Origin of the sequence: Parasaccharibacter sp. TMW 2.1888 (genome assembly GCF_023167265.1) — a bacterium.
GTDB classification, from domain to species: domain Bacteria; phylum Pseudomonadota; class Alphaproteobacteria; order Acetobacterales; family Acetobacteraceae; genus Bombella; species Bombella apis.
In genome coordinates this window covers 171,657-284,306 of record NZ_CP030979.1, presented here as the reverse complement: position 1 = coordinate 284,306, position 112,650 = coordinate 171,657, and the positions used below count along the sequence as shown (strand labels likewise).

At 58.5% G+C, this 112,650-nt stretch carries 105 protein-coding genes, 7 tRNA genes, 1 other RNA gene and 1 riboswitch (2 of these 114 running past the window's edge); of the genes, 65 read left to right on the top strand and 48 right to left on the bottom strand.

Features of this window, described 5'->3' with window-relative positions:
* From DTQ13_RS01320 to DTQ13_RS01300, 6 genes are all read left to right on the top strand, one after another.
* Positions 1 to 58 carry the final stretch of a hypothetical protein gene (locus DTQ13_RS01320; protein ID WP_248460870.1) on the top strand. Its footprint begins 830 nt before the window's first position, so only the last 58 of its 888 coding nucleotides appear in the window; the start codon falls outside the window, past its left edge; it ends in the stop codon at positions 56 to 58.
* 125 nt (positions 59 to 183) lie between these two features.
* Complete coding sequence (locus DTQ13_RS09240; RefSeq protein WP_196424604.1) at positions 184 to 345, top strand: helix-turn-helix domain-containing protein; 162 nt, start codon at positions 184 to 186, stop codon at positions 343 to 345.
* Between the two features lie 462 nt (positions 346 to 807).
* On the top strand, positions 808 to 1,515 hold the full coding sequence (locus DTQ13_RS01315; protein WP_248460868.1) for a toprim domain-containing protein: 708 nt from the start codon (positions 808 to 810) through the stop codon (positions 1,513 to 1,515).
* The gene (locus tag DTQ13_RS01310; RefSeq protein ID WP_248460867.1) at positions 1,515 to 2,840 is read left to right on the top strand and encodes a virulence-associated E family protein; all 1,326 of its coding nucleotides are present in this window, start codon (positions 1,515 to 1,517) and stop codon (positions 2,838 to 2,840) included. The genes DTQ13_RS01315 and DTQ13_RS01310 overlap by 1 nt, the downstream gene beginning before the upstream one ends.
* A 764-nt stretch (positions 2,841 to 3,604) precedes the next feature.
* Positions 3,605 to 3,829: an antitoxin MazE family protein gene (locus tag DTQ13_RS01305; RefSeq protein WP_248460865.1), complete on the top strand. Its 225-nt coding sequence runs from the start codon at positions 3,605 to 3,607 to the stop codon at positions 3,827 to 3,829.
* Positions 3,826 to 4,149: a type II toxin-antitoxin system PemK/MazF family toxin gene (locus tag DTQ13_RS01300; protein ID WP_248460858.1), complete on the top strand. Its 324-nt coding sequence runs from the start codon at positions 3,826 to 3,828 to the stop codon at positions 4,147 to 4,149. The genes DTQ13_RS01305 and DTQ13_RS01300 overlap by 4 nt, the downstream gene beginning before the upstream one ends.
* Positions 4,150 to 4,309: 160 nt before the next feature.
* Here DTQ13_RS01300 and DTQ13_RS01295 read toward each other — a convergent pair.
* Positions 4,310 to 4,399, bottom strand: a tRNA-Ser gene (locus DTQ13_RS01295).
* A gap of 105 nt (positions 4,400 to 4,504) precedes the next feature.
* Positions 4,505 to 5,821, bottom strand: coding sequence for a DUF2130 domain-containing protein (locus DTQ13_RS01290; protein WP_248460856.1), 1,317 nt, complete (start codon positions 5,819 to 5,821; stop codon positions 4,505 to 4,507).
* 450 nt (positions 5,822 to 6,271) lie between these two features.
* Between DTQ13_RS01290 and ffh the strand changes: the two genes are divergently transcribed.
* The 10 genes from ffh (at position 6,272) to DTQ13_RS01240 (ending at position 15,507) form a co-directional block, all read left to right on the top strand.
* Complete coding sequence (ffh, locus tag DTQ13_RS01285) at positions 6,272 to 7,693, top strand: signal recognition particle protein (RefSeq protein ID WP_248460850.1); 1,422 nt, start codon at positions 6,272 to 6,274, stop codon at positions 7,691 to 7,693.
* Positions 7,694 to 7,747: 54 nt separating this feature from the next.
* A complete protein-coding gene (gene rpsP, locus DTQ13_RS01280) occupies positions 7,748 to 8,101 on the top strand; it encodes a 30S ribosomal protein S16 (protein ID WP_043559767.1) in 354 nt (117 codons plus the stop codon).
* Positions 8,102 to 8,126: 25 nt separating this feature from the next.
* Positions 8,127 to 8,669, top strand: a complete 543-nt coding sequence (gene rimM, locus DTQ13_RS01275) for a ribosome maturation factor RimM (protein ID WP_043559769.1) — start codon at positions 8,127 to 8,129, stop codon at positions 8,667 to 8,669.
* A complete protein-coding gene (trmD, locus tag DTQ13_RS01270; protein ID WP_043559772.1) occupies positions 8,666 to 9,370 on the top strand; it encodes a tRNA (guanosine(37)-N1)-methyltransferase TrmD in 705 nt (234 codons plus the stop codon). The genes rimM and trmD overlap by 4 nt, the downstream gene beginning before the upstream one ends.
* 22 nt (positions 9,371 to 9,392) lie before the next feature.
* On the top strand, positions 9,393 to 9,770 hold the full coding sequence (gene rplS / locus DTQ13_RS01265) for a 50S ribosomal protein L19 (RefSeq protein WP_043559775.1): 378 nt from the start codon (positions 9,393 to 9,395) through the stop codon (positions 9,768 to 9,770).
* A 30-nt stretch (positions 9,771 to 9,800) separates the two neighbouring features.
* Positions 9,801 to 11,243 (top strand): 3-isopropylmalate dehydratase large subunit, encoded by a 1,443-nt coding sequence (gene leuC / locus DTQ13_RS01260; protein WP_043559777.1) that lies wholly within the window; start codon positions 9,801 to 9,803, stop codon positions 11,241 to 11,243.
* Between the two features lie 2 nt (positions 11,244 to 11,245).
* Positions 11,246 to 11,908, top strand: coding sequence for a 3-isopropylmalate dehydratase small subunit (gene leuD / locus DTQ13_RS01255; RefSeq protein WP_043559780.1), 663 nt, complete (start codon positions 11,246 to 11,248; stop codon positions 11,906 to 11,908).
* Positions 11,905 to 13,014 (top strand): 3-isopropylmalate dehydrogenase, encoded by a 1,110-nt coding sequence (gene leuB, locus DTQ13_RS01250; protein ID WP_248460843.1) that lies wholly within the window; start codon positions 11,905 to 11,907, stop codon positions 13,012 to 13,014. Before leuD ends, leuB begins: the two co-directional genes overlap by 4 nt.
* Before the next feature lie 85 nt (positions 13,015 to 13,099).
* Positions 13,100 to 14,302 carry a pyridoxal phosphate-dependent aminotransferase gene (locus DTQ13_RS01245; RefSeq protein ID WP_043559786.1) on the top strand — a complete coding sequence of 401 codons (1,203 nt, stop codon included), beginning with the start codon at positions 13,100 to 13,102 and terminating at the stop codon, positions 14,300 to 14,302.
* A complete protein-coding gene (locus tag DTQ13_RS01240) occupies positions 14,302 to 15,507 on the top strand; it encodes a pyridoxal phosphate-dependent aminotransferase (protein WP_181005169.1) in 1,206 nt (401 codons plus the stop codon). Before DTQ13_RS01245 ends, DTQ13_RS01240 begins: the two co-directional genes overlap by 1 nt.
* Before the next feature lie 52 nt (positions 15,508 to 15,559).
* Here DTQ13_RS01240 and DTQ13_RS01235 read toward each other — a convergent pair whose 3' ends face one another.
* Entirely contained in the window at positions 15,560 to 16,093 is a 534-nt protein-coding gene (locus DTQ13_RS01235) for a thioredoxin family protein (protein WP_043559792.1), read from the bottom strand.
* Between the two features lie 239 nt (positions 16,094 to 16,332).
* Here DTQ13_RS01235 and DTQ13_RS01230 point away from each other — a divergent pair, with 239 nt between their 5' ends.
* Positions 16,333 to 16,581, top strand: a complete 249-nt coding sequence (locus tag DTQ13_RS01230) for a hypothetical protein (protein ID WP_154980861.1) — start codon at positions 16,333 to 16,335, stop codon at positions 16,579 to 16,581.
* On the opposite strand, the gene DTQ13_RS01225 is transcribed toward DTQ13_RS01230, so the two are convergent.
* Entirely contained in the window at positions 16,578 to 17,006 is a 429-nt protein-coding gene (locus tag DTQ13_RS01225) for a DUF423 domain-containing protein (protein ID WP_248460841.1), read from the bottom strand. The two genes, DTQ13_RS01230 and DTQ13_RS01225, sit on opposite strands and share 4 nt — an antisense overlap.
* Before the next feature lie 77 nt (positions 17,007 to 17,083).
* Here DTQ13_RS01225 and DTQ13_RS01220 point away from each other — a divergent pair, with 77 nt between their 5' ends.
* The 3 genes from DTQ13_RS01220 to DTQ13_RS01210 all read left to right on the top strand — a co-directional run bounded on the left by DTQ13_RS01220 (position 17,084) and on the right by DTQ13_RS01210 (position 19,639).
* Entirely contained in the window at positions 17,084 to 17,635 is a 552-nt protein-coding gene (locus DTQ13_RS01220; protein ID WP_043559799.1) for a DUF4142 domain-containing protein, read from the top strand.
* A gap of 247 nt (positions 17,636 to 17,882) precedes the next feature.
* Positions 17,883 to 18,464, top strand: coding sequence for a hypothetical protein (locus DTQ13_RS01215; RefSeq protein WP_192848310.1), 582 nt, complete (start codon positions 17,883 to 17,885; stop codon positions 18,462 to 18,464).
* Positions 18,465 to 18,475: 11 nt separating this feature from the next.
* Positions 18,476 to 19,639 carry a glycosyltransferase gene (locus DTQ13_RS01210; RefSeq protein WP_166651600.1) on the top strand — a complete coding sequence of 388 codons (1,164 nt, stop codon included), beginning with the start codon at positions 18,476 to 18,478 and terminating at the stop codon, positions 19,637 to 19,639.
* A gap of 17 nt (positions 19,640 to 19,656) precedes the next feature.
* Here DTQ13_RS01210 and DTQ13_RS01205 read toward each other — a convergent pair whose 3' ends face one another.
* Both DTQ13_RS01205 and DTQ13_RS01200 read right to left on the bottom strand, forming a co-directional pair.
* On the bottom strand, positions 19,657 to 21,093 hold the full coding sequence (locus DTQ13_RS01205) for a glycosyltransferase family 2 protein (RefSeq protein WP_248460840.1): 1,437 nt from the start codon (positions 21,091 to 21,093) through the stop codon (positions 19,657 to 19,659).
* A gap of 61 nt (positions 21,094 to 21,154) precedes the next feature.
* Positions 21,155 to 22,051 (bottom strand): glycosyltransferase, encoded by an 897-nt coding sequence (locus tag DTQ13_RS01200; protein WP_043559804.1) that lies wholly within the window; start codon positions 22,049 to 22,051, stop codon positions 21,155 to 21,157.
* 63 nt (positions 22,052 to 22,114) lie between these two features.
* Between DTQ13_RS01200 and DTQ13_RS01195 the strand changes: the two genes are divergently transcribed.
* On the top strand, positions 22,115 to 24,049 hold the full coding sequence (locus DTQ13_RS01195) for a glycosyltransferase family 2 protein (protein ID WP_248460839.1): 1,935 nt from the start codon (positions 22,115 to 22,117) through the stop codon (positions 24,047 to 24,049).
* A 74-nt stretch (positions 24,050 to 24,123) separates the two neighbouring features.
* On the opposite strand, the gene DTQ13_RS01190 is transcribed toward DTQ13_RS01195, so the two are convergent.
* The gene (locus DTQ13_RS01190; RefSeq protein WP_043559806.1) at positions 24,124 to 24,726 is read right to left on the bottom strand and encodes a hypothetical protein; all 603 of its coding nucleotides are present in this window, start codon (positions 24,724 to 24,726) and stop codon (positions 24,124 to 24,126) included.
* A gap of 165 nt (positions 24,727 to 24,891) precedes the next feature.
* On the opposite strand from DTQ13_RS01190, the gene ispH reads away from it, so the two are divergent.
* The 12 genes from ispH (at position 24,892) to DTQ13_RS01130 (ending at position 32,960) form a co-directional block, all read left to right on the top strand.
* A complete protein-coding gene (ispH, locus tag DTQ13_RS01185) occupies positions 24,892 to 25,914 on the top strand; it encodes a 4-hydroxy-3-methylbut-2-enyl diphosphate reductase (RefSeq protein WP_043559807.1) in 1,023 nt (340 codons plus the stop codon).
* A gap of 6 nt (positions 25,915 to 25,920) precedes the next feature.
* Entirely contained in the window at positions 25,921 to 26,871 is a 951-nt protein-coding gene (locus DTQ13_RS01180; protein ID WP_248460837.1) for a homoserine kinase, read from the top strand.
* Positions 26,864 to 27,355: a ribonuclease HI gene (gene rnhA / locus DTQ13_RS01175; protein WP_081563262.1), complete on the top strand. Its 492-nt coding sequence runs from the start codon at positions 26,864 to 26,866 to the stop codon at positions 27,353 to 27,355. The genes DTQ13_RS01180 and rnhA overlap by 8 nt, the downstream gene beginning before the upstream one ends.
* 82 nt (positions 27,356 to 27,437) lie before the next feature.
* Positions 27,438 to 27,513: transfer RNA gene (locus DTQ13_RS01170), tRNA-Asn, on the top strand.
* A 138-nt stretch (positions 27,514 to 27,651) separates the two neighbouring features.
* A tRNA-Asn gene (locus DTQ13_RS01165) sits at positions 27,652 to 27,727 on the top strand.
* 147 nt (positions 27,728 to 27,874) lie between these two features.
* On the top strand, positions 27,875 to 28,390 hold the full coding sequence (gene gpt / locus DTQ13_RS01160; protein WP_081563261.1) for a xanthine phosphoribosyltransferase: 516 nt from the start codon (positions 27,875 to 27,877) through the stop codon (positions 28,388 to 28,390).
* Positions 28,391 to 28,470: 80 nt separating this feature from the next.
* Positions 28,471 to 28,547: transfer RNA gene (locus DTQ13_RS01155), tRNA-Pro, on the top strand.
* Between the two features lie 20 nt (positions 28,548 to 28,567).
* Positions 28,568 to 28,644 (top strand) — tRNA-Arg (locus DTQ13_RS01150).
* Between the two features lie 390 nt (positions 28,645 to 29,034).
* Positions 29,035 to 29,664, top strand: a complete 630-nt coding sequence (locus DTQ13_RS01145) for a hypothetical protein (RefSeq protein ID WP_043559812.1) — start codon at positions 29,035 to 29,037, stop codon at positions 29,662 to 29,664.
* A 130-nt stretch (positions 29,665 to 29,794) separates the two neighbouring features.
* The gene (locus tag DTQ13_RS01140) at positions 29,795 to 30,442 is read left to right on the top strand and encodes a hypothetical protein (protein ID WP_248460835.1); all 648 of its coding nucleotides are present in this window, start codon (positions 29,795 to 29,797) and stop codon (positions 30,440 to 30,442) included.
* Positions 30,443 to 30,450: 8 nt separating this feature from the next.
* Entirely contained in the window at positions 30,451 to 31,500 is a 1,050-nt protein-coding gene (locus DTQ13_RS01135; protein ID WP_052349026.1) for a glycosyltransferase family 32 protein, read from the top strand.
* A gap of 44 nt (positions 31,501 to 31,544) precedes the next feature.
* Positions 31,545 to 32,960, top strand: coding sequence for a glucoamylase family protein (locus tag DTQ13_RS01130; RefSeq protein WP_248460833.1), 1,416 nt, complete (start codon positions 31,545 to 31,547; stop codon positions 32,958 to 32,960).
* A 9-nt stretch (positions 32,961 to 32,969) separates the two neighbouring features.
* Here the strand turns inward: DTQ13_RS01130 and DTQ13_RS01125 are convergent, their stop codons facing one another.
* Positions 32,970 to 33,539 carry an isochorismatase family protein gene (locus DTQ13_RS01125; protein ID WP_248460832.1) on the bottom strand — a complete coding sequence of 190 codons (570 nt, stop codon included), beginning with the start codon at positions 33,537 to 33,539 and terminating at the stop codon, positions 32,970 to 32,972.
* Complete coding sequence (locus DTQ13_RS01120) at positions 33,536 to 34,900, bottom strand: hemolysin family protein (protein WP_248460830.1); 1,365 nt, start codon at positions 34,898 to 34,900, stop codon at positions 33,536 to 33,538. Before DTQ13_RS01120 ends, DTQ13_RS01125 begins: the two co-directional genes overlap by 4 nt.
* Before the next feature lie 241 nt (positions 34,901 to 35,141).
* Here DTQ13_RS01120 and DTQ13_RS01115 point away from each other — a divergent pair, with 241 nt between their 5' ends.
* Positions 35,142 to 36,050 carry a glycosyltransferase gene (locus DTQ13_RS01115; RefSeq protein ID WP_086431481.1) on the top strand — a complete coding sequence of 303 codons (909 nt, stop codon included), beginning with the start codon at positions 35,142 to 35,144 and terminating at the stop codon, positions 36,048 to 36,050.
* A 102-nt stretch (positions 36,051 to 36,152) separates the two neighbouring features.
* Here DTQ13_RS01115 and DTQ13_RS01110 read toward each other — a convergent pair whose 3' ends face one another.
* The 24 genes from DTQ13_RS01110 to zwf form a co-directional block, all read right to left on the bottom strand.
* Positions 36,153 to 37,484, bottom strand: coding sequence for a hypothetical protein (locus tag DTQ13_RS01110; protein ID WP_043559820.1), 1,332 nt, complete (start codon positions 37,482 to 37,484; stop codon positions 36,153 to 36,155).
* A gap of 311 nt (positions 37,485 to 37,795) precedes the next feature.
* Positions 37,796 to 39,874 (bottom strand): NAD-dependent DNA ligase LigA, encoded by a 2,079-nt coding sequence (ligA, locus tag DTQ13_RS01105; protein WP_248460828.1) that lies wholly within the window; start codon positions 39,872 to 39,874, stop codon positions 37,796 to 37,798.
* Positions 39,871 to 41,607 carry a DNA repair protein RecN gene (gene recN, locus DTQ13_RS01100; RefSeq protein ID WP_248460826.1) on the bottom strand — a complete coding sequence of 579 codons (1,737 nt, stop codon included), beginning with the start codon at positions 41,605 to 41,607 and terminating at the stop codon, positions 39,871 to 39,873. Before recN ends, ligA begins: the two co-directional genes overlap by 4 nt.
* A gap of 215 nt (positions 41,608 to 41,822) precedes the next feature.
* Complete coding sequence (locus DTQ13_RS01095) at positions 41,823 to 42,845, bottom strand: outer membrane protein assembly factor BamD (protein WP_227656569.1); 1,023 nt, start codon at positions 42,843 to 42,845, stop codon at positions 41,823 to 41,825.
* Between the two features lie 90 nt (positions 42,846 to 42,935).
* A complete protein-coding gene (lpxC, locus tag DTQ13_RS01090; RefSeq protein ID WP_248460824.1) occupies positions 42,936 to 43,898 on the bottom strand; it encodes a UDP-3-O-acyl-N-acetylglucosamine deacetylase in 963 nt (320 codons plus the stop codon).
* A 118-nt stretch (positions 43,899 to 44,016) separates the two neighbouring features.
* Positions 44,017 to 45,474 carry a cell division protein FtsZ gene (gene ftsZ / locus DTQ13_RS01085; RefSeq protein WP_248460817.1) on the bottom strand — a complete coding sequence of 486 codons (1,458 nt, stop codon included), beginning with the start codon at positions 45,472 to 45,474 and terminating at the stop codon, positions 44,017 to 44,019.
* A gap of 117 nt (positions 45,475 to 45,591) precedes the next feature.
* A complete protein-coding gene (ftsA, locus tag DTQ13_RS01080) occupies positions 45,592 to 46,923 on the bottom strand; it encodes a cell division protein FtsA (RefSeq protein WP_052349029.1) in 1,332 nt (443 codons plus the stop codon).
* 5 nt (positions 46,924 to 46,928) lie between these two features.
* Positions 46,929 to 47,816: a cell division protein FtsQ/DivIB gene (locus DTQ13_RS01075; RefSeq protein ID WP_052349030.1), complete on the bottom strand. Its 888-nt coding sequence runs from the start codon at positions 47,814 to 47,816 to the stop codon at positions 46,929 to 46,931.
* Entirely contained in the window at positions 47,813 to 48,817 is a 1,005-nt protein-coding gene (locus DTQ13_RS01070; protein WP_248460804.1) for a D-alanine--D-alanine ligase, read from the bottom strand. The genes DTQ13_RS01075 and DTQ13_RS01070 overlap by 4 nt, the downstream gene beginning before the upstream one ends.
* A 17-nt stretch (positions 48,818 to 48,834) precedes the next feature.
* Positions 48,835 to 49,752 (bottom strand): UDP-N-acetylmuramate dehydrogenase, encoded by a 918-nt coding sequence (gene murB / locus DTQ13_RS01065; RefSeq protein WP_248460802.1) that lies wholly within the window; start codon positions 49,750 to 49,752, stop codon positions 48,835 to 48,837.
* Positions 49,749 to 51,167 carry a UDP-N-acetylmuramate--L-alanine ligase gene (gene murC / locus DTQ13_RS01060; RefSeq protein WP_086431536.1) on the bottom strand — a complete coding sequence of 473 codons (1,419 nt, stop codon included), beginning with the start codon at positions 51,165 to 51,167 and terminating at the stop codon, positions 49,749 to 49,751. Before murC ends, murB begins: the two co-directional genes overlap by 4 nt.
* 43 nt (positions 51,168 to 51,210) lie before the next feature.
* The gene (gene murG / locus DTQ13_RS01055) at positions 51,211 to 52,320 is read right to left on the bottom strand and encodes an undecaprenyldiphospho-muramoylpentapeptide beta-N-acetylglucosaminyltransferase (RefSeq protein WP_248460800.1); all 1,110 of its coding nucleotides are present in this window, start codon (positions 52,318 to 52,320) and stop codon (positions 51,211 to 51,213) included.
* Positions 52,320 to 53,522 carry an FtsW/RodA/SpoVE family cell cycle protein gene (locus DTQ13_RS01050; protein ID WP_043559839.1) on the bottom strand — a complete coding sequence of 401 codons (1,203 nt, stop codon included), beginning with the start codon at positions 53,520 to 53,522 and terminating at the stop codon, positions 52,320 to 52,322. Before DTQ13_RS01050 ends, murG begins: the two co-directional genes overlap by 1 nt.
* 6 nt (positions 53,523 to 53,528) lie before the next feature.
* A complete protein-coding gene (gene murD, locus DTQ13_RS01045) occupies positions 53,529 to 54,878 on the bottom strand; it encodes a UDP-N-acetylmuramoyl-L-alanine--D-glutamate ligase (protein WP_248460796.1) in 1,350 nt (449 codons plus the stop codon).
* A complete protein-coding gene (gene mraY / locus DTQ13_RS01040) occupies positions 54,878 to 55,969 on the bottom strand; it encodes a phospho-N-acetylmuramoyl-pentapeptide-transferase (protein ID WP_043559842.1) in 1,092 nt (363 codons plus the stop codon). Before mraY ends, murD begins: the two co-directional genes overlap by 1 nt.
* Positions 55,969 to 57,384, bottom strand: coding sequence for a UDP-N-acetylmuramoyl-tripeptide--D-alanyl-D-alanine ligase (murF, locus tag DTQ13_RS01035; protein ID WP_248460795.1), 1,416 nt, complete (start codon positions 57,382 to 57,384; stop codon positions 55,969 to 55,971). Before murF ends, mraY begins: the two co-directional genes overlap by 1 nt.
* Complete coding sequence (locus tag DTQ13_RS01030) at positions 57,384 to 58,871, bottom strand: UDP-N-acetylmuramoyl-L-alanyl-D-glutamate--2,6-diaminopimelate ligase (protein ID WP_248460793.1); 1,488 nt, start codon at positions 58,869 to 58,871, stop codon at positions 57,384 to 57,386. Before DTQ13_RS01030 ends, murF begins: the two co-directional genes overlap by 1 nt.
* A 32-nt stretch (positions 58,872 to 58,903) precedes the next feature.
* Positions 58,904 to 60,844, bottom strand: a complete 1,941-nt coding sequence (locus DTQ13_RS01025; protein WP_408902119.1) for a peptidoglycan D,D-transpeptidase FtsI family protein — start codon at positions 60,842 to 60,844, stop codon at positions 58,904 to 58,906.
* A gap of 55 nt (positions 60,845 to 60,899) precedes the next feature.
* Entirely contained in the window at positions 60,900 to 61,664 is a 765-nt protein-coding gene (locus tag DTQ13_RS01020) for a hypothetical protein (RefSeq protein ID WP_248460790.1), read from the bottom strand.
* Positions 61,661 to 62,605, bottom strand: a complete 945-nt coding sequence (rsmH, locus tag DTQ13_RS01015; protein WP_043561073.1) for a 16S rRNA (cytosine(1402)-N(4))-methyltransferase RsmH — start codon at positions 62,603 to 62,605, stop codon at positions 61,661 to 61,663. Before rsmH ends, DTQ13_RS01020 begins: the two co-directional genes overlap by 4 nt.
* A gap of 26 nt (positions 62,606 to 62,631) precedes the next feature.
* Positions 62,632 to 63,108 carry a division/cell wall cluster transcriptional repressor MraZ gene (gene mraZ, locus DTQ13_RS01010; RefSeq protein WP_043561075.1) on the bottom strand — a complete coding sequence of 159 codons (477 nt, stop codon included), beginning with the start codon at positions 63,106 to 63,108 and terminating at the stop codon, positions 62,632 to 62,634.
* 357 nt (positions 63,109 to 63,465) lie between these two features.
* Positions 63,466 to 63,872, bottom strand: an RNA gene (rnpB, locus tag DTQ13_RS01005) — RNase P RNA component class A.
* A 60-nt stretch (positions 63,873 to 63,932) separates the two neighbouring features.
* On the bottom strand, positions 63,933 to 64,388 hold the full coding sequence (locus DTQ13_RS01000) for a hypothetical protein (protein ID WP_248460789.1): 456 nt from the start codon (positions 64,386 to 64,388) through the stop codon (positions 63,933 to 63,935).
* A gap of 124 nt (positions 64,389 to 64,512) precedes the next feature.
* Positions 64,513 to 65,985 carry a glucose-6-phosphate dehydrogenase gene (zwf, locus tag DTQ13_RS00995; RefSeq protein ID WP_248460787.1) on the bottom strand — a complete coding sequence of 491 codons (1,473 nt, stop codon included), beginning with the start codon at positions 65,983 to 65,985 and terminating at the stop codon, positions 64,513 to 64,515.
* A gap of 410 nt (positions 65,986 to 66,395) precedes the next feature.
* On the opposite strand from zwf, the gene DTQ13_RS00990 reads away from it, so the two are divergent.
* The gene (locus DTQ13_RS00990) at positions 66,396 to 66,662 is read left to right on the top strand and encodes a DUF2312 domain-containing protein (protein WP_043559853.1); all 267 of its coding nucleotides are present in this window, start codon (positions 66,396 to 66,398) and stop codon (positions 66,660 to 66,662) included.
* 92 nt (positions 66,663 to 66,754) lie between these two features.
* Here DTQ13_RS00990 and DTQ13_RS00985 read toward each other — a convergent pair whose 3' ends face one another.
* Positions 66,755 to 67,663, bottom strand: coding sequence for a LysR family transcriptional regulator (locus DTQ13_RS00985; RefSeq protein ID WP_154981377.1), 909 nt, complete (start codon positions 67,661 to 67,663; stop codon positions 66,755 to 66,757).
* A gap of 99 nt (positions 67,664 to 67,762) precedes the next feature.
* On the opposite strand from DTQ13_RS00985, the gene budA reads away from it, so the two are divergent.
* The 5 genes from budA (at position 67,763) to DTQ13_RS00960 (ending at position 73,228) form a co-directional block, all read left to right on the top strand.
* Positions 67,763 to 68,494: an acetolactate decarboxylase gene (gene budA, locus DTQ13_RS00980; protein WP_043559857.1), complete on the top strand. Its 732-nt coding sequence runs from the start codon at positions 67,763 to 67,765 to the stop codon at positions 68,492 to 68,494.
* A gap of 84 nt (positions 68,495 to 68,578) precedes the next feature.
* The gene (gene alsS / locus DTQ13_RS00975) at positions 68,579 to 70,261 is read left to right on the top strand and encodes an acetolactate synthase AlsS (protein ID WP_248460786.1); all 1,683 of its coding nucleotides are present in this window, start codon (positions 68,579 to 68,581) and stop codon (positions 70,259 to 70,261) included.
* Between the two features lie 212 nt (positions 70,262 to 70,473).
* The gene (locus DTQ13_RS00970; RefSeq protein ID WP_043559860.1) at positions 70,474 to 71,217 is read left to right on the top strand and encodes a (Fe-S)-binding protein; all 744 of its coding nucleotides are present in this window, start codon (positions 70,474 to 70,476) and stop codon (positions 71,215 to 71,217) included.
* Positions 71,214 to 72,626, top strand: coding sequence for a lactate utilization protein B (locus tag DTQ13_RS00965; protein ID WP_103765144.1), 1,413 nt, complete (start codon positions 71,214 to 71,216; stop codon positions 72,624 to 72,626). Before DTQ13_RS00970 ends, DTQ13_RS00965 begins: the two co-directional genes overlap by 4 nt.
* 11 nt (positions 72,627 to 72,637) lie before the next feature.
* A complete protein-coding gene (locus DTQ13_RS00960) occupies positions 72,638 to 73,228 on the top strand; it encodes an LUD domain-containing protein (RefSeq protein WP_154981654.1) in 591 nt (196 codons plus the stop codon).
* 67 nt (positions 73,229 to 73,295) lie between these two features.
* Here DTQ13_RS00960 and obgE read toward each other — a convergent pair whose 3' ends face one another.
* The 3 genes from obgE to rplU all read right to left on the bottom strand — a co-directional run bounded on the left by obgE (position 73,296) and on the right by rplU (position 75,029).
* A complete protein-coding gene (gene obgE, locus DTQ13_RS00955; protein WP_248460784.1) occupies positions 73,296 to 74,303 on the bottom strand; it encodes a GTPase ObgE in 1,008 nt (335 codons plus the stop codon).
* A gap of 116 nt (positions 74,304 to 74,419) precedes the next feature.
* The gene (gene rpmA, locus DTQ13_RS00950; RefSeq protein ID WP_043559867.1) at positions 74,420 to 74,686 is read right to left on the bottom strand and encodes a 50S ribosomal protein L27; all 267 of its coding nucleotides are present in this window, start codon (positions 74,684 to 74,686) and stop codon (positions 74,420 to 74,422) included.
* A gap of 28 nt (positions 74,687 to 74,714) precedes the next feature.
* Complete coding sequence (rplU, locus tag DTQ13_RS00945) at positions 74,715 to 75,029, bottom strand: 50S ribosomal protein L21 (RefSeq protein WP_043559869.1); 315 nt, start codon at positions 75,027 to 75,029, stop codon at positions 74,715 to 74,717.
* Between the two features lie 298 nt (positions 75,030 to 75,327).
* Here rplU and DTQ13_RS00940 point away from each other — a divergent pair.
* Positions 75,328 to 75,417, top strand: a tRNA-Ser gene (locus DTQ13_RS00940).
* A gap of 172 nt (positions 75,418 to 75,589) precedes the next feature.
* Positions 75,590 to 77,110, top strand: coding sequence for a DNA recombination protein RmuC (gene rmuC, locus DTQ13_RS00935; protein ID WP_248460783.1), 1,521 nt, complete (start codon positions 75,590 to 75,592; stop codon positions 77,108 to 77,110).
* An 11-nt stretch (positions 77,111 to 77,121) separates the two neighbouring features.
* Here rmuC and DTQ13_RS00930 read toward each other — a convergent pair whose 3' ends face one another.
* From DTQ13_RS00930 to DTQ13_RS00915, 4 genes are all read right to left on the bottom strand, one after another.
* Complete coding sequence (locus DTQ13_RS00930; protein WP_086431468.1) at positions 77,122 to 78,096, bottom strand: flagellin; 975 nt, start codon at positions 78,094 to 78,096, stop codon at positions 77,122 to 77,124.
* A 459-nt stretch (positions 78,097 to 78,555) separates the two neighbouring features.
* Complete coding sequence (locus tag DTQ13_RS00925) at positions 78,556 to 79,404, bottom strand: fumarylacetoacetate hydrolase family protein (protein WP_043559873.1); 849 nt, start codon at positions 79,402 to 79,404, stop codon at positions 78,556 to 78,558.
* Complete coding sequence (locus DTQ13_RS00920; protein WP_248460778.1) at positions 79,401 to 80,510, bottom strand: glycosyltransferase family 4 protein; 1,110 nt, start codon at positions 80,508 to 80,510, stop codon at positions 79,401 to 79,403. The genes DTQ13_RS00925 and DTQ13_RS00920 overlap by 4 nt, the downstream gene beginning before the upstream one ends.
* A 63-nt stretch (positions 80,511 to 80,573) precedes the next feature.
* Positions 80,574 to 82,769, bottom strand: coding sequence for an FUSC family protein (locus DTQ13_RS00915; RefSeq protein WP_081847696.1), 2,196 nt, complete (start codon positions 82,767 to 82,769; stop codon positions 80,574 to 80,576).
* A gap of 211 nt (positions 82,770 to 82,980) precedes the next feature.
* On the opposite strand from DTQ13_RS00915, the gene DTQ13_RS00910 reads away from it, so the two are divergent.
* Together DTQ13_RS00910 and DTQ13_RS00905 are read left to right on the top strand one after the other, a co-directional pair.
* Positions 82,981 to 83,463 (top strand): MucR family transcriptional regulator, encoded by a 483-nt coding sequence (locus tag DTQ13_RS00910; RefSeq protein WP_081563239.1) that lies wholly within the window; start codon positions 82,981 to 82,983, stop codon positions 83,461 to 83,463.
* A gap of 133 nt (positions 83,464 to 83,596) precedes the next feature.
* Positions 83,597 to 83,884, top strand: coding sequence for an HU family DNA-binding protein (locus DTQ13_RS00905; protein WP_103765590.1), 288 nt, complete (start codon positions 83,597 to 83,599; stop codon positions 83,882 to 83,884).
* Here DTQ13_RS00905 and DTQ13_RS00900 read toward each other — a convergent pair.
* Positions 83,865 to 84,809: a LysR family transcriptional regulator gene (locus tag DTQ13_RS00900; RefSeq protein WP_052349033.1), complete on the bottom strand. Its 945-nt coding sequence runs from the start codon at positions 84,807 to 84,809 to the stop codon at positions 83,865 to 83,867. The two genes, DTQ13_RS00905 and DTQ13_RS00900, sit on opposite strands and share 20 nt — an antisense overlap.
* 283 nt (positions 84,810 to 85,092) lie before the next feature.
* On the bottom strand, positions 85,093 to 86,064 hold the full coding sequence (gene trxB, locus DTQ13_RS00895; RefSeq protein WP_248460776.1) for a thioredoxin-disulfide reductase: 972 nt from the start codon (positions 86,062 to 86,064) through the stop codon (positions 85,093 to 85,095).
* Positions 86,065 to 86,361: 297 nt separating this feature from the next.
* On the opposite strand from trxB, the gene DTQ13_RS00890 reads away from it, so the two are divergent.
* Together DTQ13_RS00890 and DTQ13_RS00885 are read left to right on the top strand one after the other, a co-directional pair.
* The gene (locus DTQ13_RS00890) at positions 86,362 to 86,826 is read left to right on the top strand and encodes an Lrp/AsnC family transcriptional regulator (RefSeq protein WP_043559880.1); all 465 of its coding nucleotides are present in this window, start codon (positions 86,362 to 86,364) and stop codon (positions 86,824 to 86,826) included.
* Positions 86,827 to 86,835: 9 nt separating this feature from the next.
* The gene (locus tag DTQ13_RS00885; RefSeq protein ID WP_248460775.1) at positions 86,836 to 88,248 is read left to right on the top strand and encodes a glycosyltransferase family 39 protein; all 1,413 of its coding nucleotides are present in this window, start codon (positions 86,836 to 86,838) and stop codon (positions 88,246 to 88,248) included.
* An 82-nt stretch (positions 88,249 to 88,330) separates the two neighbouring features.
* On the opposite strand, the gene rpsU is transcribed toward DTQ13_RS00885, so the two are convergent.
* The gene (rpsU, locus tag DTQ13_RS00880) at positions 88,331 to 88,534 is read right to left on the bottom strand and encodes a 30S ribosomal protein S21 (RefSeq protein ID WP_026294133.1); all 204 of its coding nucleotides are present in this window, start codon (positions 88,532 to 88,534) and stop codon (positions 88,331 to 88,333) included.
* A 253-nt stretch (positions 88,535 to 88,787) separates the two neighbouring features.
* Between rpsU and DTQ13_RS00875 the strand changes: the two genes are divergently transcribed.
* Positions 88,788 to 89,276 carry a MarR family winged helix-turn-helix transcriptional regulator gene (locus tag DTQ13_RS00875; RefSeq protein ID WP_248460774.1) on the top strand — a complete coding sequence of 163 codons (489 nt, stop codon included), beginning with the start codon at positions 88,788 to 88,790 and terminating at the stop codon, positions 89,274 to 89,276.
* A 91-nt stretch (positions 89,277 to 89,367) separates the two neighbouring features.
* Here the strand turns inward: DTQ13_RS00875 and DTQ13_RS00870 are convergent, their stop codons facing one another.
* Positions 89,368 to 89,988, bottom strand: a complete 621-nt coding sequence (locus DTQ13_RS00870) for an outer membrane protein assembly factor BamE (RefSeq protein WP_373364574.1) — start codon at positions 89,986 to 89,988, stop codon at positions 89,368 to 89,370.
* 185 nt (positions 89,989 to 90,173) lie between these two features.
* Between DTQ13_RS00870 and DTQ13_RS00865 the strand changes: the two genes are divergently transcribed.
* The 7 genes from DTQ13_RS00865 (at position 90,174) to DTQ13_RS00835 (ending at position 95,684) form a co-directional block, all read left to right on the top strand.
* Positions 90,174 to 90,776 (top strand): DUF177 domain-containing protein, encoded by a 603-nt coding sequence (locus DTQ13_RS00865; RefSeq protein WP_166651601.1) that lies wholly within the window; start codon positions 90,174 to 90,176, stop codon positions 90,774 to 90,776.
* 220 nt (positions 90,777 to 90,996) lie between these two features.
* A complete protein-coding gene (gene rpmF / locus DTQ13_RS00860) occupies positions 90,997 to 91,203 on the top strand; it encodes a 50S ribosomal protein L32 (RefSeq protein ID WP_043559883.1) in 207 nt (68 codons plus the stop codon).
* Positions 91,204 to 91,401: 198 nt separating this feature from the next.
* On the top strand, positions 91,402 to 92,415 hold the full coding sequence (gene plsX / locus DTQ13_RS00855; RefSeq protein ID WP_232086363.1) for a phosphate acyltransferase PlsX: 1,014 nt from the start codon (positions 91,402 to 91,404) through the stop codon (positions 92,413 to 92,415).
* An 8-nt stretch (positions 92,416 to 92,423) separates the two neighbouring features.
* A complete protein-coding gene (locus tag DTQ13_RS00850) occupies positions 92,424 to 93,419 on the top strand; it encodes a beta-ketoacyl-ACP synthase III (protein WP_081563496.1) in 996 nt (331 codons plus the stop codon).
* A gap of 107 nt (positions 93,420 to 93,526) precedes the next feature.
* On the top strand, positions 93,527 to 93,838 hold the full coding sequence (locus tag DTQ13_RS00845) for an integration host factor subunit alpha (RefSeq protein WP_043561110.1): 312 nt from the start codon (positions 93,527 to 93,529) through the stop codon (positions 93,836 to 93,838).
* Positions 93,835 to 95,532 (top strand): MerR family transcriptional regulator, encoded by a 1,698-nt coding sequence (locus tag DTQ13_RS00840; protein ID WP_248460773.1) that lies wholly within the window; start codon positions 93,835 to 93,837, stop codon positions 95,530 to 95,532. The genes DTQ13_RS00845 and DTQ13_RS00840 overlap by 4 nt, the downstream gene beginning before the upstream one ends.
* Before the next feature lie 75 nt (positions 95,533 to 95,607).
* Positions 95,608 to 95,684, top strand: a tRNA-Pro gene (locus tag DTQ13_RS00835).
* Between the two features lie 11 nt (positions 95,685 to 95,695).
* Here the strand turns inward: DTQ13_RS00835 and DTQ13_RS00830 are convergent.
* Entirely contained in the window at positions 95,696 to 96,811 is a 1,116-nt protein-coding gene (locus DTQ13_RS00830; protein ID WP_043561113.1) for an AI-2E family transporter, read from the bottom strand.
* An 85-nt stretch (positions 96,812 to 96,896) separates the two neighbouring features.
* Positions 96,897 to 97,733: an NUDIX domain-containing protein gene (locus DTQ13_RS00825; protein WP_248460772.1), complete on the bottom strand. Its 837-nt coding sequence runs from the start codon at positions 97,731 to 97,733 to the stop codon at positions 96,897 to 96,899.
* A 172-nt stretch (positions 97,734 to 97,905) separates the two neighbouring features.
* On the opposite strand from DTQ13_RS00825, the gene DTQ13_RS00820 reads away from it, so the two are divergent.
* From DTQ13_RS00820 to DTQ13_RS00805, 4 genes are all read left to right on the top strand, one after another.
* Complete coding sequence (locus DTQ13_RS00820; protein WP_248460770.1) at positions 97,906 to 99,711, top strand: ABC transporter ATP-binding protein/permease; 1,806 nt, start codon at positions 97,906 to 97,908, stop codon at positions 99,709 to 99,711.
* Positions 99,712 to 99,844: 133 nt separating this feature from the next.
* The gene (gene rpmB / locus DTQ13_RS00815) at positions 99,845 to 100,150 is read left to right on the top strand and encodes a 50S ribosomal protein L28 (RefSeq protein ID WP_043559888.1); all 306 of its coding nucleotides are present in this window, start codon (positions 99,845 to 99,847) and stop codon (positions 100,148 to 100,150) included.
* A gap of 153 nt (positions 100,151 to 100,303) precedes the next feature.
* The gene (fusA, locus tag DTQ13_RS00810) at positions 100,304 to 102,415 is read left to right on the top strand and encodes an elongation factor G (protein ID WP_248460761.1); all 2,112 of its coding nucleotides are present in this window, start codon (positions 100,304 to 100,306) and stop codon (positions 102,413 to 102,415) included.
* Between the two features lie 105 nt (positions 102,416 to 102,520).
* Positions 102,521 to 102,609, top strand: a riboswitch (Fluoride riboswitch).
* Positions 102,610 to 102,654: 45 nt separating this feature from the next.
* On the top strand, positions 102,655 to 103,986 hold the full coding sequence (locus tag DTQ13_RS00805; protein WP_408902118.1) for a voltage-gated chloride channel family protein: 1,332 nt from the start codon (positions 102,655 to 102,657) through the stop codon (positions 103,984 to 103,986).
* Positions 103,987 to 104,128: 142 nt separating this feature from the next.
* Here the strand turns inward: DTQ13_RS00805 and DTQ13_RS00800 are convergent, their stop codons facing one another.
* Complete coding sequence (locus DTQ13_RS00800; protein ID WP_248460760.1) at positions 104,129 to 106,921, bottom strand: phosphoenolpyruvate carboxylase; 2,793 nt, start codon at positions 106,919 to 106,921, stop codon at positions 104,129 to 104,131.
* A gap of 196 nt (positions 106,922 to 107,117) precedes the next feature.
* Between DTQ13_RS00800 and DTQ13_RS00795 the strand changes: the two genes are divergently transcribed.
* From DTQ13_RS00795 to DTQ13_RS00765, 7 genes are all read left to right on the top strand, one after another.
* On the top strand, positions 107,118 to 107,423 hold the full coding sequence (locus DTQ13_RS00795) for a hypothetical protein (RefSeq protein ID WP_248460758.1): 306 nt from the start codon (positions 107,118 to 107,120) through the stop codon (positions 107,421 to 107,423).
* Positions 107,315 to 108,373: a DUF445 domain-containing protein gene (locus DTQ13_RS00790; protein WP_349815529.1), complete on the top strand. Its 1,059-nt coding sequence runs from the start codon at positions 107,315 to 107,317 to the stop codon at positions 108,371 to 108,373. The genes DTQ13_RS00795 and DTQ13_RS00790 overlap by 109 nt, the downstream gene beginning before the upstream one ends.
* 148 nt (positions 108,374 to 108,521) lie before the next feature.
* Positions 108,522 to 109,016, top strand: a complete 495-nt coding sequence (locus tag DTQ13_RS00785; protein WP_081563234.1) for an SUF system Fe-S cluster assembly regulator — start codon at positions 108,522 to 108,524, stop codon at positions 109,014 to 109,016.
* Complete coding sequence (gene sufB / locus DTQ13_RS00780) at positions 108,991 to 110,472, top strand: Fe-S cluster assembly protein SufB (RefSeq protein ID WP_086441718.1); 1,482 nt, start codon at positions 108,991 to 108,993, stop codon at positions 110,470 to 110,472. Before DTQ13_RS00785 ends, sufB begins: the two co-directional genes overlap by 26 nt.
* A gap of 3 nt (positions 110,473 to 110,475) precedes the next feature.
* Positions 110,476 to 111,246 (top strand): Fe-S cluster assembly ATPase SufC, encoded by a 771-nt coding sequence (sufC, locus tag DTQ13_RS00775; RefSeq protein ID WP_043559896.1) that lies wholly within the window; start codon positions 110,476 to 110,478, stop codon positions 111,244 to 111,246.
* Positions 111,243 to 112,442: a Fe-S cluster assembly protein SufD gene (sufD, locus tag DTQ13_RS00770; RefSeq protein ID WP_248460757.1), complete on the top strand. Its 1,200-nt coding sequence runs from the start codon at positions 111,243 to 111,245 to the stop codon at positions 112,440 to 112,442. The genes sufC and sufD overlap by 4 nt, the downstream gene beginning before the upstream one ends.
* Positions 112,435 to 112,650: the 5' end (the start) of an aminotransferase class V-fold PLP-dependent enzyme gene (locus DTQ13_RS00765; RefSeq protein WP_248460756.1), read on the top strand. It continues 996 nt past the right edge of the window; only the first 216 of its 1,212 coding nucleotides appear in the window; it begins with the start codon at positions 112,435 to 112,437; its stop codon lies beyond the right edge, outside the window. Before sufD ends, DTQ13_RS00765 begins: the two co-directional genes overlap by 8 nt.

Genomic DNA, 112,650 nt, shown 5'->3' with positions numbered 1-112,650 from the left:
TAGCCGTGGCCGCCCACGGAAAAAGAGCATCCGTGTAGAAAAAATGGATACATCATGAAATGCGATTATCCTTTTTTCGTATCGGAAAGTTCTTCAAACCCTTTTCGTGAGACCCATTGAAATATAAGGAGAAATCCAGTGAACCAGTTACCTTCCTATCTTTCCCCTAAGCAGTTCTGTGAAATGTACAGCGTGAGCGCTGCTACCCTGTATCGCATGATTGCAGATGGGAAGATTGAGGCCCGCAAGATTGGCCGTGTAACCCGTATTTCCCTAGAGGATGCAAAGAACTTCTTTGCTTCTTGCCCCAAGATGGAGACACGGGGAAAATATAACAGGTCATAAAAAGAAACCGCTGCCAGAACAAACTAGCAGCGGCACCTTAGTTTATTTGCAGAAACGATCTTTACTTGGCGGTATGAGTGTTTCGGCAAATGGGCGCAACCCAATAACTTAAAAAGGAAGTGCCTATGCGGAAGCATATACGGCAAGCGTACCTTAGCGCAAACAAAAATGAGAGTCTGTTTCAGGGGGTAAGAACTGCCCTGCCAGCTCATACCATAGCGATATTGTCCCGGCTTGCGCCCGGCGGGTATGTCAAAAGTGGCGAATATGTAGCCCTTTCTCCCTGACGGGCTGACAGGCATGTCGGTTCCTTCAAGTTCAACATCCGCAAGGGTGTTGGGGCAGACTTTGCCACAGGATGGAAAGGTGATCTGATTGATCTAGCCGCCGCTCTCTCTGGAGGCAGTAAGCTGGAAGGGGCACGCAATCTTGCCCGGATGATGGGGATGGAGGTGTCAGGTCATGACTGACATATTCCGTCCACTCACTGATGAAGAAAAACACGGCCACCGGTTAGTGGGTGGTAGTTGCTTAGACGCTCATAGAAAGCCGTCTATGAACTTTACGCCCGTTCCGGTGTCTTTAGGGCATAGTGCAGCTATACCGCATCCTAGGACGTATAAACAGGCGCCTGTTACGGGGTTTTATTGCTATGATGATGGTGACGGCCTAACAGGCTTTGCCACCTTCCGCTACGATCCCCCCAATGCCCGCAAGCAGTTTGGCTGGCTGACATATGGCAAACTAGAAGGGGAAGACCTGCCACGCTGGCATTTTCGGGCACCGCCACCGCCACGGATGCTGTACAATCTCCCTGACCTGTTGGGAAAAGCGGATGCGCCTGTTCTGGTTGTTGAGGGAGAGAAAGCCGCCAATAAAGCCGCTCTTGCGGAAAGCTGGCAGGGCTATGCTGTGACAACATCATCCGGTGGGGCAGAAGGGGCACACAAAAGCGACTGGAGCCCGCTGGCAGGCAGAGAGGTACTGATAGCCCCTGACAATGACAGCGCCGGGCAGGCTTACGCTCATGCCGTGGCAGAGTTAGCCAGGCAAGCAGGGGCACTGACAGTCCAGATCATCCGGTGGCCTGATTATTTTCCTAAAGGGTGGGATATTGCCGATGCCCTGCCAGTCCCTGAACAGAAGCAAGTAACAGGGAGGGCGGCATAATGGCTGATTTGCCTGATGATTTAGTGCAGGCCGGTGCCATAGTCGAAGAGGCTCTAAGCGCTGGATACCTTCCAGATGATAGCTTTATGGCAGAGCTCATGCGTAAAGTTGCCAATCAAGAGCTAACAAACGAACAGGCCCTAGAGCACACCATAAACCGTCATCCAGACTTACAGGGTGTCTTTCGCTTTAATGAACTGACACTGCAATACGTCATCACCAAAGAGCTGCCACAGCTCTCATCCGTTTTTTTGCCCGTTGCCCATGCGGGCAGTTTTCCCATCCTGCTAGAAAAGTACCATGTCCAGCTACTCGGTGCGTGGATGCGCCGCTTTGGCCTGAAAGCTAACAAGGACACGCTGGAAGCCCTTGTGATGGTGAGTGCCAACCATCACACCTATAACCCCATCAGGGCTTATCTGGAGGGCTTGCAGTGGGATGGCACAGAACGTCTTTCCAGCTTATGGGCGCATTCTTTCTCTTTGGAGAATACGGCTTACCTGCAAGAGATTGGCAGGCGCTGGATGGTGGCAGCCATTGGCCGGGCTCTGGTTACAGGGCATAAGCCCTACAAGTTCGACTGGCTGCCCGTTCTGATAGGCGGACAGGGAAACGGGAAAAGCACTTTCTCTGCCATTCTCTTTGGAGAGTGGAACAAAGAAGGCTTGCCCGCCAATCTGGCAGACAAGGACGCCAAGCAGGAACTGCAAGGCGTTTGGGGGGTAGAGCTATCGGAATTAACGTCTCTAAGGCGTTCAGAGAATGAGGCTATCAAAGCCTTTCTTAGTGCTATGGTAGATAAGTATCGTCCTAGCTATGGGCGTACATTGCAGACTTATCCGCGCCGATGCGTCTTTATTGGCACGACCAATGAGCAAGAGTTTCTGACAGACGGTACGGGTAACCGCCGCTTCATGCCCATTAACGTAGGCTCACACTGCCTTGACTTTGGCTGGCTGGCAGAAAACAGGGACCAGCTTTGGGCAGAGGCTTACCAGCTTTTTTGTTATGACCCCGCCTTTGAGACTTGTGAGCCCTCAGACCTGAAAGAAGAAATCGAACGGATCAGACGGGAAAGCATGGTCAGCGACATTCTGGAAGAATCCGTCATTAACCTCATCGAGGGTGATACCCTGCCCGATGCAGACGGTAAAGGGGGCTTTACGGTAGCCAGCATCATCAGAGCGCTTTCGTTGCCTATGACCCGTGCAATGGAAATGAGAGTTTCTAATATCCTACGTAATTTAGGGGGTGAGAAACAGCGGCAACGGATAGGCAAAGGACGCTTCTATATCTGGCAATTCAACCATATGGTTGCGGACTGAAAGACAGCATCACGTCTTTTAAGCCGTTAAAGGGCAGGGCGATCCTTTGTTCTGTCCTTTTTTTTGTGCATTTATTAGGCTGTCTTAATATTAACTTTCTGTAACTGATTATTTTTTTATATATTTTACTTAAAAAGGTTAGGCCAGTTAGACCAGTTAGGACAGCCTTAGAGAAAGCTGGCTTATAGCTGACCTAACATTGGCCTAACTGGTCTAATCTTTTAATATTTGCATATTTTTGGCCTAATGTTGTCCCAACGTTGGGACAGGGCTACAGCCAGCAGAAAACTGCCTTTTTTTCTGCATGGTCCAACTGGCCTAACCTTCTTGAATTAGATTCAAATAAAGATATATTAAGGGCGTTTTGGTAACGTTTCAGTTTGGTTCCTCGTTGTAAGGCTCTAACCATCCTATTTTAGGTCTTGCCTTTCTTACTGTTTTATTGCAGGCGCGTGCGCACACGTACTGTTCACCCAAGCATATGATGAACTTATTCCAACTGATTTTTTGATCGTGATGTGATGCCCGGCGTTCTGCCCTTGCGCGCGTGTACTGTTTAAATGCCCCATCTCAGAGCGTGCATGAGCCTGTTGGTTTTGTCGGATGTAGGCACTGCCACTTGATAAAAAAGCATCAACAATCAAAAGGCGGGCTGGTCTTGCGCGTGTGTGGACGTGTCCATTCTGTCCAGATAAGCGGATAGATTCACGGCCTTGTAAAAGGCGGTCTTTCCCCTCTATTGTTACATGTAACGGGAGGAAGCTATGGCATCGACAACCAGAAGTCATGAACGTGTCCGCAAGCATCGGGAAGTGATGAAGCGGGCCGGTATGCGCCCTGTTCAACTTTGGGTGCCTGATACAAGGCGTCCTGATTTCACCCGCGAAGCATCGCGACAAGCGCGGTTGATACGGGCTTGCGATGAAAAGCAGGGCGATGATCTGGCTTTCTCTGAGCTGGCCGCTGCCCGGATTGAGGGCTGGGAATGAGGCGGGGTGATCTGGTCACGGTTGCCTTGCAGGGAGACCTTGGCAAGCCTCGTCCAGCTCTAATTGTCCAGGCAGACAGCTACCATGAGACGGCCAGTGTCGTTATTTTGCCCGTAACAAGCACCATACAGGACGCCCCCTTGTTGCGGCTGACAGTGGAGCCAGATGGCGTTAATGGTCTGAAGAAGATGTCCAGCATCATGATTGATAAGCCATCGACCATACAGCGCGGGAAAGTAGGCCCTGCGTTTGGGCGGCTTCATGATTATCAGATGGTGGAAATTACGCGTCTGTTGGCTGTATTTCTGGGAATGGCTTAGGGCATTCCCCGCGTGGTGCTCTCACATGTGGGAGGCGGTTACGCTTCAGGGACAGAATCGGAAACTGTCATGCGTTTGCATGAAGTATGGTCTAAAGTAAGGACTGGAAAAGAGGTTTACCCCAAAAGGCGCAGGAAACTGCCATTTTTTGAGGTGCTTATGGCGGATGGGGTGGGATTCGAACCCACGGTACGCTTCCACGCACGCTGGTTTTCAAGACCAGTTCCTTAAACCGCTCGGACACCCATCCGTTCTGCCTTCCCATGGAGAAGGCAGGCACGGCCCCTGATACTGATTCACCCGTTGGGCGTCAAGCTGTGAAGCTGCGCCCGTTTCAAAAGGATGGGGCCAGACATTACTCTCCATCTTCTCTCAGTGTTGCGAATTTCGCCTTCATGGTCGCATTCCCCCGTGTGAGCCGCTTGATCGTGACGTCCTGCGCCTTGTCGTTGGCCAGACGCAGGTTGTTGTCTGACTTCAGGAGATTGTCCTTGATCTTCTGAAGATGGGAGATGGATTTGTCTATCTCTTCGACGGCTGTGTTGAACTGTTTGTGTGCGAGGTCATAGTTGCGGGCGAAGCCGGTCTTGAACGTCTCCAGCTTCTCCTCAAAGTTGGTCACGTCGATATTCTGCTGGCGTGTCAGTTCCAGCTCCCGCTTGTAGGTCAGCGCATTGGTGGAGGCATTGCGGAGCAGGGAGATGATCTGAAGGAAGAACTGCGGGCGGATGACGTACATCTTCGGGTAGCGGTGGGACACGTCCACGATGCCCGTATTGTACAGTTCGTTCTCGGGTTCCAGCAGGGAGACAAGCACGGCATATTCGCATTTCTTCTCCGTGCGGTCCTTGTCCAGTTCTTTCAGGAAGTCTTCATTCTTCTTTTTGGTGGCGGTGCTGTCAGCCTCGTTCTTCATCTCGAACATGATGGAGATGATTTCCGTTCCGCCTTCATCCGCATCCCGGAAGATGTAGTCCCCCTTGCTGCCGGAGCGGGCGTCATTGTCCTTCTCGAAATAGGCCCGTGGGAAAGCCATCGCCCGTGCCCGGTTGAACTCCACCTCGCAATGCTGCTCCAGCGTCTCACCGACCATCTTGGTAGAGAGGCGGGCCTTCATGTCTTTCAGCCGTTCGATGTGGTCATCACGGTCCTTCAGCTGAAGTTCGTAATGCTCCTTCAGCTGGGAGGCGGCGAGAGTATTTTTCAGCTCCATCTCTTTCAGTGTGTTTTGCAGGGTGTCCCGCTCCTTCTGGACAGCCTCAACCGCTTTCGTGACGGCCAGTTCCTTTTCCGCCGTACCGGCAGCCAGTCGGGCCTGAAGCTGATGGATCTCCGTCTCCCTGGCCTGCACGGCTTCCTGCAGCTGGGCTTTCCTTTCAGCTTCAGCAAGACGGGTGGCCGTCTGCTGGTCCGTTTCGTGTCGTTCAATCTGACTTTTCAGGGCCTGTATTTCAGCATCACGGGCATGGAGGGCCTGATGCATTTCCTGCTCATGGGCAAATTTTGCCCGTTCTGCGGCAAGCTGCTCTTCCCGTGCTGCCGCCTCCAGTTTTTCCTGTACCTGCCGGGCAAACTCCTTGTCCCGCACCTGTTTGACGATGTCGGCATAGCCTGCATTGTCGAGTGAAAATGATTTATGGCAGTGGGGGCAGGTGATGTCGTGTGTGGCCATGATGGAAACTCTTTCAGGATTGTGGAAGGTAGTTGGGAGACAGTTTTCTGATAGTTGGAGAGAAGGGAAGCAGGCCGGCTCATTACGGAGTGGCCTTGCTTGATCCCCGCAAGGGCGGGGAACACATTTTTAATGGAACCAATAAGGTGATCGGCTATCGGTTCATCCCCGCAAGGGCGAGGATTGGATTGTTTGTAATCTAATTTTGCTGGATGACAAGAGATTCTTTATAAACTGATCAGCTATCTTGTTATTTTATGGATAAAAGGAGGCAGGTGGAAACGGCAGGGTAAAAAAAAGTGAGCTGAGGGCAGTTATCCTGCCTTCTGCCGAGACGGGAAAAGCTTGACGGAACTCCAGAGAGGCCGTAAAGGCGTAGGAAGTTTACGGACACGTCACTCCGCGAGGGTTCGCGCAGTGGCGCGTTTGTCATGGAATTAAGGATAGCCCGTGTTCGAGCAGCTCTCTGGCAGAATGTCGAAAGTTTTCGAAGGTCTTTCCCGCGGGGAGAGGCTTTCGGAGGGTGACGTCACCGAGGCCATGCGCGAGGTCCGTCTGGCCATGCTGGAGGCCGACGTGGCCCTGCCGGTGGTGCGTAGCTTCGTCAGCAAGGTGAAGGAACGTGCTGTCGGCGGTGAGGTGTTGGATGGCGTCTCGCCCGGTCAGGCCGTGGCGAAGATCGTCAATGATGCGCTGATCGAGGCTCTGGGTGGTGCTGGTGCGGTGCCGTTGAACCTGTCGGCTCCGGCTCCAATTCCTTATCTTCTGGTCGGCCTTCAGGGGGCGGGCAAGACCACGACTGCCGGTAAGCTGGCCCTCCGTCTCGCCAGCCGTGAGCGGAAGAAGGTGCTGCTCGCTAGTCTGGACGTGCAGCGTCCGGCGGCCCAGCTCCAGCTCCAGCAGATCGCCGAGCAGGTGGGCGGACGCACGGATGGGCTGGTCACCTCCCTGCCGATCGAACAGGGGCAGGGGCCTGTCGAGATCGCCCGCCGTGCGCTGGATGCAGGGCGCCGTGAAGGCTTCGACATCGTCATTCTCGACACCGCAGGGCGTCTGGCCATTGACAAGGCCCTGATGGATGAGGTCCGTCAGGTCCGTGACGTGGCGAAGCCTGTGGAGACGCTGCTGGTCGTCGATGCCATGACCGGGCAGGACGCCGTCAATACCGCACAGTCCTTCAAGGACCAGATCGGCCTGACCGGCGTCATCATGAGCCGCATGGATGGTGATGCCCGTGGTGGTGCCGCCCTCTCCATGAAGGCCGTGACAGGAGAGCCCATCAAGTTCACCGGGTCCGGTGAGAAGATGGAGGCTCTCGAAGAGTTTCATCCCGAGCGTGTTGCCGGGCGCATTCTGGGGCTGGGCGATGTCGCCGGGCTGGTGGAAAAGGCGTCCGAGCAGCTCGATCAGGAAGAAGGTGAGCGTGTTGCCAAGCGGATGCTCGCCGGTAAGTTTGATCTGAATGACTATGTCTCGCAGATCAATCAGATCAATCGCCTTGGCTCCATTTCCGGCATTCTTGGCATGCTGCCGGGCATGGGCAAGCTGAAGGATAAGCTGGCGGGGAAGGATCTGGACACGTCCATCTTCAACCGTCACAAGGCGATCATTTCCTCCATGACAGCGCAGGAGCGCAGCGCACCGGAGATCATCAAGGCGTCACGCAAGAAGCGTATCGCCCTTGGGTCCGGCACGAGTGTTCCGGAGGTCAACCGGCTGCTCAAGCAGTTCAGTGAGATGTCCACCATGATGAAGCGGCTCAACAAGATGGGCGGCCTGTCTGGTCTGATGCGTGGCATGGGGGGTGCCGGTGGTCTGGGCGATATGTTCAAGGGGATGGGAGGTCCGGGAGGCCGTCCACCTTTTGGCTGAGTGTCCTCTTGGCTGTCTGTCTTTTTGTAATGTTCTGATGATGCAGGAGTTGTTATGAGCCTGAAGATCCGTCTGTCCCGCGCAGGTGCGAAGAAGCGTCCGTACTACCACATTGTGGTTGCCGACAGCCGCAGCCCGCGCGATGGCCGTTTTGTTGAGAAGGTGGGTGCCTACAACCCGATGCTGCCGTCCGACCACGCCGACCGCGTGCGCCTGAATGACGAGCGCATCAAGCACTGGCTGGAGCAGGGTGCCCAGGCAACCGACCGTGTGGCCCGTTTCCTCGGCCATGCCGGTCTGGCACCGAAGCCGGCCTTCCGTGAGCAGCCCAAGAAGTCCGCTCCGAAGAAGAAGGCCCAGGAGCGTGCTGCCAAGGCTGCTGAAGCCGCCAAGGCAGCCGAGGCCTGATCAGGCCTGAGCGGGAGATTTCTTCTTGTCACACCGTCCTTCACATCAGGATGTTCTGGTCGCCACGATAGGGCGTCCGCATGGCGTGCGGGGGCTCGTGCGCCTGCACCCGGCAACGGAGCATCCCGAGACGCTCGAGGAACTCGGGCCTCTTCATGATGAGACGGGCAGCGTGTGGCAGATACGCTGGAAGGCACCGGGCATTGCTGCCGTCCTGGGACAGGACGGACAGCCCCTGCCGGACCGGACGGCGGCAGAAAAGCTGGTGAACCGTAAGCTCTATGTTGCCCGTGAGGCTCTGCCGGAGGTGGAAGAGGACGAGTTCTATCATATCGACCTGATCGGTATGGAAGCCGTCCTTGCTTCCGGGGAGACTGTGGGGCGTGTTGTCAGTGTCCATGACTATGGGGCTGGCACCAGTCTGGAGCTGGAAGCGGGGCAGCTGATTCCTTTCACCATGGCCTGCGTGCCGGAGGTGGACATGAAGGCGAAACGCCTCGTGGTCGTTCCGCCGGAAGCCGTGGAAGTGGAAGGGGATCTGGCTGGTGAGGTGGAAGTCCGCTCATGACATGGCAGGCTGACATCCTGACCCTCTTCCCGGAGATGTTCCCCGGTCCGCTGGGCTGCTCCCTTGCAGGGCGTGCCCTGGAGCGGAACCTGTGGGCCTGTAGAACGCATGACCTCCGTCCGTTCGGGCGGGGTGTGCACAAGGCCCTGGATGATGCGCCATTTGGCGGGGGCGCAGGGATGGTCATGCGGCCGGACGTGCTGGATGACGCCCTGACCAGCGTGAGGCAGACAGATGATGGCCGCCCGGTGATCTATCCGACACCACGGGGCCATCGTCTGGAGCAGAAGGACATTGCACGGTACGTTCAGGGAGAGGGCGTTGTCATTCTCTGTGGACGGTTTGAGGGGGTTGATGAGCGGGTGCTGGAGAAACATGCGGTCGAACAGGTCTGCATGGGGGATTTTGTCCTTTCCGGGGGAGAAATACCGGCACTGGCACTCCTTGATGGCTGTGTGAGACTTCTGCCGGGTGTGATGGGGTCAGCCCTGAGCGGGGAGGAGGAAAGCTTCTCTGCCGGACTGCTGGAATACCCCCAGTACACGCGGCCTGCCACATGGGAGGGGAGGGATGTCCCGCCCGTCCTGCTTTCTGGCAATCATGGGGAGATCGCCCGCTGGCGAGATGAGAAATCCATCGCTGTGACCCGTACACGTCGCCCGGACCTCTGGGCCATGTATGAACAGCAGCAACAGAGTTGAGTTTTTTTCGGGAGTTTGAAGCATGAACATCATTCAGCAGTACGAGGCGCGCGAAATGGAGCGTCTTTCCGCCATTCGCAGCGTTCCTGAATTCGCCGCCGGTGATACCGTGCGTGTTGGCGTGCGCGTTGTTGAAGGTACACGCGAACGTGTACAGGTCTTCGAGGGTGTGGTGATTGCCCGCTCAAACCGTGGCTTGGGCAGCAGCTTCACGGTGCGCAAGGTCTCCAACGGTGAGGGTGTGGAGCGTGTTTTCCCGCTTTTCTCCCCGACGATTGCTGATATTACGGTTGTTCGCCGTGGTAAGGTCCGTCGTGCGAAGCTATACTACCTCCGTGGCCGCTCCGGTAAGTCCGCCCGTATTGCCGAGCGTCCGCGTGATGTCAAAAAGGAGGGCTGATTTTCAGCTCTCATAAGGAGATGAGAGAGAATGCAGAATCCGGTTACCCCTAGAACTTTGTATGACAAGATCTGGGACGATCATGTGGTGAAAGCCCTTGAGGACGGAACGAGCCTTCTCTACATCGACCGCCACCTCCTCCATGAGGTGACCAGCCCGCAGGCCTTCGAGAGTCTGCGGGCCGCAGGGCGCCCGGTGCGGCGTCCTGATGCCACGATGGCCGTGGCAGACCACAACGTCCCGACCTCCGACCGCTCTCAGCCGGTGGAAGACCCGCAGAGCCGCCTCCAGATCGAAACGCTGGAAGCGAACGTCAAGGAGTTCGGCGTTCCCTATTTCCCATTGCGGTCCCGCCAGCAGGGCATCGTGCATGTTGTCGGACCGGAGCAGGGCGTCTCCCTGCCGGGCATGACGATCGTCTGTGGAGACAGTCATACTTCCACGCATGGGGCCTTTGGCTCGCTGGCGTTCGGCATTGGCACGTCCGAGGTGGAACATGTCCTGGCCACCCAGACCCTGCTCCAGAAGCGCAGCAAGAACATGCGCGTGCGAGTCGAGGGTGAGATTGCTCCCGGCGTGACAGCCAAGGACATCATGCTCAGCATCATCGGCCGTATCGGTACGGCAGGCGGCACCGGTCATGTGATCGAGTTTGCCGGTTCGGCCATTCGCAAGCTGGACATGGCCGGACGCATGACGCTCTGCAACATGTCCATCGAGGCTGGCGCCCGTGCCGGTATGGTGGCCCCGGATGAGACGACGTTTGAGTATGTCAGGGGGCGTCCTTTTGCGCCGCAGGGTGAGGCTTTCGAGCAGGCCGTGGCGTACTGGAAGACCCTCGCCACGGATGAAGGTGCCCACTTTGATGAGGAAGTGGTGCTGGATGCTGCCGAGATCAGCCCGTCCGTCACATGGGGCACCAGCCCCGAGGATGTCCTGCCCATTACCGGCACCGTGCCTCGTCCCGAAGATTTTGCCGACCCGGCCAAGGCCGAGCGCATCCGCCGCACACTGGCCTATATGGGGCTGGAAGCGGGTCAGAAGATTGCCGGTACGCCGGTGGATGTCGTTTTCATCGGGTCCTGCACGAACAGCCGCATTGAGGACCTCCGGGCTGCTGCGGCCGTGCTGAAAGGCCGCAAGGTGGCAGACGGCGTACGGGCCATGGTCGTGCCGGGTTCCGGTCTGGTCCGTCATGCGGCGGAGCAGGAAGGGCTGGACAGGATTTTCCGTGATGCCGGTTTTGAATGGCGTGAGGCGGGCTGCTCCATGTGTCTGGGCATGAATCCCGACAGGTTGAGTGCCGGGCAGCGTTCTGCTTCCACTTCCAACCGTAATTTTGAGGGGCGTCAGGGGCCGGATGGCCGCACCCATCTCTGTTCTCCGACAATGGCTGCTGCGGCTGCCGTGACGGGGACACTGTGCGATGCACGGGACCTGCTGGAGCCGACAATGGCAGAAGGAGCCGCCTGATCATGGAAAAATTCACCCGTCTGACAAGCGTTGCTGCCGCCCTGCCACAGGAGAACGTGGATACGGACCAGATCATCCCGGCCCGTTTCCTCAAGACCATCCGCCGAACAGGCCTGGGCGAGCATCTTTTTGCAGGCCAGCGTTACGATGCTGATGGCCGGGAAAATCCGGACTTCGTGCTCAACAAGCCGGCCTATCGCAAGGCCGGTATCCTGATCACGCTGGATAATCTTGGCTGCGGGTCATCCCGTGAGCACGCCCCCTGGGCCTTGCTGGATTTCGGCATACGCTGCGTGATCGCTCCTAGCTTTGCGGACATTTTCTACAACAACTGTTTCAAGAACGGCATCCTGCCGATCCGTCTTCCCCGTGAGCAGTGTCTTGCCCTGATGGAGGATGCCAGCCACGGCGAGAATGCCCGCCTGACGGTTGATCTGGAAAAGCAGGAAATCCATCGCCCGGATGGTGAGGTCGTGTCTTTCGAGATGGACCCGTTCCGTCGCCAGGTTCTTCTGGAAGGGCTGGATGATGTGGCCCAGACACTGAAGAACCATGAGCAGGCCATCCGTGAGTTCGAGGCCCGTCCATCCCGTGCCTGGGTGCCGTCCACGAAACAGCCGGGTCGCCCGCAGAGTGTCATTGGTAGCAAGGGAGAGCAGGCATGAGCGCAAGACAGAAAATCCTGCTGCTGCCGGGTGATGGCATCGGCCCGGAGATCATGGAGCAGGCCGTCAGGATCATCGACTGGCTGAAGGCCGAACGTGGTCTCGATGTTGACCTGTCGGAAGACCTCGTCGGTGGGGCCTCATTGGCGAAGCATGATGTGCCCATCCGGGATGAGGTGATCGCCAAGGCCAAGGCTGCTGATGCCGTACTGTTCGGCTCTGTCGGTGATCCTGCGTGGCAGGACGTGCCGTTTGACCGTCGGCCGGAGGTGGCCATCCTGCGCCTCCGCAAGGAGCTGAACCTGTACGCCAATCTGCGTCCGGCCAAGCTGTTCGACCCGCTGCTTTCCGCCTCTGCGCTGAAGCCGGACGTTGTGCGTGGGCTGGACCTGATGATCGTACGGGAGACGGTCGGTGGCGTCTATTTCGGGGAGCCTCGTGGAATCGAGACCCTGCCGGATGGCACGAAGCGTGGCGTGAATACGGAAGTCTATACGACCGCCGAGATCGAACGTGTGGCCCGTGTGGCTTTCGACCTCGCCCGTCTGCGCAGTGGCCGTGTCTGCTCCGTGGAGAAAGGCAACGTCATGGAGAGCGGCCTGCTCTGGCGTGAGGTGGTCACGGACCTGCACAAGCGTGAGTATTCCGATGTGACGCTGACGCACATGCTGGCGGATAACTGCGCCATGCAGCTCGTGCGTGATCCTCGCCAGTTTGACGTGATGGTCACGGGCAACCTCTTTGGCGATCTTCTGTCAGACCTCGCCTCCATGCTGACCGGGTCTCTGGGGATGCTGCCTTCTGCCACGCTGGGCACGCCGGAAGGGTCGGACAGGCAGGCCGCCCTGTATGAGCCGATTCATGGCAGTGCGCCGGATATTGCCGGGAAGGGCATTGCCAATCCGCTGGCGCAGATCCTGTCTCTGGCCATGATGCTGCGTTACTCGCTGGATCGTGGTGCGGATTCCGAGCTGATCGAGCAGGCCGTTTCCAACGTTCTGGCTTCCGGGCTGCGGACGGCGGACATCGCTGCTGCTGGTGAGAGCCGTGTCAGCACGGCGGAGATGGGAGAAGCCGTGCTGAAGGAACTTCAGAAACTCGCCTGATCTCCGGGTGATTGTGCTATGAACTGCCATGCGCCCGCCTGTGTCTCACGGGCGGGCGTTTTTTTGAGATGATAAGAGGAACGACATGTCACTCGCTGCCGAACGGATGGGACGTATCCTGCCAAGCCAGACCATCGCCATCACGCAGAAGGCCAGAGCCCTGAAAGCAGAAGGGCGGGATGTCATCAGCCTGTCTGCTGGTGAGCCGGATTTTGATACGCCTGATTTCATCAAGAAGGCAGCGATCGAGGCCATCCAGCGTGGCGAGACGAAATATACCGACGTTGCCGGCACGCCGGCTCTCCGCAAGGCCGTGGCAGAACGGCTGAATGCTGATTTCGGTCTGGATTACCGGCCGGAGGAAATCTGCGTGTCCACGGGGGGCAAGCAGGTCATCTATAATGCGATGGTGGCAACGCTGAATGCGGGGGACGAGGTTGTCATCCCCGCTCCGGCCTGGGTGTCCTACCCGGACATCGTGCAGCTGGCGGATGGCAAGCCGGTCATCGTGCCGACCACGCCCGAGACGGGCTTCCGCCTGACAGCCGAACAGCTCCGCAGGGCCATCACGCCCCGGACCCGCTGGCTGGTGCTGAATTCTCCCTGCAATCCGACAGGCAGTGCCTATTCCCGGGATGAGCTGAAGGCCCTGACGGATGTCCTGCTGGAGCATCCGCAGGTCTGGATTCTGACGGACGACATTTATGCGAAGCTGACCTATGAGGGGCGGGAAGCCTGCACGGTCGTGCAGGTGGAACCCCGCCTGCGGGAACGGACCCTGACGATGAATGGCGTCAGCAAGGCCTATGCCATGACGGGCTGGCGCATCGGCTTTTCTGCCGCCCCCGTATCCCTGACAAAGGAGCTGATCAAGCTGCAGGGGCAGAGTACAAGCAATGCCTGCTCCATCGCCCAGGCCGCCGCTCTGGCTGCCGTGTCCGGTCCGCAGGATTTCATTGGCGAGATGGTGGCTGTTTATCAGAAGCGGCGTGATCTCGTGGTGGATGCCCTTTCTGCGGTTCCGGGTCTCTCCTGTGCCCGGCCGGAAGGGGCTTTTTATGTGTTCGTGTCCGTGCAGCAGCTTCTGGGCAGGCGCACGGCAGGCGGGCATGTGCTGGAAAGTGACGAAGATTTCGTCAAGGCCATGCTGGAGGAGGTCGGGGTGGCCGCCGTTCATGGCACGGCCTTCCTGCTGCCGGGTTATTTCCGGGTGTCCTACGCCACCAGCACGGAGCTTCTGGAAGAAGCCTGCCGCCGCATTGCCCGTTTCTGTGGAGGGCTGGCCTGATGTTCAGACCGTCCCGGCGTCTCGCCACATTGCCCACGCCAGCGACGATCGCCATGGCGGCCCGTGCCCGTGAACTGAAAGCGCAGGGCAAACCGGTCATTTCTCTGGCTCTGGGGCAGCCTGATTTTCCATCTCCTGCGGCAGCTCTTGATGGAGCCGTGGCGGAAGTGAAGGCTGGCCATACCGGCTATCCGCCCATTCCGGGGCAGAAGCCGCTGCTGGAGGCCGTTGCCGGGAAGTTCCGGCGGGATAACGGGCTGGACGTCTCGCTGGACCAGCTCATGGTCTGCAATGGTGGCAAGCAGGCCATTTTCAATGCGTTCATGGCCTCGCTTGATGATGGGGATGAGGTCATCGTTCCAGCACCATACTGGGTCAGCTATCCGCTCATTGCCCGGATGTTCGGTGGCGTGCCGGTGGAGATTGCCTGCCGGGAGGAAGACGGTTTCCGGCCCCAGGCCGAGGCCATCCGCAAGGCCATCACGCCCCGGACCCGCTGGCTCGTGCTGAATTTCCCCAACAATCCGACCGGTGCCATTCTGGAGCGGGACGATCTGGAGGCCATTGCCGCCGTCCTGCGGGAAGCTCCGCATGTCATGGTAATGAGCGACGAGATTTATGAGCACCTGACCTTTGATGGCAGGCATCATCTCTCCCTGCTCAATGTCGCTCCGGACCTTGCCGACCGTATCCTCATCATCAATGGCATGAGCAAGGCTTATGCCATGACAGGCTGGCGGGTCGGGTTTGCCTGCGGCCCGGTGCCGCTCATCAGGGCGATGATCAAGGTGCAGGGCAATACGACATCAGGCATCTGCACGCTGGCGCAGGGTGGTTCCGTGGCAGCCCTGAAAGAGGATATTGCCGGGGTTCAGGCCATGCGTGAGACCTACGAACGGCGGCGTGGGCTTGTGGTTGATGCCTTGCGGCGAATCGAGGGGCTGAGCTGCGCCCTGCCGCAGGGTGCTTTTTATGCCTATCCGGGGCTGTCTGCCCTGATCGGGCGGAAATCTGCCGGGGGGCGTCTGCTGAGTGATGACGTGGCCTTTGCGGAGGCCCTGCTGGAGGAGGCTCACGTGGCAACCGTGCCGGGTTCAGCCTTCGGTTATGGGCCGCATCTGCGCCTGTCCTTTGCGGCGTCTGACGAAGAACTGGAAGAAGCCTGCCGACGGCTGGCAGGCTTCGTGCAGGGAATCACGGACTGACAGAAACGGGGGCCATGTCTGCTGCTGGCAAAGAATGGCCCCCCCTCCGTTTTCAGGGACGCTGGTTCCACTCATTCAGCAGGGTGATGACGGATTGCGGAGCCATCTGGCGGGCCGAACCGAGGGCGAGGGTGCCGTCAGGGTTCAGCAGGCGGCCCTGGGGTGTGAGGATCAGGACCGTCGGGACGGCCTTGATGGTCACGCCATACTGTTGGGCCAGCTCCATGTTGGTATCAAGATGCCCGACATTGACGGGGACGATCACGAAGTGCTCGTCCAGCCACTGGCTGACGGAGGGAACGGCAAAGATGCCTGCAAGAATGCGGCAGTCCGGGCACCAGTTCCCTCCGAAATCCAGAAGGACACGCCGGTTGGTTCTGGCGGCGGTCAGGAAGGCTTCATGAACCTGTCTGGCGGCCAGGTCAGCTGGCGGGTAAGGCTCATGGGCGGGAGTGATGGTGGTCATTCTGCTGATGTCTGGCAGGGGAGCGGGTGCTGTTGGGGCTGGGCTGGCACCCTGCGCAACACCGGAGGAGAGGAGAAGGCCCATACCGGCAAGGGCCAGGGCGGAGTGGTAAAAACGCATGATCTCTCCTGAGACAGTGGGTTTGTGAAGAATTCGTTCCCTATTGTTAGCGGCAAGGTAACAACAGGACGTTAAACAGAGGGTGGACGCCGAGCTTTTCTTGATAAGCCATGAGGTCATGAATTAGGGTAGAATCTTGGGTTTGATAAGGCGATGGTGTGCTTGTGGTGAGACGGAAACGGCCAATTTTTTATACTGCTTCCCGCAAGGAGGTTTCAGTCCTTTCGACATTGGGGCGGATGGTCGTTCTGCTTGGGCTTACCTGTGGCCTGCTGCTGGTGGTCAGGTTCTACCAGCCTGCAACCCGTCTCATGCAACATGCTGTCAGCACGGCATTGTGGCAGCGGCTTTATGGTCTGTTTCATGTCGAAACGGCCTTGGGGCGTGAGCAGCTGATCCTGATCGGAATCGTCCTTTCCTGTTTCCTGCTTGCCCTGCTGATACAGCTTCTGGCCCTGTGGCTCATGAATCGGGTCCGCCGCCGTTAGGAGCCTTTCAGTGGGGAACGGATGAAGGCGGCCGAAGCGACGCAGAGCCACGAGAGGATAAGTAGCGTCCCCCCTGTCGGAGCCAGCCGTGCCGGGAACAGGATCCCGAAGCCATGCAGCGTGACAGGGATGCTGAACAGGCTGGTCCCCAGTGCCAGCCCCGTGCAGCCGAAGGCGAGGCGTTGCGGGTGGAGGTAGCGGCTGGCCGGTGTCAGGGCACAGAGGGCGATGCCGTGCCAGAGGGCAATATCAACAGCCATGTGCATCATGCTTCTGCCATTGGGGACAGGAAAGACCGTATCTGGCAGATGCGTGGCCGCAGCCTGACAGGCAACGGCCAGACTGGCATAGAGGGCTCCGAGACTGAACAGGCCTCTCAGCAGGAAGGCTGTTCGGGAAGAAATTGCCCTGTCATGATTCTGCATATTGATTATAACCCGGCTGAAAAGGAGATGCGGGCATTGTCTCAGCTGCCCGAGAGGATGAGAAGGGGGAACGTCGTATGAAATTTCGTTTTGTGGTTTGTGCAGGGCTGCTGTCTCTGGGGGGGTGTGGTCTCACGCCGCCTTCAGCTCCGCGGGTTCCGCCTTTGCCAAAGGGGCCTGTCACGCCCGTACCGAAGCTGGCTGCCGATGATGCCGTGCTGTTGCAGCAGATCAACCTGCGTGCTGCCTATATGAAGGCTGCGACCGATCTGGCTGCGTTGCATAGTGGTGATGAGCTCATCAAGGGGTTTGCGGCCCAACAGTCCAAGGATTACGACAAACTGCATGCTGATGCCCAGAAGGTGGCAACAGCCCATACGCTTTTATTGGTCGAGACGCAGTCTGGCATACAGCAGAAGCGTCTGGCCACGCTGGGCCGGTCATACGGGCGGCCTTTTGACAGGGCTCTGCTTTATGCGTTGACCCATGCTTCCACGGCACGGGAGAGGGCTGCGCTGGCACAGGCTAAAAAAAGTGGCAGCACGGCAGACATGAAAAGTCTGGCAGGAACAGCGCTGGACCTTCTAAACCGCAGCCAGGAACAGGGCCTGGGTCTGATTCGCCGGTGACGCACTTTGGCGTCAAGGGGGCTGATGCGCCCTCCTATAATATGGCAGAAATTTGTCATATTTTTGACGTTTTATTGATGGTGTGTTAAAGGGCTAGTATTGAGAGTAGAAGACCTATCCTGATATCTTTCTGTACAAATGCCGTACCGGTTCTTGTCTTCCTGAGAGCAGGTGATGCTCCTGATGTGCAGGAAAAAGGAAGAGGTTTTTCTGTTGTGACATATCATCAGGATCGACGAACCAGGACATGCAGAACGATTCGCCTTTGACTGAGAATTCTCTTCGCAAGGCTCTGGAAAAAATGGGGGGCGGGCCAGCTGCCGTAGAGGCCGGAGATGGGGCACCGGGCCATGGTTACAGGGGCCATTCTGCGCCCCGTGGCCGATCTGCTCAGCAGGTGGGGCGCCGCCGTCGTTTTTCCGGGGATGATACGGTTGTTGTGGAGCATCAGTCACTGGGGCGCCCTACGCAGAAGAGGGCTGCGAATCGTGTGATGGCTGCCTCAGAGGCCGGGCAGGAGCAGGAAAGGCTGAAGCAGAGCCTGCAAAGGGAAAGGCGTCGGGTTCATGATGTAGAGGCTGAGCTTGCTACGTTGAACAAGCGGATTCAGGCCGTGAATACCCAGATGACACATCTGCGCCTCCAGGTGGAGGAAGGCAGGAAGGCTCTCCAGCAGCGTGATGAGAGCATCCTGCGCCTGCGGGCCGAGCTGCATCAGGCCCGGGAGCATCAGGCACGTCGTGCTGCCAGCCCGACCAGGGCAAAGCCAGCCGCCCCTGCGGAGGTGGATGACGAGGGCCAGAAACCTGTGCAATGGTGGGTGGACTGATCAACCATGCCATGATGACTGCACGTTCTTCTGCCATGGCTGGGTTTCCGGCAGCCGGAATGGGGGCAGCGATGGTCGACAGGATATGGCACGGGGGGGAATGGCAGACGGCACATCCCCTCAAGATCGTTCATGTTGGGGACTTTTTTTTCAGCCTGAAGAAGAAGGCGCCGACCCAGTTCAGTGTGGGGGGGAAACTCTCCAATGGCCTGATACGGAATGGCCATCACGTCATCAATTTTCCTTACAGGGATGTTGCACGCTCCGGTGGCTGGTTTGGCAGCCGCAAGATGGGCCGCCATCATCTTTTCCGGGCGCTGAAGGAATTCGTGGCGTTCAGTGCGCCTGACATTCTTCTGCTGGGGCATGGGTACATGATTCCCCCTTTCGTCATTGAGGAGCTGCGTCAGCAGCAGCCCGGCATGACAGTGGTGCAGTGGAATGTTGATGCCCTGTTCGTGGAGAGCAATGCCAAAGACTTTGCGGCCCGGCATCAGGTGGTGGATGCCAGTTTCATCTCCACGGCGGGGCCGGTTGTCCGGCAGGTGGTAGGGGAGAAGGGGCATGTTGGGTATCTTCCCAACCCGGTGGATCGCAGTGTTGAACGGGGACAGGCTTTTGCGCTGTCATATCCGGAAGCGGATGTTTTCTATTCCTGCGGGAATCCAGCCCGGTTGCGGACCATTTGTGGACGGGACTGGAATATGGAGGAATTTTGCGAGACGCTGGAGGAGCGCTTGCCCCCGTCGGTGCGTTTTGCTTATGCGGGGGTCCGTCGGCAGCCTTATGTCAGTGGAGCTGCTTATTCCCTTTTGCTGGAGCAGACAGCGATGGGGCTGAATATCAGCCGCAGGGCAGATTATTATCTCTACAGTTCAGACCGTCTTGCACAGATGATCGGCAACGGCCAGCTTGTCTTCATGGAGCGGCAGACAGGCTTCGACCGTATCTTCTCTGATCAGGAGATGGCCTTCTTCAGCAGTCTTGATGAACTGGTGGAGCTTGTCAGCCAGTACCACAAGGCGCCGACCCTTCGTAAGGATGCCGCCCGGGCGGGATGGCAACGCTATCATGCCCTTTTCAATGAGTGCGCCGTGGCCGATTATATCATCGGCCAGACGCTGGGCACCCTGCCGGAAGAAGCCCATGCGTGGCGTCATTTGACCAACCTGTGAGGGAGAGGATTCCGGTTTCAGGAACTTTGTGTGATCCTGAAATCGGAGAACAGGGCTGTCCATCCGGCCAGCTCTTCCTCTTTTGAGCAGGTGTCCGGTGTTTTCGTGTTGGCGAAGATCATGCGCTGATCGGCGGTGGCAGCATCACCGAAATTGACGAACATGACCTTGAAGTCCAGCGCAGGATAGCGGGCAGCCAAGGCCTCTACCAGAGCTGTGAAATTGGCAGTGGCTGTATGGGCAGGACGATGCTGTCCGCCATAAAGATGACCATCCCGCCAGCTGCGGATGAACAGCACACGCCGGGACTGCCGGCAGAGCGTGTCAATTTCCTGGATCATGCCATGGAAACGGTGCCGTAAAAGAGGCAGCTGCTCATGGAATTTTTCTACGCTGGCCGGTTCTTCTTCCGGCTTGTCCAAACAGTTGTGGTAGGTGATCAGCGTGTCCCGGCAGCGCAGGGCCTTGTGATGGCCATAGAGGCAGTTGGTGGAAAGCAGCCCGGCAAAACTGTTCTGGAAGAGTGAGACCAGAGTGTGGAATGGCACAAGAAACTGGTCGAAAAGACCAGGGCCAGGGCGGCCGAAGTATCTGTTGAGGGCCTGATTGACTGTCTCATCCCCACCCAGAGAGATGATGCTGTCAAACTGCAGGCTTTCTCCGCCCGGTTCGGGAGAGGGGCGTGAAAGGGCTGCGGCGATTTCTTCACGGAACTCGAACATCTGCTCGTCGGTCCGCCAAGGGTGGCGGTAGAGCGGTTCATGGCGGATGGCATCATGGATGGCCTGGTTCCTCATGGCCAGCTCATGATTGCCGTGGCTGTGGGAGGGAAGGGTGTTCAACCCGCCTCTCAGATAGAAGAGCTGGCCACGTTCCGGGCTGAGGTGCTGTGCCAGGCCGCCATAGCCTGCCCGGAGAAAACGCTGGGTGTGTTCAACATGCTCTTCCCCGTATTTCTCGAACCGGACATCCAGATACCCAACGTGGGACAGGGCCTTTGCGTGATAGCCAACACAGAAGGCCTGATGCATGGGGGCAATGAAAGGATCCTCTGGCGTGCCGCTGCCGGAGGAAATGTCATTGTCGATCTCTATGGTGATTTCCGGCATGAAATTGATGTGGCCATAGCGTTCGATGGCCTCAATCCAAGGCAGCTCCCAGCCGAATACGGTAGGGAAGCAGTCATCCTCCAGGATAAGGATCCAGTCGCACCGTTTTTCTTCCTTGAGGTACCAGAGGACACGGTTGCGGTTCCACGAGATGCCCTTGTTGCGCCCGGTGACACAGGGAACATTCAGCTCCTTCAGCATGTCGGGCGTACCATCGGTGGAGCCATCATCCGCAACGACAAATTCGAATGTCGTGCGGGTATGACGGCGGATGCTGGCGATGACCTCCTTCAGGATGTCCTTGCGGTTATAGGTAATGATGCCGATGCCCAGTTTCCCGGCCATGAAATGCCTCGCCAGTCTGTCATTGAGTGAAAGGGAAGATGAAACCTGCTGTACCGGGGCCCTAGGGAAAGGCCCTCAGCACATCCCCGAGCAGCCGCCGGAAATCTTCTGCGTATGGGCCATCCCATCCTGTCCATGGTTTAGGGAAGCCGGAGAAATGCACGGCAAAGGGATTGGCCAGCCCGTCATCGTAAATTTTCTTCCACTCTGCCGGGAGGGTCTCACTGGCCTCGACACAGCCCGGCCCCCAGCAGACATTCCAGTTCTGGTGAATGAAATGGACCTTGCCATAGAAGATGCGGTTGAGGATGTCCTGGTCGCTCATCCAGAACAGAGTGCTGCACAGGTGGCCACATTCTTCCGCCTGCGCCTGGCTGATCTCGGCAATGTTGAAGACAAGAACGCCATTCTGGAAGTAATTGTTCGAGTCCAGCACACCAAGGGCCCCGCAGTGATAGTCCACCAGCGGGGGGCCCCCAGCAATGGCCTGCGGCAGGCGGAAACCGTTGGTCTGGGCCGGGATGAGGAGCAGGTCCCGCGTTGCACCGATCTGCGCCGTGGCGGGGATGCTGTAATAAAGCAGGCTGGGGCAGGCCCGCAGCAGTATGTCATCGCTCAGATAGACAATGCGGGAAAAGTTGGCGAACAGGGTTGGCACAGCAAGGCTGTAGAATGTCGTGCGGTCTGTCGTGTCGAGATAGGCCGGGTTGTATGTCTGCATCCATTCGGAGACATCCACGAAGTGGATCTGGGAGCGTCTGCCATCAAAAAGACGCCGGCCTGCTGTCATGGTTTCCTCCGGCAGGCCCTCATGCAGCATGTAGAGGGCAAGCCTCACTCCTGGCAGAAGGTTGTTGATCCCGGAGAGGATGGTAGCATACGCATTGGGTGCACTGTGCTCTGTCAGAGGCAAAGCGACAGGAATGAATTCTGCAGGTGGTGGAAGAACGGTTTGCATAAACAGGCCAGATTATTTAACAGACTCCTGTAGATAATAGGAGCATCCTGAAGGGTAGGCAACATGATGCTGGAAGGGCATGGGGTGGTAAAGGTGGCTTTTCATTATCTGGAGACAGCACATCAGGGTTGGCTGGCTGTCCGGCGCAAGGATCATGGAATCTGCCATGTCCGTTCCGACGAGATGACACGCCGGGATGAGGATGGTGAACCTCTTTATGTTCCCCTGCTGGCGATGACGCTCTCCGACCAGCCAGATTACGTCTTTCTTGTCATGGGCCCGGAAGGTGGGGAGCCTCCGCTCCTCTGGATCAGGCATTTCTCTTACAGGGGGGCCGTGCTGCCCTTCCGCCGTGTCGATATCGTAGGGCATGAGGGGCGCATAGGACTGCGGAACCTCCTGCGGTCCAGCCTGTGCTGTACAGCCCAGCCCTGGAACAGCCAGGGAGGTGTCAATGAGTTTCTTGGGGACTGCAGCCATCTGATGGGCTGGGAGCAGTTCCAGCTGCATGAGGTTGCGGCAACAGAGGAACTGCAACGCCTGGGCGAGGACATGGCTGCCCATTTCAGGATGTTCCCTTCAGCGGATGATCTGGAGCAGCTGATAGACACATATGAGGGGAGCCATCTGGTCTGGCTGCTGGATGCCATGATGCCGGTGGCGGCCTGGTCTGCTGTCCGTGAGGTGGGGCAGAGGCTGCTGGAGCGGCCTTCCCTGCGTGAGGCCCTGCTCCGTCAGGCGGGGAGCAGTCCGTGGAGGGATGGTTGGCAGTGTCTTGCCCGTTGGCTTGAGGACAGGGAGAGCTATCCTGCAGCCGAACGGGGCTGCCCGCTGGGGGATGACGTGCTGACATGGGGGCAGGCGGACGCACTGGCTGGCTTCATCCATGCGACCCTGCATGCGGCCCGGGCCAGCGTGAAGCCACGCAAGCGGGTCTGCATGATGTCCACGATCCGTAATGAAGGCATCTATGTTCTGGAATGGATCGCCTATCATCGGAGCATAGGGGTCGAGCATTTCTTCATTTACAGCAACGACAACAATGATCGCTCGGACCTGCTTCTGAAGGCCCTGCATGATGAGGGGGTCATCACCTTCATCGAGAATCCCGTCCAGCCAGGGATGTCCGCCCAGACGAAGGCTTACGGGCACGGGTTGAACGTGCTGCCGAACATTCTGGATTATGAGTGGTGCTTCATTCTGGATGGAGATGAGTTCATCACGCTGGCACCATCCTACCGGACGGTGGGTGAGTATCTTCAGGGCTTCTCCCGCTGGGAGAGTGATGCCATCGCCCTGAACTGGAAGTTCGTGGCTTCCGAGGTCAACCGGGATGGGCTGGCGGACCTGGTCCGGCCGTTGACACAGCGGAATCGTGACATTGTCTCCCGTGGCGGGATCGGTGAGGGCTGGCGGCTGGTCAAATCTGCCGTGCGGCCCGGTCGGGCCATACAGTCCCGGCCGCATCATCCGGTCTGGCTGCAGGCAGACAGATTCACATACAGGCTGTCAGATGGGTCCATTCACAGTTACCGCAATCCGCCACCCGGCATCGGGGCGGACCCTGCTTTTGCTGACGGCGGTCATTACGAAGATATTTACATCTCCCATTACTACTACAAGTCGATCATTGAATGGGTCTGGAAATATGCCCGGAACAGCGGGCTGGACGGTGCCATGTCCTTCGGTGTGGAGCGGTACGCCGACTATTGGGCCAATGCCTTCATCTGCCAGATGAATGACCCGCATGAGGGGCAGAATGAAAATGTCCTGAACCGTGCCGATGGACTGCTGGAAGAAATGGTGAAGCTGCGGAGCATCGCCGCCATTGCACAGGCTGAGAACATCGTGCGCGAAACCTGGCAGGAGCGGCTCCTGGCCCTGCTGGACATGGTGGAGGAAGCTGACGTGGCCTCCCGCCTGAAGGAGGAGTGGCGTTATGTCCTTGATCCTCTGGCGGAGGAGCGGCTCGGCAGCATTCCGCTGCATCAGGTGTAACAGGGAAGGGCCCTCCAGGACTTGGAGGGCCCTTTGTTCATGGGGCGTGCAGGTGGCTGCCTGTCTGGTGGCAGTTACTGCACATGTTCGTGGAATTGCGCTGCACGCAGGTGGCTGCGGTTATAGTCCAGTTCGCTGTGATTCAGCTGAAGGCCGATCTCCATGGAGTAGGGGCTGATCTGCGGATTGTTGCCTGTCGGCACATCAATGAACCGCAGTGGCGTGCTGCTGTGGCTGACAGAGACGGTTGGAGGCAGCTTCACTGTTTCGGTAAAGACTTTTTTGTCCACGATGGCCCCATCCTGAAGGATGGCCACGAAATAGGGAACCGTCACACTGTCGCTGCTGGTGGCAGGGCCACGCTCCAGCTGGAGGTTCAGGCTGACACGAACACGGGTCATGGGCCGTTTCTGTGCATCCTGCGGGCCAGTACGGCAGTCTCCCTGAACACCCAGAATGTGGGTGGAGGTCAGGCGGTGGGCGGCATCAAGCCCTTTTCCATCATAAGTGATGCGGTCCGCCACCTGGCCGGGAACATCGAACCTGGGGCAGGCCGGAGCGAAGGTATGGGTGGTATCCGCCTCCTCGCACCCGCTGAGAAAACCAGCCAGCATGAGGGAGCCGAGGCCCGCTGCAAGGCGGGGAAAGATGCGGGATGAGGGGGAGAATGCAGGCATCGGACTCAGAAAACTCCACAAGAAAATGGCGCAGGACATTGCAGCAGACGGCAATACGGACGATATAGAGGCCCAGAATGGTGGTGCAGGATAGCCCATGACCTTGCATGGAGCACCACCGGACCGTTCAATATCGTATCGTTCATCGCCTGCCTGGGGAAGATTATGTCAGAACAGACGACGCCTGTAACCTCCAACTCTGCCGTCCCCGGAGCAGATTCGGCCACTGGCAAGCCGCCACTGAAGATTCTGCTGGCTGGGCCACGCGGTTTCTGTGCCGGGGTGGATCGTGCCATTCGGGTGGTCGAGGAGGCTCTGCGCCGTTATGGGGCACCCGTCTATGTCCGCCATGAGATCGTGCATAATCGCACTGTCGTGGAAGGGCTGGAAGCCAAAGGTGCCATCTTTGTCGAGGAGCTGGATGAGGTGCCAGAGGATGGTCACGTCGTGTTTTCAGCCCACGGCGTGCCCAAATCCGTTCCGGCAGAGGCGCAGCGCCGCAATCTGCTGTACCTGGATGCGACATGCCCGCTTGTCTCCAAAGTGCATCGTGAGGCTGAGCGTCATTTCGCCGGGGGTGGCCCGGAGCAGCGCCATATCCTGATGATCGGTCATGCCGGGCATCCTGAGGTGGTCGGCACCATGGGGCAGCTGCCGCCAGGGGCTGTTACGCTGATCAATGATGCGAAAGAAGCGGCCGAGGTCCAGCCGAAGGACGTGGACCGTCTGGCCTTCATCACGCAGACGACCCTGTCCGTCGATGACACGGCAGAAATCGTGGACATCCTGCGGTCCCGTTTTCCCAACATCGTGGGGCCCCGCCGGGAGGACATCTGCTACGCCACGACAAACCGTCAGATGGCCGTGAAGGAACTGGCTGCGGAGTGTGATCTGGTCATCGTCATCGGCTCACCGAATTCTTCCAACTCACAGCGTCTGCGGGAGGTGGCCGAGCGGTCTCTGGCCAAGCGGGCCCTGCTGGTACCAAAGGTTTCCGACATGGACTGGAATGAGCTGGAGGGTGTCAGGACGCTTGGCATGAGTGCCGGTGCGTCCGCTCCGGAGAGCCTTGTGCAGGAAATGATAGAGCAGCTTTCTGCCCGTTATGACGTGACAATCGAGGAGCGTATCGTGAAGGAGGAAAACATCAATTTCCGCCTTCCCCATCCGCTTTCGGATGCGGTCTGATCGCTCATGGCGGTTTATACGGACCTCCAGGAAGGGGACTTGCGGGGCTTCCTGTCACTTTATGACATAGGGGAGCTTCGCTCTTTCACCGGGATTGCGGAAGGAATAGAGAACAGCAATTTTCTGGTGAAAACCACTCAGGGGCGCTTCATCCTGACGCTGTTTGAAAAACGCATGAAACCGGAGGAGCTCCCGTGGTTTCTTGGGCTGATGGCGCACCTGGCGGGAGAGGGGATAGCCTGTCCGCAGCCTGTCGTGGCGAAAGACGGGGTGGCTCTGCGCCAGCTGGCAGGTCGGCCTGCCATTCTGGTCAGTTTTCTGGAGGGGCAGTCTCTGGAGGTGGTAACCCCGCAGGCCTGTGAGCAGGTCGGGCGGAGTCTGGCACGTCTGCATGAAGCCGGGCTGGGTTACAGGGCCGAGAGGGCCAATGCTCTGGCACCGGAAGGTTGGATTGAGCTGTTTTCCCGGTGTACGGATGGTGGTGATGAGGCGGTGAAAGCCCTGATGGCGGAGGTTCGCACAGCTCTTTCAGCGCTTGTGGCAGCGTGGCCGGAGGCCGGGTCCCTGCCTCGTGGGCAGATTCATGCTGACCTGTTCATGGATAATGTCTTTTTCCAGAATGGTCATCTCTCTGGCATCATTGATTTCTATTTCGCCTGTACGGACTTTCTTGCTTATGACCTGGCCATCTGTCTGAATGCCTGGTGTTTTGAGGACGAACGTCATTACCGGGAGGACAGGGCTGAGGCACTTTTGCGCGGGTATGAACAGGTTCGCCCGCTGAATGCTGCCGAACATCAGGCCCTGCCGATTCTGTGCCAGGGAGCGGCCATGCGGTTTCTGCTTACACGTCTGTATGATTGGGTGCATACGCCAGAGGGGGCTTTGGTAACTAAAAAAGACCCTTGGGCCTATCAGAGACGGCTGCATCATTTCCGGAAGGCAGACCATGTCTGACAGGGCGGAGAAAGGGGACGCAGCTCCCAGCACGCAGGTGGATATCTGGACGGATGGAGGCTGCAAGCCCAATCCTGGGCCAGGTGGCTGGGGTATCCTGTTCCGTTGTCAGGGTCATGAGCGCACCATGAAAGGCGGGGCGGCGGAAACGACCAACAACCGCATGGAGCTTACGGCGGCTGCCGTTGCTCTGGAAACGCTGACACGCCCCTGTGTGGTCAATCTTTACACGGACAGTGAGTATCTGCGGAATGGCATCACCCGGTGGCATACGGGCTGGGTACGGCGCAACTGGCGCAATGCATCGGGAGACCCTGTGGCCAACATGGATTTGTGGCGGCGTATCCTGGAGGCAGCCAAGCGGCATCAGGTGGACTGGCACTGGGTAAAAGGTCATTCCGGGCATGCAGAAAATGATCTGGTCGATCAGCTGGCGACTGAAGGGCGGGAAGAGCTGGAAGCCGGTTCTGCTGCCGGGGATTGACGGTATTTGGAAGAATCTTGCCGAGAAATCTTTTCTGGGGCTTTACCTGCCGGGGGAGATTGGCTAGACAGGCTCCAGCTGATCCCGAATAGCTCAGTTGGTAGAGCAAGCGACTGTTAATCGCTGGGTCGTAGGTTCGAGTCCTACTTCGGGAGCCAGCCTTTCATTCAGGTCCGGGCCATATGGCTGCGGGCCTTTTCTGTATCCGGAGCGGATACGGGTGAAATTATTTTCTAATTTGCTGAAAAAAGGGGCTTTACCTGCCGGAGGAGATTGGCTAGATAGGCTCCAGCTGATCCCGAATAGCTCAGTTGGTAGAGCAAGCGACTGTTAATCGCTGGGTCGTAGGTTCGAGTCCTACTTCGGGAGCCAGCCTTTCATTCAGGTCCGGGCTGTATGGCTGCGGGCCTTTTTCATGCTTCCCATAAAATAAAACAGCATGTTGTGGTTCTGCCAGTTTCTGTCTTATCGTATGATAGGGGCGTGGAATAATGCATGATTGAAGGGCACGAACAGAGCATGACAGGCACCGTACAGACGCAGGGTTCGCAGAGCATCAATTATGCGACGGTGACATGGGACCAGCTGCATCGGGATGCCCGCCTTCTGGCCACGGAGCTGATGCGCAAATATCGTCCGTTTCGTGGCATTGTGGCCATCACGAGGGGAGGGCTGATTCCAGCGGCCATTCTGGGGCGGGAGCTGGGATGCCGTCTGATCGAGAGCGTGTCTGTTGTCAGTTATGCAGGTGAGGCAGGAACCCAGCAGGAGCCAAAGCTGCTGAAAGCCCCGGAAGCCGCAGGTGATGGGGAAGGGTTCCTGATCGTGGATGATCTTGTGGATTCGGGGGTAACGGCCCGTTATGTGCGGGAGATGCTGCCCAAAGCTGTTTTTGCCTGTTTGTATGCCAAGCCGGATGGGCGGCCCTGTACCGATCATTTCGTGACAGAAGTGCCGCAGGATACGTGGGTTCTCTTCCCATGGGACATGGCGCCGCAGTTTGTTGCGCCGCTGAACCGCAGTCACAAGGCGTAATTTTTTGAAAAAACACTTTTTTCATGCAAGAAAGTCCCTTGCCTGTACGGTGAAGTCCCTTTAAGAAGGCATCACGTCGTCGGGGCGTGGCGCAGCCTGGTAGCGCGCCTGTTTTGGGTACAGGAGGCCCCCGGTTCGAGTCCGGGCGCCCCGACCACGTCATGCAGCAAGGCAGGAGCGCCCTTAGCTCAGCTGGATAGAGCAACAGCCTTCTAAGCTGTGGGTCGCTGGTTCGAATCCAGCAGGGCGCACCATTATGCCGCCTTGTAGTGTCGCTCCGTTGCAGAGTAGTCTCCCTATAAAATATCCGTTGGGCTCATGTAGTTCTGACCTGTCGCCTGCATGCAGGTGCGGGTTGTGGATGTGCGTTACATAGTAAAATCTGTCCATAATGTGCTTCTGGCTGCCCTGAATAGGAAGCGGGACGTGATGGTGCGTAAGCATATTGTTATCTGGAGAAGAGATGGAGGTGCGAAGGAAGGTTGAAGCAGGGACGTGGTGGTCTATTATCATTATGTTTTTTTTATTTAGTACATTATTCTTTACTGTTTTTTGTTAACAAATTTCTTTCATGAAAGGGGATGTTTACATTTTTTCTGCCCTGTTATAACTTGCTTCATAACCTGATGTAATGAGGTGTTACCATGAGTGAGAATCGTTTGCAGCGTCTTTGGGTCATGGACTGGTTCGGTCATGTGATCGATCAGCCTTCAGAGGGTGGTCCACTGATCCGCGATTATCTTTCTCCGGGGGCTTATCCGGACACGTTTGTATTGTCTTCCTGGCCGCTGAAAACGCCGGCCCGTGTCATGTTCCGCCATACGTCGAGTGTTGCCCAGAACCTGCCAGATGCCCAGTTCGTGGCTGCAGGTGAGAATCTGGTCGCTCTTGAAGACCAGGATTCCGGCACGTTCTTCTCGATCAATCCGCGCAATAACGATACACACTGGAATTCTCCGGCTGTTTATGACTGGGAGCGCTTCATCCTTCTGACCAAGGAGATGCTGGATGGCTTTGCCGTCCTCCAGGATCGTTCTTATGGTGAGGTGCAGATGAGCGGGCATCCGGTTCCTGCTCTGGTATGGCCTTCCGTTGCTGAGAATATTGGCAATTTCGCCTGGCTGGGTGGGTTTGCATTCTCCATCACGCGCAATCTGGAGAATCTGGCCAAGATTGGTGCGACTGCGCCGGGTAAATCTGTGGATGTGACCCTGGTCAGCCCGCATGGTGATATTGCCAAGCTGTCCATTGTTCGTTCAGAGAAAGAACTGTAAGAAATTTCGTCCCATCCCTCCTGCGAGGGATGGGATTTTTTACGTTAGACAGAACTGTCATTTGCGAGCCAGAGAGTTTCAGGCGAAGAAATTTCAAGTGGATTTGATGCTGTTTTTGGGGAAATGAGTGATGTCCGGGGACGTTTTGCCTTACTCATTTGATAAAGTCTGGTTCATGGACTGTTTCGGGCACGTTTTGTGCTATGCGCCGTATCGTAAGGTGCTGGCGCGAGTTCCGTTACAGGGTTCTTTTCTGAGTGGGTTCGTGGCAGGTCCCTGTCCTTTTCCTAATAATTTCATACCGCAGTGGCGTAATATTTTTAACAGCCTGGTTGAGTTGCCTCCGTTCAGGATATGCCCACAGGATGGGGGGCTGGTAGCCTTACATAATGAAAAGACAGGTCATTACCTCAGCATAAATCCGTCGAACAACAAGACCGCTTTTTCTCCGGTTATCGCCGACTGGGAGCTGTTCTGCCCTCTTCGGTATGATGTTTATGTGGGGCTGCTCGTTGTTACGGACCCCGGCATGGCCGAGATTTTCTGTGAAAATGACGAACGGGAGGTTTCGGGGCTTTATTTTCTGGGGCCGGGTGACAATAAGCCGTTTGTTGCCAGTTTTGATAGAAAACGCATTGGTTTTCTGGAGAACCTTTCTACATTTGCGAGAATAGGTCGCCTGAAAAAGGGAGAGACTGCAAAGTTCCTTTTCAGTGGATTTATATCCGGGAAAGAGTACACCATGCGCATCACGCGCCTTAAAGAGATAGCGTTCTGAGGGGCATCATGTTTGTTTCCCGCTACAATACTTATCTGGCCGTTATCGATCGTGAGATCGTACAGAAATTTTTATGTACCTATTACGAGGATGATGCCCCACCGGCTGCAACAGAAGACGATATTGAGGCTGCGGGGTTTGAGGTTCATCGGCAGGTTGTTACGCGCGTTGGATTTTACAGGAAGGGGCAGGGCTACCTTTCTGCCAGACCGGATCTGTCCAACGGGTACAGCAATGTCATGCAGGATCGTGAGACATTTCGCCTGATTGATCCTTCAATCCTGCCACCTCCTGTGCCGGAAATGCCAGAAGAAGCCCACATTGCTCACAAAATCCACCAGATCGGCATTTTCCCCAAAGAACCGGGCGTCTATCCGGAAGCATTCATAGAGAACAGAAATAACATTGTCGCCCTGAATCAGAATTATACATTCTATTTCTGGTCGGAAGGTGGCTATTATGACATCGAGGAATTCATACAGAAGCACTATGGTGAGGAAATACTGAAATATTACAGGGCTATAAGTCCTGATTATCTGGCTGCCAGAGCTGACTTTTTCCGCTACCTGTGCCTGTACGCCATCGGTGGCGTGTATCTCGATCTAAAAACCGCCATGTCATATCCTTTGGACTTGGTCGTGAGGCCGGAAGACCGGTTTCTGCTGTCATTCTGGTGCCATGGTGCCCGTCCGCATACGGAAATCGAGCACATCCCGTATGGCGAGTACGAACAGTATTACATCATCTGTGCCGCGGGTCATCCGCTGATGCGCCGTATCATACAGCAGGTCCTGTGCAGTATTGCCCTCTACAAACGTCCCATTCATGGGACAGGGGCTTATGGCATCCTGCGGGTTACAGGGCCTCTGCTTTATTCAATGATCGTGCATGAATACCGTGACCGGTATGAAGATATTGTGAGGCAGATTCACAGTTTCTCCAACGGGATCGAATATACCATCTTTGATGATAACATGGCCCATCATGAACATGTGGGGAAGGATACGCATTACAGCCGGAGGGAGTCGAACATCATCAACTCCGAGATGCTGATCTGATCCCTGTGTGACGATGTGATGTAGAGGAGATGGTGCCCGTGACGATGATTCAACCTGTGGGCCGTATTTCCAGAGGCCTGCGGATGCTGCTGGCCGGGATTGGCCTTTCTCTTTCATTTTGCGGTGGCGTGACGGGCGCCAGAGCCGATGATTACTCCCTGTCATCTCAGGACAGCATTTTCTTGAGTGATCTGGAGCGTCGAACCTTCAACTGGTTCTGGGAGACGGCCAATCCCAGGAATGGTCTGGTGCCGGACCGTGCTCCCCTGCCACATGGGGCTGCCAGTATTGCCAGTGTAGGATTTGGTCTGACAGCTTATGGTATCGGGGTGGAGCGGGGTTATATCACACGGCAGCAGGCCGTGGAGCGGACCCTCCTGACCTTGCGGTTTCTGGCGGCGTTGCCACAGGGTGATGAGGCCAGGGGTACGGCAGGAACCCACGGCTTCTTCTATCATTTTCTGGACCCGGAGACGGGGCTGCGGGTGGCAGACTGGTCGGAGCTATCCAGCATAGATACGGCACTGCTGATGGGCGGTGTTCTGTTTGCACAGTCCTATTATGACAGGTCCGACAGGCAGGAAGCTGAAATCCGGACACTGGCCGAGACATTATACGGTCGGGTGGACTGGCAGTGGATGACCGGTGGCAAAAGCCCTTGGCTGAGCATGGGGTGGATGCCGCCGGGTCATTTCCTGTCTTCACAGTGGACAGGATATAATGAAGGGCTGATGCTGTACCTGCTGGCTCTTGGGTCTCCGACACATGCCCTGCCTGCTGAAACGTGGGATCGCTGGACGGAAACTCACAAGGGGCAGCAGGGGAGTTTTTATGGGCGTGACCTGCTCAATTTTGCTCCCTTGTTCGGGCATCAGTATAGTGAATGTTGGGTAGATTTCCGCGATATTCTGGATAAGGCAAGTCGGCAGCGTGGTTATAACTACTTCCAGAACAGCCAGAGAGCGGTCTACGCACAGCGGGAGTATGCCCGCCAGAATCCGGGACATTGGAAGGATTATGGTTCAGACATCTGGGGGTTGACGGCTTCGGATGGACCGGGGGATGCCTACAGGGATGTTGATGGTCAGCGGCGTCATTTTCTGGCGTACAGCGCCCGTGGGGCCGGACGGGATTATGTGTTGGATGACGGCACGATTGCGCCTACGGCAGCAGGTGGGTCTGTAGCTTTTGCGCCAGAAATTGCCTTGCCGGCACTTCAGGCCATGAAGGCCCGATACGGTAGTCGGGTTTATAACCAGTACGGTTTTCTTGATGCATTCAATCCCAGTTTTTCTGATGGGAAGGACGGTTTCTGGGTTGATGGTCAGCAGCTGGGGATTGACCAGGGGCCCATTCTGCTGATGACCGAAAACCTTCGTAGCGGGCTGGTCTGGAATGTCATGAAGAAGAACCCGTTCCTGCAAAGGGGACTTCAGCAGGCAGGATTTGAAAAACGTTAGCCCGCCCTGTCAGACGAGTTTTATGGACTCTTCCAGCAGGGAGGAGGCTGATGGTGGCCTGATCCCTGCTGAGGCCTGCTGTATGATGAAGGTTTCAAATCCAGCCCGTACAGCATGACGGGCTGAGGCCAGAACGCAGACATCCAGCGCCACGCCACACAGAAAAACCCGTGTGACGCCAAGGCCGTTCAGCAGGTCTGTCAGGCCAGTGCTGCGTCCGCTATCGTCACGAAAAGCAGAGTTCGAGTCCGCATCGGTTGCTGTTCCTTTGCGGATGATATGGGTAATGCGTCGCTGGTCCAACCCCTCTACCATTGCAGCGCCGTCTGTCCCGGCAATGCAATGGGCAGGCCATGGGCCGTTCTGTTCTTTGAAGGAACAATGGCCCATGGGGTGCCAATCCTGGGAAGCGACGACGGCCCTGAAATTCAGATGGCTGAGGCCATTGATGGCGTGCAGAAGGTCATGCCCGCCGGGAACGGGGAGGGCGCCGCCGGGCATGAAGTCATTCTGCATGTCGATGATCAGCAGTGCATCTTGGGCGCTTATGCCATGAGGCAGCAGGATGTGGCTGTTCATGCTTTGCCAGAGGGTTTCATACGGGTGACCAGAAGCTGGTTGATGCGGAAACGTTCGACATCCACCACCTCAAAACGGAAACCGGCCACCTCGACACGGTCTGCCTTGCGGGCCATACGGCGCAGACGATGGGTGATGAAACCGGCAATGGTGTCAAACTCGGAATTGTCATGGAAGAGGGGGATATCCAGCTCCCGGATAACATCCAGAATGGGAGCGGCTCCGTCGATGAGCCATGAATCAGCATCACGGCGGACGATGGCCTGTTCTTCAAAAGGATTGGCCAGTCCATCCATCAGGGCACCCATGATGTCCTTGTACGTGATCAGTCCGACAACCAGCCCATATTCATTGAAGATGAGCGCAAAACCGGCGCCATGCGTATCAAATTGGGCCAGTGTCTCCCACAGGTTCAGCGTATCGGGCAGGGAGAGGACATCCCGGCGCATGTTGAATATCTGTTTGGGAGGGGCCTTCTGCGGGTCGGTCAGTGTGGTGGGTTCATCAACAACAGCGACCAACACATCTTCCGCACGGATGGAGCCGACAACCCTGTCCAGCGATCCATCGCAGAACGGGTAACGGGAATAGGGGCGGACCCGCACCTTGTCGCGCTGGCTCTCCAGACTTTCATTGACATCCAGATAAACGATTTCGTCCCGAGGTGTCATTGCAGATGTCACGGAACGGTTTTGCAGGGCCATGACATTCTGGATCATCTGATGTTCCTGCTCCAGAAGAACGCCGGAGGCCGTGCCTGCGGCAAGAATGGCCCGGAGATCTTCTGGCGTGACGGCCTCTACCGTGGCCGTGGCCGGGATGCGCAGCAACCTCAGTATCAGGTCGGCAATATGGGAGAAAAGCCATACGGCTGGATAGAGGAGCTTGAGGATGAGGGCAGGGAACCAGCCTACGGCCAGAGCAATCCTGTCCGGTGCGTTCATGGCCGTGCGCTTTGGCAGAAGGTCAGCAAAGAGAACGAACAGCCCGGTGACAAGGATGAAGGAGCTGAAAGAGCCGACTTTGTCTGCCAGAGGTGCCGACAGGCCCAGATAGTGCAGGCCCTCGGCGAAAGGTTCACTCAGCAGGGCATCTCCCACCACACCGCCCAGAATACCGACGGCATTGAGGCAGATCTGTATGGCTGTCATGACCTGCCCGCTATTGCGTCGGAGGCGCAGAAAAGCACGGGCCCTTTTGTCGCCTTCTTCAGCCAGGGCACGCATGCGGGTTTCCCGTGCTGCGGCGAATGAGATTTCAGACAGGGAGATGAGAATGGAGACACCGATGAGTACGACCGTAACGAGGAGGCCGACAATCAGCATGATGAAGGGATGATGACTGGATGATGTGGTGGGCATGCGTTCTCTCTATGGCCACCCCGCCAGGGCCAAGGCGGCAATTATTGGCGGCATGATAATGCAGTTGGGGCAGGTTTCAATTGCTTTGTGTGAGGAGGATGGAAAATAAATTTATCATGCCGGGTTAGTAACGTTCAAAAATCCTGTCTTTTCTGCAGGGGGCAGACCATTTTGAGGAAGCATCTTGGAAATTATTACGAAACCCTTTATAAGATCGAAGGTTTGATTCAATGAGGTTGTGATGAGTACCTTTCCAATAGTTGTTTCATTTGATAAAAAATATTTGATACCGGCTCTTGTCACAATCAAGTCCATACTTGACCATTGCTCAGATACCAGCAGGATTGAGTTTTTTGTTTTATATCGGAATCTCGATACGACACTCATACGGCTCACAGAACAGGTTGTTGCCTCTTTTGGAAGCGTCATATCATTCATTGACTGTTCGTCTTTCATGGAAAGCCTGAATTTTGCCAATAATGAAAATCGGCCACTGGAGACTTATGTTCCTTTATTCATCCCGACGATTTTCAAGGGATATGAGAAGGTTCTGAGCATTGATGTTGACATGCTGGTGCGGGATGATGTGTTGAAAATCATCAACGAGATCCCTCAGAATAAAAAATTGGGAGGGGTTCGCTGTCTGATCCGTAATCATAGAAAATATGAAGATTTTGGAGATTTCAATAAATTCAGCCGTAACATGCTGGGAATAAACAACCCTTATTTTTATGTAAATAGCGGTCTCATTCTTTTCAATATGGACGCCATAACAGATGCAGACGCAGCCTACTGCATAGAGTGCATCAAGAAGAAATGGCTTTTTTATGATGAGTCAATACTCAATCATGTCTTTAAAGATTCTCTCCATCATTTCAGCCAGAGCTGGAACCTGTATGCAGAATATCTTCATACAAATTATCTTGAGTTTGAATATAGTATGCAGGAGCAGGTGAAGAAGGCGCAGGAGGATGCGTCAATTATCCATTATGTTGCTGATACCAAGCCTTGGGATCATCCGGCTCCTGACACGACTGATAAATACAGGCTGGAATATCGTGCCCTGGTGGCGGCGGTGAAGGATGAAATCAGGAATATCTTGCCCAGGACCATCTGTGGCGTCATGTGGAACAGGGTTGACAGAGCCTGACGGATGAATCCGGGGCTTATGTGAAGGGGAAAATTGGGGCGGTCCGGTCCGCAGGTATCTGTCAGTGTCCCGCCCCTCAGGGGTGGCGGGACACGGTTTTATTCAGGGCTGGCAGCCTAGCGTATCCATGTATTCTTTCATCCGTTCTACTTTCTCTTCTGAAGAGAAGCCCCAGAAATGAACGAGGCCCAGACGCCTGTTATGTGCAGGGCCCTGATAGGCGGTGAATGACGTCAGGGCATTGGAATTGACCCCGTTCGTCTTGATGGCCAGATAGTTATAGGCCTCCTGGTCGGCCCAGCCATTGAATGAGCGCCCGAATTTGAAGACCAGATTGGTAACCAGATGGCGGATCTCATTGATGAAACGGCGGATTGTATCACTTTCCGTATTGGGGAAAAGGATTGTTCCCCCGTTGATGCCTGGTGTGAAGCGCCCCGGAATATCATCCATCGAGAACAGGGAGGATCCCACTGGAATGTGGGATTGTATCGGATGGAATTCTTCAGCCGGCGAACATATCTTGCCGCTTGAAAGACCACGGATCAGCAGGGGTTCCAGAGGATTGTCTATGATGATGTCCGGGTCCAGATACAGGAGCGGCTGATAACCTGCAAAAGTTTCTTTGTCCGTTATTTCGTATTTGGAGCAGACAAAGGAAAGGAAGTCCTGTGGGTACAGGTTGTGAATGATGAGGTTATCCGTATACTCTTTTTTCCCTTCAAAAAGATTGTCTATGTAGGCTTGGTCCTTGTCTGTCATGAGGATGATCGGCCCGGTGAATTTCCCCATTTTCCGCAGTGAGACAACGCACATCTTGCATTGCTGCATGACGGATTCTTTATTGTAAGCCGTGATATAGACGGCAGGATTGTAGAAATAGAGCGTTTCACGCTTCCATCCGTCAAAATAGAGCGTGATGTTGTATTTGTTCCAGTATCTGAAAAGCTGATACCGCATGTCGACATCAAAATGGTTGATCTTCAGTTTGAAGACGTCAACGGCCTCGATGTCTTTCCCATCAATGATTGTCTGTGTTTTGGGAATGACCCACCTGTTGGTGAGGAGGTGCCTCAGTATGTCAATTTCTCTCTGCGAAAGCAGCAGGAAGCCTTCCCAGAAGGAGGGATGTTCCCTGGAAAAAGAAAGTGTATGACAGTCAAAGCACAGGAAAAGCCCGTTCTTGTCCCGCAGGTTCCAGACACGGACGTCAGAATTGAAGGTTATTTCGATATCGTCGACATGATAGGGGGCAATCTCTTCGCCCTGTGGGATGAATGTATAATTTGCGCCGACATCATCTTCGTGAAGTTCAAGAGCGAAAGCGTCGGTAGGGAAGTGGTCCTCCAGTTTGGAGCAATAAAGGGCTTTACTTGTGGCATCCTGTCGAACGATCTGGAAATCCCATGTTAGAAAATACCTTTTTTCACCCACTGTGTTAACCTCCGGAAACTCTTGGCGAAATTCCGTATAGAAGGGACCTGTAGGAAAGTCTATCCATTTGATGCTATTTTAAATAAGTATTAGGCATAAATCATAAATAAGAAAATAACTTTTGCTTGAGTAAATAAAATACAAGAAATTGTCATGTAAGGCATTTTTCGCAATTTGACAAAAATGAAATAGATTTATAATAAAATAATTAATAGTTTAATCAAAATTTTAACTTTTTTCACTTCATATTTCACCATTGTGGCAGGCTTTATTTTTATTGTACTTTGCAAGCCTGCCACTTGATGTCTGCTTCAGTCTGTCTCGGCCAGCCCGACCATGCCGCGCCACCCCATTTCATCAAGCGTGCGAATGTTCAGCTCGTGGGCTTTTTTGGCTTTGGAGCCAGCTTTTTCTCCCAGTACGACCAGTGTCGTGCGACGGGAGACGTTGTCTGTCACCTGTGCGCCCAGACGTTCGGCAATGGCCTTGGCTTCGGCTCGGGACATGGTGGTGAGAGACCCCGTGAACACCATGACCTGACCAGCCAGAGGCGCTGGACCCTCGTCATCAGCATCAGGACCGGTCTCCTCGCTGATGGTCAGGGAGGGGGTGAGATCATCCAGCGCAGCCCGGTTATGTTCCTCATCAAAGAAGGCGGCAACTTCTTCAGCAATGGCAGGGCCGATGCCCATGATGGCACTCAGGGCGGTCCGTTCTTCGCTTTCGGGCCTGATGGCTGCCAGCATCGCCGTATGCCAGACGGGAAAGCTCTGGTAGTGGCGGGCCAGAAGCTGGGCATTGCGCTCGCCAATGCGCCGGATGCCGAGCGCGTAGATGAAGCGGGGGAGGCTGATGGTCCGGCGGTCTTCAATGGCCTGAAGCAGGTTGTCGACCGACTGTGCCCCCCAGCCTTCCAGTTTCTGGAGGCGGTCCCGATGCTCATGCAGGCGGAAAATGTCTCCCGGCCGCTGGACCAGCCCGAGGTCATGAAAACTGCGGATGCTGCGCTCTCCCAGCCCGTCAATGTCAAACGCCTTGCGGGAGACGAAATGGATGAGCCTTTCGACCGTCTGGGCCGGGCAGGTCAGGCCCCCGGAGCAGCGGCGGACCGCTTCATTGCCGATGCGTTCGGCATGGGCGTGGCAGACGGGGCAGTGATCGGGAAAATGGAAGGGGGCGGCCCGGTCCTGCCGGTCTGCATCCACGACGCCCAGTACCTGCGGGATGACATCCCCGGCCCGCTGGATGCGCACGAGGTCGCCGGGGCGGACATCCAGACGGCGGATTTCATCTTCATTATGCAGGGTGGCCCGGGATACGATGACACCGCCGACATTGATGGGTTCCAGATGCGCCACGGGGGTGAGGGCACCAGTCCGCCCCACCTGAATTTCAATCTCATTCAGTCGGGTGATGGCCTGTTCCGCCGGGAACTTCCATGCAATGGCCCAACGAGGGGCACGGCCTACAAAACCAAGGCGTGTCTGAAGGTCTATGGCGTCAATCTTGAAGACGATGCCATCAATGTCATAATCAAGGTCAGGCCGTTCCCTGGCCAGGGTCTCCACATAGGCAGGCACGTCACTGGCATGGTTTATGGCCCGGGAGAGTGGATTGACAGTGAATCCCCATGTTTTCAGCTGGTCCAGCCAGTCCGAATGGGTCTTGACGGTTATGCCGGTATTGTAACCCAGCCCGTAGGCGAACAGCCCCAGAGGGCGGCGGGCTGTGACAGAGGCGTCCAGCTGGCGGAGCGACCCGGCTGCGGCATTGCGTGGATTGGCAAAGGGCTTTTCGCCCCGCTCTTCCTGCTGTCTGTTGAGAGCCAGGAAGTCGGCCCGGCTCATGAAGATTTCGCCCCGGATTTCCAGCAGGTCAGGAAAAGGAGCGGGCAGGGTCTGGGGAATGGAGCTGATGGTCCGCACGTTGGCGGTGACATCCTCACCCGTCGTGCCATCGCCCCGGGTCGTGGCAACCGTCAGCTGGCCTTTTTCGTAGGTCAGGCTGATGGAAAGGCCGTCAATCTTGGGTTCGGCCACAAATTTCAGCCCGTCCGTCTGGGCCTCGTCAAGCCCGAGAAACCGGCCGATCCGGCTGACGAACTGGGTGAACTCCTCCTCGCTGAAGACGTTGTCCAGCGAGAGCATGGGGGCACGGTGCTTCACTTTGCCAAAGGCCGGATTGGGAGCAGCTCCGACCTGTGAGGAGACACCATCCCTGCGCTTCAGTTCCGGATGGCGGGCCTCCAGCATGACCAGCTCCAGCCGGGCATTGTCATACTCGGCATCGGAGACTTCGGGGTTGTCCTGTCCATGATAGGCCTCGTTCCAGCGGGCGATCTTTTCTTCCAGTTCGGCATGACGCTGGGCGGGGGTGGGGGTTCCGGTCATTTTTCTGCAGGTCCAAGAAGGCTGTCTGCCGCAGCACGGGCGGCATCGGTTACGGTGTCGCCAGCGAGCATGCGGGCCAGCTCCTCACGGCGTTCCTCATCTGTCAGCGGGGTGGCACTGGTCTGTGTCTGGTTGTTGACGACCTGCTTGGCAATGCGGAGCTGATGGTCTCCATAGGCCGCCACCTGCGGGCTGTGGGTGATGGCCAGCACCTGGACATCCCGTGCCACACGGTTCAGGCGTTCGCCAATGGCCGAGGCCGTGGCTCCGCCGACACCGGAATCCACTTCGTCGAAGACCAGCGTCGTGAGGGAGGAGCGGCCCGCCAGCACGACCTTGAGGGCCAGCATGAGGCGGGAGAGTTCCCCGCCGGATGCCACCTTGCCGAGCGGTCCCGGTGGCTGGCCGGGATTGGCGGCGATGAGGAAGGCCACTTGTTCCATGCCATGGCGGTTCCACTGCTCGGCAGGCAGAGGGGCCAGCTCGACGATGAAACGTGCCCGCTCCAGCTTGAGGGGGACCAGCTCGGCCATGACCCGTTTCTCGATCTGACAGGCGGCCTTGCTGCGGGCCGCACCCAGCTCCTGCGCAGCGGCTTCATAGGCGGCCCGGCTCTCACGGACCTGATCTTCCAGCCGGGCCAGGGCCTCTGCGCTGGAATCAATGCTGGCCAGCCGCTGGTTCAGCGTCTCGAGGAAGGAGGGCAGTTCACTGACGCTGATCTTGTGCTTGCGGGCTTCGGCCCTCAGGGTGAAAAGCCGTTCTTCCGTCTCTTCCAGCAGGCGGAAATCTACCGTGGTATCGACGGCCAGACGGGAGAGCAGGGTTTCGGCCTCGGCCAGATATTCCTCGGCCTTTTCCAGGGCCGTAAGGGCTTCCTGTGCCTGTTCCTGCTGGGCGGAGGGTGTTTCCTGCTCCTCGCTCTGTGCCCGGTCCAGTGGGGAGGGAAGCAGCCGGGAAAGGGCACGGTTGGCCGAACGGAGGGCATTGGCCGGTGTGGACGTCCGGCGGTCCCGGGGGGTCAGTTCGGCAAGGGCGGCAGCAACGGCCTCGCCCCGGCGTTCATCCTGCTGGAGCCGGACCCGCAGGGCGGCAAGCTCGTCCTCCTCGCCTTCTCGGGGAGCAAGGGCAGTAAGGTCTTCCGTGATCTGCCGCAGCCAGTCTTCTTCCTTGCTGGCCTCTTCAACATCCTTCCGGGCCTTGTTCAGGCTGCGCAGGGCGTTCTGCCAGTCATCCCAGCAGCGGGCGACCTGCTGGCGGAGCTGCTGTGGCACACCAAAAGCATCCAGAAGGGTCTGGTGGGCACTCTGGTTTGCCAGTCCCATCTGCTCATGCTGGCCCTGTATCTCCACGAGCAGCGAGGCCACTTCCCGCAGGACACTGATGCCGATGGGCTGGTCGCAGATATAGGCACGGGAGCGCCCCTCTTTCGTGACGATCCGCCGCAATACCAGAGGTTCGCCTTCTTCGATGGAGGCGATGTCCTTGTTGTGAAGCAGGCCATAGACGGGATGCCCCTTGTGCAGCTCGAAAACGGCCGTCACGCTGCTCTGGGTCGCTCCAGCACGGATGATGCGGCTGCTGGTCCGCTCCCCCAGGGCGAGGCCGAGACTGTCCAGCAGGATGGACTTGCCAGCCCCGGTTTCTCCCGTCAGGGCTGTCAGACCACCATGGAAGGGGAGGTCCAGTTTTTCTATCAGAACGACATCACGGATGGAGAGATGTGTCAGCATGGGTGCAGCCTCCAGAACCGGCAGAAGCAGTCGGATTGGGCTTCTGTTGTGGTTTGCAGAAAATGCGGTGTCCGATAGTCAGAAAGAAACAGGCCCAGTGCAAGAGGCTGCACGGGCCGGACAAGGGCAAACGATGTGAAGTCGGAAGATTCCGGCTCCACATGCTGCTTTTCAGTAATGGTTACGGCATGCAGGTCACAATATCCCAGAGGGGGCTACCGTGTTTTCTTTCCGCCAGCCTGCTGGTTGGCGCCTGGGGCTGCCGTTGATGGTACCGGGGGAATCTCGACGGAGGCCACCGGCGCCGACTGTGTTGTGGACACAGGCTGCACGATGACGGAATCCGGGGAGACAGGTGCCTTGGCCTGCACAGGCGGTGCCGCACCGTCACGGTGTTTTCTTGAGCGCCTCTCGTGCTTTTTCTGGGCATGGGACGGCTTGGGCAGCTGCGGCGTGAGCTGATGGTTGTATTTCAGCTTGTTGTAGGCGAGGCGGTACCAGCGGCTGTCAGGCGCATTATAGCCGAGGACAGCTGCTGCCTGACGGGCTTCATCAGGCAATCCCAAGGCCAGATTGACCTCAACCAGACGTTCCAGCGCTTCCGGCACATGGTTGGTGGTCTGGAAGTCCTGGATGACCCGCTGGTAACGGCCATAAGCTGCCTGATAGTCTTTTTCCCGCTGATAGTAACGGCCCACATACATCTCCTTGCCGGCCAGATGGTCACGGCAGAGGTCGATCTTCAGCTGGGCATCCCGGGCGTAAGAGGTCTGGGGGAAGCGGGTGATGACTTCCTGAAGAGCATCCATGGCTTCCAGCGTGCCGAGCTGGTCACGGGACACATCACCGATCTGCTCATAATAGCACAGGCCCCGCAGATAGTAGGCGTAGGCAGCATCCGGACTTGTGGGGTGGAGCTGGAGATAGCGCTCCAGCTGCTGGACGGACAGCGCATACTCACCCTGAAGGTAGTAAGCGTAGCCTTCCATCAGTTCGGCACTGCCCGTATAGCCGGAATAGGGGAAATTCTGCTGGAGAAGCTCGAATTCACTGCTGGCCAGCTTGTAATGCCCGCCATGAAGAGCGTCGATCCCGTAGTTGTAGAGGGTCTCGGCATCCGCCGTGCGTGGCAGCTTTGCCTGTATGTCGGCATCGGAGCTGGAGCAGCCCGAAAGAAGGGCAAGTCCGAGCAATGCCGGGGCCCCAAGGGCAGGGAGACGGAAACGGGACGGGATCATGTGGAATTTCAGGATGCTGCTGACCATGATTTTCTTATAGCATGGGAGTGTTCAGGGGAAAGGGGGTTCTTGCTCTCTGGCCTGATATTCTCAGCCGGGAGAGGGCATGACAGGCGGGCTGCCATCGGAGAACCGCCAGTTTTCGGTGGACGCAAAAAGAGCATGCAGAAGCTGGCTGTTCAGCGCATGGCCTGTCCTGTGTCCCTCAAAACGGGCTGAAAGCCGGAACCCGGTACAGTACAGATCGCCTACCGTATCCAGCATCTTGTGGCGGACACATTCATTATCGAACCGTAGTCCGCCGGGGTTCAGGACACGATCATGCTGGATGACCAGCGCATTGTCGAGTGATCCGCCTAATGCCAGTCCCTGCGCCTGGAGGGCGTCAATATCCTGATGGTTTACGAAGGTCCGGCAGGGGGCGATTTCTTGGGCGAATGTCTCTTGGGACAAGACCATCTGGAACGACTGCTGCCCGATGGCAGGGGCGGGGAAGTCGATGTCGACGGAGAGGTCGAGTGTGTCGGGCTGATGGGCGGGGAAAAGGCTGGCATGAGCACCGTGTCGCCCTTCCACATGAACTGGGCGAAGCACTTCAATGCTGCGGCGGGGGGCCGCCTGGCCGCTGCGGCCAGCTTCCTCAAGAAGAGACATGAATCTTCTGGAGCATCCATCCAGAATGGGTAGTTCCGGCCCATCCAGCTGGATCAGAAGGTTGTCCACTTCGCAGGCATGAAGAGCAGCCATGAGATGCTCTATGGTAGCGACTGTCAGCCCCGGTGTAAGGGGAGAAGCAGCCACCGTGGCCAGAGGGCTGGAAATGATGCAGTCATGCGTCAGGCGGAAGGCGGGGGTGTCTGCCATATCCAGCCGCTGGAGCCTGATGCCTGTCTCCGGCGCTGCCGGGACAAGGCGGACCGTGGCAGGCCTGCCACTGTGGAGGCCCCACCCCTGGCAATGGACGGCCTGCTCCAGTGTAGTCTGTGCCTGCTGTAGGTGGGCTGTATTCTGGAGGGGCGGCTGATGAGGCCGACAGCATGTGGTCTCTGGCATGAGGGCAGGTGCTCGGGCATGGGCGACCTTACCCGGTCAGGCAGGACGCTTTCCCCCATGGGGGAGGTGGATGAAGCCCCCTGCCCGCAGGGGAACCGGGGGCTTTAATCAGACCCGGTTACTTCGGGCCACGGCGCAGATAGGTGGGAATGCTCAGCTCGTCATCCTCGGCAGGTGGGGTGACGCTGTCATGCTGCGGTTTCCGCTCATCAGTCGCAGCGTGTGTATCCCGGCGCTCCTGTTCTGGCGAAGGACGGGTACGGAAGAAGCGGCTGAACAGCCCACCGCCCGTTTGCCCGGTCTCCTCCCGTGGGCGGATCGGCTCCGATACCGTGGGGGCAGAAGCCTGCTGGTTCGGGCCGAGATGAGGGTCGTAATTGGGAAGAGGCGATGCCTCCTCGGCTGGCTGGCCTGCTCCTTCGGGGGCAGGGTCGTGTTCCGGGGCTTCTTCGTTCTGCCCGGTGTCTCCCGCGGAGGCGGCTGGATTCTCCGTTGCCTGGCCCGTGTCCGGTGTGTGAGCCACGGTTTCAGCGGGGGCATGAGGCTGGACTTCGACCGGTTCCTCCTCGGAGGCTTCATGGCGTCTCCGGCCATTCAGCCCCGTGGCGATCACGGAAACCTGCACCTTGCCTTTCATGTTCTCATTGACGACGAAACCGCTGTTGATTTCTTCGTCTTCGCAGTTTGCCGTCTCACGGATGAGATTCATGATCTGGTTATAGGCCAGCAGGCTCATGTCCGGACCGAGCGTGACGTTGACAAGAAGTGCCCGTGCCCCGGCGATGGTGGTTTCCTCCAGCAGCGGGTTGGAAATGGCCCGCTCGGCGGCGGTGATGGCCCAGTCTTCACCATCTTCCTCGGCCGATGCCATGCCAATGCCCATCATGGCCTTGCCCATGCCACTCATGACGGTACGGACATCGGCAAAGTCAAGATTCTGATACCCGGCTTCCACCATCAGGTCCGTCACGCTGCGGACACCACTGTACAGGACGTCATCCGCCATGGCGAAGGCTTCGACCAGCGAGGTTGTCAGCGAGGCGCTGCCGAAGAGGTTCTGGTTGGGGATGACCAGCAGCGTGTCCACGTATTTTTCCAGCTCGGCAATACCGGCTGCGGCAGCCCGGCTACGGCGGGAGCCTTCAAAATCGAAGGGTTTGGAGACGACGCCGATTGTCAGGGCACCGACTTCATGGGCGATCCGTGCCACGACGGGGGCTGCTCCCGTGCCGGTGCCGCCACCCATTCCGGCCGTGACGAATACGAGATCAACCCCTTCCAGATGCTGGCGGATTTCATCTTCTACTTCTTCGGCTGACTGGCGGCCGACTTCCGGCTTGGCTCCGGCTCCCAGGCCACGCGTGAGGGTCGGGCCGAGCTGGAGGCGCGTTTCAGCCTTGGAGAGAGCCAGCTGCTGGGCATCGGTGTTGGCGGCGATGAAAGTCACACCACGCAGCTTGCCGTCGATCATGTTGTTGACGGCGTTGACCCCGCCACCACCAACCCCGATGACAGTGATGCGCGGGGGACTGACAGCACTAACACCAGGGGTCGTTGGGGTCAGGTTCAGTGACATAACGGTCTCGCTTCGGCCAGGGTGGACATTATAGATTGGTCTTGGGAAGACAGATTTACGGGCAGGGTAGCATCTGGAGAGAAATATGTAATGCTAAATATCGGGTATTGTGCCTGTTTATGACTTCCGGCGCAGGAAATTGGCAAAGCGCCAGGCAATGCCTCGTGGGGCTGCTTCATGTTCCGCAAGGCAGAAGCGGTCTCTGGCCCCGGCTGCCCAGGCCAGAAGACCGGCGGCGGTGGAGAATCCCGCCCATATGGAGGGATGATCCGATTCCGGCAGTCCCCGTATGGTGGCTGGAGACCGGACCTGCACAGGCCGGTTCAGGATCTCGGCAGCCACGGCATCAATGCCGTTCAGCAGGGCGCCGCCGCCCGTCAGGATGACACGTCCTTCCGCCGGACGCCCGAGGCCGGCACCGTCCAGCTCGTAGCGGAGCATTTCCAGCGTTTCCTCGACACGGGGGGCGATGGCCCGGACCAGATCGGCCCGGGTGATCTGCCGGACAATGTTGCGATGTGAGACAGGCAGGGCGATGGGAATGGATGTGTCATCAGCCGAGGCATAGGCGACCCCGTAAAGGGTTTTGAGCCGTTCTGCTGTTTCAAGCTGGATGGACAGGGATTGAGCAATGTCCCGGGTGATGTGATCGCCGCCGACCCTGATATGCCGTGTATAGAGCACCCGCCCACGGGCGAAGACGGCAAGGGTTGTCGTGCCCGCTCCCATGTCGACGACGGTCACCCCGAGGTCACGCTCATCATGGTCCAGCACAGCAAGGCCGGAGGCAATGGGGTTGGACAGCAGGTCCACGGCCCGCAGCTCGGCCTTGCGCAGGACAGCATCCAGCGTGTGGAGGGCACTCGTCTGGGCATCCACGATGTGGAACTTGCCCACCAGTCTCTCGCAGCGCTGCCCGCAGGGGTTGAGGACAGTGAGGGTCTCATCGATATTGAAACCCAGCGGCATGGCCTGGACGATCCTGCGGTCATGCTCGGTTGCCTCGTGGCGGGCCTGCCCATAGAGGTGGAGAATGTCGTCCTCGGTCACCTCACGCCCGTTGGAGGCCAGAAAGGTATCCACGTGATAGCTGCGGGGGGTTCCGCAGGCGAGATTGACGGTCACATCCCTGATGCGGCGGCTGATTTTCCGTTCGGCATCGCCCACTGTCGCCCGGATGACACGCTCCAGCTGGATGGTGTCCACGATGGCCCCGGAATTCACTCCTTCGGAGCGTCGCCAGCCCCAGCTCAGGACACGCAGACCACCATTTTTCAGTCCCTGGCCAATCAGGCAGGTGGTTTTGGTGGAGCCAATGTCCAGAACGGCCTTGAGCCCCGGCGTCCAGACAAAGCCCTGCTGTTCTTCTGACGGGAGAATGGGAAGAACGGCCCGCTTCTGCTGGGGAGCGGGCGGATAATGCCGGGACGGTGAAACGGAACGGGACATAGGGATCAGTTTTCAGATGGCGGCGTTGCAGGCGGAGCCTCCTGATCGGCTCCCTGAGGCGTGGCAGGGTGAATGACCATACGGTCGGATAGCCGCATGTCAATGGTTTTCAGGGGGCGGTCCAGGAGCTGGTAATCGTTCTGGTAATCATGCAGACGGGAGAGAGCGGCGCTTTCTGCTCCCTCCGGGAGCATGAGGGTCGTACCGTTCTGCATGAGGATGTTCCAGCGCCGCTGCCCGATGCGGATGAGGGCCAGCGTATGGCTGTTGATATCGGGAAACTGGTCGAGCAGGGTGATGATGGCATTTGCCTCCAGGTTGGCACCTGCGCCGACAACAAGGGGAAGCTTGCGGAAGACCGAACTGTTTTTGGCTGTCAGTTCCTGACGTGAGACAGTGTCTCCTTTCTGGTTGATAAGGACGAAATGGCCTTCCATCTGCCAGATGGCGATGGGATTTTTTTCCTCCACGGTGATGTTGATCGTGTCCGGCAGGTGGCGCTCGACCGTGGAATGCTCGATGAAAGGCAGCTCATCAATGCGCTGGCGTGCCGCCTCCACGGAGAAGCTGAAAAGCGAGTGGTTCAGGCCTGTCCCCAGCGCCTCCATGATGTCGCTCTCATCCGTCAGGCGCCGCCCCGTGATGACGATGTGCTGGATCTTCAGCGGGTCCAGCGCAGACAGGCGGGTGCGCAGGCTGTCTGCCAGCCTGTGTCCCCCCTGGCTGCTCCAGGCCAGCCAGCCAGCTCCAGCCATCAGGAAACAGACGAGCCCCAGAATGCTGAGCCGCCGCAGGATGGCCTTCTGCCGCTGCCAGAAGAGGGACATGCTGGAAGGGCGGTCCCCGTAAGGGTCCACGGGGGCCTGGGGGCGTTTCCTGAAGAAGGACATCATGGGCCGTCAGCGGGCTCAGGCTGGGGCACTGGATGGAGGGAGAGGGGCTCCGCCCGCCCCAGGGCATCCATCACCAGCCAGTGGCAGAGCAGGGGATAGCTTACGCCACGGGCGGCGGCCTGTTCTGGCAGCAGGGATGTGGCCGTCATGCCCGGCTGGGTGTTGACCTCCAGAATGACGAGTTCGCCCTTATCACCATCATAGCGGTAGTCGGTCCGGCTGGCGCCCCGGCATTCCAGTGCCTGATGGGCCCTCCGGGCCAGTGTGAGGGCCTGGTCCGTGATGTCTGCTGGCAGGGGAGCGGGGATGACATGGCGGGAGCCATTGGCCTGATATTTGGCCGCAAAATCGTAGAAACCACCGCTCTCTGGCGTGAGGATTTCCGTAACGGCGAGGGCCTCGTCGCCCAGTACCGCAACGGTCAGCTCACGCCCGGGGATGAAACGCTCGGCCAGAATCTGGGGGCCGAAGGTCCATGACCCGGCAATGGCATGGCGTTTTGCGGCATCATCTTCATGGAGAATATGGACACCGACGGATGAGCCTTCCGCCACGGGCTTCAGAACGTAGGGGGCCGGCAGGGGGGCCCGTTCCTTCAGTTCGTCTGGCGTGATGAGGCAGCCTTCTGCAACGGGGAGACCGGCGGCCTGAAGGGCCATGCGGGTGCTGGCTTTGTTCATGGCGATGGCAGAAGCCAGAATCCCGGAATGGGTATAGGGCAGGCCCAGCCATTCCAGAACGCCCTGAATGGCCCCGTCCTCCCCGCCGGGACCGTGCAGGGCATTGAAGACGGCATCCGGTTTGCAGGCTTTCAGGGCCTCGATGGTGGCGGTGATGTCCGGCCCGGCATCAATGGCATGGACATGGTGCCCGGCCTGCTTCAGGGCCTCCATGACGGCCCCGCCGCTGGACAGGCTGACGCTGCGCTCGCTGGAGGTTCCTCCCATCAGAACGGCGATGGAAAGAGGTGTGGGTGTGGGAAGAATGGTCTTGTCTGTCATGCCCGGATGTTTCCTTGTCAGGAAGGGGAGGCGGGAGAAAGGGGACGGCCCAGCCGTCTGATCTCCCAGTGCAGGGTGATGCCGCTGCTGTCCAGCACACGGGCACGGACCATCTCGCCCAGCTCTTCCAGCTCCGTGCTGGTGGCGTCGCCCGTATTGAGCATGAAATTGCAGTGCTTCTCGCTGATCTGTGCGCCACCGTGCCGCAGCCCCCGGCATCCGGCGGCATCGATCAGCTCCCAGGCCCTGTGTCCTTCGGGGTTGCGGAAGGTGGAGCCGCCTGTCCGGGCCCGCAGGGGCTGGCTGGCCTCACGGCTGGCCCGCATTTCCTGCATTGTCTGCTGGATGGTGGCGGGGTCTTCCGCACCGTGGGCTTTCAGGCGGGCACGCAGCACGATGCTGCCTTCCGGCAGGGAGCTGTGACGGTACCGCATCTCCAGTGCCGGGGCGGGCAGACGCTGGATGGTGCCCTCACGGGTGAGGATTTCCACCCAGTCGAGCAGGGTGGAGAGGTCACCCTCATAGGCTCCGGCATTCATGCAGACGGCTCCACCAATGGAGCCGGGAATGGTGGAGAGGAAGGCGAAACCGGCCATGCCTGCCTGCGCTGCCGTTTCCGCCACGCTGCTGTCCAGTGCGGCGGCTCCGGCGATCAGCCCGTCTCCATCCGTTTCAATGTTGGCAAAGCCACCGGCCAGACGGATGGTCAGCCCGGGCAGCCCTCCATCACGGATGATGACGTTTGAGCAGGCTCCAAGGACCGTCACGGGCAGGTCGGGCGGGCACTGGCGCAGGGCCGTGGCGAGGTCTTCGGCATCCTGCGGCACGAAGAGCCAGTCGGCGGCCCCGCCCGTGCGGAACCAGCTGCGGGCGGCCAGCGGGGCCTGTTCCTTCAGCCGTCCCCGTGCCTGCTGGAAAGGTGCAGCCGTGGTCATGGTGCGTCCTTTCTGAGGCTGTCCAGCTGCTCGGGGAGAGCCTGTGCCCAGTGGGTGATGGACCCCGCCCCCAGACAGAGGACATAATCACCCGGCACGGCCACGTCGGCGACGACGCTGGCCAGATCATCCGGCGAGGCGAGGGACAGGACATGGCGGTGCCCACGGTCCCGCAGCCCTTCGACGAGCTGATCCCGTCCGATGCCCTCGATCGGGTTTTCCCCGGCGGCATAGACGTCCGCCACGATGACGGTGTCCGCATCATTCATGCAGGTGCAGAAATCATTGAACAGCGCACTGAGGCGGGAATAGCGGTGCGGCTGGATGACGGCAATGACATGCCCGGCACCGGCCTGTCGGGCCGCTTTCAGCACGGCGGCGATCTCGACGGGATGATGGCCGTAATCATCAATGATCTTCACGTCATTCCATGTGCCGGTCAGGGTGAAGCGACGCTGCACGCCCCGGAAGCCGCCAAGCGCATCGGCGATGACATGATCGGGGATTTCCATTTCCTGCGCCACGGCGATGGCCGCCACGGCATTGAGGACATTGTGGTGCCCGAACATGGGCAGATGGAACGGGCCGGCCAGACGCTGGCTGCTGGTTGTCCGGTCCGTGATGGTGACGTTGAAGGTCACGCCCTGGCTGTCCGTGCCGGTGACTTCCGCCCGGACATCCGCCTGCGGGCTGAAACCATAGGTGACGACACGGTGATCGGAGAGCTGGGGGATCATCTGCTGCACCCGGGGATGATCCACGCAAAGGACGGCGAAGCCGTAGAAGGGAATGTTGGAGACGAACTGTCGGTATCCGGCCTCCATCGCCTCATCGGAGCCCCAGTGATCCAGATGCTCGGGGTCCATGTTGGTGACAACGGCAATGATGGCAGGGAGACGGAGGAAGGAGCCATCGCTCTCATCCGCTTCCACGACCATCCAGTCGCCGGACCCCATGCGGGTATTCGTGCCGTAGGCCTCGATGATGCCACCATTGATGACGGTCGGGTCCAGCTTGGCCTGTTCCAGCACGCAGGCCACGAGGCTGGTCGTGGTGGTCTTGCCGTGTGTCCCCCCGATGGCCACGGCCCAGCGCAGGCGCATCAGCTCTGCCAGCATCTCCGCTCGCCGGACGACGGGGATGAGCCGGGCACGGGCGGCCATGACCTCCGGATTGTCCCGTTTTACGGCGGTGGAGATGACGACGACCCGTGCTTCCCCCAGATTGGCCTCATCATGGCCGATATGAACGTGGATGCCTGATTTCCGCAGACGCTTCACGTTGGCATTCTCGGCAATGTCGGACCCCTGAACCTTGTAGCCGAGCATGTGCAGCACCTCGGCAATGCCGGACATGCCGATGCCGCCAATGCCAACGAAGTGGATCAGACCAAGGTTGAGAGGTAATGCACGCATCAGGGGAACTCCGGCGGGGGTGGGATGAAGGGAGGGCAGATAATCAGGCTTTGATGGTCGTTTCAACCAGATCAGCCAGTTTTTCGGCAGCACGGCGCTGCTGGAGATTGCGGGCGCCTTCCGCAGCCCGTGCCAGCTCGTCAGGATGGCTGAAGAGGTGGGTCAGATGCGTGCAGAGTGCTGATGAGGAGAAGTCACGCTGCCGGACCATCCAGCCACCACCGGCCCGTTCCATTGCCTGTGCGTTGACACCCTGCTCATCAGAGGCGGCAATGGGCAGTGGGACAAGGATGGAAGGGCGGCCTGCCATGGCCAGCTCCGCAATGGATGACCCACCGGCCCGCCCGATGACGAGATGGGCTTTCTTCAGTTCAGCTGCCACATCCTCGATGAAAGGCGTGACCGTGGCCTTTATGCCGACCTGCGCATAGATGCCGGACAGGGCAGGGACCATCTCCTCGTGGGCCTGCTGGGTCACATGCAGCCGGGTCCGCAGCCCAAGGGGCAGGTTGCACAGGGCCTGCGGCACGATGGAGCTGAAAATCTGTGCCCCCAGTGATCCACCCCAGACAAGCAGATGGATCGGCTCCTCGCTGAACAGGCTTGGGCTGACATAGGGTTCATCGGCCAGAGCTTCGATGGCAGGGCGGACTGGCATCCCTGTCTGCATGACCTTCCGGCCTGCGGGCAGACGGGCCACCCGGGGGTAGGATGTGGCAATGGCATCGCTGAACCGGGCGAGGAGGGCATTGGCCTGCCCGAGGATGGCATTGCCTTCATGGATGATGAGGGCAGGGCGTTTACCCAGACGCAGGCGACTGCCGAGAAGGGGAGGAATGGAAGGATAGCCGCCAAAGCCGACTACGGCGGCGGGCCGGTATCTGGCAACAATCTGACGCCCGCCAAGGCAGCTCCAGAGAAGCTGGCCGATCCCCCTGAGTTTGTCGATGGGCTTTTTACCAGCCACGCCACTGCTTTTGAGGACATGGCGGGGGCTGTCCGCAAATACGCTCAGTCCGGCCCTGCTGTTGCGGGCATCCGTTACGAGGATGGTCTGGTGACCACGGCGCTGGAGTTCTGCCCCCAGTGCCTCAGCCGGGAAGAAGTGCCCCCCGGTACCGCCGGCGGCAATGAGAATTGGTGCTTGTTTCATCAGATGTGATCCTTCCGGGATGACATGGTCAGACGTGGGGCTGTTTCAGCAGGGGATGGCGGCGGCGTAAAGGGGCCTTCCTCTACACGGTGGCGGGTCAGTGCCAGGGCCATGCCGATGGTCAGGGCAACGGAAAGGGCCGAGCTGCCCCCGTAGGAGATGAAAGGCAGTGTCATGCCCTTTGTGGGGATCAGATGCAGGGAGGAGCCCATGTTGACGAAGGCCTGAAGGCCGAAGCCGGTAATCAGGCCGCTGGCAGAGAGAATGATGTAGGGTTTCTTTTCTTCCAGCAGGCGGTTGAGAGTGGAGAAAACCAGCATGGTGAAAACGGCAATGATGAACAGGCACATCACGAAGCCATATTCCTCTCCGGCAACGGAGAAGACGAAGTCGGCATGGGCATCGGGCAGCAGGTCCTTCACCCGGCCTTCACCCGGTCCCCGGCCCAGCAGTCCTCCATTGCCAAAAGCCCGCATGGAGGTATCGATCTGGTAATGGTCCCCCACATCAGGATGCAGGAAGCGCTGCACGCGGGAATGGACGTGCTCGAACACCATATAGGCTATCCCGAACGCTCCAAGTGCTGCCGAGACCAGCATGCCGAATACGATGATGGGCAGGCCGTCGATGAAGAGCTGGGTGATGAAGACCATGCTGATGACCGAGAGCATCCCGATATCCGGCTGGGCCTGAAGCAGGGCTGCAATGACGAGATAGACCCCGCATGCCACCAGTCGCCCCGGGAACCGCCAGCCATTGGAAAGTCTCAGCGTATGACGGAGGCTCAGCAGCAGGCCGGTCACGACGGCAAAGCAGGGTTTCAGGAATTCAGAAGGCTGGACGGACATGAGGGGCAGGGCGATCCAGCGTCTGGCCCCCTTGATCTCCATGCCGTGAACAAGCGTCATGAATGTGGCGCCCAGCGCCACGATCCCCCCCATGACGGCAATCCGCCCGATCGTGCGGGGGGTCAGCCGGGATGTCACGACGACGACGGCACTGGCAAGGGCCAGAAAGACCACCTGCTTGAGGATGAACATGTTCCGGGAGGCCCCGATGCGGTGAGCCACGGCGGGGCTGGCAGCCAGCATGAGGATGTACCCCAGGGCGACCAGTATTCCGACGCAGCTCAGGCTGACATGGTCAAGGCTGCGCCACCACTGGGCCTTCCGGGAGCTGTCTGACCTGTCGGAGAGTGCCATGATGTTTCAGTCCTCCCCGCAGAGGCTGCGGGCCAGTGTGGCAAAGGCCGTTCCCCGTTCCTCGAAATTGCGGAACTGGTCAAAACTGGCACAGGCCGGGGACAGGAGTATGGGCATGGCCTCGTGTGTCCGGGCATGGTCCCAGGCGGCCCGTGTTGCCTGCTCCAGCGTTCCGCTGATCTCGAAAGGAACATCATGGGCTGTCAGGGTTCTGGCCAGCAATGGGGCATCCTGCCCGATGAGGAAGGCACGGCGCACATGGCTGAACAGTGGTGCCAGACTGTCGATTCCTCCTTCTTTGGCCATGCCTCCGGCAATCCAGAGGCTTTTGGGGAAGGCTTTTAGTGCATGGTAGCTGGCTTCCGCATTTGTGGCCTTGCTGTCGTTGATGAAGCTGATTCCATCAGCCTGCGCCACGAGCTGGAGGCGATGGTCCAGCCCGGTGAAGCTTCTGATGCCCTCGGCAATCTGTTCCTCGGAGAGGCCAAGATGGCGGGCGATGGCCCGGCAGGTCTCTATGTTCTGGGCATTGTGCTGTCCAGGCAGAAAGGGGGCGTCTGTTTCTGGAACAGGCTGGGTGATCGAGAGTGTCCGTACCGTCACGCCCTGCCGCTCAAGCTGCTGGTGCAGTCCGTCCGCCCAGGAGGCCTTTTCGCCCAGAATGGCAAGGTCGCCTGCGGTCATGTTGTCAAAGACATGCGCCTTGGCATCCAGATAGCCCTGCATGGAGCCGTGCCTGTCCAGATGGTCCGGTGTCAGGTTGAGCAGGGCAGCGGCACAGGCGTGATAGTCCTTCAGCCGTTCCAGCATGTAGGACGACATTTCAATGACATAGACGCCGTCATCCCCCAGAGCGGGCAGGGCGAGAGAGGCCGTGCCAAAATTGCCGCCACAGCAGGCCGGGATGCCGGCCTGTGTGAGAATGTGGGTCAGCAGGGCCGTGGTCGTGGATTTGCCATTTGTACCCGTGATGGAGACGAACCGCGTGCGTGATCCTGCCTTGCGAGCCACCTGCCAGAGCAGTTCTGCATCGGAGAGGATCGGCACATGCTGCTCCCGTGCCAGCAGGGCAGCAGGGTGTGGCCGGGGCAGATGGTGCGGGATGCCCGGCGAGAGGATCAGGGCATCCATGCCGGTGAGGTCAGTCAGGGGCGCCAGTGTCAGGCGGGGATGTGAGGACAGGGGAGCTGGGAGCTTCGGCCTGCTGTCATCCCAGGCCTGTACGGTTGCTCCCATGTCCAGCAGGGCCTGCACGACGGCAGCACCGTTGCGGCCCAGCCCGCAGACAGCATGATGCTGCCCGGTCAGGAGCGTTGCAGGCCATTTCTGGGGGGGAGGAAAGGGCAGGACAGTCATCAGCGCAGCTTCAGTGTGGCCAGACCACACAGCCCCAGAATGATGGCAATGATCCAGAAACGGACGACAATTTTCGGCTCCTGCCAGCCTTTCTTCTCAAAATGATGGTGCAGCGGTGCCATGAGGAAGATGCGCTTCCCCGTGCGGCGGAACCAGAAGACCTGGATGATGACGGAGATCGTTTCCACCACGAACAGGCCCCCCACGAGGCAGAGCACCAGCTCATGCTTCACAGCCACGGCTACGGCCCCCAGGGCACCGCCCAGTGCCAGAGACCCGGTATCCCCCATGAAGACCTCTGCCGGTGGAGCATTGAACCAGAGAAAACCCAGTCCGGCTCCGATCAGGGCGGCGCAGAAGATGCTCAGTTCCCCCGTGCCGGGAACATGATGGAGCTGGAGATAGTCGGCAAAGACATGGTTGCCGACCAGATAGGCGATCAGGGCGAAGACGAGGGCGGCGATGATGGAGGGCACCGTGGCCAGCCCGTCCAGCCCGTCCGTCAGGTTCACGGCATTGCCGAAACCCGTGATCGTCACCATGGCGAAGAGCGGGAAAATGTAGCCCAGATGCAGCACGAAGGTCTTGGCGAAAGGAAAGGCCACGGCATTGCGCAGGTCCGGTGGTGTCAGGGCTTCCATGGCAATCCCGGCAAGGCATGAGATCAGGAATTCCCCGCCCAGCCGTATTTTTTTGGAGACCCCTTTGCTGTTGCCCTTGGCCAGTTTGAGATAGTCATCTGCAAAGCCTATGGCGCCAAACCCCAGGGTCGTGAGGAGAACAGCCCAGACAAACCCGTCAAACAGGTCCGCCCAGAGGAGGGTGGAGCAGGTCAGGGAAAACAGGATGAGACCACCGCCCATGGTGGGGGTACCGGCTTTCTCCAGTATATGCCGTTCCGGCCCGAGGGTTCGTATGGGCTGCCCTTGCCGCTGGATGCGTTTGAGCTGGGCAATGAAGGGCTTGCCGAGCAGCAGGGAGATCACCAGCGCTGTCAGGCAGGCGCATCCGGCCCGGAAGGTCATGTAATGCAGCAGGTTGAGAAGGCCGCCATGGGAGGAAGAAGGTGCAGCAAGAAGGTTGAAGAGCATCAGGCGGACTCTGGGGCGTGTGTGGTGGTGGACATGGGCTGCTCCAGCAGCGCAATGAGGGCACGCATGTTACTGCCCAGGCTTCCCTTCACGAGCAGCACATCCCCTTTTTGCAGGGCAGGGTGCAGCAGGGAGGCAAGCTGGACTGAATTTTCAGCATATCCTCCCTGTAGGGAAGGAGGAAGGGCCTCGTAAAGGGATTTCATGTGCGGGCCGCAACAGAATGTCAGAATGTCATGCTTCATTAATGGTTCAGCCAGAGCCCGGTGTTCGGCTTCGGCAAACTGGCCCAGCTCCCTGATGTCGCCCAGGGCGGCCAGATGGCGTCTGGCGGGCATGAGGGCGAGCGTGTCCAGGGCTGCACGGACACTGGGGCCGGAGGCATTGTAGCTCTCATCCAGCAGGGTGATGCCGCCGGGCAACAGGCGCTGCTGGCCCCGTCCGGCTTCCGGCTGGAAATGGCGCAGGGCCTCGGCTCCGGCTTTCGGGTCCAGCCCCAGCGCAGCGATGGCCCCAAGAGCCAATGCGGCATTGCGGGCCAGATGGGGGCCGGGGGCCGCCAGCCTCACGTCGGTGTCGCCCCGTGGTGTGGTCAGATGGAACTGGCTGCCGTCTGCCGTGCAGATGAGGTCTGTTATCCGGATGGTGGCGCTGGGTGTCACGCCTGCCTGCCAGAGCGAAACACCTGTCGGCAGGGCCTGCTTCAGGCGGGCAAGCCCCTGTGAGGCCTCCGGGCAGAGGGCCGTGCCGGATGACGGAAGGGCGGCAAAGAGGGCCGCCTTTTCGTCCGCAATGGCGTCGATGCTGCCCATATGCCCCAGATGGGCGCTGCCAATGGTGGTTATGAGGCCAATATCCGGGCGTATCTGGGCGGCGAGCGGGGCGATCTCGCCGGGGTGGTTCATGCCCACCTCGCTGATGCAGAAGGCGGCTTCTTCTGGCAGGCGGGCGAGTGTCAGAGGCACGCCCCAGTGGTTGTTGAAGGACGCCACGGAAGCATGGACCTGCCCGTAAGGTGCAAGAGCCGTGGCCAGCATGTTCTTGGTGGTTGTTTTTCCCACGCTGCCTGTAACGGCGATGACCCTGCCGCTGAACTGTGCCCGCCTGTAGCGGCCCAGAGCTTCCAGCCCTTGCATGGTGTCATCGACCTTCAACAGGCGGGGATCATCCGTCAGACCGGCCGTGCTGATGGCGGCCTCATCATGGGCCATCACGCAGCTGGCTCCAGCCTCCAGGGCCTGCCTCAGATAGCGGTGTCCGTCTGAATTATGGCCGATCAGGGCGATGAAGAGGTCACCGTGTTTCAGGGTGCGGGTATCGATGCAGACGCCGTGGACCTTCACGTCACCGGCAAGCTGTCCTCCCGTGGCGGCCTGAAGGTCCTTGCGGGTCCAGAGGATGGTTGTATCGGGCATCAGGCAAGCTCCCTGGCGAGTGCGGCCGTGATGGTACGGTCATCGAACGGATGTATTTCCCCCTTGATGATCTGGCCTGTTTCATGCCCTTTCCCGGCGATGAGTAGGACATCGCCTTTCTTCAGACCTTCCAGAGCGGTACGGATGGCCTGCCGACGGTCGCCAATTTCTTGTGCCTGCGGGGCTGTGGCGAGAATTTCGGCCCGGATGGTGGCCGGGTCCTCGCTGCGGGGGTTGTCATCCGTAATGATGACTTCATCGGCCAGATGGGCGGCGATCTGTCCCATGAGAGGGCGCTTGCCCCTGTCACGGTCCCCGCCCGCACCGAAGACCACGACCAGCCGCCCGCTGGTGTGGGGACGCAGGCTGAGCAGGACGTGCTCCAGCGCATCCGGCGTGTGAGCATAATCCACGTAGGCGCAGGCTCCATTTGGCAGGTGGGCGACCGGCTCACAACGGCCGGGCACGCCCTTCAGGTACGGCAGGAGGGCAATGATGGATTCAGCTTCTTCATCCCGTTCCCAGCAGAGGGCGGCAGCCAGCAGGGCATTTTCTGCCTGAAAACGTCCCGGGAGTGGAAAGTGGAGTGCTGGCAGGGTACGGCCATGCAGCTGGAGTGTCAGGTCCATGCCCTGCGGGGTGGGTGTGGCCTCAAGAATTCGGATGGTCTCGCCTGTTGTGCCAATCGTGCGGAGGTCCAGTTTCCGGCGGGCGGCAATGTCACGGAGGGCCTCTCTGCTTTCGGCATCCATGTCGCTGTTGATGACGGCCCGGCCCCCTTCGGGCAGCAGCGTTTCAAAGAGATGCAGTTTGGCCTGCCGGTAGGCTTCCAGCGTGTGGTGATAGTCCAGATGGTCTCGGGTTAGGTTGGAAAAAGCGGCGGCCGTGATGGCAACGCCATCCAGCCGGTGCTGCTGGAGGCCATGGGATGAGGCCTCCAGCGCTACATGGGTGATGCCATGCACCTGCAGGGCTGCCAGAGTGTTGGCAAGGGTGACGGCATCCGGTGTGGTCAGGGGAGGGAGTGATGGCAATGCCACGTCACTGATGAGCCCCAGAGTACCGAGGCTTGCAGCCTTTTGGTGACGCAGCTGGCAGAGCTGACGGAAGAAATCTGCCGTGCTGCTTTTGCCGTTTGTTCCCGTGATGGCGGCAATATGGTCAGGCTGGGCCCCTGCCAGCAGTGCAGCAGACCGGGCCAGGAAACGGGCCGGGTCGGGCAGGGTGATGATGAGGGCCGTGTGGCTGTTTTCCGTCTGCTCTGGCAGATGATGCTGGCCTGGGGAAGCGGCGAGGACGATTGCGGCTGCCCCTTCTGCGATGGCCAGAGGAATGAAGGTCCGTCCGTCCTGTTTCGTGCCCTTCAGCGCCACGAAGAGGCAGCCGGGGCGAGCTTCCCGGCTATCGGCGGTGATGCTGGAAATGTCCGGGTCTCTGGTGAGGTCTCTGGCAAGACCATGATGGCGGAGCAGGGAGGACAGTTTCATGACGGAGACCTTTGAGAAGGGGCGGTGAGGGTTCAGTGGCTGTGATGGGCCCCGTGTTTGGTGGCCAGTCGGTTGACGGTGACAGCCCCGGGGTCATTGCCCGGGCCGAGTGGATGGCGGACACCGGGGGGGACGGGCGGAGAGAGAGACAGGGCGAGCTGGTCGTCAACCTGCTGGGCTTTGGTCGGCTCCAGCGGGAAGAGGCCCAGCATGGGGGCGGTGCGTGTCACGATTCTGGAAAATGTCGGAGCAGCAATCCAGCCAGCAGTCGTCCAGCCATGTGTTTCTGCCGTCCCTTGTGGGGCATCCAGCATGACATAAAGGGCATATTTGGGATCATTCATGGGGAACATGCCTGTAAAGGCCGTGATGTTGACATGTTTCAGATACCCCCCGTGGGCGCCGATCTTTTCTGCCGTCCCGGTCTTTCCACCAACGATGTAGCCGGGGCTTTCCGCTTTTTTCCCGATGCCCTTGGTAACGACGAGGCGCAGGATTCGGCGGAGCAGCTCTGAATTCTTGGTGGAGATCAGATGCGGCCCCTTCTGCTCTTCCGCCATGACGACATCATCATTGAGATGCTCACGGGCCAGCAGGGTGGGTGTGACAAGATACCCCCCGTTGCCGGTACAGGCGGTCCCGCGGACAATGGCCAGCGGCGATTCTGCCACGCCATGGCCAAAGCCGACCGTCATGACCGTGGTTTCGCCCCAATTCTTGAGGGACGGGACCAGCGGGCGTCCTGCCTCGGGCAGCTCAACGGGAACACGGTCCAGAAATCCCATGTTTTTCAGCCATTCATGCTGGCGGTCCCGCCCGACATCCAGGGCGATATGGGCTGAGGCCGGGTTGGAGGAATAGGCCATGACAGAGGGCAGCGCCAGCCACGGGGCGAAGTGGTCCGTCTTGAGGTCGGAAATCTTGAAGCGGCCGACGTGGATGGGAATGGTGGAGAACTGGTCCCAGGGGTGGGCCACGCCAAGCTCCAACGCCATGGCGGCTGTCTGAAGTTTGAAGGTGGACCCTGGTTCATACATGCCGGTAACGGCCCGGTTGAATCGGGCATCGTCTGCCGCATGGGCAAAATCGTTGGCGTCATAATCTGGGAGACTGACTATGGCCAGGATTTCCCCGGTATGGACGTCCATCAGGATGGCGGAAGCCCCTATGGCCCGGAAACGCAGCTTGGCGTCATTCAGCTCGTCCCGCACGGCAGCCTGCACGCGGGCATCGATGGAAAGACGGAGCGGTGCATGGTCTCCCAGAAGGCGCTGGTTGAAGAATTTCTCCACCCCGGCAATGCCATGATTGTCAATGTCAACGCTACCAAGGATCTGCGCTGCCACGTTCCCCAGAGGATAATGGCGCTGCTCGCCATTTTCGAAATAGATGCCGGGGATGCCAAGATTGTTGATGGCCAGCTCGTCTGTCGGGGCGATGTTGCGGGCGAGGTAGACGAACTGTTTTTTCTGTTTCAGGCGGCGGATGGTCTCTGCCATGTTGAGGTTGGGCAGGATCGTATGGAGGCTTCGGGCAACATCTTCAGGCTCGATGATTTCCATGGGATTGGCATAGACCTGCACGACAGGCAGCGACAGTGCCAGAGGCTGCCCATTCCGGTCCACGATGCTGGCCCGTCTGATGTTGGGCAGGACGAACCCATTGCCTGCCATGGCTTTGGGGTCCGGATGGGGGATGTCCGGTATGGTGCTGCCGACCTGGTTGGGCAGAGGGGCCATGGGGGCCAGAATGGTTGCAAACAGCGCCTTTACGGCCACGCCACCATAAAGGAACAGGAAACCCATGCCGAGATAGACCAGCCTGTTGCGGCTTTTTTCCAGCCAGCTCATGGGGTTTCGTCTGCGTTCGTCCCACCGGGCCCACAGACGTCTCAACAGGGACGGCTTTCCGGGTGGCCCGTCCTTATGGTCTGATCCAGGCTGGTTGGTCTTGCGGGACGGTCTGGAGGCCATGGGGCGCGGGCTCGGCATAGGAAAGGAAGGAACACAGGCGGAAGCCGCCAGAGGGTCAGTCTGTCAGAGGAACAGGGGGCGGAAGGGGGGCAGGCTCGTCTGCCGGGGCCGAGACTGTGTGGATTCCGCCCATGTGGCCGTGCCTGGCAGACTGGTGGACAGGGTGCCAGGCCACATCCTCCGTGGGTTCGCTGCGGGAATGGTCGGGCACGGCATGGGCCTTCCTGCGGGTCTGGCCCGTCGCACTATCCGTCGGGGCATGGAGACGATGCCGGGGCATGGCGTCTCCATCCGACCCGCTCAGGAGTGCCAGGCTTCGCTCAAGCTGGCGGTCTGCTTCACCCGTGTCATCCTTGTGGATGCGAGGATGGGAGGGTCTGCGTTCTGCGTGGTCGGTACTGGCCACGACATCACGTACTGGCCGGGGCGTTGTGGCAGGCGCCGCCATGGCCTGATGTGCCGGGGCCGTGAGGGATGCCAGCTCTCTCTGGGCCTGTCCCCGCCCCGGGGCCATGGGGATGATGCGATGATCAATGGCGGGAAGACGCTTCCGCAGATCTGCCAGCTGCACGAACTGCGTGGGGTCGACCTGGCTCATCTCCGGCAGAACCCGCTGCGCCAGGGCGCTGAGCCGGTCCGGCTGGTTCAGCAGAGCCCACTGGGTGCGCAGAATGGCTGTCTGCTGCTGGATGCGGCGGGTATCTTCAATGGTTTTCCTGATATCCTGGTTTAGTACGAGGGTTTCATGCTTCTTCGTGTAGAGGAAGAGGCCGGAACCAGCCGCCATGACGGCACAGAGCAGGGTGACAAAACGGATCATGCGGAAGCTCCATGAGCGGGAAGGCGTCGCAGGGCACGCAGGCGTGCGCTGCGGGAGCGGGGGTTGAGATTCAGTTCCTGATCGGACGGTGTACGGGGCCGTGTATGCAGGAGTTCAAAAGACGGGGCTTCTGTCTGCTGCATGGCAAGAGGGGTATGACGGGATGGACCAGCCATGCGGCCAGCCAGCCGGGCGAGGGCCCGTTTCGTCATGCGGTCCTCCAGCGAATGGAAGGTCACGATGCAGAAGATGCCGCCCGGTGCGAGGAGGCCCGGTGCGGTTTCCAGCGTACGTTCCAGTTCGCCCAGCTCATCATTCACGGCAATGCGGATCGCCTGGAAACTGCGGGTAGCAGGGTCGAAATTGGGACGTTCTTTCGGGACGGCTTTGCGGATGATGTCGGCCAGCTGCCCCGTCGTCTGGATCGGGCCGCTCTGGCGGGCCTCGATGATGGCCCGGGCGACACGGCGGGAGCGGCGTTCTTCTCCATAATGGTAGAGGATGTCGGCGAGAGCCTGCTCTTTCTCACCATTGACGATATCCGCCGCACTCAGGCCATCGGTGCTCATGCGCATGTCCAGCGGGCCATCATGACGGAAGGAAAATCCCCGCTCTTCCTGATCCAGCTGGAAGGAGGACACGCCGAGATCCAGCACGATCCCATTGAAGGGACCATGATGACCGGCCAGCTCTTTCATGGCGCTGAAGGTTCCCTGGTGGAGATGCAGCCGCCCCTCCGAGGCTGCCACGAGGGGCTGCCCGCGTTTTATGGCATCGGGGTCACGGTCAATCGCATGGACAGTACAGGAGGCCGAGCGGAGCAGGGCCCGGCTGTAGCCACCCCCGCCGAAGGTGCCATCCAGATACACGCCTCCATCCTGCGGGGCCAGTGTGTCCAGCACTTCTGGCAGCATGACAGGGAAGTGTCCCTCCCGCTGCATGTCCTCAGCAATCTGATGGGCGTGGGTCACGGTGCGGTCTTCTCCCTGTTTTCGGAGCGTTTACGCTGGCCGAGTTCCCGTGTGCGGCTGCGAGCCTGCCTGCGGCGTTCTTCGGCAAGGCTGGGATTCCATATCTGGAACACACGTCCCAGCCCCATGAAGCTGACATCATCTTCCAGTCCGGCATGGTCCTTCAGGGAGCGGGGGAGGCTGACACGGCCTTCCCTGTCGCAGTCCAGCGGGTAGGCATCGGCGTAGAGGCTGGTCGCCAGGTCATCATGGTCGGCCGAGAAGGGATCATACTCATCAAGAGCGCCGGAAAAAGCGAAAAAGGCAGAGGCGGACCAGCATTCCAGGCAGTCATGAAGGTGGGATGGCCTGATGATCATCAGGGCCTCTCCGGGGCGGGCCTGTTCCCGCAGGGCATTCCGGAATGGTGAGGGAATGGAAATGCGTCCTTTGGCATCAACACGGCTGGCATGGGTACCGAGAAACATGGTCATGGTCTGCAATGTCCCTCCTTCCCTGCCTGCCATGGTGGACACATGTCCGCACCCTCATAGTGGGATTTCATGGGGTATCATGGGATTTTATGGGACGTCAAAGTTTTATTATAAAAAATGGCACAGGGATGCGGTTTTATTGTGTAGATATGGATATGGTTACCTTTTTTTAACTTTTAGTGAATGATTTATGGAGTCTTCCCTGCCCCTATAAGGCGGGGCAGGTGGGTAGAATGGCTGGAAGAGGATGGCAGTGAAGAGGCCTGGCCCTGTACGTCAGCCTTGTGTGTCGGAGCGTCATGAAGGCTCTGGCTGCAGTATCCAGATGCCGCTTTCTGGGGGGCTTGCAGTAATGAAGGGGCCAGATGGTCTGTAAGCCGGGTTCTGTCCTGCCTCATACATGGTGAGGCGGGGCGATCATTCCTCTGGGATGTGTTTTGCAACACACCTCACGCAACCAACCCGAATGACAGGGCAGGACCCCTCAGCCACGGATGTGGCCCGTCATTCCTATTCGGTCTTGCTCCCGGTGGGGTTTACCATGACCGCCGCTGTTGCCAGCCGCGCGGTGCGCTCTTACCGCACCGTTTCACCCTTGTCCGCATTTTCCCACCATGACGGGGAGAAAACCGGCGGACGGTACTGTTTCTGTGGCACTGTCCCTGGGGTCACCCCCGCCGGCCGTTAGCCGGCACCGTCTTCCTGTGGAGCCCGGACTTTCCTCCATGTCCCGCAGGGGACACAGCGATCGCCCGACCATCTGGCTGGGGGCGTTATGCCGCTTGCCGTGTGGCGGGTCAAGCGGCGGTGGCAGGGAGGGCCGTTCAGGGGGTGAGGGGATGATACATGTCAGGTGAACCGGCGTCGGTCATGATGCTCTGGCCAGCACGGTCTACCCGGACATGGAAGAGAAGCTCTGCTGATGGCGTGTCGCCGGGGCAGCCATTCCCATGCCGTCCCAGGACGTCGATCGTGGGGGTGTTCACACTGCCATCACCATTGACGACCATGACAAGGCAGCGCCGGGGCAGAGGGGTCAGCCCCTTGCGGGTGATGATGGTCCGCAGATGTTCGACAAGGGCGGTATTATCGAACCAGCTCAGCTTGCTGAAGGTGAACTGGTCATAGAGGTTGTCCAGCACACCAGTCCTGACGAACAGGAACATGAGCAGGAAGGTCGGGACCAGCACGACAAGCCGTCGGATGATGTGCTGCTTCAGGGAGCGGGGTGGCCTCGGGCGGCGGCGGCCGAGACGGGGAGGGATGGTTGGTTCGGTCATGATGGGTCTGCCCCGTGGTCATGGTGGAGACTGCGATGCCTGAACAGGCAAAACCGCCCTGCCGGCAGGGGCAGGGCGGTCTGTGAAGCCGTATGCGGATAGGCCGGTCCTGATCCGGGGAGGATCAGTCTGCCATGTCCTCGTGCCAGGCATCGCTCGTCGTGGCGATGAAGCGGCGTGCTTCTTCCGGCCCGTAGGACCCGGCGGCGTAATGGGCCATCGGAACCTTGTTGGCGGCCCATGTTTTCAGTGTCGGTTCGACCCATGCCCATGCGGCTTCCACTTCATCACGACGGATGAAGAGGGCCGGATAGCCACGGACGGCATCCAGCATGAGGCGCTCGTAGGAATCCGGAATGAGGGAGCCATCGGCCGGAGCGAATTTGCCGGACATGGTGCCGTGCTGAAGCTCAAACCCGGCGGCAGAAGGGTTCTTGATGTTCAGGGCCAGCCCGAAACCTTCATCCGGCTGGAGGCGGATGACCAGGCGGTTGGTGGCGGCAGAGGTGCCAAACAGGGCGGAAGCAGACTTCCGGAACGTCACCACGACTTCGCTCACCTTTTTGGTCGAACGCTTGGCTGTGCGGATGTAGAAAGGAACATCCTTCCAGCGTGGTGTATCGACATAGGCCCGCATGACGGCGTAGGTCTCGGTGTGGCTGTCTTCGCCCAGCTCTTCCAGATAGCCCGGAACGGGTTTGCCGTTCATGTCCCCTTTGACGTACTGGGCACGGACCGTCTCGCTGGCCACCTTGTCCTCCGGGATGGGACGCAGGGCCTTCAGAACGTTCACCTTGGCATCACGGACAGTATCTGCCTCAAGGTCAGCCGGGGCTTCCATGGCGCAGAGGCTGAGGACCTGGAGCAGATGGTTCTGGATCATGTCCCGCAGGGCCCCGGATGTGTCGTAATAGGCAGCACGGCCTTCCACGCCCACGGTTTCGGCGGCGGTGATCTGGATGCTCTGGATGTGCTCGGCAGACCAGACGGCGCTGAAGAGCGGATTGGCAAAGCGCAGGGCGATGATGTCCTGCACGGTTTCCTTGCCCAGATAATGGTCGATGCGGAAAATCTGCCCTTCTTCGAAGAAGCGGCTCACACCGTCATTGATGGCTCTGGCGGAGGCACTGTCTGTACCGATTGGTTTTTCCAGCACGACACGGGAGTGCGGGGTGATGAAACCGAAACGGTGGAGGTTTTCGCTGATGGCCTCGAAGAGCTGCGGGGCTGTGGAATAATAGAAGACACGGATGCGGTCGGCCGGTGACTGGTCCAGAACGGCCTTCAGCTCATCCCAGTTATGGTCGCTCTTCGTGCCGTCCAGCGTGACGTAATGAATTTTCTTGAGGAAACGCTCGATCAGCGCCTCATCCCTGTGCTGGGCGGGGAGGAAGGTTTCCAGAGCCTCACGGGCACGGGTGATGTAGTCCTCGCGGGACAGTGAGGAGCGGGCAGTCCCGATGATGCGGGCTTCTTCTGGAACATGTCCGATGCGGAGCTGGTTGTAGAGAGCTGGAAGCAGTTTGCGCATCGTCAGATCGCCCGTGGCGCCGAAGATGACGTAGTCAAACGGTGCGGTCTGCTGAGAGTGGGCCATGGTGAGGCGTACCTTTTCTGTCTGGAAACTCGGGTGAGGCATCAGTCTGCCTCCGGTCTTGTTTCTGACCTCCTTTTAGAGCCTGTCCGATGTCCCGTTCAAGCCATAACAGGATGGATGGAAGAGCGGCCGGGAGCGGGGGCGTGCTTCAGGTCATGCAGGCAGGGCGGCAGGTGGCAGGATGCTGCGGAAGGACGTGACGGCAGAGGATTGGGCCTTATGTAATGGCATGTTCACATTTGCGTTTTTCCGTCTTTGTGGCTTTTCTGGCAGTAAATATGGGCTGTCTGTCATTCATATGGGCGGGAAGGGGAAGTGCCTTTCCGCTGGATGGTATTGACCACGGCCATGAGGGAGCGATAAGCCGCCCAGAAGAACCGGCATCCGGGCAGATTTGAGGAGTATGGTGTATGGATATGGGAAATGGTGATGAAGGTGCCGTGACAGGCGGCATTGCGGTTGATCGTCTGCGGTCCATTATTGACCGTGTCGAACGTCTGGAAGAAGAGCGCAAGGCACTTGGGTCTGACATCCGCGATGTGTTCACGGAGGCAAAATCGGCCGGGTTTGATGTCAAGGTCATCAAACAGCTGATCAAGCTGCGAAAGCAGGAGCCTGCCGAGGTGGAGGAGCAGGAGACCCTGCTGGACATCTACCGCCGTGCGCTGGGCATGTAAGCAGATCACGTCTCTGACGTATGGAGAAAAGAGAGCCTTTCCCTTCTGGTTCCTGGGGCCAGAGGGGAAAGGCTTTTTTGCGTGTCTGATGGTCAGTCGGGGAGCGTCAGATGGGTTTTGCAGGCCTGCTGGAGGACGGTGATGAAGTGATGGATGAGCGGTGGCTGCTCCCCCGTCCGTATGCCGATGGCCAGCGTGGCATGAGGGGCGGGGCGGGCGATCCTGTGGAAGGTCACGCCGCCTGTATGGAGCTGGTGGAGCGACTGGGGAACGATGGAGACCCCCAGCCCGGCAGCCACAAGTGGGATGGTCCCGGCAATCTGGGGGGCCTGTTGCCCGAGGGATGGGGTAACACCGGCGTCCCGGTAGGCCGCCAGGATGGCATCAAAGAAGCCTGGCCCCAGCTCACGGGGGAAGATGATGAGTGGTTCCGTCGCCAGGCGGCTGAGATGTATTTCCGGCAGGCTGGTGAAGGGGTGGCCTTTGGGCAGGGCGATCAATGTCGGCTCATCCAGCAGGGGGATGACCTTCACGTTGGCTTGATCTGGCACGGGAGGGCGCAGGATCGTGATGTCCATGCGATAGGAGAGCAGGGCTTCGCAGAGGGCGGGAGTATTGCTTTCTTCCAGGGACAGGGTCACGCCCGGTGCAATTGTGCTGAACTGCCGGATGGCAAAGGGGATGCTGGGCAGCAGCGGTACGGCTCCGGCCAGCCCGATGCGGAGGTGGCCTTTCTTGCCCTGGGCCAGCCCGTGGGCATCTTCAATGAACTGGCGGCGCAGGTCGAGGATCAGCCGTGCATGGGGCAGGAGGGTCAGCCCGGCTTCTGTCAGGCTTACCCCACGAGGCTGGCGGCGAAAGAGTGACACGCCCAGAGAGCTCTCCAGGCGACGGATCTGCTGGCTGAGTGGTGGCTGTTCCATGCCCAGTTTTTCAGCCGCTTTGGTGATGTTGCCGGTTTCGGCGATGGTGACGAAATAGCGGAAATGTCGGATATCCATGACCCATATATAAAATGTATGGAGACAATGGGAACTATATATTTGTCTGAATTCATCTCCTGCCTTACAGAAAGGACCATTCACAACACAGGGGGCAATATGACTCGACCTTCAGGTGTAAAACCAAACCGTCTTTTCCAGACATCCACGATGGCAGCTCTGCTGGACGCTGTTTACGATGGTGAAATGACGTTGGGTGAGCTGGTCCAGCATGGTGATTTCGGCCTGGGGACGTTTGATGCCCTGGATGGCGAAATGATTGTGACGGAAGGTGAGGTCCGCCAGTTCCGCTCCGAGGGGATTGCCTCCGGTACGACAGCGGACATGAAAACGCCTTTCGCCTGTGTGACCTATTTCGAGCCGGAAAAGACGGTCACCATCGACCGGCCGATGGGTAAAGAGGAGTTCGAGGAGCTTGTCGACGGGCTGATCGACAATCCCAATCTTTTCGGGGCTGTCCGTTTTACGGGTGAGTTCGAGAAGGTCGATACCCGGACCGTTTTCTGCCAGCACAAGCCCTATCCGGGGATGCTGGAAGTGGTGGCCAAGCAGCCTACCTTCAGCATGGGAGAGATTAGCGGGGTGATGCTGGGTTTCCGTACGCCGCCCTACATGCAGGGGATCAATGTGGCAGGGTATCACCTCCATGTTCTCAGCGATGACCGCAAGCATGGCGGCCATGTGACGAATTATCGTGTGAAATCCGGCAAGCTGGAAGTTGCCCGCATGTCCGATCTGGAGATTTCTCTGCCGAAGACGGAAGAATTTGCCAAGGCAGACCTTCAGCCCGCTGGCCTGCATGAGGCCATCCGCACGGCAGAGGGCGGCTGAGGGGCCGGTCGCTCTCTTCGGTCACATTATGATTACACGGCCCGTCTGGTATTTTCAGGGCGGGCATGATCAGGAAAAAACATCATGATACAGAAAAAATCTCACAAGGCAGCACAGACAGCCGCCGATCTGATCGTCCGCAATCTTGAGGCTCATGGCGTTGATCACATTGTTGGCATCCCGGGTGCCAAGATCGACCGTCTTTTCGAGGCGCTGGAAGACTCTCCCATTCGTACGATCGTTGCCCGGCATGAGCAGAATGCCGTCTTCATGGCCGGAGGTATCGGCCGCATCACGGGGCGGGCTGGTGTGGCCATTGCCACATCAGGCCCGGGTGTGTCCAATCTGGCAACGGGTCTGGCCACGGCAACGTCCGAAGGTGACCCGGTACTGACGATCGGTGGAGCTGTCGGTCGTGCCGACCTGCTGAAGCTGACCCATCAGAGCATGGATACGGTCAGCATGCTGCGCCCGGTGACGAAGTACAGCGCCGAGATCGGTGCTCCAGCGGCCACGTCGGAGGTCATCGGCAATGCGTTCCGTGCGGCTGAGAGCCCCCGTCAGGGTGGCGTGTTCGTCAGCGTACCGATGGATGTCCTGAATTCCGAGATCACGGAAGATTATCCGGTGATGGGCAACCGTAATGCCGTCAAGGCCGGGCCTGCACCGGAAGACGTCATCAAGGAGGCTGCCGCTGCCCTGAAGAAGGCCAAGAAGCCGGTCGTCCTGCTGGGCATGAAGGCCAGCAAGCCGGAGAATGCAGAGGCCATCCGTGCTTTCGTCAAGCAGACGAACCTTCCGGTTGTTGGTACCTATCAGGCTGCTGGCGCTGTTTCCAAGGATCTGGTCTCCCGTTTCGGTGGCCGTGTCGGTCTCTTCCACAACCAGTATGGTGATTACCTGCTGGATGAGGCTGATCTGGTCGTGGCCATCGGTTACAACCCGATCGAATATGATCCGTGCCTGTGGAACAAGAAATCAGCCCGCCCGATCATCAATATCGATGTTGTTCCGGCCCAGCTGGACAATGCTTTCAATCCCGAGATCGAGCTGATCGGCTCCATCGCCCTGAGCGTGCAGCACCTGACCAGGGAGACAGGCGCTCTGACATCCGGCGCTGCGCTGGACAAGATTCTGGAGGTTTATCGTGCCTCCCAGAAATCTGCCTTTGCCAAGGCCAAGAGCACCCAGCAGGGGATGCTCCATCCGCTTGAGATCATCAAGGTGATGGAAGATTTCGTGGCGCAGGACATCACGATCTGTCTGGACATGGGGTCCTTCCACATCTGGCATGCCCGTTTCCTTGAGGTCTTCCGTGCCCGCCAGATGCTGATCAGCAATGGCCAGCAGACGATGGGCGTGGCTCTTCCATGGGCCATGTCTGCCAGCATCGTGAATCCGGCCCAGAAGGTCATCTCCGTCTCCGGTGACGGCAGTTTCATGATGTCCTCCATGGACCTTGAGACCGCCGTTCGCCTGAAGAGCAACCTGATCCACATCATCTGGGTGGACCAGCACTTCAACATGGTCCGTATTCAGGAAGAGAAGAAGTACGGGCGTGATGCTGCCGTGGCCTTTGGCCCGATCGATTTTGCTGCTTTTGCCCGTTCTTTTGGCGCCAAGGGCATCAACGTCAATAGTGTGGACAGCCTGAAGGCTGCCCTGCGTGAAGGAATGGAAACGCAGGGACCGGTGGTCATCGCCGTGCCGGTTGATTATGCCGACAACCCGGCCCTGATGAACCCTCTGCCGGAGCTGAGCAAATAAGATAGCTCGCCCTTCTGCTGAAGCAGAAGGGTGGATGAGGAGAGGGGCGTCATGGACGCCCCTTTTTTCTGAGGGTTACCCAATTAATTGATAATAAGTATCATTTAAAAAATTGTATTTCTTCTATTTAAATGAGATTTTTTGCAGTAGAGATTGTCAGTCACGTTTTGTTTTATTGTTGAGTGGGTGATATTTTTTTATAATCACCCATTATGAAGATAGGTTTATTCATTCCCTGCTACATGGATGCCTTCTATCCCCAGACGGGTATTGCCACGCTGGAATTGCTGGAAAAGCTGGGGCAGGAAGTTGAGTATCCCATGGATCAGACCTGTTGTGGTCAGCCCATGGCGAATTCCGGGTGCAACCGTGATGCCAAAGAGACGGAAGCTCTCTTTATCCGCAATTTCTCGAAATATGATGTGATTGTCTCCCCCTCAGGGAGTTGCGTGCATCATATCCGGGACAATTTTGATGCCATTGAGCAGACGGATGAGGTCCGGCATGTGCGCAAGAACACATATGAGCTTGTCGAGTTCATTCATGATGTTCTGAAGGTGCGTGAATTCCCGTGGGCGGAGTTCCCTCACAAGGTCGGGCTGCATAACAGCTGCGCCACATTGCGGTCCCTGCGGACGGCCAGCATGTCCGAGCTGGGCGAGCCGTTTTTCTCCAAACCCAAGACCCTTCTTTCCGCCGTGAAGGGCATTTCCTTTGCTGCACCACGACGCCCGGATGAATGTTGTGGCTTCGGTGGCACCTATTCCGTGACGGAAGAGGCCGTCTCTGCCCGCATGGGGTTGGACAAGGTGACGGATCATCATGATGCCGGTGCGGAGTATATCGTCTCTGCCGACACGTCCTGCATGATGCACCAGCAGGGCTGCGCCGAGCGCAATGGCGTGCCCATCCGCTTCATCCATATTGCTGAAATTCTGAATGGAGCGAGGGCATGAGCAACAGACCAGTCCCTCACGCCAAACTGGCGGCGGAGTTTCTGGAGGATGAGCCGCATCGTCACTTTCATGATGAACGCTTGTGGGACATGCGCCAGAAGCGTGACGAGCAGATGCACATCATGCCGGAATGGCAGGAGCTGCGGGAGCAGGCATCCCGGCTGAAGGAACATACGCTGGCCCATCTGCCCCAGTATCTGGAGCAGTTTGAGGAGAATGCCCGCCGCAATGGCATCCATGTCCACTGGGCCAGGGATGGTGCGGAACATAATCGCATCGTGGAGAAGATTCTCAAGGATCACGGCCACTCATCCATCATCAAGAGCAAGTCGATGATTACCGATGAGTGCGAGATGCGGGAGTATCTGGAGCCAAAGGGCGTCAGCGTGACGGAGACGGACCTTGGCGAACGCATCCAGCAGCTGGACAACCAGCTGCCCAGCCATGTGGTCGTTCCGGCTGTCCAGAAGCTGACAACGGATGTGGCAAAGACCTTTGCCAAATATTACAATACCGACCCGAACATTGATGACCCGCACGCTCTGGCGGAGGCGCAGCGCAATGCGGCCCGTCCGGTCCTGCTGAGTGGCGATACGGGCATGACGGGGGGCAACTTCCTTGTGGCGGAGACGGGCAGCTTTGTCGTCTGCACCAATGAGGGGAATGCGGACCTCAGTGCCAATCTGCCCAACCTGCATATTGCCACGCTGGGGATTGAACGTCTGGTCCCCCGCATGGCGGACCTTGGCGTGTTCATCCGCCTTCTGTCCCGCAGTGCGCTCGGTTCACCGATCACCCAGTACACGACCCATTTCCGCAGGCCGAAGAAGGGCGGGGAGATGCATGTCATCCTCGTGGATAATGGCCGGTCCGAACGGCTGGGGATGGATGATTTCTGGACCTCTCTGAAGTGCATCCGCTGTGGGGCCTGCATGAATACCTGCCCGGTCTATCGCCGGTCTGGTGGGCAGTCTTACGGGTCCGTCTATTCCGGGCCGATCGGGGCGATCATTGACCCGACCTTCAACGCCAGAAAATTCAGCACGCTGCCCTTTGCCTCCACGATGAATGGAAGCTGTACCAATGTCTGTCCGGTCAAGATCGACATCCACGAGCAGCTCTATAAATGGCGGCGTGTTCTGGCAGAACGGCATGAAATTCCGTTCGTCAAACGGGAGATCATGAAGATGGCGGGGCGGCTGCTGGCCCAGCCGACCATGTACCGTCTGGCCATCAGCGGGACGGAGGTTGCCCTGAAGACCATGCCCCGTTTCGTGCTGTACAATTATCTGAATCCGTGGGGCAAACATCGGGAGCTGCCTCATCCGGTGAAGGAGACATTCCACAGCTGGTACAAGAAAAACCGTCTGAACAGGACCAAGGCACAGCATGAGGAGACACAGGCATGAGTGATGAGACGATGAGTGCCCGTGATGTCATCATGCAGCGTCTGAAGGAAAAAAAGTCTCCGCAGGAAGGGGCGTATCCTTTGCCGCCTGTCGTGACATTGGGGGATCAGGATGCCAGCCCGGAACGGTTCGAGGCCAGTCTGGCCCTGATGGGCGGCAGGATGCTCTCCTTGCAGGATGGGGAAGGGGTCGAGCAGGCCATCAGGCGTGCGTTCCCGGGGATGCGCAATCTCTGCACCGCCGTACCGGAGGTGGAAGGGACGCTGCGGATTGAAGACCTGGAAACGCACGAACAGGCCGATACGGTGGATGTGATGGTCGTGCGGGCTGCTTTTGGCGTGGCGGAAACGGGGGGCGTCTTCCTCAGTGAGGTGGAGCTGAAAGACCATCTGGCCGATGTCCACCTGGCGCAGCATCTGATCGTCCTGCTCTCGAAGGATGAGCTGGTGGGCAACATGCACAATGCCTATCAGCAACGTTCCGAATTTCGGACGGCAGGGTATGGCGTGCTGATGAGTGGTCCTTCCGCCACGGCGGACATTCAGGGCGTCCTGATCCGTGGGGCGCAGGGTGTGAGGAGCCTGTCTGTCATCTGGGCCTGACGGCTTCCGGGAACAGGATACAGAAAAGGCCGTGCGATACCTTGTCGCACGGCCCTTTTTTTCTGGATCAGAGACCTTCGTTGCGGGAGGCCGTCACGCGGTCCTGGAGATGGCGTAGCAGTTCTGGCAGGCCGTCCCGGCTGACGCCGGAAAGCAGATGAACCTCGGTACCGGAGGCGGCCTCCAGGGCGGCCTTTCGCTCCTCGATTTCTTCCGGCAGCAGGGCGTCACATTTGTTCAGGACGAGAATCTCCGGCTTGGCTGCCAGCCCCTCATCATAGGCCTTCAGTTCCTTGCGGATGAGCTTCCAGTTTTGGACGCAGTTTTCATCCGTCCCATCAACCAGATGGATCAGGACGGCACAGCGTTCCACATGGCCGAGGAAGCGGTCACCCAGACCCGTTCCTTCGCTGGCACCTTCAATGAGGCCGGGAATGTCGGCAATGACGAATTCTTCCACGGCATTGAGGCGCACGACGCCAAGCTGTGGATGCAGGGTCGTGAAGGGATAGTCCGCAATCTTGGGGCGGGCACGGGAGGCCACCGAGAGCAGGGTGGACTTGCCCGCATTGGGCAGGCCGACAAGCCCGACATCGGCAATCAGCTTCAGCCGGAGCCAGACCCAGCGTTCCTCCCCGGGGAAGCCCTTGTCGGCCCGGCGTGGGGCACGGTTGGTGCTGCTCTTGTAATGGGCGTTGCCCAGGCCACCATCGCCACCCTGACAGAGCAGGACGGTCTTGTTTTCCTCATCAAGGTCCGCCAGCAGGGTCTCACGGTCTTCATCGAAGATCTGCGTGCCGATGGGAACATCAATGATGACATCATCCGCTCCCGCCCCGGTCCTGTTGGAGCCAGCCCCGTTGCCACCCTTGCGGGCACGGAAGTGCTGCGTGTAGCGGAAGTCGATCAGCGTGTTGAGGCTCGGCACGGCACGGAAATAGATGTGGCCGCCCCGGCCACCGTCACCGCCATCCGGCCCACCGAATTCGATGTATTTTTCCCGGCGGAAGGCGACAACGCCATCTCCTCCATCACCGGAGCGGACATAGATTTTGGCTTGGTCAAGAAACTTCATGGGAAGGCCGCCACAGCAAGGGGGAGGGGAAAGGGACAGGAAGAAAAAAGGCCGGCACCATTGATGGTAGCCGACCCTTCTTCATGCTCTGTGCCCGTCAGGGCAGGCAGAGTGCGTTATTCGGCAGCTTCTGCCAGGGCAACGGAAACGTGCACCTTGCCACCAGCACGACGCTGGAAGCGCACGCGGCCATCAACCAGTGAGAAGAGGGTGTGGTCACGCCCCATGCCAACGTTCTCACCCGGGTGCACCTTGGTGCCACGCTGACGGATGATGATGTTGCCGGCGATGACGCTCTGGCCACCGAACTTCTTCACACCAAGACGGCGGCCCGCACTGTCGCGTCCGTTACGGCTGGAACCACCTGCTTTTTTTTGTGCCATGACTGTGTCTCCTTAGGAACGGGCGAAATTACGCAGCGTTGATTGCGGTAATGCGCAGAACGGTGACCGGCTGACGATGGCCGTTCTTGCGGCGGCTGTTCTGACGGCGGCGCTTCTTGAAGATGATGACGGTCGGCAGACGGTCCTGTGCGACGACCTCGGCGGTCACGCTGGCACCCTCGACCAGAGGGGCACCGATCTTCGTGCCAGCCTCACCACCGACCATCAGAACGTCGGAGAAGGTGACTGTGCTGCCAGCCTCGGCATCCAGCTTCTCAACCTTCAGGATGGCGTCCTTGGCGACGCGGTACTGTTTCCCGCCCGTGCGGATGACTGCAAACATGCAAAACTCTCTTTATGTTACCGAAGCCTCTGGCCGTATTCCCTCCTTTCTGCGAAAGGAGGATGGCCTGCTCGCTTTTTGTCATTGGTTCAGACAGTGCCCCGCCAGCAGCGGAAAACCGTAGGAACAGAGGGGTTCTGTACTGCTTTTCTCCTGTACCGTCAATAAAAAAGCAGGATTTGTGGCGGGCAGGCGGGATAGAAGAGGGCTGCCTCTTGCCAATCCTGTAAAATCCCGCCATAACACCGGCCATCAGCTGGTGATGGTGGGCGCTGCCCCTGTTCCATTCCAGTTCCCCGGAGAGGTGCCAGAGTGGTCGATTGGGGCGGTCTCGAAAACCGTTGAGCGTGCAAGCGTTCCGAGGGTTCGAATCCCTCTCTCTCCGCCATGATGATTGTTCCCTTTGCATGTAAACTTTCGGTGCCGGGCGTTGTTCACCGGCAGGCTGGCCTGTGGCCTGATAGCCCGTTAGTTTGATACCCCGTAAGATATGGACTGCCTCCTTCAGACTGGTTTACGGAGGACATGGTCCCAAACCGGGGCCTTTGGGAGGGAGCAACATGCAGATATCCGTACTGGTGATCGGTACCGTCATCATTGTCATCGTGGCGTTTCTGGCGGCCGGGTTGGGGTATCTGCTGGCCATGAGGCGGGCTGGGTTGAAGATATCTGATCTTGCCATGCAGGTCCGGCAGATGGAGGTGGCCTTCCAGCAGGCCAGTGACCGGAATGACAGGGACGGAGCGGAGCTTGTCCAGCTCAGGAACAGGCTTCATGACACGGAGCTTGCGGAGAATACAGCCCGCACGCAGCTGCGCAATGCCCATGAGACGGTCCAGCGGCTGGATGCGGCCCTGACGGAACGGGGCGTACAGTATGAGGCCCTCCTCCAGAAATATGGCATGCTTGAAAAAGAGCATGTGGAAATCAGAACAACGCTGGAGCGGAAAGAGGAACATTTCCGGGAGCAGATGCAGCAGCTTGGCGAGGCCAGGCAGTCGCTGGGGAAAGAGTTCGAAAATCTGGCCAACAGGATATTCGAGGAAAAAGGTAAAACCTTTGCCGATGCCAGTCAGGTCAGTCTGTCGTCCATGCTGAAGCCGTTCCGGGAGCAGATCGAAGGGTTTCAGAAGCGGGTCAATGAGGTGCATGATGCGTCCCTCCAGGGGAACAGCACCCTCAATGCGGAGATCAGGAAGGTTCTGGAGATCGGCCTGAAGATGAGTCAGGAGGCCACCAACCTGACATCAGCCCTGAAGGGGGATTCCCAGCAGCGTGGTGCCTGGGGGGAGGCGCAGCTTCGCCGGACCCTGGAGATGAGCGGTCTTGTGGAAGAAGCCCATTATGAGGTCCAGAGTTCCTTCCGGGATGCGGAGGGGCGGCAGAAACAGACGGACTATCTGATCCGGCTGCCCGAAGGCAAACACATCATCATCGACAGCAAGGTGTCACTGAATGCCTATGACCGGGCCGTGGCGGCGGAGAGCCAGACGGAGCACGAGGCCGCTCTCAGGGAGCATGTGAAATCCGTCCGCCGGCACATGGATGATCTGGCCTCCAAGGATTACACGAACCTGATCGGGATGCGCAGTCCCGGTTTTGTCCTCATGTTCATGCCGATCGAGCCGGCCTACATCAGTGCCCTGAAAGCAGACCGGGACCTGTTTGACTATGGGTACAGGAAGGGCATCGTGCTTGTGTCCCACACGACACTCATTCCCATCCTGCGGACGGTCGCCAATCTGTGGATGATCGAGCGGAGCAACCGGGAAGCCCGTGAGATCAGCGAGAGGGCGGGGGACATCTACAATTCGGTCTGTCTTGTGGCCGAAAGGTTGAATAAGCTGGGCGGAAGTCTGAACACGGCAAGTAACCATTACAACAGTGCCGTCAGGGCATTGGCCGGGCAGCAGGGGCTGTATGGCCGGGTGGACCGTTTCAGGCAGCTTTCAGCCAAGGTCAGCAAAAACCTGCCCCGGCTGGAGGCGGCTCATATGGATTTTGAAACGGAACGTCTGGGCCTGATCGTGGAGCCAGTGGAAGATGATACCGGACAGCCGGTACCAGTGACCGGTCCCTGAACACGCCGCCCTTACTGGAAGAGGGACAGGATGTTCTGTGACTGGCCATTGGCGATGGAAAGGGACTTGATGCCGAGGGACTGTTTGGTCTGGAGAGATGTCAGTTTGGCAGACTCGGCAGACATGTCAGCATCCGTCAGCGCACCGGATGCTGCCGTGAGGGAATCGGACGATTTCTGCCCATAGGCACTCATGGAGCTGATGAGCTGCATGTTGGCGCCAAGGTCGGATGTGACGTTGGTCATCGCCTGGATGGCGTTCTGCGTTATCTGGATCATTCTGGGAAGACGCTGTGCCGTGGCCGCCGCATTAAAACCGTCGCTGATGCGGGCACCGTCAGGAGTGGCCGTCAGGAAGTTGTTCACGGTGGGGTCTTCCCCAGGCATTGCGCTGCCGGGTGTCATGCCGAACAGTTCCGTCATGATGTGGCCGATCCCGTAACCGGTCGTGAGGCCGATCATGTAACCGTAGCTGTTCAGTGTCTGCGTGTCTCCCTGGAGGCTGGTGACAAAGGTCAGGCTGTTGGAGGTAATGCCCATTCCGTCCCCCGTGCCGCTCAGCGTGCCGCCGGAAAGAAGATTGACGCCTTTCACCGTGGCGTTTCGGGCGATGGTGTCGATGCTTTTCATGTAACCTGTCAGCTCTTTGTTGAGCTGGCCGAGAGATGATTCATTGCCGATGTTGTTGCCAACGGTTGTCACGGCATTCTGGACATTCTGAAGAACCTTGATGATGCTGTTGGCTGCAGAGTTGGTAGCGCTGAGAACCTGGGAGGCATAGCTTAGCCCGTCATTGACAGCACTTTGTCCTGCAATGTCCCCGCCAATCTGGGAGGCAATGCCGAAAGCGGCTGGATTGTCGGAGGCATTGGCCACTTTCTTGCCAGTGGAAACAGCGTTTTCCGTGTGGGCCAGATCCGTCTGTGTCGTGTTCAGTGTTTCCAGGGCAGCCAAGGAAGACTGGTTGGTGTTGATGGAAAGACTCATGGCCCTTTCTCCCAGTTCATTAAGCGGAACCAACGGACATCTGCTGGCGGATGCAAGGAAACACGAAAATTTTACAAGCTTCTTAAATTTTGAATGAAAAATGGTTCTTCACTTGTTTTATGAAAGTCACATTAGAGCGCCATTAAGATTCATCATGTCGAGAGCTGATTGTTTATAATAGAGAAATATGAGTAATGTTTTAATTATATGAGATGGATTTCATGGCGACATGTCGTGAAAATGGCATATGTGTATTTCAACTTCATGAGCCAAGGACCGTCAGGATGACATGAGTTTCTTCCGGTCCGGTATTGTGAAACCAGTGCTCCATGTCCACGAGAACAATGGCCATCCAGCTGGTGGCAGGTGAAAATGGCGCGGGCAGGCGGTGGATTCAGAGGACAGTTCTGTAAGTATCTGTTTCTGTCATTCTGTCTTTCATGGGGCTGTTCTGTTTTTTCATCGTGTCCATCGCACGAGTGTCTGCTTCTGTTCCCCCAGCCCTTCAATGCCCAGCCGCATTTCGTCACCTTCCTGCAACCACAGGGGCGGCTTGTGTCCCATCCCGACACCGGGCGGTGTTCCGGTGGCAATGATGTCGCCGGGCAGGAGCGTCATGTACCGGCTGAGATAGGCGATGATCTCACGGACAGAGAAGATCATGGTGGCTGTCGAGCCGTCCTGACGACGGGTTCCGTTCACGTCCAGCCAGAGGCGCAGGTTCTGCGGATCAGCGATCTCATCAGCCGTGACAAGGAAGGGGCCGACAGGTCCGAAATTGTCGCAGCCCTTGCCCTTGTCCCATTGTGAGGACTGCATCTGGAAACTGCGTTCTGACACATCATTGACGATGCAGTAGCCTGCCACATGCTCCAGAGCCTTCGCTTCCGTCACATGGCGGGCTGTGCTGCCGATGACGATGCCGAGCTCGACTTCCCAGTCCACTTGTGAAGCATGGGGCGGGATGGGGATGTCGTCATGGGCACCGCAAAGGGCGGAAGGAGCTTTCAGAAAGACGATTGGTTCCTGCGGGATGGGAAGACCGGCTTCTTCGGCATGATCGGCATAGTTCAGGCCAATGCAGACGCATTTGGAGACATGGCTGATGGGCACGCCGAACCGGGGAGAGCCTTCCACGGCTGGCAGGGTCGCTGCATCAATGGCTGCCACCTGAGCAAGGGATTGTGGGGAGAGGCGCTCCGGCGTCAGGTCACTCCAGAGTCCCGAAAGGTCACGCAGTGTACCGGAACTGTCGATCAGTCCGGGCTTTTCAGAGCCGGGGCGGCCATAGCGGCAGAGTTTTGTCATGACGGGGTTTTTCCTGAGGGTTGCGGGGTGGTCATCCGCTCCAGTTTTTCAACGATTTTTCCGCATCGTTGCGTGAAGGCTTCCCGGCTGTAATGCTGTTCGATGTAACGTTTTGCAGCTTTGCCGTAGTCGTTCAGCAGGGCCGGGTTCTGAAAAATTTCTGCCAGCGTGTCGCAGAAGGTTTCAGGAATCCTGTCAGGTTGCAGCAGGAATCCTGTCCGGTCAGGCTGGACGCTGTTGCGCATTTCCCCGACCGGTGTCGCCATGACAGGCAGGCTCATGTTCATGGCTTCATGGGCAGCCAGACACATGCCCTCATAAAGTGAGGGCTGTGCGTAAAGCTGGAGCGTGCGGAGAAAGGCCGGAACATCCGTCTGGAAACCTTTCAGGGAGACGTGGTTTTCCAGCCCGTGCTGCCGGATGAGGGTTTCAAGCTCCGCCCGCTGGGGGCCATCGCCTGCAAAGGACAGGTGCACGAGGTCTGCCCACTGGGGATGACGTGCGCGGAACAGGGCCAGACCTTCGATGAGCAGGGGATAGTTTTTCACCTCATGCAGTCGCCCCGTGCTGCCGATGTGTAGAGGTGTCCTGCCATTCCAGTCCGGGGCCGGGTGGTTTTCGGGGGCGGCCACATAAAGAGGCCAGGACGTGATTTTCTCCGGCGGAATGTTCATTTTTTCCCGAAGGAAACGGGCCACATAAGCGGAATCTGCAACCCATAGCCGGGTAATGCGACGGCCTGCCGTGGTGGTGAAACGGATGCTGGCACTGTTCTTCCAGCTGACAACGGGAATATTGAGGAGTGCTCCGGCCAGCTGGCCCAGCAGTGTGGCTCGGCTCAGGGAGGTCCAGATGATGTCGGGCCGGTTCCGGCGGAGCAGGCGCAGGAGACGGATCAGCGTGAGGAAGAAACTGCGGCGCCGGCTGTCCAGAAGATGGTAGGGGATTCCGGCCTGTTCCAGATGAGGAGCTGCCCCCATGTCCCGAGGCTCGCAGGCGGTGACATCCACCTGATGGCCGAACTGTTCGAGGGTTTTTACGATATCTGGGATGGCAAATTCAGCCCCACCCGTTTCCAGGCTTGTGACAACATAATGGATATTCATGGAGACGGCAGAACCTCGGACAAGGGCAGGGAGGCAGAAGTCTGGCTGCCCACAGGCAGGAGATCAAGCCCTTTGCGGGTGGCCTGCGTATGAATCCTCATCATGGGGCAGGGGGATGGGGCCTTCACCACGGAAGGGCTTGCTGGCATCCAGAAAATTCTCGTTTGTCCGCAAGGTGTGTTCGATCACCACAAGATGGGCCAGGGCACGGGTTATTTCCAGCCGGATGATGGCCTCATGGTCCTGTGTGTCCAGCTCACGCAGGCGGCGTATGGCGGCCCGGGTCAGGCGGGCTGCCCGGTCATGCCGGCGGGATGAGTGTTCAATGTAATAGAGAACCAGCGTGATGGGGCGGCGGGCGCTTTCCGGCAGATACTCACGGTTGAGCAACCCTCGCAGGCGGATGATGTTCAGCCCGAGTGTCAGGGTAGCCAGCGTACCCTGAATACCGGCCTCCACAAGGGGGGACAGGGTGGTGGCGTGGCTGAGAAGGCGAGAGAAGCGGTCCGTACTGTGGCCAATCCATGCGCTGATCTGCGGTGTGCTGCTCAGGCTGGCAAGATTGCGCAGTTCCCGCAGTGTGGCACGGCGCAGCCGGAATTCTTCGGCCTTGCGGTTGAAAGGCAGGATGCTGCGGAAGATCAGCACGGCCGTTACACCTGCAAGGATGATGGCGAGGTTGGTGTTGTAGAATTTCGTCTCGTCAATGACATGATGATTCTGGATGCCCAGCATCAGGGGCATCAGCAGGTTGAAGGCCGAGGCTGCCGGGGCTGTGGCGGGGTTGGCCCGGGCTAACCCTCCGATCATCATCACGCAGGACAGGATGAGCACCAGAGGTTCATATGTCGTGACCATGGGAATGAAGATGAAGCAGAGCAGCCAGGCCACGCACCAGCCTACCGCAAGCCCTTTGAGGAATTTGATTGTTCCCAGTACGGGGTCTTCCTTTGTGGCGAAAAGGCCGCAGATCAGGGCCGTGATGCTGATGAGTGTGTTGCCATTGGACCATGCCGTGATTTCATAAATGAAGGATGTGACCAGAATGGTCAGCGCCGCACGGAACCCGTTATTGAAGGCAAGTCGCCCGTCCCGGTGCGTATGGCGCTGGAACTGGAAATGGTCACCACGCACACTGTGCGTGCTGGCGTGATATTCCGTGATGGCTTCTTCCAGATCACCGATCAGATCCCCAAGGGATGAGAATAGAATACGTTCATCCAGTGCGGAATCAGTAATGATGGTGGTCTTGTCCCGTAGAGGGGTTAGTGGGCCAGAGGTGGAGATGATCTTTTGCCGGTGCGGGGTTGCATAACGGCGGCAGATGTCCCGGAGGTGCTGGAGCTCGGCGAGAAGTTCCGAGATTTCGGCTTCCTGGGGAAGGCGGCTGGAGAAGTCCTTCAGAAAATGCCGGAACGCCCGTGCCACCGTGTCAAAATCCTGATGGTTGGAGGAGAGCAGCTCCAACCGTGTAGCCATACCGAAACTGCGGGAGAGCAGGGCAGATACGGCGGCCAGGGCGGCACGGGCATGGTCGCCTTCATGACCATGCGCACCCATTTCCAGTTCCGCAAATTCGATCTGGTCGTTGATGGAGAGGATGGTGCCGAACAGCTTGCGGGCTTCTGTCAGGGCGCCGGTGTCCCTCTGGAGAATATGGTGGAGGGTGTCGGCCACCAGTGTTAGGGCCGATTCCAGTTTCTGCCGTATCTTGAGATGGGCTACACGGTCCTGGTTGAAGGCGAAGAGAAGTCCGATGAAGGCCTCACACAGCACGCCGAGGATGATGTAACTGGCACGGGATACGGCAAACATGAAGATGCTGCCCGTATGCGGGACGACATCCATGCAGATGATGGCGCAGGTGTAGCCGGAGAGAACCAGCGCATAGGAGCGGAAGTTGCTGACAAAGGTGGCCAGCCCGCTGCAGAGGCCAATCCACAGGGCAATGATCGGGAAAAACAGCCAGGGAGCCTGCGGATATATGCCGACGAAGATCAGGGCCGCCACACCGCCAGCCAATGTTCCTATGATGCGCCAACGGGCTTTGGAGAGGCTTTCTCCTCGTGTCAGCTGCGCTACGGACCAGACCGTCATGGGGGCCCAGATGGGACTGTCCAGCTCCAGCCAGAGAGCGATCCCCAGAGACAGACAGGCTGCAATGGTAGTCCGCAGGGCGAAGAGAAATCCATCCAGAGACGGGGTGAAGATCCAGTAGAAAAAGGACGGGGTCCTGAAGTTCAGAAAACGGGTGATCATTGCGCATCCAGTGGCTTTCAGGACGGGAGATTACTGCCCTTTACGCATGGATGCGAGGGGTCACACTTATAATTGAACAAAAATATCGGAATGATTTCAGAGGGAATATTTTTTTCATTATCATGGAATATTTCTCTTTTTTGTTTAAAGGAAAAATAGTAAAACTTTTCTGAAAATTCTGCTGAAGACTTGTAGCTGCAAAGGTTATTCAATGACGGACAATACTCAGGCTGAAGGAACTCAGACGGCCCCGAATGAAGAGCGCAGAAAGCTGCTGGAGCTGACGACTGATATTGTCGTCGCAAAGTTGACTGGTTCTGATGTCTCTGCTGACAGCCTGCCGGGACTGATCCGCCAGGTTTATGAGGCACTTGCCGGGCAGGGGGGAGAAAGCGGTGACGTGGCGGAGCAGACCCGGCAGCAGCCGGCCGTGCCCGTGCGCAAGTCCGTCTACCCTGATTATATCGTCTGTCTGGAAGACGGAAAGAAGCTGAAGATGCTGAAGCGGCACCTGAAGAGCACGTATGACATGACGCCGGACCAGTATCGGGAGAAGTGGGGTCTGCCTGCGGATTACCCGATGGTGGCGCCAGCCTATGCTGCACGGCGGTCCGAGCTGGCCAGAACGATTGGGCTCGGGCGTAATATTGGTGTCTCAGCCGAGAATAAACGGGATAATGGCAGTAAAAACTGAAACCGTTTATTAACATCAATCTGAAAAAAGCCGGGCGTAAACCCGGCTTTTTTCATAGTAGAGCATTTTTTCTTGACGTTTCTGGCGTCCTATTGTCACTCTTCGGAAGAATGATCAGTGACGGAGAGTTTGGATGACACGCTCGGAATTTGTCGCTTTACTGACCTCCCGCCTGGAGGGTGTTTCCAGAGATAAGGTTGATCAGGCTGTTGATGGGATATTTTCCCGTATCGCTTCTGGCCTTGCGGCAGGGAACAGGGCCGAACTGCGTGGCATAGGCAGTTTTGGAACACGCCAGCACACTGCCCATCAGGGACGGAACCCGAGAACGGGTCAATCAGTGGCTGTCAGGGCGAAGCGTGTTCCTTTTTTCCGGGCTGGAAAAGACCTGCGCGAGAGGGTCAATCAGCCGAAGAAATGAACGGCTCTGCGCTATGTGAGGGGGTTTCTTTCCCCGTACGGGCCGTATTGAGTTCTTCCAGCAGGAAGTCCCGGAAGACTGAAATCCTTTTGGAGCTTCTCAGCTCTTCCGGATAGACAAAGAACGCCTCTGCCAGCGGGCCATGCACATCTGGGAGAATACGGACAAGGTTAGGATGGGCGGAAGCCGTGTAGAAAGGCAGGGTTCCGATGCCGTTGCCCTGCGCAATGGCCATGCCGACCGCCGCAATGTTGTTGACGGCAAGGCGGACCTTGGGGTGGAGGATGATTTTATCCTTCACGAGCCGTTCAATCAGCCAGTTTACATGGGGCAGGGGAAGGTGCCAGCCAGCAAAGCCGATCAGATTGTGGTCGGCCAGATCCTTCAGCGTGGTGGGGGTACCGTGTTCTTCCAGATATTCCCGGCTGGCATAGATGGGCATGTGAAAACTGGCCAGGTGACGCTGGATGAGGTCGGGCTGGGTGGGAGGATGGAGACGGATGGCGACATCAGCTTCCCGCATGCTCAGGTCAAGATCGGAATCCTCAAGCAGGAGCGTGACTTCCACATGGGGATGACGTTCCATGAAGTGATGGAGACGGGGTGTCAGCCAAGAGAGGCCAAAGCCTGATGTGGTCGTGACCTTGATCTTCCCGGCCGCTTTCTCCCTGTTTTCACTCAGGAAAGCTTGGGTCAGGGCTAGTTTGGAGAAGACCTCCCGGGCCGTGCGGTGGAGCACCTCACCCTGTTCGGTCAGGATAAGCCCACGGGCGTGGCGATGGAAGAGAGGTACGCCCAGTACGTCTTCCAGTGCAGAAATCTGCCGGGAGACAGCAGACTGGCTCAGGTTGAGACGATCACCGGCATGAGTGAAGGAGCCGGCTTCCGCCACGGTATGAAAGATACGGAGTTTGTCCCAGTCCATTTTCTGATTCCCGTATGCCCCTTCGCAATAATCATGGCCAGCTCTGCTCATAACGCCCCGCATCGTAACCTTAACCGTCTGTCTATTTCATGAAAACTTCCCGAAAAGAAACGATCGGTCAAGGGCAGAATGCCTCTAAAGTTGGTTATATTTTCGTTAAATGAAGATGAAAGGCCATGAAAAGGATAGAGTTTAGTCCATTTTAGCTAGTGTTGACTGATAGAGGGCAGATCATCTTTCAGCAAGGCGAAAATGAGAGATGGTCTGCCCCTGTGCAGGTCTGTCAGGCACCATATTTTTTTTCGGCAAGGTAACGTTCCGCTTCCAGAGCGGCCATGCAGCCCGTACCGGCAGCCGTGACAGCCTGACGGTACGTCTTGTCCTGAATGTCGCCGGCTGCGAAGATGCCGGGAATGGACGTTGAGGCAGTTCCCGGCTGGGTTGTGATGTAGCCTTCTTCATCACAGAGGACTTCATGCCGGAAGGGGCCTGTGCTGGGGCTGTGGCCGATGGCCACAAACACGCCATCCACGGCGAGACGCTCCGTTTTCGTGTTATCCTGCGTGTCTGTCAGTTCAAGGGCCGTCACGACGGCGGGTGAACCTTCACCGATGATTTCGTGGACAGCCCGGTTCCAGTGAATTTTGATCTTGGGATTGTCATGCAGGCGCTTCTGGAGGATGCGTTCGGCTTTCAGGCTGTCACGCCGGTGGATGAGATGCACGGTAGAGGCGTGGTGGGTCAGATAGAGGGCTTCTTCCACGGCCGTATTGCCCCCGCCTATGACGGCAACGTCCTTGCCGCGGTAGAAGAAGCCGTCGCAGGTTGCACAGGCAGACACGCCGGCACCCTGATATTTCTTTTCAGAATCGAGACCAAGCCACTTGGCCTGGGCGCCCGTGGCAATGACGACTGTACGTGCCAGGAACAGGTCGCCAGAATCCCCTTTCAGGTGGAAATAGCCTTCTGCATCAGGGCCCTGCTTGAGGGAGGCTTCCGTGATGAGGTCATAGAGCAGCTTCGTCCCGACATGTTCAGCCTGTTCCCGCATCTGTTCCATGAGCCATGGCCCCTGGACAGGTTGTGCAAAACCGGGAAAATTTTCGATTTCATCCGTGATGGTCAGCTGGCCACCGGGCTGCATGCCGGTAACCAGAAGAGGCTGCATGCCAGCCCGGGCGGCATAGATGGCTGCTGTATAGCCTGCCGGTCCGGCCCCGACGATCAGCATGTCGGTATGATGTGTCTCTGCCATTGAAAGCTCCGTGGTAAAGGGATCATCTTCCCGGCTACGGGGATGAGAGGAATGGTTTCGAAGGGGCGGGGTGATCTTAGGTCCGCTACGGGCTGGAGGATAACAGATATAGTATATGAAAGATTTCGGTAAAAATAATTATCTTGCGGAGAAACGAAATATTATTTCTCTTTTCCATGGGAAGAGTTTTCACATAAGAAAGATCAGTCTATACAGGCGGGGATAACCCCCTGCGGATGAGCCCGTTCCCCATCCGGGCCGCATGGGGGTTCTGTGAGCAGAGTTGCTGGAAACCATATGAGCATTGCAGACCTTGATGAGATTGACCGCAGTATCCTGGCGGAGCTCCAGCAGGATGGCCGTGTTACCAATGTGGAGCTGGCCCGACGGGTGGGAATTTCTGCGCCGCCCTGTCTGCGTCGTGTCAGGCGGCTGGAGGAGATGGGGCTCATCCAAGGCTATCATGCGACGCTGGCTCCGGCGATGCTGGGTTGGTCCATCACATTTTTTGTTCTGGTCGGGCTGGACAGCCAGAAAGGTGCCGTGCTGGCAGAGTTCGAGGCCCTGGTCGCAGAATGGCCGGAAACGCAGGAATGCCACATGATCCGGGGAGGGGAGGATTTCCTCCTCCGTCTCATGGCCCGGGATGCGGAACATCAGAATCGTCTGACACGGGACCTGATCGAGGTAACGCACGTCGTACGGGTACAGACTTTCCAGGTCATCAGGACAAGCTGTGAGAGAGCCGGCGTTCCGCTCTAGGAGCGGATCATGCTGAAACCTGTCCGCTTTTTCAGGCGCTGGAAGCCATTGCATATCCTGTTCTGCTGTGCGGCTCTGGGGCTCATGGTGCGGCTTTTTCTGGCTGCTGAAGTACCTCTCATACCTGATGAGGCCTATTACTGGCTCTGGTCCCGCCATATGCAGGCAGGGTATCTGGACCATCCTTTCATGGTGGCGTTGTGGATTCGGCTGGGAACCCTCTTGTGGGGGGATACGCCGTTTGGCGTACGGTTCTGTGGTCTGGTCGGTTTTGTCTGTGCCAACATATGGCTTTTTCTGGCCGCCCGTCGTTTTTTCCCTTCTCGTGACAGGGTGGGAGTTCGGGCGATTCTACTGTTGAATGTGACCCTGATGGCGTTTGTGGGGCTTGTTCCGGCCACGCCAGATGTCCCTCTGTTTGTTTTCCTTTGTCTGATGTTATGGGCTTTGTCTGGAGCCTTGCAGTCCCATGGGGCGGCAGCCTGTGGCTGGTGGGTGCTGTGCGGTATTGGTCTTGGTCTGGCAGCCGATTCCAAATACACGGCTCTTCTGCCGGGGCTCGGTCTGGTGGGGTTTGTTCTGTTTGGCGGCCGGGGGGCTTGGCGTATGGTCGGCCCCTGGTTGGGGGGAGGGGCAGCAGCCCTCATGGTGCTGCCAACCCTGGTCTGGAATGAAAGGCATGGCTGGGCGGGTCTGCTGAAACAGGGCGGACGGGCTTCGTACTGGCATCCTGAACGGGCCGGGCAGTTTCTGGGGGAACTGCTGGCGGGGCAGCTGGCCCTGTTGACCCCTTGGGTTGCTGTCCTGTGTTTCATGGGGCTATGGCGTGCCCGCCATGGGCAGCGTGTGCTGTTGTGGCTGTCCGCTCCTGCGCTGCTGCTGTTTCTGGTGAATGTGACGGGAGAGCGTGTCCAGCCCAATTGGGTCTGGGTGCTGTATCCAGCCCTTATCCTGGCCGGGGCCGCTTATGCGGGTCGGCTCAGGGGAGCCTGTATGACGGGGGGCATCTGCACGGTTCTGGTCTATGCTCAGTGTCTGACGGGATGGTTGCCACTGCCCCCGCATATGGATCCCATCGCAAGGTTGGGGGCAGGTTGGAGTGATCTGGCAGCAGCGGTCGCAGAAGAGGCCGAAAAGGCAGGGATTTCATGTCTGGCAACGGACGATTATGCCCTGGCCTCAATTCTGGCGTTTCAGAAACCGCAAGGTCTTGCGGTGCTGGGAAAGGATTCCCGATGGGGCTATGTGGCAGGGCTTCCTCATGAGACGGTCAGGACGGTCCTGTATCTGAAGGATGGCCGGTATGGACCGGTGCCCGCAGGCGGCTGGGCCGTATGGCGGAAGGACAGGAAGCGGCCTGTAAGGGTCTATCTGCTGGAAAAACGGCACGACCTTTCCGGCTGGATCGTGCAGCGGCCTTGATGGGCGGCATGAAGGCAGACATGAAAAAAGCCATCCGAACATGGATGGCTTTCTCATTCGTACAAATACGAACAGGCTGACTTCAGAAGCCCTCGCGCTCCAGGCGCTTGCGCTCCATCTTGCGGGCGCGACGCACGGCCTCGGCAACCTCGCGGGCGCGGCGCTCGGACGGCTTTTCAAAGTGGCGACGGAGCTTCATCTCACGGAAGACGCCTTCGCGCTGCATTTTCTTCTTGAGGGCTTTCAGCGCCTGGTCAACATTATTATCACGAACGAGAACCTGCACGGTGTCGTCATCTCCTTTGGGGTTCTGATCCTTCCCGAGCGGTGTCTGTAGCATCACCCATTGAAGGACGCGGATCCGATTACAGTGTGAAGTGGCCTATCATACTCCAAAACGACAGACAATAGTTTCTGATGGGCATAAAGGGTGGAGGCCCTCTTTATCTGTGGATTATTTCGCCTGTCTGATGGTTCCTCATGGCTGGTGGGCGTATGGTGCATGTGGATGAGTGTGTGGTGAACAGGAGGAGGACGGGATGGGGGTACAGAATGACAGGCGTACCATGGTGGATGCGCACCTGTATCTGCGTGAAAATTCCATCAGGCAGTCCTTTGAGGGGCTCCTGGCCCTCTGGCGGTCCCTGTCCGCTGCTTGTGAAGGAGGGCTCGACTCTCACGGTCTGGGGCCTGCCCATTACCGGATCATGTTTTTTCTGGGCAGCCATGGCGGATTGCTGCCCAGTGAGCTGTGCAGGCGGCTTGGCATTACCAAACAGTCGCTGGGCCGGGCCCTTGGCGAGCTGAAAGCGAAAAAACTGGTCGAGCAGAAACAGGATGAAGGGGACCGGAGGAAGCGGCCCGTTTTTCTGACAGATGAGGGCAGACAGCTTGAGGCAGAACTTTTTGCTGCCATTCGCACTGTCCTGACACGGGCATACAGGCAGGTTGACGGAGCCGCTGTTGATGGGTTCCGCAGGGTCTTGCATGTTGCCGAATATGGCGGGCCGCTCTCGAAGGGGGGATAAGAAAAGGGGAGGAGCCGGACAAAGACTCTTCCCCTTCATGGAAAGGATTTTTCAGCCCGTTAGCCCGTCACCAGGCTGCTGGACGGATGGATCAGGGCATCGAGTTGCCGACGCCCCCATTGCCGGTGCCCTGGCCACTCATCGGGCCGGCACCCATGCCACCATTTCCCAGTCCGCCGAAGGTGCTGCCCATGCTGCTCATCGGGTTGTAGCGGCCCACATTGCCCAGCAGCTCCCGCAGAACAGAAATATGCGTGCCCGGTGTCGGTGTAGCTCCGCCTGCCATGGAGACACGGATGGCATCATGCCTGTCCAGCACGTTCATCTTGCGGAGAACGCCAGCATTGTCGAAATTCAGGACCAGGACCTGCTGCTTGTCCACAACCGGATGAGCCAGCGGCACGAGGTCCTTCGTCATGGAAATGTAGATCCATGTATTGTCATTGAAGGTTGCATGGGCTGTCGGAGAGCCCAGTATGCTCAGGGCATCATTCTGGGTGCTGGAGTTGAGGACCAGCTGGTCATAATCCAGTTTCTCGATCAGCGCCCCGCGCGGGATGGGCGGCGGGCTGATGGCCTCACAGCCGCTGAGCATCAGCACCCCACCGGCCAGAAGGCCTGTCCAGCAACGGCGTCGCAGTGCCATGAAGCGGGCCAGACGGGGGAAGGGGGAGCTCTTGTCCGGGGTGGAGGCAGTAGAGAAGCTGGTCATGAAGGGCAAACTGTCCTGATGATATGCGGGCAAGCCATACGTGCTCTTTCCGGTGCCTCAGAGAGGGCAGCATGTCAATCTTTTTCGTGGATTGTCGGGCTGTGGCTGTCCGGCAGCAGTTTAGGCTTGACTTCATGGCGTCAGCCCCTTCTGAAAGAGGCACCCTGGTAAATTATCGTGAGGTCATGATGTCATCTGGAGGCAGAGCAGACGCCGGAACACAGCCAGAAGAAAGGATTGCGCCAGAGTTCTCGCGCCGCATTCCACTGGCAAAGACGGGCCGCCCTCTTGAAGAGCATGTGGAGGCCAATGCTGAGGAGAGGGAAGGTCTGCGGAAGCGCTTTGGTCTTCTGTCTTTGAAGGAGCTGTCCTGCACTTTTGCGCTGAGGCGGGGGGCGGAGAATATCGTACTGGCGGAAGGTCATATCCGGGCGGAGGTGGAGCAGGCCTGCATCATCACGGGTGAACCGGTGAAAGAGGTGATCGACGAGCCGTTCAGTTTACGTTTCGTCCCGGTTTCCGAGATGCCTGATGAAGAGGATATCGATATTGAGGCTCTGCTTCAGGAAGATGCCGATGATGTTCCTTATGATGGCCGCATGATTGATCTGGGCGAGGCTGCGGCAGAACAGCTGGCTCTCTGCCTGACTCCTTATCCGCGGCGGGCAGGAGCAGGGCTGGAGCAGTTCGTGGAGGTCACACCGTCTGATGATGAGCTGGATGCACGGCCCGGCGCAGCCCGGGAAAATCCTTTTGACGTGCTGAAAAAACTCAGGAAGGAGCCGTGAAGGAGTGGTAATCTTTCCGCCTTTCTGGTAAAGGCAGGGAGTAAGGAGCGATGCCGTAGTGGCATTGATGCTTGCAGAGAGATGCTCTCTCTGCTAGAGCCCCACGCCTGAGCACCGTGGCTTATGGCGGTGGTGAAGACCTAATGAGATTTCTCTGGCTTGAGGCCGCGCCGTGCGGTAGCAGAAGCCGGATACGCAACCCAGTGAGAGGCAGATACCCATGGCCGTCCCTAAGAGAAAGACTACGCCGTCCCGTCGTGGCATGCGTCGCAGCCATCAGGCTCTTCGTGTTGAGGCGCATGCTGAATGCGCCAACTGTGGCGAGATGAAGCGCCCCCATCATGTGTGCAGCCATTGTGGCCATTATGATGGCCGTGAGGTTGTCAGTGCAGAGGGCCGTGCGCTGAAGACAGCCGTCCGCGCCTGATTGCCCGTATCCTGAGGGATACTGCCGCCCCGGGCTTCCGGTCCGGGGTTGCATTTTCGTGCATCCTGCCTGAGCAGGAAAAACAAGGAATTTCTGGGGGCTGCACTCATGACGGAGGCGTCTGGCGTCAGAGCTGAGGGTGGAGTCGAAAAGCAGGCTGCACAATCCCCGGCTCCTTTTACTCTGGCCGTTGATGCCATGGGGGGAGATAACGCCCCCGAGATCGTTCTTGCGGGGCTGGAGATGACGGCCATCCGTCACCCGGACATCCGGATTCTTCTCATAGGTGATGAGAAGGTCCTGAACGCATCACTCGCAAATTATCCCAAACTTTCTGGAATCTGCACCGTGCGCCATGCGCCGGAAAGCATTCCCATGGAGATGAAACCCACTGCGGCGCTTCGCGTGCGGGGATCCTCCATGCGGGTCGCCATGGAGGCTGTTGCCTCTGGTGAGGCTCGTGGTGTCGTGTCCGCCGGGAACAGTGGTGCGATGCTTGCATTGGCAAAGATCATCGTAAAAGCCCTGCCCGGTATTTCTCGCCCGGCCATGGCGGCTGTCCAGCCATCCGCCCGTGGTGATGTCGTCATGCTCGATCTGGGTGCGAACATCGTATGCGATGCCCGCAATCTGGTCGAATTCGCCATCATGGGGGAGGCCTTCGCACAGGCGGCCCTGTCCCTCAAGGCGCCCAGCATCGGGCTGCTCAATGTTGGTTCGGAAGAGCTGAAGGGCGACGAACGCCTGAAGCAGGCTGCCGAGCGCCTTCGGGACAGTGTGTTGTCTGACCGTTTCCACGGTTTTGTGGAGGGGCATGACATTACCGCCGGTGTGACCGATGTTGTCGTGACGGATGGTTTTACGGGCAATGTGGCACTGAAGACTGGTGAAGGGGCGCTGAAGCTGGCTTTCGGGTTGCTCAGGAGCGTGTTCATGAGTAGCTGGTTGACCCGGATCGGCTACCTTCTGGTCCGCCCCGGTCTGCGCCGCATGAAGGAATGGATCGATCCCAGCCGCTATAATGGCGCCGTTTTTGTGGGGCTGAATGGCATCGTGGTGAAGTCACATGGTGGGGCAGATGCCGAGGGTTTCGCCTCTGCGGTGGATGTTGCCGTGGATGCGGTGGAAAACAGGCTGAATGACAAGATCCGCCATCGTCTGGATCAGCTCGGCATGTTGGGGCAGTCTGGAGAAAGCAGAGAGCAGGAGTGACGTCTTCCATGGCGCAGGATAAACAGGTCCGGGGAGCGGCAGCGGGTGCCCGTCTGACAGGTGTCGGCAGTGCCCTTCCGCAGCGTGCTTTCAGCAATGAGGAGCTGGCTGCTGAATTCAGACTTGATACGTCGGATGAGTGGATCAGGACCAGGACCGGAATCCGTCAGCGGCATATTGTGTCTGGCGATGAATCCGCCGTATCCCTTGCGCATCTGGCAGCCCAGCGGGCGCTGGAACATGCTGGCAGAACAGCAGATGATGTGGATGCCGTCATCGTGGCAACATCAACGCCGGATCAGGTATTCCCTTCCGTTGCCGTGCGTGTTCAGGCGGCTCTGGGCATGGAACGTGGTTTCGGGTTTGACGTCAGCGCAGCCTGCTCTGGTTTCGTGTATGCGTTGACAGTGGCTGATTCCATGATCCGCTCCGGTCAGGTCAGGCGTGCCATGGTGATCGGTGTGGAGGTATTTTCCCGTCTTCTGGACTGGGAAGACCGTTCCACCTGTGTGCTGTTCGGGGATGGCGCTGGTGCGGTCCTGCTCGAGGCAGGCGCAGGTGAGGGAGAGGGTATCCTGTCCACGCATCTTCACGCAGATGGCCGCTTGGGTGATCTGCTCTATGTTGATGGTGCCGTTGGCTGCGCGTCTGGCAAGGTGGCGTTGAAAATGCATGGGCGGGAGGTGTTCCGTCATGCTGTCGTCAACCTTGCTGCTGCTGTTGATGAAGCGCTGGAGACAAACGGTCTCAAGGGCACGGACATCCAGTGGCTGGTGCCGCATCAGGCGAATCTGCGGATCATTGATGGCATGGCCAAGAAGCTTGCCCTGCCGTCGGATCGCGTCGTGGTGACGGTAGACAGGCACGCCAACACGTCGGCGGCATCAATCCCCCTTGCTCTGGATGAAGCGGTCCGGGATGGGCGGATCAGGCAGGGCGATCTGATCCTCATGGAGGCCCTTGGTGGTGGCCTTACATGGGGGTCTGCTCTGGTGAGAATGTAAGGCCTTTCCAGGCGGAATCAGCGCTTCTGAAACTCCCCTGATTTATATGCAGGGGAGTTCGTTTTTTCAGTGTGCTAATCAGATGGCTCGTGATACCTTTTCCCATTATGGAGACAATTGCACGCGCTGATCTGATAGAGCTCCTCCAGGAGGAGCATGGCTTTTCCCGGCAGCAGGCTACCCTGTTTCTGGAGAAGATGTTTGAGTTGTTCATCCAGACTCTTGAGCAGGGCAAGTCGCTGAAGATCAGCGGCTTCGGTACGTTCGCTGTACGGGATAAAGCAACCCGTCTGGGGCGGAATCCCCTGACAGGGAAAGAGGCCATCATCTCGGCCCGGCGTGTGCCGTTCTTCCGGCCATCCCGTCTTCTGCGGGACAGCGTCAATGGCAGACCATCAGCTCAGGATGCCCATCAATGATGTCCACTGATTCATCTCAGCCTCAGCATGGGGGCTTGAGGACAGCCATCAGCGTTGCAGGGGAGCTGGGGTTGCCTCTGTACCGTCTGCATTCATGGGAAAGTCTTTATCCTGTTTTCAGGGTAAAGCAGGGTGAAGACGGGCAGAGTTATTACGATGAGCAGGCTGTCACGGTCGTGCGCAATATCGCCCGGCTCCTTTATCAGGATGGTGCCAGAAGCCATGAGGTTGTTCCATTGCTGAAGCGTGAGGGGATTATCAGTGATGGCACGCCGCTTTCCGTCTCGGGCGGGGCGGAGACAGCTGGTCACGGCGAAACCTCTTCACCTGACCAGCTGAAGGAGTTGCAGAAGGAAAACAGAACGCTCAGCGATCGTCTTGAGGAGTTTGGTCAGATTGCGCTGTCCCTCAAGACGCTGGAAGATGAGAATGCTTCCCTGAAGGAAGCGCTGGAGCAGTCCCGGTCTGCCCCGCAGCCTCAGAAGGACGCAAAGGGTGGTTATGTTGCAGAGCTGGAAGAAGAGAATCTGGCTTTGCAGGAAACGGTTGAGCGTCTGACGGCGGAGACGGCCACGTATCAGCAGGCGGTTGCCGATGGGAAGGAGCAGCGGCTCCAGCTGGAGACGCTGCGATCAGAGCTTGCCGGGTTGCGGGCGGAGCGTGACAGGGCGTCGGCCCTGCATGAGGAGCTTGAGGCCGTACGGGCGGACATCAGGCGTCTTGAAACCGAGAACGGGGCGCTGCGTGCGGCTGGGCAGAAGCAGCGTGAAACGGAAGCCACTCAGGGACGTGTTCTGGAAGAGCGTAACGCCGAGTTGCAGAAAACTGTTGATCGCCTGATGGCTGAAGCCAGGGAGCATCAGAAAGAGGCAGAATCCCGGAAGGAACGTTTGAGCCAGCTGGAAGGGCTGCGGGTCAAGCTGGCCGACATGCAGGTCGAACATGGGCGGATACAGACCCTGAGCAGGGAGCTGGAAGAAGCCCGTGCTGAGGCAGAACGGTGCCGGGGGCTGGAAGCTGAAATCGAGACACTGCACAGGGCTGCCATGGAGCGGCAGACAGCGGGTCAGGCCAGACAGCAGGAACTGGAAAAGCAGGCTGCGTCTCTGCGGGAAACTGTTGATCGGCTGAAAGCTGACGCCAGAAAACAGGTGCTGGCAGAAGAAGCCAGGCGGAATGAGGTGCAGGCTCTTCAGGGGCAGTTGAAAACCCTGCAGGCAGAGCATGAGCAGGTGCAGACCTTGCAGTCGGAAGGCGCTGCCCAGCAGAAACAGCTTGCCAGTCGTCTGGAGGCTGTAGGGGCAGAGCGGCAGGAGCTTGTGCGGAAGCTGGAACAGTCTGTTCTGATCATGCAGTCCCTTGAGGATGAAAATGTCCGTCTCAAGCGTTCCCTGAAAGAGAGTGAGGAAAAATTGGCAGCACAGGCTGTCATCGTTGGCCGGGTGGAGCATCTTGAAGCGGAAAATGGCGAGCTGAAGCAGGCGCAGGCCGGGTTTGCCGGTGAGCGTGAACGCCATGCCGAGGCAGTGGAACGTATCCGTACCCTTGAGGGGGAAGGCGTTGTCCTGCAACAGAAGCTGACAGCCCAGGATATGGAAAACCGTCTCCAGGTCCGGCGGAAGGATGAGCTGGACAGGCTGCTGCATGATCTTCTCGGCGAGCTGGCCGAGATGAAAAAAACCCTTACTCTCTGAAAAAATATTAAAAAAAAGCCCCGGGCCATTGCAGGAATGGGCCGGGGCTGCTAGAGCTTCCTCACCGCAGGACGACGGGCAGTAGCGCAGTCTGGTAGCGCATCAGTCTGGGGGACTGGGGGTCGTGGGTTCGAATCCCGCCTGCCCGACCATCTCCTGCGGTTCACTCCCTCACAATATGTCCCGTACGCTGGCCAGAAACCTTGTTGCTGGTCCAGAGTGTCCAGAGCAGGTGCAGGGCTGCCATGATGGCTGGTCCGATGAACAGGCCCATCAGCTGCCATGTTTCCGCACCGCCCAGAATACCCATCAACACCCAGAGGAATGGGACTTTCGTGCTGCCGCCTATCAGGACAGGGCGAATGAAGTGGTCTGCCACGAACAGCACGACCGCACCAATCAGCCAGACGATGGCGGCGGCCAGCATGCTACCCTTGAAGGCGATCAGCAGGCATACGCCTGTCACGGCGATCCAGCCGAGCAGAGGGACCATGGCCGCAATGGCTGTCGCCAGCCCGAAGATGAGCGGCTGTGGGGCCCCGGCAACCACGTAGCACACGCCCATGATGGCCCCTTCACCCAGCCCGACCAGAACCAGGCCGGAAACCGTGCCATGAATGGAAGCAACAATCTGTCGTGCAAGGCTTTCTCCCTGCGCTCCGAAGAGACGCTGCGAGCCGATCATGCATTTCCGGATGATGCTGTCGCCATCTTTCAGCAGGAAGAAAAGTGTCAGCATGGAGAAGCCGAACAGGATTCCCCGGTGCAGGACTTCCGAACCGAACTGTTTGCCCACGGCCATGCCATGTCCCAGATTCAGGGAATGGAACAAATCGTTCAGGGCATCAGGATTGCTGAGATGCTCGGTCCAGAGGGCGGTGGCCGGTCCGGAAGCCACTGGCAGGCGGTCCAGCCAGGCGGGGGCCGGCAGCCCCTGATGGCGGATCGTATCAAGCCACAGGAAAGCCGAATGGATTTCGTCAGCCGTCTTGATGCTGATGAAGGAAACAGGGACGAGGAAGATCAGCGCCAGTACACCGGTAAAGAGCAGGGGAAGCCATATCGTGTGGCCGAACCGCCTTGTCGAACGTTTGTATAGCGGCCAGAGGGCAATGGCGAAGATGCCGCCCCAGAGGAGAGCTGGCAGCATGTGTCTGAGTGTCCAGAGGGCTGCCAGCACGAAAAACAGTGCCAGAAAACCACGGGCCCGTTTCTGTAGGGTCTTGGAGGGCGGAGAGAGCCGCAGCGGTTGGGTGGTTCTGTGGTGTGGATGGGTCATGGTGCGTGGTGTCCCGGTCAGCGTGCCAGAATGGAATGAAGCAGCCACATCAGTGGGCTGGTCTGGAAAGGGTGGTCATGTGGGGTCACCCGTGTAAAGTTTCTGCCAGAATCAGACTATCCTGCTTATCGAACATCCCAAGTCGAAGGAAAAGGTCCAGAAGGACAAGATTAACGTTAAATTTGAAATCGTCTGTGTCCCGGACCAGCTGGAAGACGTTTTCGACAGGCATGAGATGGAAGGATTCCACTTCACCATCATTGGCCTGGGGAACGAAATCTTCCGGGAGCATGAGATCGTAACAGTAAAGCCGGTCGCGTCGCAGCCCCTCCGGACGTGTCATGGCGTAATGGAGCGTGCTGGCGTGGCGGGCGTGGCGGGCAAGGGCGGTGGGGATGGAGGCTTCTTCTCCGGCTTCCTTGACGAGTGTTTCCTCTGGGGTGAGGCCGCTGCTCATCCCGCCGGCAACCAGATGGTCGAGTTTGCCTGGGTCCAGCCGTTTCTGTGGGCTGCGGCGGGCAACCCAGAGGTGCAGCCCCGTTTTTTTCTGGACAAGGCCATTCATGTGGACACCAGAAGCTTCCACACCAAAAACCGGGATCAGAGCCCGGTCAATCTGCCCGATGATTGTTCCATCAGGTGAGCGGACATCAAACCATTCATGGAAGGGCACATAGCGTTCCTGCTCGGCCAGCATGTGGCTTATCTGGGACAGCCCCTGTCCATCGGGCAGGGTGATGTGCCCGTCCCCTATTTCCAGCAGGCCCATCTCGGCAGGAGCGGCCAGCCAGCCAAGGCAGGCAGGGTCGACCAGACCGATGGACAGGCCGTCATGCAGCAGGGGGATGCGCCCCGCCGGGAGGGTGACATTGCGGCACCGCTCAATATGGCGGAGAAAGGGAGAGGCAGCGGAGGACAGCATGGGTTCTCTCTGATGTTCATTCATGATGGCACGGAGGACGGACAGCAGCGGAGAGCCTGCCTGTCTCTGGGGCATCATTCAATTGGCAAAGGCTGGCAGGATGGGGAGGACCGTGTAAAAGCTCCCCCGGCAACAATGCCAGACATGGCAGCAGATCATCTATCAGGTTTTTATGGCATCAACAAAGATCGGACACCTGCCTTTGCGGGCTTTCTGGCGGCTGGTTCGCCCGGCTTCCCTGAGGAGCTGGTTTCTGCGCTTCTTCTGTTCCTGTGTTCTGCTGGTCGTAGAGAGTGTGACGGCCGTTGCCACACCCTGGCTGTTCAGCGACATGGTGGCCCGGCTTTCGGGGAAGGAAGCGGTCATGGCGGCGGTCATGGCCCTGCTGGCGTCCTATACGGTCCTGCGCATGGCAGGTGCTCTGGCCGGGCCGTTGCGCAGCCTGCTCATGGTGCCGGTGAGGACGGCCCTGCGGGAGCGGATCAGCCTGCTGGGGCTGGAGCATGTCCATCAGCTGGGGACCCGGTTCCATCAGCAGCGGCAGACAGGTGCGCTGACCCGTATCATCGATCGTGGCGCTGATGCTGCCAGCATGATCGTTGACATGACCTTCTCCAACGTCATGCCGAACCTTCTGGGGCTGGCCCTGACTTTTCTGGTCGTCTTGCGCGTTTTTGATGGCTGGTATCTGGTGCTGCTGTGTGCCACGCTGATCCTCTATTCCGCTGTTTCTTTCCTGTTTACCCGCTGGCGGATGCAGGCCAGACGGGAGCGCAATCAGGCGAACAACCATGCACATCGGCATCTGGTGGACAGTCTGCTCAATGCGGACATTGTCCGCATGTTCGGCAATGCCGCCCATGAATGCAGACGGCAGGAGGGGGCCTGGCAGGCGCTGCGCACGGCCGAGGCCCGTTTGCAGGGGCTTGTTGGAGGTTCCCAGGCCATTCGCAACAGTCTGATTGCCCTCGCCACGGCTGTATTGCTGGGGATGGCCATACGGGATATTCATGCGCATCGACTCGGTGTTGCACAATTCGTGTTGATGGGCACGTATCTCCGGAGTGTTTATGCCTCGGTCGGGGCGTTGAATTATGTTGGTGCAGGCTGGCGCAATGCCCGTGTCGACATGGAAGCCTATCTGGAGCTGATGGGGCTGATACCAGAGATACAGTCTCCGCCAGCGCCTGTCCCCCTGCCTGCCGGACAGGCACATGGCGTGACGCTGGACATGCAGCATGTTTCTTTCGGATATGACCCGGAGCGGCTGATCCTGCGTCATGTCAGTTTCACGCTGGCGGCAGGGAAAATGCTCGCCATTGTCGGGCGGAGCGGGTCCGGAAAGTCCACAGTGGCGAAGCTCGTCAGCCGGCTGTATGACCCGCTGGAAGGAACCGTGCGAATGGAAGGTGTGCCACTTCCGGCACTGTCGCTTGATGCCCTGCGGGGGCAGATCGGCGTGGTGGCGCAGGAGACCTCACTCTTCAATGCCACGATTGCCGAGAATATTGCTTACGGGCGGGCAGGGGCCAGCATGGCGGAGGTCAGGCAGGCAGCCGAGGCGGCCCAGCTTGGTCCTTTTGTGGACAGTCTGCCGGACGGGTTCGATACACTGGTCGGTGAGCGGGGGGTGCGGCTGTCGGGCGGGGAGAGGCAGAGAATGGCGATTGCCCGTGTCATCCTGCGCAATCCCCGTCTGCTTGTGCTGGATGAAGCCACCAGTGCCCTGGACAGTCGGACGGAAGAGGCCATCCAGAAAGAGCTGGAGAGCCTTTCCTCTGGCAGGACAACGCTCGTGATCGCCCATCGTCTCTCCACGATACAGAGGGCAGACCATATCCTTGTGATGGAGAACGGAGAGGTGGTGGAAGAGGGAACCCATCGCCAGCTGTTGGAAAAAGGTGGCATTTATGCAGGAATGTGGAGATTGCAGGCAAGAAGGGGTTCCGTTGAAAGTCATTCGGATGTAGAGGGGTAGCGGGCTGCTTCTGTCGGTATGAAAGGCAGGAAAGACTTGACGTATCAGCGTCAGTAAGTCATAAGCCCGCCTTATTTACGGAACATGCAGGTCTGCCTTGCGGCCCTGCGTATCACAGTATCGAGGAAGTTCTATGTCTCGCCGTTGCCATGTCACGGGCAAAGGGGTACTGACGGGCAATAACGTCAGCCACGCCAACAACAAGTCCCGTCGCCGTTTCCTGCCGAATCTTCAGGAAGCCACGCTCCTGTCCGATATTCTCGAGGCTCCGGTGCGTATGCGCCTTTCCGCCAAGGGGATCCGTACGGTCGAGCATAATGGCGGGCTTGATTCCTTCCTGCTGGGCACACCGAACCGGAAACTGACGCCAGAAGCTCTGGTCATCAAGCGTCGCATCCTGCGTGTGCAGGAGCGCAAGGCTGCCCAGTCAGCTGCCTGATCAGGCAGCTGAAGCCCGTTCTCTCCGCAGGACGGGCGGCTGTTCCGGGGTGGCTCTGCCGGGGTAGTCTGTTTTTCTGGTATTCATACAGGGCCTGATGAGGGTGCCCCGGCGCAGGCGGTGGCACCTTTCCTTGCATTTTGGAGGTTTCCCGTGACCGACGACAGCGTTCAGGGCGCGAAGTCCGCTCTCTCAAAGATTCGCAACATCGGTATTACCGCTCACATTGATGCCGGTAAGACGACAACAACAGAGCGTATGCTCTATTACACCGGTATGTCCCACCGTATCGGTGAAGTGCATGACGGGAACACCACAACCGACTACATGGAGCAGGAGCGTGAGCGCGGCATCACCATCACGTCTGCTGCCGTGACCTGCGAGTGGGACGGCCACCGCATCAACATCATCGACACCCCTGGCCATATCGACTTCAACATCGAGGTGAACCGTTCCCTCCGTGTGCTCGATGGCGCCATCTTCGTGATTGAAGGTGTGGCTGGCGTGCAGCCGCAGTCCGAGACCAACTGGCGTCTGGCTGACCGCTACAACGTGCCCCGCATCATCTTCATCAACAAGCTGGACCGTACCGGTGCCGACTTCGACTACGCCTTCAGCACACTGAAGGAGAAGCTGGACATCGTGGCCATTCCGCTTCAGCTGCCGATCGGCTCTGAAGAGAACATGGTCGGTGTGGTGGACCTGGTGGAAATGCGTGCCATCGTCTGGGAAGGCGGTGAGCTGGGCGCCAAGTTCCACTATGAAGAGATTCCGGCCGACATGAAGGAGCGTGCCGAGGAAGCCCGCCAGAACCTGCTCGATACCGCCCTGAGCGTCGATACCGCCGCCATGGAAGAGTATTTCGAGAAGGGTGAGGTGGATGTCGCAACCCTGAAACGCTGCATCAAGAAGGGCACCATCGCTGGTGAGTTCCGTCCTGTGCTGTGCGGTACGGCCTTCAAGAACAAGGGTGTGCAGCCGCTTCTGGATGCCGTGGTTGATTATCTGCCAGCACCGGACGAAGTCGAGGGCATCCGTATTGCTCCGCCGGAAGACAAGGAAGTTGACGAGAGCTTCCTGCCGATCATCCCGGTGGACCCGGAAGGTAAATTTGCTGGTCTGGCCTTCAAGATCATCTCCGACAAGTACGGTACACTGACCTTCGTCCGTGTCTATCGTGGCGTGCTGAACACGGGTGACACCGTATTGAATACCACCAAGGGCACGAAGGAACGTGTTGGCCGCATGTTCCAGATGCACGCTGACAAGCGTCAGGAAGTGAAGTCTGTCGGCGCTGGTGACATTGCTGCCTTCGTTGGTCTGAAAGACACCGTGACCGGTGACACACTGGCTGATGCAGCTGACCCGGTTGTTCTGGAGCGCATGCAGTTCCCGGTTCCGGTGATCGACATTTCTGTCGAGCCGAAGACCAAGGATGCTGTCGAGAAGATGACGCTGGCTCTCCAGAAGCTGACAGCCGAAGATCCGTCCCTGCATCTGCGGACAGACCAGGAAACGGGTCAGACCATTCTTTCCGGTATGGGTGAGCTGCATCTGGACATCATCGTGGACCGTCTGCGCCGTGAATATGGCGTTGATGCCAACATCGGTGCCCCGCAGGTTGCTTATCGTGAGACGATTACCCAGTCTCACACCGAGACCTACACCCACAAGAAGCAGTCCGGTGGTTCCGGTCAGTTCGCTGAGGTGAAGATCACCTTCGAGCCGCTGACGGAGAAGGGTGCCGAGGAGATTCTGTTCGAGAACAAGATCGTCGGTGGTGCCGTGCCGAAGGAATATATCCCGGCTGTCGAAAAGGGCGTGCGCATGCAGTCCACGACGGGTGTGCTGGCTGGCTTCGATACGGTGGGCTTCAAGTTCACTCTGGAAGACGGTAAGTACCACGACGTTGACTCTTCGGCTCTGGCCTTCGAAATCGCTGCCAAGGCCTGCTTCCGTGAAGGTATGAAGAAGGCCGGTCCGGTCATTCTGGAGCCGATCATGGATGTGGAGATCACCACGCCGAACGATCACGTCGGTGACGTGGTGGGTGACCTCAACCGTCGTCGTGGTATCATCCAGAACCAGGAGACCTCGGGTTCCACGGTTCTGATCCGCTCCCAGGTGCCGCTGAAGGAAATGTTCGGGTACATTTCCCATCTGCGTTCTGCCACGAAGGGCCGTGCGTCCTTCACCATGCAGTTCCACCACTACGAGCCGGTGCCTCGTAACGTGCAGGATGAGATCATCGCAGAGCGTAGCTGATACGTTCCCTGCTGACTGTTCTGTGAGGGAGGCCCTCCGCCAGCGTGCTGGCGGGGGGTTTTCTTTTTGCGTCTGCTTGACAGGTATTATGGGATCGTGTTTTTGAGAGGGAACGGTGATGGATTGCCACCGGGTTCCTTGTGGGCCGAACCGCCACCCGGTTGCCGGGGAAGGCTGATGATTCCTGCCAACAGAATCCCTCGCAGTGATCGGTGAGGGTGCGTTAGGGGGAATTTGTCATGTTGTTTTTCCAGAAAGGCGTTTCTTTTTTGTCCCGTCTGTTTCAGTGGTTCTGTGTACTGGTACCGCTGGCAGTTGTGGTGGGCAGTTTTTGCGCTCTTTTCCTCTGGATGCTGGAATGGGTGACGCAATACCGGTTTGACCATCCTGACATTCTCTATGGATTGCCTGTCGCCGGTGTGGCCGTGGCCCTGTCCTATTACTGGTGGGGCGGTCGTGCAGGAGGCGGTAATAATCTCATCCTTGATGAAATCCACAAACCTTCGGAAGGGGTACCGCTGCGCATGGCCCCGCTTGTGTTCATCGGGACAGTGGTCAGTCACCTTTTTGGGGCATCCGTGGGGCGTGAAGGCACTGCCGTGCAGATGGGTGGAAGTCTGGCCAGCAGTTTTGCCCGACTGTTCCGGCTGGACAGCCGCAACACGAGCATTCTGCTGACAGCTGGTGTAGCCTCCGGCCTTGGCGCCGTGTATGGCACGCCCATCACGGGGGCGATCTTTGGTCTGGAGGTCCTGACCCTTGGTACGTTGGATTATTCTGCTCTGCTGCCTGTGGCTGTCACGTCCATCATTGCGGACTGGACATGCCATCAATGGGGGATACATCATGCGGTCTATCCCGTTACATTCAGGGGATTGGCAGCTCCAGGGCAGACGCCTTTCCATGTTGATGCCCTGCTGTGGGTAAAGGTTGCTGTGGCGGCTGTGGCTTTCGGGTTTGCCAGCCGTGCCTTTGCAGAGGGTGTGTACAGGCTTGGTCCGGTCATCAAGAAAATCTGTCCGACACCCTGGTTGCAGCCAGCCATTGGCGGTGTCGTGACCATTCTGCTGGTCTGGCTGCTGGGAACACGGGATTATCTGGGCCTTGGTGTCGTGGCACCGGAGGCGGGCGGAGCGTCCATCGTCAACTTTTTCAGCACGACCCATTATGAGTGGAGCTGGCTGCTGAAGCTGGTTTTCACAGTCCTGGCTCTTGCCACAGGCTACAAGGGAGGAGAGGTTACGCCTCTGTTCTTTGTAGGAGCTGGACTGGGAAATGCCCTTGCACCGGTGCTCGGTGTGCCTGGTGATCTTCTGGCCGGTGTGGGGATGGTGGCCGTGTTCGGTGGAGCCGTCAATACGCCTCTGGCCTGTACGGTCATGGGGGTGGAGCTGTTTGGTGGGACGAACATTGTCTATTACGCCACGGGCTGTTTCATCGCCTATCTCTGCTCAGGGCATACGGGGATTTACCTGTCCCAGAAAGTGGGGGTGCCCAAAATATGGCGACCTGATTTTGTCCCTGGTATAGCGCTGCGCCGTACGAGGGAAGGTATCTGGACAGAAGACTGAACGTCTCCAGAATGGATGGAGAGGAACGTGGGAAGAGTGTGGATCGTCTCCGTTTTGCAAGTCTGTGAGGATAGAAAAAGGGCCTCTTTCCACTGGGAAGGAGGCCCTTTTTCATGGTCGTGTTTCGCCTGATGGAGGAATGTCAGCCGAAGCAGTGATTGGCGTGCATGATGGCCACGCCGACCTCCCGGAGCAGGTCGAAGGCGTTTTGCAGTGGCTGGAATATCTCCCGATGCTCACGGGCAAAGCCCTGTGCCACAGCAGCGCCACCCGGTTCACCGAAATCGAGATCGGCAATGCTGGGGGCCGTGATGGGGAAGAGGTCATCCAGCAGGCGGAGAGCCCGTGGCACATCAAGACACAGGATGAGTGTCGTGATGGCTTCCCGTGTCAGAGTACCACGGGGACCGAAATAGGGGATGTGTGTTCCCAGGGTCCAGATGCGGTCCATCAGAGCAAAGCGGATGACGTGCAGGAGCTTTTCATCCACATCCATGCGAGGGGCTTCAGGCCATGCAGAGCGCAGGGCGATATCTTCCCTCTGGATGCGCCGGAACAGGGCCGGGACGCTCTTCCAGAATTCCAGCTCCTCAAGGTCACGGGCAATGTTGAGGAAATGGACCCGATCATCAGCATTGTCGCAGTCCGCAGCCCGGTTCAGCCATGTGCCGGGGTCCAGCTGATGGATGGTGGCCCGGAGGACATCAAGGTCTGAATGGTTCAGAGCCTGGGAGGCAAAATCCATAAGCTGGCGGAAGCGGGGCGAGCTGTGACGCAACCGTTCAAACTGCTCTGTATGGCGGCGGGCAGCACTGCCGAGACCATGCAGGACATTGGCCCACCAGCCCAGCTGCTGGAGAATGGCATTGTTGGGGATGGCCCGGATCTGGCTTGGATGGGTTATGCGTGTTACCCGTGCTGTATCGGACTGACGTGCAGAGGGGCGGGAGCCGGTCTTGTCCACCAGCGCAGGGCCGAAGGCGCTGAGGAGGGCGGTATAGCCCGGGTCGTTCACCAGGTCACCCATCTTCAGGGCGATGGTGGAGAAGAAGTCCATGGCGAAATCGGGTTTGCTGAAAAGTGGATCATTCAGCTTGTCAGCCGCAATGGGCTCGCCCTGGGCTGCCACGAATTCAGCCAGCGTTGCAATGGTGGAGGCCGCCAGCCTGTCCGTACCGAAGGCGAGGTAGCCGTCCCCTCCCTGAAACGCAGCTTCAACCCGGCTTGCAATGCCCGCCTTGTGCAGCGCCTGCCTTGTGTTGGCCGGAGAGAAATATTCCAGACGCTCTTTCAGGCTGAAAGGATGGGCACCGCGGCCAATGCTTTCACCATGGGTATCGAACATGGTCAGGGCGATGTCTTCCAGCCCATGTTCTTTCATCAGCTCCAGTGTCCGCAGGCGCAGGCGTTCCACCATGGGGCCGGCCGCCAGCTGGCCGACATAACGTCCGGAATCCGAATAACCGAACTGGAGGGACAGGCGCCCATTGGCCCGGAGATAGGCCCGCCAGTGTGGTGAGCGGAAGGCTTCCTCCAGAATCTCGGCACCGTTCTCCAGAGCCGTTTCCGTTTCGAAGAGTGGGGAAATCTCGATCTGGTCATCACGGATGCCAAAGAGCCGGGACAGCCACAGCGTGGCCAGCAGGGTGTAGCCGCTTTCCGTCTCGGCAATCAGGAAGCGGATGGGGGAGCCGGAATCCACATGTTTGAGGATCTGCGCCATCGTCATCATCAGGCGTGAGGCGGCACTGGGCTCTACCAGCAGGGCCCCGAAATCGATGGCCAGCGGCTTGAGGTCATCCATGGCGGCATCAATATGGGAGAGAAGCGCCCGACGATGGAAAGGCAGGGTCGGATCATCTGTCAGGCCCAGCCTTGTACGGGCCACGTTGTAAATCTGGGCTGCATTGAGGCGGGTATGGATGTGGGACAGTCCAAGCCCGTGATTGAGGAACCCCGTACGCATGACATCCAGTCGATGGGCTTTTTCACCATCCAGCCGGGCTGCCTCCTCACGGAAGAGAGGGCGTAGCTCATCAGCATTGAGCAGGGCCGTTTCCCGCAGGTCGATGAGGACATGGGCGAAGCGGGCGATGTCTTCCGGTTTCATGGTCTGGCCGGGGACAGAGCGGGGGCAGATGTCACGCTGCTTTTGCGTGGCGGCAAGGGCTTCGGCCACACGCCGGCTCAGCACACCTTCTTTCAGCCCGATCTGTTCCAGTCCTTCAAGCAGACGTTCCAGCTGGGCAATCTTGAGGCCAAGACGGATGCGGATGGTGTCCCACCAGCCAATGTCATTGCGGCCATCCGTATCAAACCCGACCCAGCTGGCCAGCCGGACAGGGGCAGGGGTCATCTCGTTGGCTTCAGGCCAGCGGCGACGGGCTGCCTGGAGGATCTCCATGGTAAGGCTGTCCAGCGCATCCCGCCCACGGGTGATGGCAGCCAAGGCAAGAGACTGTTCTTCATCCAGTGTTGGAGGCGCACTGCGGCGATGCGTCGGCAGGGTGGGAACAGGGCAGGACGGATCCTCCGCCCGACGGGCCAGAAGTTCGTACACATCATTGGCCAGAGCGAAGGTGGGATGAGCGGTGAAGACAGCAGCAAAACCGGTGACGGAGAGGTCATCCGGTGTCCGTGCCTGTGCGACAAGCTGCTCGGCGACCTTGCGCAGCCGGGGCTCCGGCGGGCATTCGGCTCCGTCATGCTCCAGCCCCACATACCGGCGCAGGGCGTCGGCCCGGGTCATGAAGTTGCGGTCCCGTAACAGACGTACGGTCTGACCGATTGCTTCCAGACCATTTTCCGTACCTGCCTTTTTCGCAAGGGAAATGATCAGGTTGGAAAAATCATGCGGAGAGTATGTCAGCGCAGTGGTGCAGGATTCAATCAGTTCAGCAGGCGATGCGTCAGTCTGGGAGGCGCAATCTGGCATGGGGAACAGTCTCGCTTGTCTTGGTCTCATATGGGCCGGGAACGGTGTGGCTCCATCGCCGGCGTGATCGTTCCTGTATAGGCTCAATTGTGATAAAGCGCCAAGTCTTGTTAATAAGAAGTGCTTTCTGTTCGGCCTGCCTGAAGTTGGCAGGAGGGCGGCAACCAACGGTCATGCAGGAGGGCAGTCCATCGTCATGTTTCTTCCGGTGAGGAAAAACGGGGCCTCTCTCTGGGCAGGCCTGTTGCTGGTGGGGACGTCCGTGCTGGCTGTCATCAGCCGTCTGAGCGTCTGGCAGAAGCTGTTTGGCCCCTCACTCTGGCTGGAAATGCTGCGGGCTGGCAGCCAGGCGGGTGTCGTGGGGGGCTTGCAGACTGGTTTGCCGTTACGGCCCTGTTCCGGCATCCTCTTGGGCTTCCCATACCGCATACGGCCATCCTGCCACAGAGAAAGGCCCAGCTGGGGGATGCGCTGGGCCGTTTCATGGCTGAGCATTTCCTGACAGAAGAAGAAATGCTGCGCCTGCTGGAAGGTGCCGATCTGCCAGCGGCCTTGGCCCGTCTTCTTCAGAAAAAGGAGACGGAAGAGGTTCTGCTGCGTCACCTTCGTGGTCTGGCCCCGGCGGTGCTGGAGCGCATCGGAGATGGACGGGGAGGCTCTTTTCTGGTCACCCTCTTTCCGACCCTAATGAAAAGGGATGACGTTACGGCACTTGTCATCCGTGCCCTGAGAGCCATGGTGGATGAGGATATCCATCAGGAAGTCTTTTCTTTCTTTCTGGCGCAGTTCAAGGAGTTGGTCAGCACGAAGGAGGATGACCTGCACCGGTTTGTGGAGAGGCGGGTGCGTGAGCAGGGGGGGCGGCTGGTTGGCTGGGCCATCGGGGCCTCGGTGGCCACGCAGGTGCTGACAGCCCTGAAGGCGGAGCTGGGCCGGGTGGACCCCATGGATTCCGATATCCGGCATGGGTTTACACGCTGGGTAAAACGGAAAATCCAGGATCTGGACGATGACCCGGAGAGCGCCCGTCAGCTCATGGGCAGCATCACGTCTTTTTTCGCACACGAGAGTGTGAAGGAATGGGGTGGCGGTTTGTGGCGGCGGCTCTGCCTGATGGTGGAGGAAGATAGTCGGCGGGATGATGGGTTGAGTACGCAGGCACTGCGGACTGCCTACCAGCAGCTGACGGGGACGCTCCTGCAAAGGACAGACCTGGCCAGCCAGCTGGACAGGGCGGTCCGGCAGGCTATCGTGAAATCCCTGCCGCAGATGCGGAAGAATGTAGCGGGGATGATTGCCCGTGTTATCGGACGCTGGGATGCCAAGAGCCTGTCAGTCCGGCTGGAGGCTGGTATCGGGAAAGATCTGGCCTATATTCGTGTCAATGGCACTGTCGTCGGCTTTGTGATAGGTGCCGTGCTGGAGGGGCTGCTTGTCTGTCTTGTTCCGTGATTGGGTATTTTTTAACAAAATATGAAAAACGCTTTATCCTGGCGGCACATAAGGCTTGACCATCGGGAAAATATGGGTCACTCCCTTGAATGGGTACCTGTTGGGTCTTAAATAGAGAATCATTGATATAGGATGTAGGTTTTTCATTGTGCTGAGACTGTCCAAACTGGCTGATTATGCGACCGTTGTTCTCGTGCGTCTTGGTGTGCGTGGTGATCTGGCCACGGCAGCGTCTTTGGCGCAGGAGACGGGGGTGCCAGAGCCAACAGTTGCCAAACTGTTGAAAGGGCTGGCAGCAGGTGGGCTGGTTGTCTCTTTCCGTGGTGCCCGGGGCGGCTATCGCTTGGCCGAGGAGCTGGCCGACATCTCCGTGGCCCGGGTCATCAGCGTGGTGGATGGTCCCATCTGCGTGACAGCCTGCTGTGATGGCAAGGAATGTGCACATGGTGAGACCTGCGGTCTGTCAGGGCAGTGGGATATGGTCAATGCAGCGGTCCGGCAGGCCCTGGAGACCATCACTCTGGCCGATATGGCCAACCCCGATCTGAAATTCGATCCGTCCTCTGCCACATCGGTGGAAGCGACAATGCATAGGCCTGAGGAACAGGGAGAATGTCATGCCGGCTGTGTCAGAAACCCGTGAAGCGGTCGAGAAACTGGCAAAGTCCAATTACGAATGGGGCTTTGAGACCAATGTGGAGATGGACCTCGCCCCGAAGGGGCTGAATGAGGACATCGTCCGGCTGATTTCTGCCCGCAAGAAAGAGCCGCAGTGGATGCTGGACTGGCGGCTGAAGGCCTTCCGTGCCTGGCAGGACATGAGCGAACCGGACTGGGCGAAGATCAAGCATCCGCCGATCGACTATCAGGACGCCCATTACTTCGCCCAGCCGAAGAAGAAATCAGGCCCGAAGAGCCTTGATGAGGTCGATCCCGAACTGCTCAGGACATATGAGAAGCTCGGCATCCCCCTGCATGAGCAGGAAATGCTGGCCGGCGTGGAAGGGGCAGGGCAGAAGACACCCGTTGCTGTTGATGCGGTGTTTGACAGCGTGTCCGTGGCCACGACCTTCCGCAAGACCCTGGCCGAGGCCGGGGTGATTTTCTGCCCGATTTCCGAAGCCATCATCGAGCATCCCGAGCTGGTGAAGAAATACCTGGGCACGGTCGTGCCAGTGGCGGACAATTTCTTCTCGGCCCTGAACTCGGCCGTCTTTACCGATGGTTCCTTCGTGTACGTGCCCAAGGGGGTGCGTTGCCCGATGGAGCTGTCCACCTATTTCCGCATCAATGCCCGCAATACGGGGCAGTTTGAGCGGACGCTGATCATTGCCGAGGACCAGGCCACTGTTTCCTATCTGGAAGGCTGCACGGCCCCGCAGCGTGATGAGAACCAGCTTCACGCTGCCGTGGTCGAGCTGGTGGCGATGGAAGATGCCTTCATCAAATATTCCACGGTGCAGAACTGGTACCCGGGGGATGAGAACGGCAAGGGCGGCATCTACAACTTCGTGACCAAGCGGGGCATCTGCAAAGGTGATCGTGCCCGCATCTCATGGACACAGGTCGAAACCGGTTCTGCCATCACGTGGAAGTATCCGTCCTGCATTCTGGCGGGGAAGGGTTCTGTTGGTGAGTTCTATTCCGTTGCGGTGACGAACGGACATCAGCAGGCCGATACGGGTACGAAGATGATCCATCTCGCCCCGGATACACGGTCCACCATCGTGGCGAAGACCATATCCGCCGGACAGTCGGACAGCACCTATCGTGGGCTTGTCCGGATGCAGCCCAAGGCTCGCAACGGTCGGAACTTCACGCAGTGTGACAGCCTGCTGATCGGTGACCAGTGCGGTGCCCATACAGTGCCTTACATCGAGAGCCGCAACATGAGTGCGCGCATCGAGCATGAGGCGACGACATCCAAGATTTCCGAGGACCAGCTCTTCTACTGCCGGTCCCGTGGTTTTTCAGAAGAAGAAGCCGTTGGCCTGATCGTGAACGGTTTCTGCCGGGAAGTCCTCAAGGAACTTCCGATGGAATTTGCTGTGGAAGCACAGAAGCTGCTTCAGATCAGCCTGGAAGGGAGCGTTGGTTGAGCTATGAGTGATTTTCTGAAGATTGAGGGGCTGAAGGCCCAGATCGATGCTGACGGCACCCCCAAGGAAATTCTGAAGGGTCTGGACCTCACGATCCCCAAGGGAGAGGTTCACGCCATCATGGGGCCGAACGGTTCTGGCAAGTCCACGCTCTCCTATGTTCTGGCGGGGCGTGAGGATTACGAGGTGACAGGTGGTTCCGCCCATTTCAAGGGGCAGGACCTGCTGGAGCTGGAGCCGGAAGAACGCGCGGCACTGGGTGTGTTTCTGGCCTTCCAGTCCCCGGTGGAACTGCCCGGTGTCAACAACGCCAACTTCCTGCGGACGGCAGTAAACGCCGTGCGCAAGGCCCGTGGTGAGGAGGAGCTGGATGCCGTGTCCTTCCTCAAGCTGGCACGGGAGGAAACCAGCCGCCTTTCCATGTCCGGCGAGATGCTTAAGCGGGCCGTGAATGTCGGCTTCTCCGGTGGTGAGAAGAAGCGCAACGAGGTGCTCCAGATGCGCCTGCTCAAGCCTTCTCTGGCCATTCTGGACGAGACGGACAGCGGGCTGGACATCGATGCGCTGCGTATCGTGGCGGAGGGTGTGAACTCCCTGCGTGGGCCGGACTTCTCATCACTGGTGATTACCCATCACCAGCGTCTGCTGGAATATATCGTGCCGGACCGTGTGCATGTCATGGCGCACGGACGCATCATCCATAGTGGCGGCCCGGAAGTGGCAACACTGCTGGAAAAACAGGGCTACAAACAGTTTCTTGAGGCGGCAGCGTGAGTGAGAACAGTGCAGCAGCTTGGCAGGCCCTGACGGGGCGTGCCGGAGAGCGTGCAGCCCTGCTGGGAGCGGAAGGGCTGCCAACACGTCGGGTGGAGGCATGGCATTACACGCCACTCCAGTCCCTGAACGGGATTGCCTGGCAGGAGGCTCCAGCCCTTGAAGCCGCCACCGTGAAGCAGCGTGTGGAAGGCCTGAACCTGCCAGAGCATGATGGCCTGCTGGTCTTCGCCAATGGCCGGTTCTGCAAGGAGCTGTCCCACCTGCCAGACTGCATGGACGTGCAGGAATATGGTGACGGTTCTGCCGTGCAGCCGCTGCTGGCGGGGCGTTTCTCTGCCGGTCTGAATGCGGCCCTCCGTCAGCCGGGGGCACGGCTTCATGTTCCGGCCGGGACGGATGCCGGGCTGATCGTCATGGTCAGCCTGACGGAAGGGGATGGCGTGTCCACCCATCTTCATCACAGTGTCACGCTGGATGAGGGGGCGCAGCTGACCCTGCTGGATGTCCAGCTTGGCACGGGGCAGTATCTGACCAATCCGCAGGTGGATGTCCATTGTGCGGACAAGGCGCATCTCAGCCACATCACGCAGCAGGCTGAAAGCCATGAGGCTGCCCGTCTGGCCATTGTTGGTGCCCATGTGGGTGAGCGTGGCAATTATGACAGCTTCACGCTCAATCAGGGGGGCGTGCTGGCCCGTCAGGAAGTCGTCACCCAGCTGTCTGGCCCGTTCAGCAACACGAACGTCAATGCGATCCAGCTTGTCGATGGTGCCCGGCTGAATGACCTGTCTTCCATGATCCATCATGCGTCACCGGACTGCACGTCCCGCCAGACGGTGCGGAGCGTGCTGTCGGAAAACGGACAGGGTGTCTTCCAGGGGAAGATTCTGGTGGACCAGATCGCCCAGAAGACGGATGGCTACCAGATGAACCAGGCCCTGCTCCTGTCCGAAAAGGCACAGATGAACAGCAAGCCGGAGCTTGAGATTTACGCTGATGACGTCAAGTGCAGCCACGGTGCGACCGTCGGTGCGCTGGATGAAGACCAGCTTTTCTATCTCCGCTCTCGTGGGGTCCAGGAGGAGCAGGCCCGTGACATGCTGGTGCAGGCCTTCCTTCTGGAAACGGTGGAACTGGTGGAGCATGAAAGCCTGCGGGACTATCTGCTGAAAGCGTTGCCCGGCCATGTCTGATAACGTGCGTGCCCGCTTCCCCATTCTGTCCGAAACGGCTCATGGCCGTCCGCTGGTCTTTCTGGACAGCGCAGCCTCTGCCCAGAAGCCGGACTGTGTCATCGAGGCGATGAGCGAAGCGGCACGGCACTGTTACGCCAATATCCATCGTGGTCTGTATGACATGAGCGAGCGGACCACGCAGGCTTATGAAGCCGTGCGTGATGAT

Coding starts and splice junctions, on each gene's coding strand:
- ftsZ (WP_248460817.1), bottom strand. CDS start 45,474: ATGTCACTGAACCTGACCCCAACGACCCCTGGTGTTAGTGCTGTCAGT.
- DTQ13_RS01230 (WP_154980861.1), top strand. CDS start 16,333: ATGGTCGTTCTGCTTGGGCTTACCTGTGGCCTGCTGCTGGTGGTCAGG.
- DTQ13_RS01235 (WP_043559792.1), bottom strand. CDS start 16,093: ATGCGTTTTTACCACTCCGCCCTGGCCCTTGCCGGTATGGGCCTTCTC.
- DTQ13_RS00985 (WP_154981377.1), bottom strand. CDS start 67,663: ATGGATATCCGACATTTCCGCTATTTCGTCACCATCGCCGAAACCGGC.
- ftsA (WP_052349029.1), bottom strand. CDS start 46,923: ATGTCCCGTTCCGTTTCACCGTCCCGGCATTATCCGCCCGCTCCCCAG.
- ligA (WP_248460828.1), bottom strand. CDS start 39,874: ATGACCGGAACCCCCACCCCCGCCCAGCGTCATGCCGAACTGGAAGAA.
- gpt (WP_081563261.1), top strand. CDS start 27,875: ATGACAGGCACCGTACAGACGCAGGGTTCGCAGAGCATCAATTATGCG.
- rmuC (WP_248460783.1), top strand. CDS start 75,590: ATGCAGATATCCGTACTGGTGATCGGTACCGTCATCATTGTCATCGTG.
- DTQ13_RS01130 (WP_248460833.1), top strand. CDS start 31,545: ATGATTCAACCTGTGGGCCGTATTTCCAGAGGCCTGCGGATGCTGCTG.
- DTQ13_RS00820 (WP_248460770.1), top strand. CDS start 97,906: ATGGCATCAACAAAGATCGGACACCTGCCTTTGCGGGCTTTCTGGCGG.
- DTQ13_RS01020 (WP_248460790.1), bottom strand. CDS start 61,664: ATGATCCGTTTTGTCACCCTGCTCTGTGCCGTCATGGCGGCTGGTTCC.
- DTQ13_RS01195 (WP_248460839.1), top strand. CDS start 22,115: ATGATGCTGGAAGGGCATGGGGTGGTAAAGGTGGCTTTTCATTATCTG.
- DTQ13_RS00925 (WP_043559873.1), bottom strand. CDS start 79,404: ATGACAAAACTCTGCCGCTATGGCCGCCCCGGCTCTGAAAAGCCCGGA.
- rnhA (WP_081563262.1), top strand. CDS start 26,864: ATGTCTGACAGGGCGGAGAAAGGGGACGCAGCTCCCAGCACGCAGGTG.
- DTQ13_RS00890 (WP_043559880.1), top strand. CDS start 86,362: ATGAGCATTGCAGACCTTGATGAGATTGACCGCAGTATCCTGGCGGAG.
- DTQ13_RS01240 (WP_181005169.1), top strand. CDS start 14,302: ATGTTCAGACCGTCCCGGCGTCTCGCCACATTGCCCACGCCAGCGACG.
- DTQ13_RS00920 (WP_248460778.1), bottom strand. CDS start 80,510: ATGAATATCCATTATGTTGTCACAAGCCTGGAAACGGGTGGGGCTGAA.
- recN (WP_248460826.1), bottom strand. CDS start 41,607: ATGCTGACACATCTCTCCATCCGTGATGTCGTTCTGATAGAAAAACTG.
- rplS (WP_043559775.1), top strand. CDS start 9,393: ATGAACATCATTCAGCAGTACGAGGCGCGCGAAATGGAGCGTCTTTCC.
- DTQ13_RS01050 (WP_043559839.1), bottom strand. CDS start 53,522: ATGGCACTCTCCGACAGGTCAGACAGCTCCCGGAAGGCCCAGTGGTGG.
- alsS (WP_248460786.1), top strand. CDS start 68,579: ATGATACAGAAAAAATCTCACAAGGCAGCACAGACAGCCGCCGATCTG.
- murG (WP_248460800.1), bottom strand. CDS start 52,320: ATGAAACAAGCACCAATTCTCATTGCCGCCGGCGGTACCGGGGGGCAC.
- DTQ13_RS00840 (WP_248460773.1), top strand. CDS start 93,835: ATGATGTCCACTGATTCATCTCAGCCTCAGCATGGGGGCTTGAGGACA.
- trmD (WP_043559772.1), top strand. CDS start 8,666: ATGACATGGCAGGCTGACATCCTGACCCTCTTCCCGGAGATGTTCCCC.
- DTQ13_RS00910 (WP_081563239.1), top strand. CDS start 82,981: ATGACGGACAATACTCAGGCTGAAGGAACTCAGACGGCCCCGAATGAA.
- DTQ13_RS01120 (WP_248460830.1), bottom strand. CDS start 34,900: ATGCCCACCACATCATCCAGTCATCATCCCTTCATCATGCTGATTGTC.
- DTQ13_RS01180 (WP_248460837.1), top strand. CDS start 25,921: ATGGCGGTTTATACGGACCTCCAGGAAGGGGACTTGCGGGGCTTCCTG.
- DTQ13_RS01210 (WP_166651600.1), top strand. CDS start 18,476: ATGATGACTGCACGTTCTTCTGCCATGGCTGGGTTTCCGGCAGCCGGA.
- DTQ13_RS01205 (WP_248460840.1), bottom strand. CDS start 21,093: ATGGCCGGGAAACTGGGCATCGGCATCATTACCTATAACCGCAAGGAC.
- DTQ13_RS09240 (WP_196424604.1), top strand. CDS start 184: ATGTACAGCGTGAGCGCTGCTACCCTGTATCGCATGATTGCAGATGGG.
- plsX (WP_232086363.1), top strand. CDS start 91,402: ATGGGGGGAGATAACGCCCCCGAGATCGTTCTTGCGGGGCTGGAGATG.
- DTQ13_RS01140 (WP_248460835.1), top strand. CDS start 29,795: ATGTCCGGGGACGTTTTGCCTTACTCATTTGATAAAGTCTGGTTCATG.
- DTQ13_RS00870 (WP_373364574.1), bottom strand. CDS start 89,988: ATGACCAGCTTCTCTACTGCCTCCACCCCGGACAAGAGCTCCCCCTTC.
- murF (WP_248460795.1), bottom strand. CDS start 57,384: ATGCCCGATACAACCATCCTCTGGACCCGCAAGGACCTTCAGGCCGCC.
- DTQ13_RS00805 (WP_408902118.1), top strand. CDS start 102,655: ATGTTGTTTTTCCAGAAAGGCGTTTCTTTTTTGTCCCGTCTGTTTCAG.
- DTQ13_RS00850 (WP_081563496.1), top strand. CDS start 92,424: ATGGCGCAGGATAAACAGGTCCGGGGAGCGGCAGCGGGTGCCCGTCTG.
- DTQ13_RS01125 (WP_248460832.1), bottom strand. CDS start 33,539: ATGAACAGCCACATCCTGCTGCCTCATGGCATAAGCGCCCAAGATGCA.
- DTQ13_RS01070 (WP_248460804.1), bottom strand. CDS start 48,817: ATGACAGACAAGACCATTCTTCCCACACCCACACCTCTTTCCATCGCC.
- DTQ13_RS01200 (WP_043559804.1), bottom strand. CDS start 22,051: ATGCAAACCGTTCTTCCACCACCTGCAGAATTCATTCCTGTCGCTTTG.
- DTQ13_RS01025 (WP_408902119.1), bottom strand. CDS start 60,844: ATGGCCTCCAGACCGTCCCGCAAGACCAACCAGCCTGGATCAGACCAT.
- DTQ13_RS00825 (WP_248460772.1), bottom strand. CDS start 97,733: ATGCTGTCCTCCGCTGCCTCTCCCTTTCTCCGCCATATTGAGCGGTGC.
- murC (WP_086431536.1), bottom strand. CDS start 51,167: ATGCGTGCATTACCTCTCAACCTTGGTCTGATCCACTTCGTTGGCATT.
- DTQ13_RS00885 (WP_248460775.1), top strand. CDS start 86,836: ATGCTGAAACCTGTCCGCTTTTTCAGGCGCTGGAAGCCATTGCATATC.
- DTQ13_RS01245 (WP_043559786.1), top strand. CDS start 13,100: ATGTCACTCGCTGCCGAACGGATGGGACGTATCCTGCCAAGCCAGACC.
- DTQ13_RS00990 (WP_043559853.1), top strand. CDS start 66,396: ATGGATATGGGAAATGGTGATGAAGGTGCCGTGACAGGCGGCATTGCG.
- DTQ13_RS01095 (WP_227656569.1), bottom strand. CDS start 42,845: ATGATCCCGTCCCGTTTCCGTCTCCCTGCCCTTGGGGCCCCGGCATTG.
- DTQ13_RS01000 (WP_248460789.1), bottom strand. CDS start 64,388: ATGACCGAACCAACCATCCCTCCCCGTCTCGGCCGCCGCCGCCCGAGG.
- DTQ13_RS00930 (WP_086431468.1), bottom strand. CDS start 78,096: ATGAGTCTTTCCATCAACACCAACCAGTCTTCCTTGGCTGCCCTGGAA.
- mraZ (WP_043561075.1), bottom strand. CDS start 63,108: ATGACCATGTTTCTCGGTACCCATGCCAGCCGTGTTGATGCCAAAGGA.
- sufC (WP_043559896.1), top strand. CDS start 110,476: ATGAGTGATTTTCTGAAGATTGAGGGGCTGAAGGCCCAGATCGATGCT.
- DTQ13_RS00875 (WP_248460774.1), top strand. CDS start 88,788: ATGGGGGTACAGAATGACAGGCGTACCATGGTGGATGCGCACCTGTAT.
- DTQ13_RS00970 (WP_043559860.1), top strand. CDS start 70,474: ATGAAGATAGGTTTATTCATTCCCTGCTACATGGATGCCTTCTATCCC.
- sufB (WP_086441718.1), top strand. CDS start 108,991: ATGCCGGCTGTGTCAGAAACCCGTGAAGCGGTCGAGAAACTGGCAAAG.
- DTQ13_RS00905 (WP_103765590.1), top strand. CDS start 83,597: ATGACACGCTCGGAATTTGTCGCTTTACTGACCTCCCGCCTGGAGGGT.
- DTQ13_RS01215 (WP_192848310.1), top strand. CDS start 17,883: ATGCAGAACGATTCGCCTTTGACTGAGAATTCTCTTCGCAAGGCTCTG.
- DTQ13_RS01030 (WP_248460793.1), bottom strand. CDS start 58,871: ATGAAACTGTCCTCCCTGCTCCGCCATCATGGTCTTGCCAGAGACCTC.
- ispH (WP_043559807.1), top strand. CDS start 24,892: ATGTCAGAACAGACGACGCCTGTAACCTCCAACTCTGCCGTCCCCGGA.
- DTQ13_RS00915 (WP_081847696.1), bottom strand. CDS start 82,769: ATGATCACCCGTTTTCTGAACTTCAGGACCCCGTCCTTTTTCTACTGG.
- DTQ13_RS00830 (WP_043561113.1), bottom strand. CDS start 96,811: ATGACCCATCCACACCACAGAACCACCCAACCGCTGCGGCTCTCTCCG.
- DTQ13_RS01305 (WP_248460865.1), top strand. CDS start 3,605: ATGGCATCGACAACCAGAAGTCATGAACGTGTCCGCAAGCATCGGGAA.
- rpmA (WP_043559867.1), bottom strand. CDS start 74,686: ATGGCACAAAAAAAAGCAGGTGGTTCCAGCCGTAACGGACGCGACAGT.
- DTQ13_RS01315 (WP_248460868.1), top strand. CDS start 808: ATGACTGACATATTCCGTCCACTCACTGATGAAGAAAAACACGGCCAC.
- DTQ13_RS00965 (WP_103765144.1), top strand. CDS start 71,214: ATGAGCAACAGACCAGTCCCTCACGCCAAACTGGCGGCGGAGTTTCTG.
- murD (WP_248460796.1), bottom strand. CDS start 54,878: ATGACTGTCCTGCCCTTTCCTCCCCCCCAGAAATGGCCTGCAACGCTC.
- rpsP (WP_043559767.1), top strand. CDS start 7,748: ATGAGCCTGAAGATCCGTCTGTCCCGCGCAGGTGCGAAGAAGCGTCCG.
- obgE (WP_248460784.1), bottom strand. CDS start 74,303: ATGAAGTTTCTTGACCAAGCCAAAATCTATGTCCGCTCCGGTGATGGA.
- DTQ13_RS01115 (WP_086431481.1), top strand. CDS start 35,142: ATGAGTACCTTTCCAATAGTTGTTTCATTTGATAAAAAATATTTGATA.
- leuD (WP_043559780.1), top strand. CDS start 11,246: ATGGAAAAATTCACCCGTCTGACAAGCGTTGCTGCCGCCCTGCCACAG.
- rsmH (WP_043561073.1), bottom strand. CDS start 62,605: ATGCAGCGGGAGGGACACTTCCCTGTCATGCTGCCAGAAGTGCTGGAC.
- DTQ13_RS00900 (WP_052349033.1), bottom strand. CDS start 84,809: ATGGACTGGGACAAACTCCGTATCTTTCATACCGTGGCGGAAGCCGGC.
- DTQ13_RS00800 (WP_248460760.1), bottom strand. CDS start 106,921: ATGCCAGATTGCGCCTCCCAGACTGACGCATCGCCTGCTGAACTGATT.
- DTQ13_RS01225 (WP_248460841.1), bottom strand. CDS start 17,006: ATGCAGAATCATGACAGGGCAATTTCTTCCCGAACAGCCTTCCTGCTG.
- DTQ13_RS01145 (WP_043559812.1), top strand. CDS start 29,035: ATGAGTGAGAATCGTTTGCAGCGTCTTTGGGTCATGGACTGGTTCGGT.
- trxB (WP_248460776.1), bottom strand. CDS start 86,064: ATGGCAGAGACACATCATACCGACATGCTGATCGTCGGGGCCGGACCG.
- DTQ13_RS00865 (WP_166651601.1), top strand. CDS start 90,174: ATGATGTCATCTGGAGGCAGAGCAGACGCCGGAACACAGCCAGAAGAA.
- rpmF (WP_043559883.1), top strand. CDS start 90,997: ATGGCCGTCCCTAAGAGAAAGACTACGCCGTCCCGTCGTGGCATGCGT.
- leuC (WP_043559777.1), top strand. CDS start 9,801: ATGCAGAATCCGGTTACCCCTAGAACTTTGTATGACAAGATCTGGGAC.
- rpmB (WP_043559888.1), top strand. CDS start 99,845: ATGTCTCGCCGTTGCCATGTCACGGGCAAAGGGGTACTGACGGGCAAT.
- rplU (WP_043559869.1), bottom strand. CDS start 75,029: ATGTTTGCAGTCATCCGCACGGGCGGGAAACAGTACCGCGTCGCCAAG.
- DTQ13_RS01290 (WP_248460856.1), bottom strand. CDS start 5,821: ATGGCCACACACGACATCACCTGCCCCCACTGCCATAAATCATTTTCA.
- DTQ13_RS00960 (WP_154981654.1), top strand. CDS start 72,638: ATGAGTGCCCGTGATGTCATCATGCAGCGTCTGAAGGAAAAAAAGTCT.
- DTQ13_RS01220 (WP_043559799.1), top strand. CDS start 17,084: ATGAAATTTCGTTTTGTGGTTTGTGCAGGGCTGCTGTCTCTGGGGGGG.
- budA (WP_043559857.1), top strand. CDS start 67,763: ATGACTCGACCTTCAGGTGTAAAACCAAACCGTCTTTTCCAGACATCC.
- zwf (WP_248460787.1), bottom strand. CDS start 65,985: ATGGCCCACTCTCAGCAGACCGCACCGTTTGACTACGTCATCTTCGGC.
- DTQ13_RS01075 (WP_052349030.1), bottom strand. CDS start 47,816: ATGATGTCCTTCTTCAGGAAACGCCCCCAGGCCCCCGTGGACCCTTAC.
- DTQ13_RS00795 (WP_248460758.1), top strand. CDS start 107,118: ATGTTTCTTCCGGTGAGGAAAAACGGGGCCTCTCTCTGGGCAGGCCTG.
- DTQ13_RS01190 (WP_043559806.1), bottom strand. CDS start 24,726: ATGCCTGCATTCTCCCCCTCATCCCGCATCTTTCCCCGCCTTGCAGCG.
- DTQ13_RS00845 (WP_043561110.1), top strand. CDS start 93,527: ATGGAGACAATTGCACGCGCTGATCTGATAGAGCTCCTCCAGGAGGAG.
- leuB (WP_248460843.1), top strand. CDS start 11,905: ATGAGCGCAAGACAGAAAATCCTGCTGCTGCCGGGTGATGGCATCGGC.
- DTQ13_RS01310 (WP_248460867.1), top strand. CDS start 1,515: ATGGCTGATTTGCCTGATGATTTAGTGCAGGCCGGTGCCATAGTCGAA.
- mraY (WP_043559842.1), bottom strand. CDS start 55,969: ATGCTCTTCAACCTTCTTGCTGCACCTTCTTCCTCCCATGGCGGCCTT.
- DTQ13_RS01300 (WP_248460858.1), top strand. CDS start 3,826: ATGAGGCGGGGTGATCTGGTCACGGTTGCCTTGCAGGGAGACCTTGGC.
- lpxC (WP_248460824.1), bottom strand. CDS start 43,898: ATGCCAGAGACCACATGCTGTCGGCCTCATCAGCCGCCCCTCCAGAAT.
- murB (WP_248460802.1), bottom strand. CDS start 49,752: ATGACCACGGCTGCACCTTTCCAGCAGGCACGGGGACGGCTGAAGGAA.
- DTQ13_RS01135 (WP_052349026.1), top strand. CDS start 30,451: ATGTTTGTTTCCCGCTACAATACTTATCTGGCCGTTATCGATCGTGAG.